Annotated in this window: 100 protein-coding genes, 1 tRNA gene and 1 pseudogene (2 of these 102 running past the window's edge); 54 read left to right on the top strand and 48 right to left on the bottom strand. The window is 64.6% G+C overall.

Annotated features, from left to right (window positions below; all coding sequences use genetic code 11):
* The 5 genes from ggt to rsmD form a co-directional block, all read right to left on the bottom strand.
* On the bottom strand, positions 1 to 523 hold the start of the coding sequence (gene ggt, locus BUA26_RS03635; RefSeq protein ID WP_072757948.1) for a gamma-glutamyltransferase. The gene continues 1,202 nt to the left of window position 1, outside the view; only the first 523 of its 1,725 coding nucleotides appear in the window; it begins with the start codon at positions 521 to 523; the stop codon falls past the left edge of the window.
* Entirely contained in the window at positions 520 to 780 is a 261-nt protein-coding gene (locus BUA26_RS03640) for a YfhL family 4Fe-4S dicluster ferredoxin (protein ID WP_072757950.1), read from the bottom strand. Before BUA26_RS03640 ends, ggt begins: the two co-directional genes overlap by 4 nt.
* Positions 781 to 933: 153 nt before the next feature.
* Positions 934 to 1,437 (bottom strand): hypothetical protein, encoded by a 504-nt coding sequence (locus BUA26_RS03645; RefSeq protein WP_072757952.1) that lies wholly within the window; start codon positions 1,435 to 1,437, stop codon positions 934 to 936.
* Entirely contained in the window at positions 1,430 to 1,981 is a 552-nt protein-coding gene (gene coaD, locus BUA26_RS03650; protein WP_072757955.1) for a pantetheine-phosphate adenylyltransferase, read from the bottom strand. Before coaD ends, BUA26_RS03645 begins: the two co-directional genes overlap by 8 nt.
* Positions 1,982 to 2,009: 28 nt before the next feature.
* The gene (gene rsmD, locus BUA26_RS03655; RefSeq protein ID WP_072757957.1) at positions 2,010 to 2,591 is read right to left on the bottom strand and encodes a 16S rRNA (guanine(966)-N(2))-methyltransferase RsmD; all 582 of its coding nucleotides are present in this window, start codon (positions 2,589 to 2,591) and stop codon (positions 2,010 to 2,012) included.
* Between the two features lie 104 nt (positions 2,592 to 2,695).
* Between rsmD and ftsY the strand changes: the two genes are divergently transcribed.
* The 6 genes from ftsY to BUA26_RS03685 all read left to right on the top strand — a co-directional run bounded on the left by ftsY (position 2,696) and on the right by BUA26_RS03685 (position 7,133).
* On the top strand, positions 2,696 to 3,835 hold the full coding sequence (ftsY, locus tag BUA26_RS03660; protein ID WP_072757958.1) for a signal recognition particle-docking protein FtsY: 1,140 nt from the start codon (positions 2,696 to 2,698) through the stop codon (positions 3,833 to 3,835).
* A 22-nt stretch (positions 3,836 to 3,857) separates the two neighbouring features.
* Positions 3,858 to 4,925, top strand: coding sequence for an AsmA family protein (locus BUA26_RS03665; RefSeq protein ID WP_072757961.1), 1,068 nt, complete (start codon positions 3,858 to 3,860; stop codon positions 4,923 to 4,925).
* Positions 4,922 to 5,974 (top strand): A/G-specific adenine glycosylase, encoded by a 1,053-nt coding sequence (gene mutY, locus BUA26_RS03670; protein WP_072757963.1) that lies wholly within the window; start codon positions 4,922 to 4,924, stop codon positions 5,972 to 5,974. Before BUA26_RS03665 ends, mutY begins: the two co-directional genes overlap by 4 nt.
* A 97-nt stretch (positions 5,975 to 6,071) precedes the next feature.
* Complete coding sequence (locus tag BUA26_RS03675; RefSeq protein ID WP_072757965.1) at positions 6,072 to 6,350, top strand: oxidative damage protection protein; 279 nt, start codon at positions 6,072 to 6,074, stop codon at positions 6,348 to 6,350.
* 83 nt (positions 6,351 to 6,433) lie between these two features.
* Positions 6,434 to 6,509: transfer RNA gene (locus BUA26_RS03680), tRNA-Phe, on the top strand.
* Between the two features lie 171 nt (positions 6,510 to 6,680).
* Positions 6,681 to 7,133: a hypothetical protein gene (locus tag BUA26_RS03685; RefSeq protein WP_083572857.1), complete on the top strand. Its 453-nt coding sequence runs from the start codon at positions 6,681 to 6,683 to the stop codon at positions 7,131 to 7,133.
* 9 nt (positions 7,134 to 7,142) lie between these two features.
* Here BUA26_RS03685 and BUA26_RS03690 read toward each other — a convergent pair whose 3' ends face one another.
* The 4 genes from BUA26_RS03690 to BUA26_RS03705 all read right to left on the bottom strand — a co-directional run bounded on the left by BUA26_RS03690 (position 7,143) and on the right by BUA26_RS03705 (position 14,903).
* Entirely contained in the window at positions 7,143 to 8,801 is a 1,659-nt protein-coding gene (locus BUA26_RS03690) for an MASE1 domain-containing protein (RefSeq protein WP_178368527.1), read from the bottom strand.
* A gap of 333 nt (positions 8,802 to 9,134) precedes the next feature.
* On the bottom strand, positions 9,135 to 12,260 hold the full coding sequence (locus BUA26_RS03695; protein WP_072757969.1) for an efflux RND transporter permease subunit: 3,126 nt from the start codon (positions 12,258 to 12,260) through the stop codon (positions 9,135 to 9,137).
* On the bottom strand, positions 12,257 to 13,423 hold the full coding sequence (locus BUA26_RS03700) for an efflux RND transporter periplasmic adaptor subunit (protein WP_072757971.1): 1,167 nt from the start codon (positions 13,421 to 13,423) through the stop codon (positions 12,257 to 12,259). Before BUA26_RS03700 ends, BUA26_RS03695 begins: the two co-directional genes overlap by 4 nt.
* Positions 13,413 to 14,903, bottom strand: a complete 1,491-nt coding sequence (locus tag BUA26_RS03705; protein WP_072757972.1) for an efflux transporter outer membrane subunit — start codon at positions 14,901 to 14,903, stop codon at positions 13,413 to 13,415. The genes BUA26_RS03700 and BUA26_RS03705 overlap by 11 nt, the downstream gene beginning before the upstream one ends.
* 310 nt (positions 14,904 to 15,213) lie before the next feature.
* Here BUA26_RS03705 and BUA26_RS03710 point away from each other — a divergent pair, with 310 nt between their 5' ends.
* The 7 genes from BUA26_RS03710 (at position 15,214) to BUA26_RS03740 (ending at position 20,363) form a co-directional block, all read left to right on the top strand.
* Positions 15,214 to 15,513 (top strand): hypothetical protein, encoded by a 300-nt coding sequence (locus tag BUA26_RS03710; protein ID WP_072757974.1) that lies wholly within the window; start codon positions 15,214 to 15,216, stop codon positions 15,511 to 15,513.
* Positions 15,514 to 15,614: 101 nt separating this feature from the next.
* Positions 15,615 to 15,995, top strand: coding sequence for a metalloregulator ArsR/SmtB family transcription factor (locus tag BUA26_RS03715; RefSeq protein WP_255368145.1), 381 nt, complete (start codon positions 15,615 to 15,617; stop codon positions 15,993 to 15,995).
* Positions 15,992 to 16,456, top strand: a complete 465-nt coding sequence (locus BUA26_RS03720; protein WP_072757978.1) for an ArsI/CadI family heavy metal resistance metalloenzyme — start codon at positions 15,992 to 15,994, stop codon at positions 16,454 to 16,456. The genes BUA26_RS03715 and BUA26_RS03720 overlap by 4 nt, the downstream gene beginning before the upstream one ends.
* Positions 16,457 to 16,463: 7 nt before the next feature.
* On the top strand, positions 16,464 to 16,973 hold the full coding sequence (locus BUA26_RS03725) for an arsenate reductase ArsC (protein WP_072757980.1): 510 nt from the start codon (positions 16,464 to 16,466) through the stop codon (positions 16,971 to 16,973).
* Complete coding sequence (gene arsB / locus BUA26_RS03730) at positions 16,963 to 18,048, top strand: ACR3 family arsenite efflux transporter (protein WP_072757982.1); 1,086 nt, start codon at positions 16,963 to 16,965, stop codon at positions 18,046 to 18,048. Before BUA26_RS03725 ends, arsB begins: the two co-directional genes overlap by 11 nt.
* 111 nt (positions 18,049 to 18,159) lie before the next feature.
* On the top strand, positions 18,160 to 18,588 hold the full coding sequence (locus tag BUA26_RS03735; RefSeq protein ID WP_072757983.1) for a PepSY domain-containing protein: 429 nt from the start codon (positions 18,160 to 18,162) through the stop codon (positions 18,586 to 18,588).
* A 119-nt stretch (positions 18,589 to 18,707) separates the two neighbouring features.
* On the top strand, positions 18,708 to 20,363 hold the full coding sequence (locus BUA26_RS03740; protein ID WP_072757985.1) for a M28 family metallopeptidase: 1,656 nt from the start codon (positions 18,708 to 18,710) through the stop codon (positions 20,361 to 20,363).
* 740 nt (positions 20,364 to 21,103) lie between these two features.
* Here the strand turns inward: BUA26_RS03740 and BUA26_RS03745 are convergent.
* Together BUA26_RS03745 and BUA26_RS03750 are read right to left on the bottom strand one after the other, a co-directional pair.
* Positions 21,104 to 22,102, bottom strand: a complete 999-nt coding sequence (locus BUA26_RS03745; protein WP_255368147.1) for an alpha/beta hydrolase — start codon at positions 22,100 to 22,102, stop codon at positions 21,104 to 21,106.
* Between the two features lie 14 nt (positions 22,103 to 22,116).
* Positions 22,117 to 23,742 (bottom strand): alpha-glucosidase family protein, encoded by a 1,626-nt coding sequence (locus BUA26_RS03750; RefSeq protein ID WP_072757989.1) that lies wholly within the window; start codon positions 23,740 to 23,742, stop codon positions 22,117 to 22,119.
* Positions 23,743 to 24,217: 475 nt separating this feature from the next.
* On the opposite strand from BUA26_RS03750, the gene BUA26_RS03755 reads away from it, so the two are divergent.
* The 4 genes from BUA26_RS03755 to BUA26_RS03770 all read left to right on the top strand — a co-directional run bounded on the left by BUA26_RS03755 (position 24,218) and on the right by BUA26_RS03770 (position 33,212).
* Positions 24,218 to 27,031 carry a TonB-dependent receptor gene (locus tag BUA26_RS03755; protein ID WP_255368148.1) on the top strand — a complete coding sequence of 938 codons (2,814 nt, stop codon included), beginning with the start codon at positions 24,218 to 24,220 and terminating at the stop codon, positions 27,029 to 27,031.
* A 357-nt stretch (positions 27,032 to 27,388) separates the two neighbouring features.
* Entirely contained in the window at positions 27,389 to 28,978 is a 1,590-nt protein-coding gene (locus BUA26_RS03760; RefSeq protein ID WP_072757993.1) for an alpha-amylase family glycosyl hydrolase, read from the top strand.
* Between the two features lie 133 nt (positions 28,979 to 29,111).
* Positions 29,112 to 31,385 carry a glycoside hydrolase family 31 protein gene (locus tag BUA26_RS03765; protein WP_143154227.1) on the top strand — a complete coding sequence of 758 codons (2,274 nt, stop codon included), beginning with the start codon at positions 29,112 to 29,114 and terminating at the stop codon, positions 31,383 to 31,385.
* A 273-nt stretch (positions 31,386 to 31,658) separates the two neighbouring features.
* Positions 31,659 to 33,212 (top strand): GH39 family glycosyl hydrolase, encoded by a 1,554-nt coding sequence (locus BUA26_RS03770; RefSeq protein WP_072757998.1) that lies wholly within the window; start codon positions 31,659 to 31,661, stop codon positions 33,210 to 33,212.
* A gap of 7 nt (positions 33,213 to 33,219) precedes the next feature.
* On the opposite strand, the gene BUA26_RS03775 is transcribed toward BUA26_RS03770, so the two are convergent.
* On the bottom strand, positions 33,220 to 34,803 hold the full coding sequence (locus tag BUA26_RS03775) for a tryptophan halogenase family protein (RefSeq protein WP_072757999.1): 1,584 nt from the start codon (positions 34,801 to 34,803) through the stop codon (positions 33,220 to 33,222).
* A 169-nt stretch (positions 34,804 to 34,972) separates the two neighbouring features.
* Here BUA26_RS03775 and BUA26_RS03780 point away from each other — a divergent pair, with 169 nt between their 5' ends.
* Positions 34,973 to 37,378: a TonB-dependent receptor gene (locus BUA26_RS03780; protein WP_072758001.1), complete on the top strand. Its 2,406-nt coding sequence runs from the start codon at positions 34,973 to 34,975 to the stop codon at positions 37,376 to 37,378.
* Positions 37,379 to 37,646: 268 nt separating this feature from the next.
* On the opposite strand, the gene BUA26_RS03785 is transcribed toward BUA26_RS03780, so the two are convergent.
* Positions 37,647 to 40,130 carry a glycoside hydrolase family 3 protein gene (locus tag BUA26_RS03785; RefSeq protein WP_083572861.1) on the bottom strand — a complete coding sequence of 828 codons (2,484 nt, stop codon included), beginning with the start codon at positions 40,128 to 40,130 and terminating at the stop codon, positions 37,647 to 37,649.
* Between the two features lie 346 nt (positions 40,131 to 40,476).
* Positions 40,477 to 41,490 carry a LacI family DNA-binding transcriptional regulator gene (locus BUA26_RS03790; protein ID WP_072758006.1) on the bottom strand — a complete coding sequence of 338 codons (1,014 nt, stop codon included), beginning with the start codon at positions 41,488 to 41,490 and terminating at the stop codon, positions 40,477 to 40,479.
* A gap of 326 nt (positions 41,491 to 41,816) precedes the next feature.
* Here BUA26_RS03790 and BUA26_RS03795 point away from each other — a divergent pair, with 326 nt between their 5' ends.
* The 7 genes from BUA26_RS03795 to BUA26_RS03825 all read left to right on the top strand — a co-directional run bounded on the left by BUA26_RS03795 (position 41,817) and on the right by BUA26_RS03825 (position 49,186).
* On the top strand, positions 41,817 to 44,006 hold the full coding sequence (locus BUA26_RS03795) for an alpha-L-rhamnosidase-related protein (RefSeq protein ID WP_072760003.1): 2,190 nt from the start codon (positions 41,817 to 41,819) through the stop codon (positions 44,004 to 44,006).
* A gap of 14 nt (positions 44,007 to 44,020) precedes the next feature.
* Positions 44,021 to 45,520 (top strand): MFS transporter, encoded by a 1,500-nt coding sequence (locus BUA26_RS03800; protein ID WP_255368149.1) that lies wholly within the window; start codon positions 44,021 to 44,023, stop codon positions 45,518 to 45,520.
* The gene (locus BUA26_RS03805) at positions 45,517 to 47,196 is read left to right on the top strand and encodes an alpha-amylase family glycosyl hydrolase (protein ID WP_072758010.1); all 1,680 of its coding nucleotides are present in this window, start codon (positions 45,517 to 45,519) and stop codon (positions 47,194 to 47,196) included. The genes BUA26_RS03800 and BUA26_RS03805 overlap by 4 nt, the downstream gene beginning before the upstream one ends.
* A gap of 192 nt (positions 47,197 to 47,388) precedes the next feature.
* Positions 47,389 to 47,763 carry a hypothetical protein gene (locus BUA26_RS03810; protein WP_072758012.1) on the top strand — a complete coding sequence of 125 codons (375 nt, stop codon included), beginning with the start codon at positions 47,389 to 47,391 and terminating at the stop codon, positions 47,761 to 47,763.
* 76 nt (positions 47,764 to 47,839) lie between these two features.
* Positions 47,840 to 48,094 (top strand): DUF6868 family protein, encoded by a 255-nt coding sequence (locus tag BUA26_RS03815; RefSeq protein WP_072758014.1) that lies wholly within the window; start codon positions 47,840 to 47,842, stop codon positions 48,092 to 48,094.
* Positions 48,095 to 48,098: 4 nt separating this feature from the next.
* Entirely contained in the window at positions 48,099 to 48,569 is a 471-nt protein-coding gene (locus BUA26_RS03820; protein ID WP_072758016.1) for a group II truncated hemoglobin, read from the top strand.
* Between the two features lie 77 nt (positions 48,570 to 48,646).
* Positions 48,647 to 49,186: a DUF1697 domain-containing protein gene (locus tag BUA26_RS03825; RefSeq protein WP_072758018.1), complete on the top strand. Its 540-nt coding sequence runs from the start codon at positions 48,647 to 48,649 to the stop codon at positions 49,184 to 49,186.
* Between the two features lie 106 nt (positions 49,187 to 49,292).
* Here BUA26_RS03825 and BUA26_RS03830 read toward each other — a convergent pair whose 3' ends face one another.
* The 3 genes from BUA26_RS03830 to ybaL form a co-directional block, all read right to left on the bottom strand.
* Positions 49,293 to 50,315, bottom strand: coding sequence for a LacI family DNA-binding transcriptional regulator (locus tag BUA26_RS03830; RefSeq protein ID WP_072758021.1), 1,023 nt, complete (start codon positions 50,313 to 50,315; stop codon positions 49,293 to 49,295).
* A 189-nt stretch (positions 50,316 to 50,504) separates the two neighbouring features.
* On the bottom strand, positions 50,505 to 51,926 hold the full coding sequence (locus BUA26_RS03835; RefSeq protein WP_072758023.1) for a sugar porter family MFS transporter: 1,422 nt from the start codon (positions 51,924 to 51,926) through the stop codon (positions 50,505 to 50,507).
* Positions 51,927 to 52,035: 109 nt separating this feature from the next.
* A complete protein-coding gene (ybaL, locus tag BUA26_RS03840) occupies positions 52,036 to 53,751 on the bottom strand; it encodes a cation:proton antiporter domain-containing protein (RefSeq protein ID WP_072758025.1) in 1,716 nt (571 codons plus the stop codon).
* Between the two features lie 160 nt (positions 53,752 to 53,911).
* On the opposite strand from ybaL, the pseudogene BUA26_RS03845 reads away from it, so the two are divergent.
* Positions 53,912 to 54,570: pseudogene (locus tag BUA26_RS03845) on the top strand (DPP IV N-terminal domain-containing protein); the annotation flags it as partial.
* Between the two features lie 199 nt (positions 54,571 to 54,769).
* Here BUA26_RS03845 and BUA26_RS03850 read toward each other — a convergent pair.
* The 4 genes from BUA26_RS03850 to BUA26_RS03860 form a co-directional block, all read right to left on the bottom strand.
* A complete protein-coding gene (locus BUA26_RS03850) occupies positions 54,770 to 55,930 on the bottom strand; it encodes a TlpA family protein disulfide reductase (protein WP_072758028.1) in 1,161 nt (386 codons plus the stop codon).
* A gap of 123 nt (positions 55,931 to 56,053) precedes the next feature.
* Positions 56,054 to 56,956 carry a hypothetical protein gene (locus BUA26_RS20005; RefSeq protein ID WP_143154162.1) on the bottom strand — a complete coding sequence of 301 codons (903 nt, stop codon included), beginning with the start codon at positions 56,954 to 56,956 and terminating at the stop codon, positions 56,054 to 56,056.
* 348 nt (positions 56,957 to 57,304) lie between these two features.
* Entirely contained in the window at positions 57,305 to 57,580 is a 276-nt protein-coding gene (locus BUA26_RS03855) for a hypothetical protein (protein ID WP_143154163.1), read from the bottom strand.
* 179 nt (positions 57,581 to 57,759) lie between these two features.
* Positions 57,760 to 58,083: a DUF6249 domain-containing protein gene (locus tag BUA26_RS03860; RefSeq protein ID WP_072758032.1), complete on the bottom strand. Its 324-nt coding sequence runs from the start codon at positions 58,081 to 58,083 to the stop codon at positions 57,760 to 57,762.
* Positions 58,084 to 58,239: 156 nt separating this feature from the next.
* Here BUA26_RS03860 and BUA26_RS03865 point away from each other — a divergent pair, with 156 nt between their 5' ends.
* Positions 58,240 to 58,806: an RNA polymerase sigma factor gene (locus tag BUA26_RS03865; RefSeq protein ID WP_072758034.1), complete on the top strand. Its 567-nt coding sequence runs from the start codon at positions 58,240 to 58,242 to the stop codon at positions 58,804 to 58,806.
* Positions 58,803 to 59,237: a hypothetical protein gene (locus BUA26_RS03870; RefSeq protein WP_072758036.1), complete on the top strand. Its 435-nt coding sequence runs from the start codon at positions 58,803 to 58,805 to the stop codon at positions 59,235 to 59,237. Before BUA26_RS03865 ends, BUA26_RS03870 begins: the two co-directional genes overlap by 4 nt.
* 82 nt (positions 59,238 to 59,319) lie before the next feature.
* Here BUA26_RS03870 and recQ read toward each other — a convergent pair whose 3' ends face one another.
* The 3 genes from recQ to BUA26_RS03885 all read right to left on the bottom strand — a co-directional run bounded on the left by recQ (position 59,320) and on the right by BUA26_RS03885 (position 64,382).
* Positions 59,320 to 61,134 (bottom strand): DNA helicase RecQ, encoded by a 1,815-nt coding sequence (gene recQ / locus BUA26_RS03875; RefSeq protein ID WP_072758038.1) that lies wholly within the window; start codon positions 61,132 to 61,134, stop codon positions 59,320 to 59,322.
* Between the two features lie 118 nt (positions 61,135 to 61,252).
* Positions 61,253 to 63,781, bottom strand: a complete 2,529-nt coding sequence (locus BUA26_RS03880) for a TonB-dependent receptor plug domain-containing protein (RefSeq protein ID WP_218587771.1) — start codon at positions 63,779 to 63,781, stop codon at positions 61,253 to 61,255.
* Positions 63,782 to 64,037: 256 nt separating this feature from the next.
* Positions 64,038 to 64,382 (bottom strand): MGMT family protein, encoded by a 345-nt coding sequence (locus BUA26_RS03885; protein ID WP_072758042.1) that lies wholly within the window; start codon positions 64,380 to 64,382, stop codon positions 64,038 to 64,040.
* A gap of 137 nt (positions 64,383 to 64,519) precedes the next feature.
* Here BUA26_RS03885 and BUA26_RS03890 point away from each other — a divergent pair, with 137 nt between their 5' ends.
* A complete protein-coding gene (locus BUA26_RS03890) occupies positions 64,520 to 64,924 on the top strand; it encodes a hypothetical protein (RefSeq protein WP_072758044.1) in 405 nt (134 codons plus the stop codon).
* 21 nt (positions 64,925 to 64,945) lie between these two features.
* Here the strand turns inward: BUA26_RS03890 and BUA26_RS03895 are convergent, their stop codons facing one another.
* Positions 64,946 to 66,064 (bottom strand): inorganic phosphate transporter, encoded by a 1,119-nt coding sequence (locus BUA26_RS03895; RefSeq protein ID WP_072758046.1) that lies wholly within the window; start codon positions 66,062 to 66,064, stop codon positions 64,946 to 64,948.
* 89 nt (positions 66,065 to 66,153) lie between these two features.
* Positions 66,154 to 66,783: a DUF47 domain-containing protein gene (locus BUA26_RS03900; protein ID WP_072760005.1), complete on the bottom strand. Its 630-nt coding sequence runs from the start codon at positions 66,781 to 66,783 to the stop codon at positions 66,154 to 66,156.
* A 151-nt stretch (positions 66,784 to 66,934) separates the two neighbouring features.
* On the opposite strand from BUA26_RS03900, the gene BUA26_RS03905 reads away from it, so the two are divergent.
* On the top strand, positions 66,935 to 68,257 hold the full coding sequence (locus BUA26_RS03905) for a hemolysin family protein (protein ID WP_072758048.1): 1,323 nt from the start codon (positions 66,935 to 66,937) through the stop codon (positions 68,255 to 68,257).
* Positions 68,258 to 68,266: 9 nt separating this feature from the next.
* On the opposite strand, the gene BUA26_RS03910 is transcribed toward BUA26_RS03905, so the two are convergent.
* The gene (locus BUA26_RS03910; RefSeq protein ID WP_072758050.1) at positions 68,267 to 69,022 is read right to left on the bottom strand and encodes an RNA methyltransferase; all 756 of its coding nucleotides are present in this window, start codon (positions 69,020 to 69,022) and stop codon (positions 68,267 to 68,269) included.
* 125 nt (positions 69,023 to 69,147) lie between these two features.
* On the opposite strand from BUA26_RS03910, the gene BUA26_RS03915 reads away from it, so the two are divergent.
* A complete protein-coding gene (locus tag BUA26_RS03915) occupies positions 69,148 to 69,951 on the top strand; it encodes an inositol monophosphatase family protein (protein WP_072758053.1) in 804 nt (267 codons plus the stop codon).
* Between the two features lie 316 nt (positions 69,952 to 70,267).
* Positions 70,268 to 71,041: a C40 family peptidase gene (locus tag BUA26_RS03920; protein ID WP_072758056.1), complete on the top strand. Its 774-nt coding sequence runs from the start codon at positions 70,268 to 70,270 to the stop codon at positions 71,039 to 71,041.
* A gap of 27 nt (positions 71,042 to 71,068) precedes the next feature.
* Here BUA26_RS03920 and hda read toward each other — a convergent pair whose 3' ends face one another.
* From hda to BUA26_RS03935, 3 genes are read right to left on the bottom strand one after another with little or no spacing between them, the layout of a single operon-like run.
* Positions 71,069 to 71,773 carry a DnaA regulatory inactivator Hda gene (gene hda / locus BUA26_RS03925; protein WP_072758058.1) on the bottom strand — a complete coding sequence of 235 codons (705 nt, stop codon included), beginning with the start codon at positions 71,771 to 71,773 and terminating at the stop codon, positions 71,069 to 71,071.
* Positions 71,770 to 72,948, bottom strand: a complete 1,179-nt coding sequence (locus BUA26_RS03930) for an AI-2E family transporter (RefSeq protein WP_072758060.1) — start codon at positions 72,946 to 72,948, stop codon at positions 71,770 to 71,772. The genes hda and BUA26_RS03930 overlap by 4 nt, the downstream gene beginning before the upstream one ends.
* Positions 72,945 to 73,934 carry a DUF2066 domain-containing protein gene (locus BUA26_RS03935; protein WP_072758062.1) on the bottom strand — a complete coding sequence of 330 codons (990 nt, stop codon included), beginning with the start codon at positions 73,932 to 73,934 and terminating at the stop codon, positions 72,945 to 72,947. Before BUA26_RS03935 ends, BUA26_RS03930 begins: the two co-directional genes overlap by 4 nt.
* 151 nt (positions 73,935 to 74,085) lie before the next feature.
* Here BUA26_RS03935 and purM point away from each other — a divergent pair, with 151 nt between their 5' ends.
* The 3 genes from purM to BUA26_RS03950 are packed head-to-tail and all read left to right on the top strand — an operon-like array spanning position 74,086 to position 76,548.
* On the top strand, positions 74,086 to 75,114 hold the full coding sequence (gene purM, locus BUA26_RS03940; RefSeq protein WP_072758064.1) for a phosphoribosylformylglycinamidine cyclo-ligase: 1,029 nt from the start codon (positions 74,086 to 74,088) through the stop codon (positions 75,112 to 75,114).
* A 19-nt stretch (positions 75,115 to 75,133) separates the two neighbouring features.
* Positions 75,134 to 75,805: a phosphoribosylglycinamide formyltransferase gene (gene purN, locus BUA26_RS03945; protein ID WP_072758065.1), complete on the top strand. Its 672-nt coding sequence runs from the start codon at positions 75,134 to 75,136 to the stop codon at positions 75,803 to 75,805.
* Positions 75,806 to 75,840: 35 nt separating this feature from the next.
* A complete protein-coding gene (locus BUA26_RS03950; protein WP_072758067.1) occupies positions 75,841 to 76,548 on the top strand; it encodes a DUF3108 domain-containing protein in 708 nt (235 codons plus the stop codon).
* A gap of 37 nt (positions 76,549 to 76,585) precedes the next feature.
* On the opposite strand, the gene murA is transcribed toward BUA26_RS03950, so the two are convergent.
* Positions 76,586 to 77,845 (bottom strand): UDP-N-acetylglucosamine 1-carboxyvinyltransferase, encoded by a 1,260-nt coding sequence (gene murA, locus BUA26_RS03955; protein ID WP_072758069.1) that lies wholly within the window; start codon positions 77,843 to 77,845, stop codon positions 76,586 to 76,588.
* A 45-nt stretch (positions 77,846 to 77,890) separates the two neighbouring features.
* Entirely contained in the window at positions 77,891 to 78,130 is a 240-nt protein-coding gene (locus tag BUA26_RS03960; RefSeq protein WP_072758071.1) for a BolA family protein, read from the bottom strand.
* 209 nt (positions 78,131 to 78,339) lie between these two features.
* Here BUA26_RS03960 and BUA26_RS03965 point away from each other — a divergent pair, with 209 nt between their 5' ends.
* The 12 genes from BUA26_RS03965 to ptsP all read left to right on the top strand — a co-directional run bounded on the left by BUA26_RS03965 (position 78,340) and on the right by ptsP (position 88,499).
* Positions 78,340 to 79,350 (top strand): KpsF/GutQ family sugar-phosphate isomerase, encoded by a 1,011-nt coding sequence (locus BUA26_RS03965; protein WP_072758073.1) that lies wholly within the window; start codon positions 78,340 to 78,342, stop codon positions 79,348 to 79,350.
* 78 nt (positions 79,351 to 79,428) lie between these two features.
* On the top strand, positions 79,429 to 79,977 hold the full coding sequence (locus BUA26_RS03970; protein ID WP_072758075.1) for a KdsC family phosphatase: 549 nt from the start codon (positions 79,429 to 79,431) through the stop codon (positions 79,975 to 79,977).
* Positions 79,974 to 80,576, top strand: a complete 603-nt coding sequence (lptC, locus tag BUA26_RS03975; protein WP_072758077.1) for an LPS export ABC transporter periplasmic protein LptC — start codon at positions 79,974 to 79,976, stop codon at positions 80,574 to 80,576. Before BUA26_RS03970 ends, lptC begins: the two co-directional genes overlap by 4 nt.
* Complete coding sequence (lptA, locus tag BUA26_RS03980) at positions 80,533 to 81,123, top strand: lipopolysaccharide transport periplasmic protein LptA (RefSeq protein WP_072758079.1); 591 nt, start codon at positions 80,533 to 80,535, stop codon at positions 81,121 to 81,123. The genes lptC and lptA overlap by 44 nt, the downstream gene beginning before the upstream one ends.
* A 3-nt stretch (positions 81,124 to 81,126) precedes the next feature.
* Positions 81,127 to 81,846, top strand: coding sequence for an LPS export ABC transporter ATP-binding protein (lptB, locus tag BUA26_RS03985; RefSeq protein WP_072758082.1), 720 nt, complete (start codon positions 81,127 to 81,129; stop codon positions 81,844 to 81,846).
* A gap of 84 nt (positions 81,847 to 81,930) precedes the next feature.
* A complete protein-coding gene (locus tag BUA26_RS03990; protein WP_072760007.1) occupies positions 81,931 to 83,394 on the top strand; it encodes an RNA polymerase factor sigma-54 in 1,464 nt (487 codons plus the stop codon).
* 145 nt (positions 83,395 to 83,539) lie between these two features.
* Entirely contained in the window at positions 83,540 to 83,863 is a 324-nt protein-coding gene (gene raiA, locus BUA26_RS03995) for a ribosome hibernation-promoting factor, HPF/YfiA family (RefSeq protein ID WP_072758084.1), read from the top strand.
* A 145-nt stretch (positions 83,864 to 84,008) separates the two neighbouring features.
* Positions 84,009 to 84,959 carry an HPr(Ser) kinase/phosphatase gene (gene hprK / locus BUA26_RS04000; RefSeq protein ID WP_072758086.1) on the top strand — a complete coding sequence of 317 codons (951 nt, stop codon included), beginning with the start codon at positions 84,009 to 84,011 and terminating at the stop codon, positions 84,957 to 84,959.
* Positions 84,960 to 84,963: 4 nt separating this feature from the next.
* Positions 84,964 to 85,863, top strand: coding sequence for an RNase adapter RapZ (gene rapZ / locus BUA26_RS04005; RefSeq protein WP_072758088.1), 900 nt, complete (start codon positions 84,964 to 84,966; stop codon positions 85,861 to 85,863).
* A gap of 37 nt (positions 85,864 to 85,900) precedes the next feature.
* A complete protein-coding gene (locus BUA26_RS04010; protein WP_072758090.1) occupies positions 85,901 to 86,293 on the top strand; it encodes a PTS sugar transporter subunit IIA in 393 nt (130 codons plus the stop codon).
* Positions 86,294 to 86,376: 83 nt separating this feature from the next.
* Entirely contained in the window at positions 86,377 to 86,646 is a 270-nt protein-coding gene (locus BUA26_RS04015) for an HPr family phosphocarrier protein (protein ID WP_072758092.1), read from the top strand.
* Between the two features lie 86 nt (positions 86,647 to 86,732).
* On the top strand, positions 86,733 to 88,499 hold the full coding sequence (gene ptsP / locus BUA26_RS04020; RefSeq protein ID WP_072758094.1) for a phosphoenolpyruvate--protein phosphotransferase: 1,767 nt from the start codon (positions 86,733 to 86,735) through the stop codon (positions 88,497 to 88,499).
* 22 nt (positions 88,500 to 88,521) lie between these two features.
* Here the strand turns inward: ptsP and BUA26_RS04025 are convergent, their stop codons facing one another.
* Positions 88,522 to 89,433: a LysR family transcriptional regulator gene (locus tag BUA26_RS04025; RefSeq protein WP_072758096.1), complete on the bottom strand. Its 912-nt coding sequence runs from the start codon at positions 89,431 to 89,433 to the stop codon at positions 88,522 to 88,524.
* An 86-nt stretch (positions 89,434 to 89,519) separates the two neighbouring features.
* Between BUA26_RS04025 and BUA26_RS04030 the strand changes: the two genes are divergently transcribed.
* Entirely contained in the window at positions 89,520 to 90,560 is a 1,041-nt protein-coding gene (locus BUA26_RS04030; RefSeq protein ID WP_072758098.1) for a YeiH family protein, read from the top strand.
* Between the two features lie 66 nt (positions 90,561 to 90,626).
* Here BUA26_RS04030 and BUA26_RS04035 read toward each other — a convergent pair whose 3' ends face one another.
* From BUA26_RS04035 to creD, 4 genes are all read right to left on the bottom strand, one after another.
* Entirely contained in the window at positions 90,627 to 90,950 is a 324-nt protein-coding gene (locus BUA26_RS04035) for an EF-hand domain-containing protein (protein WP_072758100.1), read from the bottom strand.
* 143 nt (positions 90,951 to 91,093) lie between these two features.
* Positions 91,094 to 91,972 carry a methyltransferase domain-containing protein gene (locus BUA26_RS04040; RefSeq protein WP_072758102.1) on the bottom strand — a complete coding sequence of 293 codons (879 nt, stop codon included), beginning with the start codon at positions 91,970 to 91,972 and terminating at the stop codon, positions 91,094 to 91,096.
* Positions 91,969 to 92,661 (bottom strand): tRNA (adenosine(37)-N6)-threonylcarbamoyltransferase complex dimerization subunit type 1 TsaB, encoded by a 693-nt coding sequence (gene tsaB / locus BUA26_RS04045; protein WP_072758104.1) that lies wholly within the window; start codon positions 92,659 to 92,661, stop codon positions 91,969 to 91,971. Before tsaB ends, BUA26_RS04040 begins: the two co-directional genes overlap by 4 nt.
* Positions 92,658 to 94,043, bottom strand: coding sequence for a cell envelope integrity protein CreD (creD, locus tag BUA26_RS04050; RefSeq protein WP_072758105.1), 1,386 nt, complete (start codon positions 94,041 to 94,043; stop codon positions 92,658 to 92,660). The genes tsaB and creD overlap by 4 nt, the downstream gene beginning before the upstream one ends.
* Before the next feature lie 199 nt (positions 94,044 to 94,242).
* Here creD and BUA26_RS04055 point away from each other — a divergent pair, with 199 nt between their 5' ends.
* The 4 genes from BUA26_RS04055 (at position 94,243) to lepB (ending at position 97,151) form a co-directional block, all read left to right on the top strand.
* A complete protein-coding gene (locus BUA26_RS04055) occupies positions 94,243 to 94,611 on the top strand; it encodes a nuclear transport factor 2 family protein (RefSeq protein ID WP_072758107.1) in 369 nt (122 codons plus the stop codon).
* Between the two features lie 57 nt (positions 94,612 to 94,668).
* The gene (locus BUA26_RS04060; protein ID WP_072758109.1) at positions 94,669 to 95,526 is read left to right on the top strand and encodes an alpha/beta fold hydrolase; all 858 of its coding nucleotides are present in this window, start codon (positions 94,669 to 94,671) and stop codon (positions 95,524 to 95,526) included.
* Positions 95,523 to 96,386: a helix-turn-helix domain-containing protein gene (locus tag BUA26_RS04065; RefSeq protein WP_255368151.1), complete on the top strand. Its 864-nt coding sequence runs from the start codon at positions 95,523 to 95,525 to the stop codon at positions 96,384 to 96,386. Before BUA26_RS04060 ends, BUA26_RS04065 begins: the two co-directional genes overlap by 4 nt.
* Before the next feature lie 90 nt (positions 96,387 to 96,476).
* Positions 96,477 to 97,151 (top strand): signal peptidase I, encoded by a 675-nt coding sequence (lepB, locus tag BUA26_RS04070; RefSeq protein WP_072758113.1) that lies wholly within the window; start codon positions 96,477 to 96,479, stop codon positions 97,149 to 97,151.
* A 155-nt stretch (positions 97,152 to 97,306) separates the two neighbouring features.
* Here lepB and BUA26_RS04075 read toward each other — a convergent pair whose 3' ends face one another.
* The 11 genes from BUA26_RS04075 to hrpA form a co-directional block, all read right to left on the bottom strand.
* Entirely contained in the window at positions 97,307 to 98,446 is a 1,140-nt protein-coding gene (locus BUA26_RS04075; protein ID WP_255368152.1) for an alpha/beta fold hydrolase, read from the bottom strand.
* Positions 98,401 to 98,544, bottom strand: coding sequence for a hypothetical protein (locus BUA26_RS20385; protein WP_178368528.1), 144 nt, complete (start codon positions 98,542 to 98,544; stop codon positions 98,401 to 98,403). Before BUA26_RS20385 ends, BUA26_RS04075 begins: the two co-directional genes overlap by 46 nt.
* A gap of 197 nt (positions 98,545 to 98,741) precedes the next feature.
* Positions 98,742 to 99,158: a nuclear transport factor 2 family protein gene (locus BUA26_RS04080; RefSeq protein ID WP_072758115.1), complete on the bottom strand. Its 417-nt coding sequence runs from the start codon at positions 99,156 to 99,158 to the stop codon at positions 98,742 to 98,744.
* A 43-nt stretch (positions 99,159 to 99,201) separates the two neighbouring features.
* Positions 99,202 to 99,570 (bottom strand): VOC family protein, encoded by a 369-nt coding sequence (locus BUA26_RS04085; protein WP_072758118.1) that lies wholly within the window; start codon positions 99,568 to 99,570, stop codon positions 99,202 to 99,204.
* Between the two features lie 93 nt (positions 99,571 to 99,663).
* On the bottom strand, positions 99,664 to 101,631 hold the full coding sequence (locus BUA26_RS04090) for a DNA repair helicase YoaA (protein WP_072758120.1): 1,968 nt from the start codon (positions 101,629 to 101,631) through the stop codon (positions 99,664 to 99,666).
* Between the two features lie 81 nt (positions 101,632 to 101,712).
* Complete coding sequence (locus tag BUA26_RS04095; protein ID WP_072760009.1) at positions 101,713 to 102,246, bottom strand: tetratricopeptide repeat protein; 534 nt, start codon at positions 102,244 to 102,246, stop codon at positions 101,713 to 101,715.
* 5 nt (positions 102,247 to 102,251) lie between these two features.
* A complete protein-coding gene (gene mrcB, locus BUA26_RS04100) occupies positions 102,252 to 104,597 on the bottom strand; it encodes a penicillin-binding protein 1B (RefSeq protein ID WP_072758123.1) in 2,346 nt (781 codons plus the stop codon).
* 185 nt (positions 104,598 to 104,782) lie between these two features.
* On the bottom strand, positions 104,783 to 105,622 hold the full coding sequence (locus BUA26_RS04105; RefSeq protein WP_072758125.1) for an SDR family oxidoreductase: 840 nt from the start codon (positions 105,620 to 105,622) through the stop codon (positions 104,783 to 104,785).
* Positions 105,623 to 105,629: 7 nt separating this feature from the next.
* Positions 105,630 to 107,336 carry a tetratricopeptide repeat protein gene (locus BUA26_RS04110; RefSeq protein ID WP_072758127.1) on the bottom strand — a complete coding sequence of 569 codons (1,707 nt, stop codon included), beginning with the start codon at positions 107,334 to 107,336 and terminating at the stop codon, positions 105,630 to 105,632.
* 86 nt (positions 107,337 to 107,422) lie between these two features.
* On the bottom strand, positions 107,423 to 109,540 hold the full coding sequence (locus BUA26_RS04115; RefSeq protein WP_072758129.1) for a RelA/SpoT family protein: 2,118 nt from the start codon (positions 109,538 to 109,540) through the stop codon (positions 107,423 to 107,425).
* A gap of 102 nt (positions 109,541 to 109,642) precedes the next feature.
* A complete protein-coding gene (gene hrpA, locus BUA26_RS04120; protein WP_072760010.1) occupies positions 109,643 to 113,725 on the bottom strand; it encodes an ATP-dependent RNA helicase HrpA in 4,083 nt (1,360 codons plus the stop codon).
* Between the two features lie 132 nt (positions 113,726 to 113,857).
* Between hrpA and BUA26_RS04125 the strand changes: the two genes are divergently transcribed.
* Both BUA26_RS04125 and BUA26_RS04130 read left to right on the top strand, forming a co-directional pair.
* Positions 113,858 to 114,325, top strand: coding sequence for a Dps family protein (locus BUA26_RS04125; protein ID WP_072758131.1), 468 nt, complete (start codon positions 113,858 to 113,860; stop codon positions 114,323 to 114,325).
* Between the two features lie 234 nt (positions 114,326 to 114,559).
* Positions 114,560 to 115,343, top strand: partial view of a glycosyltransferase gene (locus BUA26_RS04130; RefSeq protein ID WP_072758134.1) — the 5' end (the start) only. Its footprint extends 1,844 nt past the window's final position; the window shows 784 of its 2,628 coding nt (coding positions 1-784); the start codon lies at positions 114,560 to 114,562; its stop codon lies off the right edge, out of view.

A 115,343-nucleotide genomic window follows, 5' to 3' on the forward strand; every position in this document is an offset into this window, starting at 1 on the left:
CAGTGCGGATCGCCGGCGCCAGCGACTGCTGCAGCGACAGGCGACCGTAGCGTTTGGCGAGCAGCACCAGACCAGCCGGCTCGCCCGGAATCCCGGCCGAGAGCGGACCCTTCAGTGCAGTATCGCGATTCGGGGTACCGTCAGGATTGAGGTAATCCTTGCGGTTGACCGCCGCAGGCGCGGCCTCGCGGGCGTCGATGAAGATGTCGTGGCCGTCCTTCGCCCGATGCAACACGGCCATGAAGCCGCCGCCGATACCGGAGCTCTCCGGCTCGACCACCGACAGGGTCGAGGCTACCGCTACCGCTGCATCGAATGCGTTGCCGCCCTTGGCCAACACTTCGAGACCGGCATTGGTGGCGATGAAATTCGCACTGGCGATCGCCGCATGGCCGGGGCGCGGCTGCAACGATGCGGAACGAGCTGCCGGCGCCGTTTTCGGCGCGCCATCGGCCGCGAATGCCGTACTGCCGACCAGCAGCAGGCTGAGCGACAACACCCGCCAGTTCAGGGAAAAGCTCATGCAGCGGACTCCTTGGCCATCAGGTGGCGGTATTTGAGCTGGAGTTGCTCGGGCGACTCGACATGTTCGGGATCACTGATGATGCATTCGACCGGGCACACCACCACGCACTGCGGTTCGTCATGATGACCGACGCACTCGGTACACAGCGCCGGGTCGATCACGTAAAACTCTTCGCCCAGCGAGATCGCCTTGTTCGGACAAGCCGGCTCACAGACGTCGCAATTGACGCAGGTATCGAGGATTTTCAGGGACATGGCAGTCGATACTACATGCTGGTGCGTGGCGGCCGGGGAGAGTGTGGCGGTGCGCTGGCGACTTCACAGCGGCTGCCCAACACCCTCACCCCCGCTCTGCGCGGGGGGCGAGGGTACAACTCCGCGCCGGCATGGCCGGCGCGGCAACCACATTTACATGATGACGAAGCGGACCGTGGCACCGGTCGGCTTCAACGCATCGGTGACGCGCTGTTCGTCAGCCTTGTCGCCGATGAACAGGATGATCACGTCCTTGAACGAACCGGGCTTGGCATCCTTGAACGCAGCCACGACCAGATCGGCGGTGGTGGCGGAACTCGGACCACCGAAAGCCAGCAGGTTGCCCGGCAAGACGCCGCGCGCCACGGTGTCCTGCACGCTCTGCAGCTGGCGGTCGTTCTGCGCCTTGGCATCGTCGGTGGTGCCGGCCGTCACCATGTACGCATAGGGCTGGTTGGCGCTCATGCCCTGCAGGTTCTTCTGCACGATCTGCCCGAGATAGGCATTCCACCCCTTGGAATCGTTGGGATCGGTCGGCTTGGGCGCCTGCTGCGCTTGCTGCTGACCGGCCTGCTGGTCATCTCCGTGCTTGCCGCAGGCGCTCAGAGCCAGGGTGGCGGTCAGTGCGATGGCAGCGATGAGAGCGAACTTACGCATGGTTATCACCTTCTGTTTCGGGTTGCTTGTTGGAGCCGGTCCGGCTCTTGTGCCAGCGCTGCCGCATGGCTTGTTGTACCGCCGGATGCACGAAACCGGAAATATCCCCGCCGAGGCGGCCGATCTCGCGCACCAGCGACGAGGAAATGAAACTGTATTGTTCCGCCGGCGTCAGAAACAGTGTTTCCGCCCGCGGAATCAGATGCCGGTTCATGCTGGCCAGTTGGAATTCGTATTCGAAATCGGACACCGCGCGCAGACCGCGAATGATCACGCCGGCACCGACATCCTCGATGAAGGTGGCCAGCAGGCAATCGAAACCGCGCACTTCCACGTTCGACAGGTCGGCCAGCGCCAGCCGCGCCAGGGTGATCCGCTCACCGATACTGAAGCCCGGCCCCTTGCTGGAGCTGTCGGCCACCGCCACGATGACGCGGTCGAACAGCGGCGCGGCACGCGCCACCAAGTCGGTGTGGCCGTTGGTGATCGGATCGAAGGTGCCCGGATAGACGGCCAGGCGCGGATTGCCAAGGAGCTTGTTCACGAGACGAAAGCGGCAGCTGAAATTGACCCTAGCTTAACGGAAGCGCGCGCCGATAGAGCGCAAAACGCACCTCGCCGGCATGGCCCTCCCGGTACAGTTGCCAGTTCGGCGGCACAGCCGGCACGGTCGCGCGGGGCGACTCCACGTATATCCAGGCCTGCGCGGCAAGCCAACCGCCCTGCTCCAGCTGCAAAGTCAGCACCGGCCACAGCTCCAGCGCAAACGGCGGATCGAGAAAGACCAGATCCTGCACCCGTGGCGCACCGCGCAGGAACTGCGCTGCATCGAGCGCCGCCACTTCGCCGTTGGCGGCCTTGAGCCGCGCCAGATTGTCGCGTAATGCCTGCGCCGCGCGTGTGTCGCGCTCGACGAACTGTACGCTGGCCGCCCCGCGCGACAGCGCCTCGATGCCGAGTGCGCCGGTGCCGGCACACAGATCCAGACAGCGCGCGCCGTCGATCACCGGCGCCAGCCAGTTGAACAATGTCTCGCGCACCCGGTCAGCGGTAGGTCGCAGGCCCGGCAGATCAGGCACGTCCAGGCGCGAATTGCGCAGGCTGCCGCCGATGATGCGGATCCGCCCCGATGCCGCCTTGCGTCCGCTGTTCAAGGCGTCGCGCCCCCGGCGGCAAGGCGCTCAACGGTCGGACTCTCAACGGGCTGTACAGGTTGGGGTGTTAGCATGCCGCTCATTGTCTTTGAATCACTGCCGCAATGCTCAAGTTCTGGAAGAAGAAGCCCACCGAAACCGGGCCGGCGCAACCCACCAGCGAGAAGCCCGCCGACACCGTCGCGCCGGAAAGCGGGGATCCGCTGTTGCATGAAGCGCTGGCGGAAGTCCCCGCGCCGGCCGACATGCAGCCTGAAGCCGAACGTTTCGTCGCGCCCACCATCGAATCCGCACCTGCGGCAGAGCAGGCGCCAGCCAAGCGCAGCTGGCGCGAACGGTTATCCGGCAACGCCTTCGCACGCGGCCTCAGTTCGCTGTTCGTGCGCCATCCCAGGCTCGACGACGATCTGCTGGACGAGCTGGAAACCACCTTGATCACCGCCGATGTCGGCGTCGAAGCCAGCAGCGAGCTGGTCGAAGACCTGCGCAAGCGCATGCACAAGCGCGAATTCGCCGACGCGCCCGCGCTGCTGGCCGCCTTGCGCCAGGCGCTGATAGCGCTGTTGAAGCCGGTAGCGCACCCGCTGGACGTGCGAGGGAAGCAACCGTTCGTGGTACTCGTCGTCGGCATCAACGGCGCCGGCAAGACCACGACCATCGGCAAGCTCGCCCGCAGATGGCGTGACGAGCATCGCGCGGTGATGCTGGCCGCGGGTGATACCTTCCGTGCCGCCGCTGTCGAGCAGCTGAAAACCTGGGGCGAACGTAACCAGGTGCCGGTGATCTCGCAGGGCCAGGATGCCGACGCCGCCAGCGTGATCTTCGATGCATTGCAGGCCGCCCGCTCACGCGGCATCGACGTGCTGATCGCCGATACCGCCGGTCGCCTGCACACCCAGGGTGGCCTGATGGACGAGCTGGGCAAGATCGCCCGCGTGCTGAAGAAACTCGACACCGATGCGCCGCACGAAGTGCTGATGGTGATCGATGGCACCACGGGCCAGAACGCAGTCAACCAGGTGCGCCAATTTCTCCAGATCGTCGGCGTCACCGGCCTGGTCGTGACCAAGCTCGACGGCACCGCCAAAGGCGGTGTGGTGTTCGCCCTGGCGCGCGAGTTCGGTTTGCCGATCCGCTACGTCGGCCTCGGCGAAACCGCCACCGACCTGCGCGTGTTCGAGGCCGAGGCGTTTGTCGACGGGCTGCTGCCGGCCAGCCTTGGCGACGGGCATGGCCATGACTGAACCGCGACGGCGAGGCTGAGCGATGTCGCGCGGACTGCGCTTGATCCTGCTAGTGCTTGGCGGCCTCGTGCTGACGCTGGTGCTGGTCGCGATCATTGCCGTCTATCTGGTGCTGCAACCGGATCGCTTCACCCGCATGCTGCAGACTCAGGCCCGCTCGGCCGGGCTCGAACTGAATCTGGCCAGCCCGGCCAGCCCGACACTGTTTCCGCGCCCAGCGCTGGATCTCGACGGCATCACGCTCAATGCGGAAGGCGCCAATGCGCCGATCCTGCTTGCCGCGCGCGGCCGGCTCGCGCTGCCCTGGCACACGCTGTTCGGCGGCCCCACGGTGATCTCGCAATTGCAGATCGATTCGCCGAGGGTCGATCTGGACGCGTTGCAGGAATGGTTGGCCGCCCTGCCCGCACAGCCGGCAAGCGTGCCACCGAACATTCCACGGATCGACACCGGCATCAGCATCAATCGCGGCAGCGTGGTGCGCGGCAACGAGGTTCTGCTCGACAACGTCGCGCTGGAAGCCGGCAGCCTGATTTCGGGCCAGCCGTTTCCGCTCAGCCTGTCCGCCACCACCGCGGCGAACAGGCCGCTGCAACTGCGGCTGTCCGCCACACCGCGCATCGAAGGCAACACATTGCAACTGGACAACATCACCTTGCATCTGTCGCAAGGCAGCGCCATGACGCTCGCGCTCACCGGCAACGCCCATTGGCACGGCGCCGCCGATGCCGCTGCCCGCTTCACCGGCAAGCTCGACCAGGCCGATGCCGGGCAGTACGATGTTTCGCTGGCGTTGACACCGGCCGACCAGAACAATCCGTTACTGCTTGCACTGAAGCTCGACGGCCCCGACAACCATGCCGACCTGCGCCTGCCACCGCTGGCACTGGCGCACTGGTGGAGCCAGCTCGGCGACGAACAGGTATCGCGACTGAGTGTGCCGCCGATGAGTGGCCATGCGGAAATCGCCAAAATCGAAACCGGCAGCGTCAGCGTCGAAGGTCTCACCGTGCAAGCCGGCGACAACGTCCCTGCAGCCGCCGGCACCGCTGCCGCACCTGCGAAACCCGCCGTCAGCAAGAAGCCATGAGCACAACCCTCGCCACTCGCCTGCTGCGCTGGTTCGACCAGCACGGCCGCAAGGATCTGCCGTGGCAGCGTGCGCTCGACAACGGCCGACGCGACGCCTATCGCGTATGGCTGTCCGAGGTGATGCTGCAGCAAACCCAGGTCGCCACCGTCATCGGCTATTTCGAACGCTTCATCGGCGCGCTGCCGACGCTGCGCGATCTCGCCGATGCCGACGAGGACACCGTGCTGGCGCTGTGGTCGGGGCTCGGCTACTACCGTCGTGCACGCTTCCTGCACCACGCCGCGCAGATCTGCGTCGAACAACATGATGGCGAACTGCCGCGCGACTTCGATGCGCTGCGCGCCCTGCCCGGCATCGGCCGCTCCACCGCCGGCGCGATCCTGGCGCAGGCACACGGACTGCGTTTCGCCATCCTCGACGGCAACGTCAAGCGCGTGCTCACCCGCTATCACGGCATCCATGGCCATCCCGGCGAAAGCGCGGTGGAAAAACGGCTGTGGCTGCACGCCGAAACCCATACACCGACCAGCCGCGTCGCCGACTACACCCAGGCAATCATGGACCTGGGCGCTACGCTTTGCGTGCGCACGCGCCCACGTTGCGAAGACTGCCCGCTGGCCGGCGACTGCACCGCGTACCGCGACGACCTCACCGCACTGCTACCCAGCCGCAAACCGGGCAAATCCATTCCCACCCGCGCCACCGTGATGCTGATCCTGCGCGACGCCCAAGGCCGCGTGCTGCTCGAGCGGCGCGGACCGCAAGGCGTGTGGTCGGGCCTTTGGAGCCTGCCGGAAGCGGCCGACCCGAATGCTGCGTGGCGTACGGCGCAACAGCATGCGCAGGTCGACGACGCGCAAATCCTGACGCCATTCACCCACGTATTCAGCCATTATCGGCTGAACATCGAGCCGCTGCTGTTCGACCGGGCGACAGCGCAGCGCGGCATCGCCGATAATCCGCAACTGCGCTGGTGCAGCAGCACCGAGCTGGCTGCGCTGGGACTGCCGGCCCCGGTGCGCACCTTGCTCCAGACCATCGTGTAGGAGCGCACCTTTTGCGCGATGCTTTTTTATGGGTGACGAAGAGCATCGTGCACAAGGTGCGCTCCTACAGGCACCCATAAGTCCCCGAGGAAAACCCATGAGCCGCATCGTCCACTGCGCCAAACTCGGCATCGACGCCGAAGGTCTCGATTTCGCTCCCTGGCCCGGTCCGCTCGGCCAGCGCATCTATGCCGAGATATCCAAGCCCGCGTGGCAACAGTGGCTGGCCCATCAGACCACCCTGATCAACGAATACCGGCTCAATCCGCTCGACCCGAAAGCACGCAAGTACCTTGGCGAAGAAATGGAGAAATTCCTGTTCGGCGGCGATTTCGCCAAGGCCTCCGGCTTCACTGCTCCCGACGCCGAGTCTTGACGAAACGCCGCGCATTCGGTCTAATGCGCGGCTCCACGCATCATCGGCAACCCGCGCGGCTGTCCCATGATTACAAGGTTTCCGGCCGAGTAGCTCAGTTGGTAGAGCAGGGGATTGAAAATCCCCGTGTCGGCGGTTCGATTCCGTCCTCGGCCACCATGTACAGCGATACCCGAGCCCACTTTCGCGAGTGGGTTTTTTCGTTTGTACGTCGCGAAACCTACGCTACCGAGCACTCCCAGGTGCACTGAAGTCATGCCGCATGACACGTTTTGTCCGTTACCAACAGTGCTACATTCGGCCCGCAACCACAACGAAGGGGATACTCAGATGAATCGAAAAGGATTCGCCGTTCCAGCGGCGTTGCTCGTGGGGCTGATGGCCATCACGCTCGCCGGACCTGCCGTGGCGCAGCAGCAACCGAATACCGGACTGGGCAGCGCATGGCCCACCGATGCGACCGATGTGAGTCGCGCGCCCGGTTATCACGTCTATACTTGGACGAATTCAGGTGTGAAATACATCCAGGTCAACGACTATGCGGGCAATGTCCTGGTGGCCGTGGCCACGGCGAATGGCGTGTTTCTGCCGCTGCCGATGGGCAATGCGAAGAACCTTCAAACACCGCAGGACGGCTCCTCCAGCACGACGTCCACGACGGGCGTGACCGTCTATCAGGACGGCTCGGTACAGGTTACGGCCGCGCCCCAAACCAGTGGCACGATGCTTTTCCAGGCGGCGCCTTGCACCGATCCGGTCGAGTGCACTACGCACCTCAACTGATATTGAGGATCAGCGGATATTGAGAAACTCAACAAGGGTGGTGCGCTTCTCCGGCACCACTCGCTCCACCGCACGCACCTGTTGGGGGTCGGGTTCGTGCACCAGCACACTTATGCACTCACCATGCTCCGTGGCGCGAACGCGAACCCTGCCTTCATGGAGCGCTGCGCGATCCTTGATTGCGTCCAGACCAAGGCCGCTTGCGGCCAGCCGGTGAAGCATGAAGCTGCCACGCACCCTCAGATCCGAGTCAGTCGAAAATAGCGCGTCGATGCGGACTACCGCCCAGCGCCGACCGGCGTGCCGGCCGCTGCGCAGGTGAACCGTGAGATCGCCGATGCTATGCGTGGTACACAGATAGCTGACCCCCTCGCACACCAGCCGGTGGATCGCCAGTTGCAAGGTGTCGGACAGCTGATTGATTCCGCCACGCGTCTGGCACCAATAGCCGATGCGGCGGCTGTTGAGGGTTCGCGCGATGCCACCGTGGCGCAGCGCGGCCACCAGACCGCGCTCACGCAGGGCCACCGGATGCAAGCCATCCGCGAGCTGGAACAACTGCTCCCTGGCCGCCGTTGCCCGGCGCCGCAGCTCACGGGAATCCGCCGTGGGCCGGAGCTGCCGCTCGAACAACAGTTCGTCGGTTGCGTGTACGGCTTCACTCGCCTGCTCGATCCCAAGCGAGGTCTGGCGCAGCTGCGCTTCGCACTGTGCCTGAATGCGACGCGCCAGATCGAGGGATTTGTCCTCATGTTCGGTGCCTTGCCCCTTCTGCTGATGCAGTTGGGCAATCCGGCTTCCGAACAGCAGCATCGACGTGGTGGCAAAGGCCACAAAAACCTCAGCCTGCAGCGTCGACGTGTCGTAGAGTGCAGGCATCGTCACTACCACCGCGATGCTGGCGATCGCGCCGCCGACCGCAGCGCCATGCCAGCCACGGCGCAGCGCGAGCCAGATGACCGGCAGGAACATCAGCATCCGCGCCACCTGCCGTGAACCTTCGCCGGAGGCGTCCAGCGCAATCCAGATGAGCAGTGCCAGCGCGGGCAACACGAATGCTGCCGTCTCGACGCCTAAACGCCCACGCAAGGCGCTTTCGACGGTATGCAGCCAGAGCTCGGCCCGCTTCGGCCGCCCCTCCCACACCATTAGCACCAGAGGTACCAGCGTCAGGATGCCCAGGTAGCTTCCGATGAACCACCTTGAAGCTACCACTCCATAATTTATGGGCGCAGAGCCGGGAGGAACGTTCGCTGTCGGAAGAATGACGACGTTCACTAGGGTCCACAGTCCGGAAACCACCAACGTGCATACCAGCAAGACGCCCATGTGCACCGGGCCACGATCCGGAATCATGTTCAAACGGTCACGGCACGCCTTGACCACAGGCATGGCAAGAGCAATCGGCGGCACCAGCATGAGGCTTGACCAGAGCCAGCCGAAGGTTTCAGCACACGAAAGGCTGGCGTAAGCCAGAGGGCCCAATTCGCCAATCACCAGCGCGGGCCAATAGCGGTAAGGCACAAGCAACAACACAGACAGGCGATAGCCGGCGAATAGCTCCCAGTGCGACCATGATACCTGCCGCAGCAGCACATACCCGAGCGCATAGGCCAACGCTACCGCGCCGTGGCGCAGCCATACATTCCTTCGCATTCCATGATTCATCCGGTGCCCTCGATGATCAGACATCCCTACGGCAACAACGATTTGGGACCGTGCCCCGCTCATGATCATGCCTGTGAAATCGCATCGAAACTGCGAACCCACACACGAAGCGAACCGCCCAAAAAAACTCCCCGCCCCATAGTCCTACACCGGCGCCTCCGCTGCAATGCTCCTCCCTTCACGGCGAGCTCATTCAGGATCTGTATCCGGCTCTGAAGCCTCCCGAACGGCGGGCCCGACGATGCCGCTCGAACTGGCAACTTCAGCCAGGGCGGCACCGTTCGTAAAATCGGCCGACTGTGCAAAACGGTGGCCTAATTCCTGCAGGCCGATTCATACCTCCAGACGGTCATCCGGCCGCGCCACCAGCGCATACAGCGCAGGCATCAGGAAGATGCTGATCAGCAGTCGGGTAAACAGTCCGCTGACAATGACCAGGGCGAACGGCCGCTGGGTATCGGTACCTACACCAGTGGCCAGTGCCGCGGGCAGCAGGCCGAGTGCCGCCACCAGGGCGGTCATCATGATCGGACGCAGGCGCAGGATCGCCGCTTCGCGGATAGCCTCGTCCAGGGTGATGCCGCCGCGGCGAAGTTCGTTGACGTAGGAGATGTAGACAACGGCCGTCTGCACCGAGACGCCGAACAGGGCGAGAAAGCCGATGCCGGAAGAAACCGAGAACGGGGTGCCGGTGATCCACAACGCCACGATGCCGCCTACCGGCGCCGACAGCAGCACGCCGAGCACGGTGATGAATGGAAATTTGAAATTGCTATAGAGAGTGAACAGCAGCAGGAAGATCAGCGACAAGGTGAGCGGCAGTATCACATTCAGCTGTGCACGCGAAGCCGTGTATTCGGAGTATTCGCCGCCCCAATCCAGGCGGTAGCCCTGCGGCAGATCGACCTTCTTGTCGACTTGCGCGATGGCATCTTCCACCGCGCCGGCCAGATCGCGTCCCTCCACCGAGAACTGCACGCCGATGTAGCGTGAATTGTCCTGGCGGTAGATGAACGAGGCGCCGTTGATCACCTGGATATCCGCCAGCTCCTTGAGCGGAATCTGCTGACCGGCTGGCGTGGCCATCAGGATGTTGCCGATTTCCTCGGGATTGTTCCGGTACTGGCGTTCGAGTCGAACGACAAGGTCGAACTGCTTTTCCTGCTGCACCACCTGGGTCGCCACGTCGCCACCGATGGCGGTCGTGATCAACCCGTTGATGTCGGCCACGTTCAAGCCATAGCGGGCAATCGCAGTGCGGTTGATCTTGATGCTCAGGCTGGGCTGTCCGAGTTCCTTCACCAGGGTCACGTCGCGGATGCCGCGCACGTTTTCCAGCACCTTCTTGATCGCTTTACCCTTTTGTTGGAGCGTATCCAGGTCGGAACCGAATACCTTCACAGCCAGCGCACTTTTCAGACCCGTCTCGGCCTCGTCCACCGCATCCTCGGCCGGCTGGGTGTAATTGAAGACGATGCCTGGAAAGGCCTCCAGCTTCTTGTTGATCGCCGCGATCAACTCGGGCTTGGTGCGATAGCCGCTGGTCCATTGCGAGTACGGCTTGAGGCCCACGTAGAACTCGGCATTGAAGAAGCCGGTCGAATCCGTACCGTCGTCGGGCCGGCCATGTTCAGAGGCAACCGTGGTGACTTCGGGGAACGAGCCCAGGATCTCGCGTATCTTGGGCACGATCTTGGCCGACTCGTCGAACGAGATGGTGTAAGGCATGGTGGCGCGCACCCATAGCGCGCCCTCATCCAGTTGCGGCATGAACTCAGCGCCGATGCGCGGGATCAACAGCAGCGAACCGGCCAGCAGGATGACCGAGGCGAACGTCGTCCCCCACTTGCGGGCGAGGCAGAAATCCAGGCCCTTGATGTAGACCGATTTGATCGCCTCGAAAACGCCGTTGCGCCGCTCGCGCACGCCCTTGCGCATCAGCCACGCGCACAGTACCGGCAACAGCGTCAGCGTGACGATCAGCGAACCGACCAGCGCGAACACCATCGTATCGGCCATCGGCTTGAACAACGTCCCGGAAGGCCCGGACAGAACATAGATCGGCAGAAAGCTGACCACGATCACCGCGACGGCGTAGAAGATCGGGCGATCCACTTCCGCTGCCGCGTCGACGATGATTTCCCGGATGTTGAGCGGCGTGCCCTTGCGCTCGGCGATCTGGCGGAAAATGTTTTCCACCATCACTACCGCGCCATCGACCAGGATGCCGAAATCCACCGCGCCGATGGAAAGCAGGTTGGCTGATGCGTTCTGCAGATCGAGACAGATGAACGCGAACAGCAAGGCCAGCGGGATGGTGGTGGCGACGATCAGGCCAGCGCGGAAATCGTAGAGAAAGAAAATCAGGATCACCACGACCAGGAACATGCCGCGCAGGAGGTTCTGCTCGACGATCTGCGTGGTCACCGCGACCAGGTCGCTGCGGTCGTAGAACGGATGGATCTTGACGTCCTTGGGCAGCACGTGATCGTTGAGTTCCTTGGTCTTTGCTTCGACCCGCTGCAGAACGTCCTGGGTTTTTTCGCCCGTGCGCAGGAAGATCACGCCCTCCACCGCATCGTCCTGTTTCTCGAAGCCGAATTCGCCCAGCCGGGGGGCGATGCCGATGACCACGCGGCCGACGTCCTTCAGCAGCACCGGGATGCCGTTATGCACCGCCAGCACCACGTTGCCGATGTCCTCCAGCGTGCTCAGCCGCCCCTCGCCGCGCACGTAGTAGAACTGGCCGCCTTGCGAATAGAAGCCGCCACCGGCGTTGCCGTTGTTGGCCGCCAACGCGGCTTCCACCTGCGTAGCGGACAGGCCGACCCCGGCGATCTTCGCCTGATCGAGCAGCACCTGGTATTGCATGGTGCCACCGCCAAATCCCGAATCATCCGCCACGCCGGGAACGGATCGGTACTGAGGCTCGATGGTCCAGTCTTCGAGTGTCTTGAGCTCCATCGGCGACCGATCCGAGCTTTGCAGCACGTACCGATAGATCAGGCCCGAGGGCGAGGCAAGCGGCGATACCGATGGCGTCACGCCGCTCGGCAGGCTGAGATCGCCCAGCCGGTTGAAAACTTCCTGTCGGGCGAAGTTGTTGTCGGTGCCGGTCTGAAACGTGATGACGACGTGGGACAGCCCGTACAGCGAGACGGAGCGCGTATTGGTCGTCTTCGGTATGCCGTTCATGCCGAGCTCGACTGGCACGGTGATCAGGCGCTCTACTTCCTCGGCAGCGTGCCCGGGCCACTGGGTGACCAGTTCGACGCTAGGCGGCGAAAGATCGGGATAGGCATCCACCGGCAGGCGCTGCAGCGAGCGCGTGCCGGCGCCGGTCAGCACCAGCGTGAGCAGGATGATTAAAAAGGGCTGCACCAGAGACGCGGAGACGATCCGGTTCATGAACGAAGCCGTGCGCGACGGCGACCCGCTGTGAGGCAATTGGTCGCTCATTGGCTTTGCATGAACTGCATGAAGATGCCGCCATCGGCCACGACCTGATCGCCCGCCTTGAGCCCGTCGGCAATCTGGTAGCGGTCGCCGGAGCGATAGCCCAGCGTCACATGCCGCCGCGCAAAGCTGCCGTCGCGCTCGGTGGTATATGCGAACGGCAGGTTCTCGTCGTCACGCAGAATCGCCGACACCGGCACCAGCAGCCCGCTGCTTTGCTGGCGCGATTGGATTCGCACACCGACATACATCTGCTTCTTGAGGAAATCGCCCCGGTTGTCGACGACTACCCGAGCCACCACCGCACGCGTATCGGGGTTCACCAGCGCCGATATGTTGTCCACGGTGCCGGAAATGCTTTTCGATGCGACACCAGTCGTCACTTCCGCCGTATCGCCAACGCTGACCGACGCCAGCTCGGAACCGGAAATCTGCGCCATCACCCAGACGCGCGAAAGATCGGCCACGGTGAAGCACGGCGTGGTGCCGGCCTGCAGGAGTTGGCCGGGCGTGATCAGCTTTTCCACGACGGTGCCGGTGATTGGCGAACGTATCGTGCCCTCGACGCGCGACACCGGCCTACCGGCCTGGATGTCCTTGATGGTCTTCGGGTCGACGTTCAGCGATACCAGCGCCTGCAGCGCAGCGTCGCGGTCGGCCTCGGCATTGGTGGCGTCGGTCTGCGCCTGTTGCTGTTCGCGCTGGGAAACACCGTCATGCTGGACCAGATCCTTGTCCGCATCGGCAAGCCGGCGGGCGTTCCTCGCGGTGACAAGGGCCTTGCTGTAAGCGCTGGTGGCCGCCGAAAAGTCCGGTGATTCCACGACTGCCAGCGGGTCGCCCTTCTTCACTTTGTCGCCGGGCGCGACCAGCAGCCGCGACACCGGGCCGGAGAACGGCGCCAGCACACTGGTCGCCTGGTCGTTGTCGAAGTCCACCGTGCCGGTGGTCTCGACCGTCTTGCTGAACATGGACGGCGCCACCGTGTAGAGATGGATGTGTTGGCGTTGGGCCGCAGTCAACGTCACGTTGCTGGCCGTTACGGCGGCCGCCTGCACGCTGTCTTCAGGCTTGGACGAGCAGCCGCTGCACAACATCGCGATGGCCAGCGAGGTAACGGCAAGAGCGAGCGGGAATCTGCTCCCACGTATGAATTCACTTTTCATTTTCAGCCTTGGTTGAATCGGCCTTGTTCGGATCTGCCTTGATCGAATCGGCCCGACCTGATTCCGCGCGATGCCACCAGCCGCCGCCAAGTGCTTGGAACAAGGCGGCCGTGTCGGCATACCGATTGGCTTGCGCCTGCACCAGCGCGATCTGCGACTGCTGGTCGGCCTGTTCGGCACTCAATAGCGAAAGGTAGCTGGCATAGCCGGCCTTCCATTGACGCTGCGACAGATCCAGCGTGACCTTGGCGGCATCGGCGGCAGCCGCCGCCGCTTTCAGGCCTTCGGCATCCTGCTCGAGCGCGGTCAAGGTGTCGGCGACGTTCTGGAATGCGGTGAGCACGGTGCTGCGATATTGCTCGGCCGCCTGCACATAGGCCGCCTTCGCGGCGCGCTGCTGATGCAGCAATGTGCCGCCCTGAAAAATCGGCGCCGTCACGGCCGCACCCAGATTCCAGAAGCCGGTACCCGACTTGAAAACGTCGCCGATCGCCAGCGCCGTGCTGCCGGCATTTGCGGTCAACTGGATATTCGGCAACCGATTCGCCGTGGTGACGCCGATCTGTGCGCTGGCAGCGTGCATATTCGCCTCGGCCTGCAACACGTCCGGACGTTGCGCCACGAGTTGCGAAGGCAGGCTCAGCGGCAGTTCCCGGGGCAACTGCAAATCCGCGAGCTCGAATTTTTCAGCCGGTGCCTGGCCTGGGAAGTGGCCAGCCAGAATGGCGAGCAGGTGCTGCTGCTGATCCAGTTGCTTGACCAGCGTCGGCAGCGTGGCGGCGACTTGCGCGAGCTGCGATTCCTGCGCGGCAACATCCAGCCGGCCGACGTAACCCTTGGCATGCTGGTAACGCAGTATCTGCAGCATGTGGGTATTGATGTCGATCAACCTGTGCGTCGCGTCGATCTGCGCCTGCAACGAGGCCTGCTGGACCGCGGCGGCCACCACATTCGCGCTCAAGGTGATTTGCGCCGCGATCATCTGATAGCCGACGGCCTGCTCCTGCGCCTTCAACGACTCCACCGTGCGACGGTTCAGCCCGAACACATCGGGCGCATACGAGACGCTGACCTGCGGAGTGAACAGGTTGTACAGAAAGGCGTTGTTGCTGGGCACCGGTGCGAGCGCACCGGGCGGATCCTGTTGTCGGCTGGCCGAAAATCCCGCCGTGACGCTGGGATAGTGGGCGCCCCGCCCCGCCAGTGTATTTTCCCTGGCCACCGCCAGCGCCGCCTGTGCTGCCTTGAGGTCGTGATTGCTGACTAGCGATTGTTCGATCAACGCATTCAGCGGCCGGGAATGAAACAGCGCCCACCAATCGCCCGGTATGTCGCCCCCCTTATTGAAGCGCTGGGCTTCACCACCGACGACGTTCGCGCTGCTGGCCGTGGTCGAAAGCGGATGCGAGGTGTAATCGCTGACATCCGGCGCGGCAGGCTTCTTGAAGTCGGGACCAACGGCGCAACCGGCAAGCAACAAGCAGACAGAAACTCTGATCAAAGACCGCGCGATGAAAGGCGATACGTGCGATGAGATGGCATGAGCCTCAGACGAAACTTTCGCCATCGCCTCACCTCTTGCTCCTCGGGTCTTGGCAGGCACATCGACCCACGTCTTGTTCATGCGAGCGTTTCTTCGAGAATGAGGCCACCGGAATGCAACGATATATCGTATCAATTGCCGGCGAAAGCCATGCTGAAGGTCATGGTTTCAAATATCCCCCTCCATCACTCCGCAGCACCCGAGCGACGTGCCAAAATCGGCTACCCATTGATGACACTCATAGCCCATGAGCACCCAGAAATACGACTTCCGCCAGTTCCAGGAAGAACTCGCCAAACTAGAACGCAAGGTCGAAAAACAGCAACCCGCCAAGCCGCTGGGCAAGAAGGCGGCGGCAGCCCAGCGTCTGGCGATGGCGCGCGAGGAGTTCCTTGTGCTGCGCAAACGGCATGACCTGACCGTCGGGGACGTCGTCGCTTTCTTCCCCGAGGAAGAAGGCATTGCCTACTTGCAACAGCTCATCGCCGCGGCGCAGGCGAAGCCCCGACGGATGCGCAAGATCGCGGAAGTGCCGAACGCTGGTTGAGTGCCGACGAACCTGATCGCGATGCCCGGCCATCGCCCCGTATCTCCATGCAAGTCCCTTCGACGACCTGATCCATATCCTCATGCCCGACCGGGAAATGTGTGCTTGACTCCGTTTTATATTTCCGTAATTCTAGAAATATGAAATCAATAGATGCCCTCACCTGCCTCAACGCACTCGCCCAGGAGCATCGCCTGAATCTGTACCGCCTGCTGGTGCAGGCCGGCGAAGAAGGCATGGCAGTGGGCGAGTTGGCCGCGGCGACCGGTCTGGCCGGCGCAACGCTGACCAACCATCTACACATCCTGCGCCGGGCCGGCATGGTCAGCGACGAGCGACGCGGGCGGGTGATCCAGTGCCGCGCGAACTATCCGCAGATGAACGCCCTGCTCGGCTTCCTCACCGAAAACTGCTGTGCAGGTTCGGCTGCGGCCGGCTGCGCGCCCGCCACGACATGCCAACCGGCAAGGAGAAAACGATGAAACGCTTCCATGTGCACGTGAACGTCGACCAGCTCGACAGCAGCATCCGTTTCTACACGACCCTCTTCGGCACCGCGCCCAGCGTGGTCAAACCGGATTACGCGAAGTGGATGCTGGACGATCCGCGGGTCAACTTTGCGATCTCGCAGCGCGACCGCCAGACCGGCGTGGATCATCTCGGCCTGCAGGCAGAAGACGCTGCTGAACTCGCCGCGATCGGTGAACGGCTGCACGCTGCCGATGCTGTTGCGCTGGCGGAAAAAGGCACAACTTGCTGCTACGCCCACTCCGACAAGTTCTGGGCCGAAGATCCGCAAGGCATTCGCTGGGAAAGTTTCCACACGCACGGCGAAGCCACCGCCTATACCGGCGCACCGAACGAAACCGGCGCCTCGTGCTGCGGCCAGGCACCCGATACCAAAGCCGCCGCTTCATGCGGACCGAACGCGAACTGCTGCTGAGATAACCATGCGCACTCAACCGTACAACGTGCTCTTCCTGTGCACCGGCAACTCCGCGCGCAGCGTGATGGCCGAAGCCTTGCTCAACGTACTCGGCAAAGGCCGGTTCCACGCGTACAGCGCGGGCAGCTTCCCCAGCGGCCGGGTGCAGCCGATCGCCGCCGAGCTGGCACGTGCATTCGGCTACACGGAGCCGCTGCGCAGCAAGAGCTGGGACGAGTTTGCACAAACCGACTCACCAGCGATCGACATGGTGATCACCGTCTGCGACAACGCCGCCGGCGAGGTGTGCCCGATCTGGCCCGGCCAGCCGGTCACCGCACATTGGGGCGTGCCTGATCCGGTGGCGGTCGATAGCGACGAAGAGGGGCGCCGACGTGCGTTCCAGTCGGCCTGGCTGATGCTGCGCCGACGCATCGATCTGTTGCTGGCGCTGCCACTGGAAAAACTCGATCATCTGGCGACGCAGCGGGAACTGCGCGCCATCGGCCAGACGGCAGCCAGCCGTGAACAGTGAAGCCGTCGCGGTGGTGCCGTCGCCAAAGATCGGATTCTTCGCGCGCTACCTGAGCGCGTGGGTCGCGCTGTGCATCGTCACCGGCATAGCACTTGGCCATCTCTTTCCAGGCATCTTCGCAATGCTGGCGGCGGCCGAAGTGCAGCACATCAACCTGCCGGTGGCCGCGCTGGTGTGGCTGATGATCGTGCCGATGCTGCTCAAGGTCGACTTCGCGCAACTCGCGGGCGTGCGACACCAGGTACGCGGCATCGGCATCACCTTGCTGGTGAACTGGGCGATCAAGCCGTTCTCGATGGCGTTGCTGGGCTGGCTGTTTATCCGGCACGTATTCGCCGCCTGGCTGCCCGTGGGGCAACACGATGCGTATATCGCGGGATTGATACTGCTGGCGGCCGCGCCGTGCACGGCGATGGTCTTCGTGTGGTCACGGCTGTGCGGTGGCGAGCCGAATTTCACACTGGCGCAGGTGGCGCTCAACGACAGCATCATGGTGGTCGCGTTCGCGCCGATCGTGGCATTGCTGCTGGGCGTAGCGTCGATCCATGTACCGTGGGGCACGTTGCTGCTGTCGGTGCTGCTGTACATCGTGGTACCGGTGATCACTGCGCAACTGTGGCGTGGATGGCTGCTGCGGCGTCGCGGACAAGTCGCGCTCGATACGGCGCTGCGTCGCATCGACCCATGGTCGACCGCCGCCCTGCTCGCCACGCTGATCCTGCTGTTCGGTTTTCAGGGGGAGGCGATCCTTGCGCAGCCGCTGATCATCGCGCTGCTGGCCGTGCCCATCATCATCCAGGTATATCTCAACGCCGGCATCGCCTACGGCCTCAGCCGCTGGCTGAAGGTGCCGCACTGCGTAGCCGGGCCCGCCGCGCTGATCGGCGCCAGCAACTTCTTCGAACTGGCGGTAGCGGCAGCCATCAGCATCTTCGGGCTGCGCTCGGGCGCTGCGCTGGCGACCGTGGTCGGCGTGCTGGTGGAAGTGCCGGTGATGCTGTCGGTGGTGCGCATCGTCAACCGCACGGGACACTGGTTCGACGAGCAACCTGCGCCCGCGCCGGTGCGCAGCTGACATACCGCGCCGCCGATGTCAGCCGCGATTCAGTCTCGCTGCGAGGATTCACCGCACGTTTGCATGATGCGGCTAAGACTCAGGCTTCCTGCAAGCAACGAGGTACGGTCAATGAACAAGATCTCTGCACTGACTCTCGCCCTGACTTTTGGCGCGCTCTCGCTGCCCGGCATCGCCATGGCACAACAACAGGCGATGACCGAACCGCAGGTGCAAAGCGAGCTCACCGCGCAGGGCTATACCAAGATCCACGAGCTGAAGTTCAAGGACGGCATGTGGCGTACCGAGGCCAGGAGCGCCAACGGCGACAGAGTGGATCTGCGCATCGACGCCAAGACCGGCCAGGTCTATCCCGACAAGCTGGTTTCGAAGCTGAGCAAGCAGGACGTACGCGCGGCGCTGGAGGCCCAGGGTTATACCCATGTGCATGATGTGGACTTCGACGACGGCATCTGGAAAGCCAAGGCTCATAACCCGTCCGGCAACAGCGTCAAACTCAAGATCGACGCGGATACCGGCAAGGTGATCGGCACCGACTGATGCAGGAAAGATGGACGGCCATACCGTCGGCGGCCCCGCACGCACCGGCCGCCGACGGATGGACCGCGCGCCGAATGCTCACTTAGTATCGGAGTCCCCCACCCCCGATCGGTGACTCCGTGAAACGATTGCTCCTCTACACCTTGCTCGTGGCCGCGTGCCCCGTCGCGCTGGCCGCCGGCACCTTGCCCACCTTCAGTACCGGGCGGCTGTCCGCCGAGGTCAAAACGCTGTCCTCGGATGCGTTCGAAGGCCGTGGCCCGGCCACGCCCGCCGAAACGAAAACCATCGACTACATGGTGACGCAGATGAAAGCCGCTGGCTTGCAGCCCGGCGGCGATCTGAAAGACGGCAAGCGTGCGTGGACCCAGGCCGTGCCATTACGGCGCAGCCAGATCATCGGCACACCGGCGCTGACACTCGACCTCGACGGCAAGAGCGAGGCGTTGAGCCAGGGCGAACAGATGGCGATACGCGCACCCATGGACGGCTCGACCGCGGTGTCGATCGCCAACGCGCCACTGGTGTTCGTGGGCTACGGCGTGAAGGCGCCCGAGCGCCGCTGGGACGACTTCAAGGGCGTCGACCTGCACGGCAAGATCGCGGTGGTGCTGGTCAACGATCCGGACTTCGAGACCGGCAAGGGTGACTTCGGCGGCAAGGCGATGACTTACTACGGCCGCTGGACCTACAAATACGAGGAGGCCGCGCGGCAGGGCGCGCTGGGCATGCTGGTGGTGCACGAGACCGCGCCGGCCTCCTACGGCTGGGCCACGGTGAAGAACTCCAACACCAACGCCATGTTCGACATCGTGCGCGACAAGCCCTCCGCGGTACATCCCAAACTGGAAGGCTGGATCCAGCGCGATCTGGCGGTGCAGATGTTCAAGCACGCCGGGCTGGATTTCGATGCCTTGAAGAAGGAAGCGCAGACGCGCGAATTCAAGCCGGTGATATTGAAAGGCGAGAGCCTGTCGGCCAGCTTCAAGGTCGACACGAGCATAGTCACCTCGCACAACATCGTCGGTCGCATCGAAGGCAGCAAGCGTCCGGACGAGACCGTGATCTACAGCGCGCACTGGGATCATCTTGGCGTCGGCGCACCCGACGCCAAGGGCGACCGCATCTACAACGGCGCGGTCGACAACGCTACCGGCACAGCGGCGTTGATCGAAATGGCCCGGGCGTTCGCGCAAGGATCCCGGCCCGAGCGTTCGGTGGTATTCCTCAATGTCACCGCCGAGGAAAAAGGCCTGCTCGGCTCCGAATACTACGCGTCGAAACCGCTCTATCCGCTCGCGAAGACCGCCGGCGTGATCAACGTCGATGCGCTCGATCCACACGGCCCCGCGCGCAATTTCACCATTTCCGGCATTGCCAAACTTGGCCTGCTGGACGACCTGATCGCCGACGCGAAAACCTTCAACATGACCTACGCGCCGGACCCGAAGCCGGAGGCTGGCAGTTTCTTCCGTTCCGATCATTTCTCGTTCGCCAAGCGTGGCGTGCCGGCGATCTCGTTCGAGTCGGGCAACGACTGGATCGACGGTGGCCTCGCCGCCGGCAAGGCTGCGGAGGACGACTACATCGCCAAGCGCTATCACCAGCCCGCCGACGAATGGCAGGCCGGCTGGCCGTTCACCGGCATGGCGCGCGACCTGCAACTGCTCTACACGGTCGGCCACGATCTGGCGAATTCCGATGCATGGCCGAACTGGAGCCCTGATTCGGAATTCCGTGGCATTCGCGACAAGACGGCGGCAGAGCGGAAGTAACCTTCGCGCTGCCCGCTTTTTTTTGTGGGAGCGACTTCAGTCGCGATGGCGTTGTTCTCTGTTGGTTGGTTGATTTGAAGCAAGAGCTTTCGTGCGCCGTTGGCGCCCGAGTTACTTTCTCTTTGTGTGGCCAAAGAGAAAGATAACCAAAGAGAAAGGCCACCCCGCTTGGCGCTTGCCGCCCATCCCTGGGCGGCAAGTCCGTGAGCCGGGGCCGGGCTTTTCGACAGGGCTCCTGCCCTGACGAAAAGGAGTCGACCTCCGTGTCGACTCCCGCTGCGCGGCCTGTCGTCCCCGTCTCACCGCCGCACAGGGGCCCCGGGTAGAGCCGCGGGCCTTCCTGGCCCGCACTCGGTGAAAAGCCGAGGCGAAGCAAAGCCTCGCTCTGCTGTTGCTCTGGCTCTTCTGAAAAGTGCAGGCCACGATGGCCTGCTGCTCTACCCGGGGCCCCTCTGCAGCGGCGGGTGGGTGGAGGAACAGCCCGCAGGGTGGTCGGCACGGATGCCGGCCAGTTTGGCGTCAGCACAGGATGTGCTGTCGACAAACCCCGCCACCCGCCCGCGGACTTGCCGGGCAGGAAGCCCGGCAAGCGCGTAAGCGGGGGGTCGTTTTCTCTTGGTTACTTCTCTTTTGGACAAGCAAAAGAGAAGTAACTCGCCCTCCGCAGGAGGGTGAAAGCTCTGCACTTAATCAACAAAAATGAGCAAGAGCATCGCCCGCCGGCGGGCTCCTGCACACATTTATTCGACGGGATGCCGGCCGTAAGCCCACAACAGGAATGGCGGCAACATCTGTTTCCATGACGCCTGGTTGTGTACGCCGCCTTGCAGCTGGAACAGCGACGCATCCGCAAGCCGCGACGGGTGCTTCGCGTAATCCATGTCGACCGAATAGCCGAGCTGCTTCAGGCCGCGGGCGTGGAAGCCATCGGCGCCGCGGTAGCCTCCAAGCAAATCCTGCACGTCGTCGACGGTGTCGTTGACGCCGTCGCCATCGCGATCCTTGGTCTCCTCCGCCGTACCCACCGCAAACCACATCTTCAGACCGGCCCGCTTGCCGCCACGGTCGACCATCGCTTGCGCCAGCCGCGTGTGCTGCACCGTCGTGGCGTTCGTGCGGTCCGCCGCGAGCCAGAACGACGGCGAGAATGCGCCGACCCGGCCGAACACCTCCGGATACTGCCAGCCGAGATTGAACGCGTTCAGTGCGCCCAGCGACCAGCCCAGCATCGTGCGTTCGCGCGGGGACTTGCGCGTGCGGTAGTGCGCGTCGATGTACGGCACCAGCGCACTGGCGACCCAGGCGGAATAATCCTGCGCCCGCGTGCCGATCGGACCGATGGGTGAACCGCCGACGAGACTGTGCGAGGCAATGCGGTCGGACAACCCGTACGCGCTGGCGCGATCGGCCAGCATGTCGATCGCGACCACGATGACTGGCTCGATCGTATGCAACCGGTAGAGTCCTGCCAGCGTCGACTGCAGGCCCACCGCGGCCATGTCCTGGCCATCGTTCGCATACAGCACCGGATAGCGGCGGCGGGTGCGGGCGTAATCCGGCGGCAGGTAGACCGTGACTTTCAGCTTTTCCGGTGCAAATGCCGGCGCATCGAGCTGCAGCTGTACGACCGTACTCTCGGCGAGCTGCACATGCGGTGTGTTCGATGCCATGGCCGGGCAGATACCACCGGCCAACAGCACACCCCACAGCACGCATGCAGCAGCGTGACGACGGATCACGCGAAACGCCGGATTCATCGCTCTACGCTGGCGAACCATACGCCGTGGCCCGGCAGTTGCAGCTCGCTGCCGTCGAAATGTCCTTGCAGCAGACCATGACCGTCCAGTCGATGCGGCACGCCGAACGTCGCGGGCAAGCGGATGTCGACGGCGGCATCGGCCAGATTGAACACGACCAGCGTGGTCTGGCCGTCAAATCGGCGAGTGAACGCCAATACCGGCTCGACAGTGTCGATGAACTCGATGTCGCCCCAGCGCAGTGCCGGTTGCGACTGGCGCCAGTGCATGAAGGTGCGGAAACCGTTCAATACCGAATGCGGGTCGGTCTCCTGCCTGGTCACCGCCAGCGCGCGATGCTCCTGCGGCACCGGCAGCCATGGCATGCCACGGCTGAAGCCGGCATGGGCCTCGTCGTCGCTCCACGGCATCGGCGTGCGACAGCCGTCGCGACCCTTGAACTGCGGCCAGAAAGCGATGCCATAAGGGTCTTGCAGCGATTCGTACGGCACGTCGGCCTCGGTCAAGCCCAGTTCCTCGCCCTGGTAGACGCACACCGAACCGCGCAGCGAACAGACCATCGCCGTAAGCAGGTTGGCGAGCTGGGTCGAGGGCTGGCCCCTGCCCCAGCGCGTCAGCACACGCTCGACATCGTGGTTGGAAATCGCCCAGCACGGCCAGCCTTCGGTCATCTGCGCTTCCAGCGCCTGCACCGTGCCGCGGATGTGGGCGGCGCTGAAATCGTCGGTCAACAGCTCGAAGCTGTAGCCCATGTGCAGGCGGCCATGCCGGGTGTATTCGGCCATCGTGGCCAGCGAATCCTCGGAGGAGATTTCGCCCAGCGCAGCCACATCCTGATAGCGGTCCATCAACGCGCGCAGCTCGCCGAGAAACCCCAGGTTCTCCGGTCGCGTGTTGTTGTAATAGTGATACTGGAACGCGTAAGGATTGTCCGGGCTGAAGCCGCGGCCCACCCGCTTCTCTTTCGGCTTGGGCGGGTTGTCGCGCAACTCGCGGTCGTGGAAGCAGAAGTTGATCGCATCCAGACGCACGCCGTCCACGCCCTTGTCCAGCCAGAAGCGCACGCTGTCGAGAATCGCCGCGCGTACCTCGGGGTGATGGAAATTCAGATCCGGCTGCGAGGTCAGGAAATTGTGCAGATAGTACTGCCCGCGCCGCGGCTCCCACTGCCATGCCGAACCGCCGAACAGCGACAGCCAGTTGTTCGGTGCGCTGCCGTCGTCCTTCGCATCGGCCCACACGTACCAATCCGCCTTCGGGTTGTCGCGACTCTCGCGGCTTTCCTTGAACCAGGCATGCTCGATCGAGGTGTGGCTGAGCACCTGATCGATCATCACCTTGAGGCCGAGATCGTGCGCCTTGGCCAGCAGGCGATCGAAATCCGCCAGCGTGCCGAACAGCGGATCGACGTCGCGATAGTCGGCGATGTCGTAACCGAAGTCGGCCATCGGGGATTTGAAGAACGGTGCGATCCAGATCGCGTCGACGCCAAGGCTGGCCACGTAGTCGAGCCGCTCGATAATGCCCGGCAGATCGCCCACGCCGTTATCGTCGGTATCCAGAAAACTGCGCGGGTAGATCTGGTAGGTGACGGCTCCGCGCCACCAGGGTGCATCACTCATTCGCATGTCCCGTAAGTTCTTGCCCGAGTCGAAGCGACGCGCCAGAAGCGGTGCTTTCGCAGCTTGTGCGGCAGCTTACCGGCTGCATGCGGGTGCAGCCGCGACAGTGCATACGTATTCATGGGCGGCAGCTATCGCATTGCAACATAGGGACGGCACAGAGATTTGGACGTCCATATGAAAATCGGCGAAATGGCGCGCGACGGCTTCTGATGCTGGCGTAGACACATATGCGACGCGCCCGGACATGCCTCGCCGACGCAGTATCGACGATGTCGCCACGCGCATGTTTGCGATGCAAAGCAGCACAATGAATACGTATGCATGATCCACCTCGACCGCGAAAGGCAGCCCTAACATCACCATCACAGCGGCGGATCAGGGCGCGTGCATGCGTGCTGGCCGTCGCAACGTTGGGGCTTGATTGCTGCAGCAACTACAAGAAAACGACGCACAACCCTGGGAGGGGATCACGGTGATATTCAAACGCAATGTGTTGGCCTTGGCGCTGGCATCGGTCGGTTTCTGCGCGACCTCAGCTACCGTATACGCGGCCGCGCCGCAGAATGACCAGTCAGCCAGTCCGCAGGACACCAGCCAGACCGCAAAAGACGCGCAGGCCATCAAGGACGCCAAGGCGAAGAAGAAGAAGGAAGCCACCCAGCTTAGTGCCGTGACGGTGAGCGGCTTCGCACTAAGTATCCAGAATGCGACCGCGATCAAGCAGTCGTCCGACGAGATTGTCGAGGCAGTCTCCGCCGAAGACATCGGCAAGCTGCCTGACGTCAGCATCGCCGAATCGATTGCCCGCCTGCCGGGCGTTTCGGCGCAGCGTGTCGCGGGTCGGGCGCAAGTCATCAGCGTGCGAGGCCTCTCGCCAGACTTCGCCACCACGCTGCTCAACGGCCGCGAGATGGTCAGCACCGGCGACAACCGCAGCGTGGAGTTCGATCAATATCCATCCGAACTGATGAGCGGCGTTACGGTGTACAAGACGCCCAACGCCAGCCTGATCGGCCAGGGACTTTCGGGCACCCTGGACATGCACACCGTCCGCCCGCTGGACTACCACGAAGACGTGGCTGTGGTCGGTGTCCGCGGCCAGCACAATTCGCTGGGTTCGGCGGCCAATGCCAGCGCCAACGGCAATCGCTTCAACGCAAGCTATATCGGTCAGTTCATGGACCATACGCTTGGCATTGCAGTCGGCTACGCGCACTCCCTGACGCCAACCCAGGAGAACCAGGTCGGCTTGTATGAACCGTGGGAGCAGGTGGGTGCCGGCTGGCGTCCTGGCGTGCCCGCCGGCACCTGGTACTCGGAGGGCATCAAGGCCCTACGCCGCACCGGCTACACCAAGCGCGACGGCGTGATGGCCACGGTGGAATGGCGGCCCTCGGACATATGGACGAGCACGCTCGACCTGTTCCATACCAAGGCCACGCAGAAAGACACGGCCAACCAGTTCGAGGTCAACCTCGGCGACTACAACGGCGGTTATGGCCATATCAACGTCACCAACCCCACCATCAACGGCAACGGTACTTTCACTGGCGGCACGGCAAGCAATCTGTATCCGCTGGTGCGCGGTATGTACGACAGCCGTCACGACACGATCAACGCCGCTGGATGGAAGAACGAATTCAGCGCCGGGCAAGTCAGCATCGTGGCCGATGTCAGCTACTCCAAGGCCAAGCGTCACGAACTCGAGCTGGAAAACAATACGCAGCTGGAGCCCGTTCCGCAGCTGGACACGCTGAACCTGAATTACTCGGGCAGCAACTTCTCCCAGCTGTCGCCCGGACTGGATTATTCCGATCCGAGCAAGCTGTTCCTGCGCAATACCATTTATGGCTCCGGCTACGGCAAGGTGCCGCGGGTCAGCGATGAGTTGAAGAGCGCCAAGCTCGGCGCCACGGTGCCGATGCCTGACTGGATCAGCCATGTGGTCTCGGATGTCGAATTCGGCGTCAACTACGCCGACCGCGAAAAGAACAAGCAGCAGCCCGAAGGGAATATCAATGTCGGCGCGCAAGGCGATACCACCATCGCGCCCGACCTGGAGTACGGCTTGGTCAATCTCGGCTTTGCCGGCGTGGGCCGTATCCCGTCGTGGTACGTGCCTGGCGTCGTCGCGCGCTACATGACCTTCCAGCCGAACTCGAATGCGTCGTACCTGGTGTCGAAAGCCTGGGCATTGTCCGAGAAGATCACCACCGCGTACGCCATGGGCAACATCGACACCACATGGGGTGTGCCGGTTCGGGGCAATATCGGCGTCCAGTTGCAGCATGCCGACCAGTCCTCTTCCGCCAACGTATTCAACGGCACGCAACCTGTCGGCAGTCAAATTCAGGGATTCACCAGCGGCAAGGCTTACACCGACGTGCTGCCCAGCCTGAATCTCGCTTTCTCACTGACCGCAAACCAGATGCTTCGCGTGGCGCTGGCCAAGCAGGTGGCGCGTCCGCGCATGGATGACATGCGTGCCTCCCTGGACTTCGGTGTCGACACCGCAACCGGCAAGCCCGGCGCCAGCGGTGGCAATCCGAAGCTCGACCCGTGGCGCGCCAACGCCTTCGATCTTTCGTGGGAGAAATACTTTGGCGACAGCGGCGGCTACGTGGCCGCTGCGTTCTTCTACAAGGATCTGACCAGCTACATCTACACGCAGACCCGCGACAACTACGACTTCTCTGGTCTGGTGGCTGGTTACACCCCTCCCCCGGGTTCACCGCCGGCGCTGAAGACCGGCACGTTCAGCGCGCCGATGAACGGCAAGGGTGGATCGCTGAGAGGCCTCGAACTTTCCACGTCGTTGCCGCTGAACATGATCACACCGGCGCTTGATGGCTTCGGTGTCCTGGCGAGCGCCAGCTTCAACGATAGCAGCATCAAGATCTTGTCTCCGGAGAACGCCACGAGTGTCGGTAACGGCCCCATCAGCCTGCCCGGCCTGTCCAAGCGCGTGTTCAACCTGACGGCCTACTATGAGAAGAACGGGTTCGACGCACGCATCAGCGAGCGCAAGCGTTCGGACTTTATCGGCGAGATTGGCAATTTTGCCGGCGCCCGCACGCTGCGCTATGTCGTCGGTGAAAACATTTTCGACGCCCAGGTCGGTTACACCTTCGGCCCCGGGAGCAGCCTTCATGGGCTCAGCCTGCAGTTGCAGGCCAGCAACCTGACGAACGCGCCCTATCGAACCTACGCCACTACGAAGGATCGCCCGCTCGAGTACATCGAGTGGGGTCGCACCTACCTGCTCGGCGCCACCTACAAGTTCTGAGCTAACGCGCCAACTCCCTATCCTGCCGGCGGCGACGCCGGCAGGTTTTTTTGGCTCCCATTTGCGTAGCGTGCACGGCTCGACAAGCCTGCCAAAAAACCTCGACTGTCCAAGCCTGCTCTTGTCGATCGGGATAGCCGCGCTCCGCACGCGCAGTTGGAAAACTCTTCCGCTCATTCCGTTATGCAGCACGGAAAATCGCACAACCGTGTGGATGAATACGTATGCAGAACAATGGTATCCACGACGCTGCGGCTTACCATGAAGAGCGCTCCCGAAAATTGATCGGCGCTGTTCTGCGCACATCACCGACCACGCGAGAACAACGCGATCACCCGCAAGTTGCCGGAGTCTCCGTTGATACGCCTTTCTCCCCTCGTCTCACTCCTATGCGCTGCCCTGCTCGCCACCGGATGCGCGGCGCAATCACCGCGTGCGCCCGCCGCTGACCATGGCACCGCTACCAAGACGTCGCCGTCGAGCGAGTATTCCATTGCCCGCTCGGGTGTCTGGTACGAGATCTTCGTACGCAGTTGGGCCGACAGCAACGGAGACGGCATCGGCGATCTCAACGGCGTCACCGCGAAACTCGATTATCTGCAGTCGCTCGGCGTCAGCGGCATCTGGCTGATGCCGATCAACCCGTCGCCCAGCTATCACGGCTACGACGTCACCGATTACTACGGCATCAACCCGCAATACGGCACGACGGACGATTTCCAGCACTTGCTGGACGAGGCGCACAAGCGCCACCTCAAGGTGATCATCGATCTGGTGATCAACCACACCAGCAACGAGCATCCGTGGTTCAAGGCGGCCGCCGACCCCGCGGCCCCCCACCACACCTGGTACAGCTGGGCCGACAAGCGCACTGATCTCCAGACCATGAGCGCAACAGACGGCCCGGCCTGGCACAAACTCGGCGAACAGCACTACGAAGGTACGTTCACTGCCGAGATGCCCGACCTCGACTACGACACGCCGGCCGTGCGACAGGAGATGATCAAGGTCGGCCAGTACTGGCTGAAAAAAGGCGTCGACGGCTTCCGCCTCGACGCGGCCCAGCACATCTACCTCGACTTCAAGGCGGATATCGACAACCCGCAGACGCTGGCGAAGAACCTCGCCTGGTGGTCCGAATTCCGTCGCGGCATGGATGCGGTCGACCCCGCCGCCTACATCGTCGGCGAGGTGACCCGCGACTCGGCGGATCAGCTGGCGCCGTATTTCAAGCCGCTGGATGCGGTGTTCGATTTTCCGCTGGCGACGCGACTGATCGACAGCGCCAGGAGCGAGCGTGCCGGCGATCTCGGCGCACTGCTCGCGCGCACCGACGCCGCCTATCGCAAGGTCACCGGCAAATCGGGTGTGGATGCGCCATTCCTGTCCAACCATGACCAGAACCGCGTGATGAGTCAGCTATCCGGCGACCCGCAGCACATGCGCATGGCCGCCGCGCTGTTGCTTACCCTGCCTGGCCAGCCGTTCGTCTACTACGGCGAGGAACTGGGCATGCGCGGACAGAAGCCCGACCCCGATCTGCGCGAACCGATGCGCTGGAGCCGCGCCACCGATGCCCCGGGCGAAACGACCTGGAAGGCATCGACCTCGCACGACGGTCCGGCAGTGTCGGTCGAGGCAGAACAGGCAGATACGGATTCGCTGCTGCACTACTACACGATGCTGATCCACTGGCGCAGTCAGCTCGGCGCGTTGCGCGACGGCACCATCCATGCGCACGCCGTGAGCAATCCGCACATCGCCGCCTGGCTACTCGACGATGCCGACAGTCGGGTACTGGTCGTGCACAACCTGTCCGGCCGGCCGCAGGACATGACGCTGGGTGACGACCGTTTCCATACCGTGCTGCTGCATAGCAAGCCCGGCGTCACGTTGCAAGACGACCGACTGCAGATGCCGCCCTACACTACGGCGATCCTGCAATGAACACTGAGGTGATGCGATGAAAAGATCCGTACGCCGCAACCGGCTCGGTATGGCGACAAGGTTCTGGCTGGGCCTTGCGCTGGCACCGATCGGTGTGACCGCCGCAACATCACCGCCACCGCAGGCGACTTCCATGGCACACATCCGCGACCACGTCATGCTGATCGGCCTGGGCACGGATCAGCTCAGCATCCGCTTCGTCGCGCCCGGTATAGTGCACGTGCAAAACACGCATGGCGACGCCGCCAATGCGCCCTCCCTGGCGATCGACCACGACGCCGCGCACCCGGTGTTCGAACAAGTGCGCACCGACGCGAATGGCGCGAATGGCGCGAGCATGACCACCGCGCGCGCCTCGGTCCACTGGGACGAGCAGCATCGCCAACTGCGGATCGACGATGCGCAACGTCGTCCCCTGTTGCAGCTCGATCTCCCCTCGCTGCAACACGGCGAATTGACCTTGCAGCACGAACCGCAGGGTGCGCTGTACGGCATCGGCGGCTACAACGCGACAGAGGATGCCGCCGCCGGCCTGCTGCGTACCGGCAAGCAGGTAGCCGGCGCCGGCGAGCAAGGCCATGCCGGCGCGCCGTTCGTGTGGAGCACCGCCGGCTACGGCGTATTGCTCGACAGCGATGGCGCCACGTTCACGCTGAAGCCCGGCGCGATCAGCGTCGACAACAGTACGCATCAGCATTCCGATTACTACATCCTGATCGGCACGCCCACCGACATCTTCGCCGCGCTGACGCAGCTCAGCGGTCGGTCGCCGCTGTTTCCGAAGTGGGCGATGGGCTTCACCAACAGCCAGTGGGGCATCGACCAGAAAGAACTGCTGCAGATCGTCGACACCTACCGCGCCAAACACATACCGATCGACAACTTCACGCTCGACTTCGACTGGAAAGCGTGGGGCGAGGACAACTACGGCGAGTTCCGCTGGAACGCCACCAAGTTTCCGGACGCGCCCAGCGGCAAGCTGAAATCCGATCTCGACGAGCGCGGCATCCGCCTCACCGGCATCATGAAGCCACGCGTGCATGTCGATACGGTGGAAGGCCGCTACGCCACGGCGCACGACCTGTGGCGCCCCGACGAGAAGGTCGCGCCGGATTACTTTTCGCTCAAACTGGTGAAGGACATCGACTTCGACAAGCCGGCAGCGCGCGCCTGGTTTTTCAACGATGCGCTGAAACAGAGTTTCGCCACCGGCATCGCCGGCTGGTGGAACGACGAAGCCGACAACACGCCGAGCAACACCCAGTTCCTCAACATGCAGCGCACGCTTTATGACGGTCAGCGCGCGATCTCCAACCAGCGCGTGTGGTCGGTCAACCGCAATTTCTGGTTAGGCTCCCAGCGCTACGCCTACGGCCTGTGGTCGGGCGACATTCTCACCGGTTTCGCGAGCATGGCCGGCCAGCGTGCGCGCATGCTCAGCGCGATAAACGTGGGCGCGATGCAATGGGGCATGGACGGCGGCGGCTTCCATGGCCACCCGTCGGATGAGAACTACGCACGCTGGATCGAGTTCGGCGCGTTCACGCCGATCTTCCGCGTGCACGGCGACTTCGGCCAGAAGCGCCAGCCGTGGGTATACGGGCCGGTCGCGGAGAAAGCCGCCGCCGATGCGATCCGCCTGCGCTACTTGCTGATCCCGTATATCTACAGCTACGAGCACGCACGCCGCGCACACGGCGTCGGCTTGGTACGCCCCCTGCTGTTCGACTGGCCGCACGATCCGCAACTGCGCAACGACGTCGATGCATGGCTGTTCGGCGACTGGCTGCTGGCGTCGCCGGTGGTCGAACCGGGGCAGACGTCGAAGGACGTCTACTTGCCGGCCGGCCGCTGGACCGACTGGTTCAGCGGCAAGGCTTACCCAGGCGGCCAAACCGTCCGTCTCGCCATCGACAGCAAGCACTGGGGCGACATCCCGCTGTTCATCCGCGACGGCGCGATCATCCCGACCCAGCCGCCGATGGACTACGTCGGCGAAAAGCCGCTGACCCAGCTGGAAGTCGACGTATTTCCCGCCGACGCACGCACGCAGTTCGACTATTACGACGACGATGGCAACACCTACGACTACGAGAAAGGCGCGTACTTCGCGCAGTCGCTCTCCGTGCAGCGGCAAGGCCACACGGTGCGGTTCGGAACCGGCGCCGTCTCCGGCAGTTTCAAGCCCGCGCTGAAGTCCTATCTGCTGAAGATCCATGGCGGCGCCGCCGCGACCGTCCGCAGCGGCGGCACCGGCCTGCCGCCTTTCCAAAGCCTGGACGCGCTGCAGCACAGCCAGGGCGAGGGCTGGGCCAGCGGCCACGATCGATACGGCGCCGTCACCTATGTGCGGGTGATGGCGGCAACAGTGCGCGACATCGCGCTGACCCTGGGCGACAACGGCTGAGGTAGTTCCGCGTAATCGTCTGGGCAAACGGCCATTACGGCGTGATCCTGGCTCAGCAGGCCCGGACATAAGCCGGGCCCATGGCGGCGGTGCCAGCGGCCATTCACTGCGCCGCCGCAGAGCAACACAGACCTGCTTCTTGCACTGACGAATGGCTGGACGCCATCGCGCGGGTGTAGGAAACTGCGCCTCGATGTAAACGTTTACATCTCGATGGTTGCTGGCTCCGGCCAGTCCGATCCGCGTCACACCACGTATCGAACAGGACCTGCCATGGCTATTCCCGCCTTGCTACGAAACCTGGCCCTGGCCGCCTGCGCCGCCTTGCTGATCACCGGCACGGCCAGCGCCGCGGCACCCGCCACAACCACCACCAGCCTGCACATCGACGCCACCGCCACCGCCTCGCCTTTCCCGCATTTCTGGGAACAGATGCTCGGCTCGGGCCGCGCCTCGCTGGCCTTGCGCGACGACTACCGCAAGGATCTGGAAGCCGTGCATCAGGCTACCGGCTTCAGCTACATCCGCTTCCACGGCATCCTCGACCACGACGTGGGCCTGGTGCAGCGCGACCCGCAGGGAAAGATTTCCTACAACTTCTCCTATGTCGACCAGATCTACGACGGCCTGCTCGAGCGTGGCGTGAAACCCTTCGTCGAGCTCAGCTTCATGCCGCCGGAGCTGACCTCCGACCCAGCCGCGCTGCATCCGTTCTGGTACCGCCCGAATATCGCGCCGCCGAAGAACTACGCCGAGTGGGACGCGATGATCGGCGCGCTGGCGAAACACCTGATCGAGCGCTATGGCATCGACGAAGTGGCCAGCTGGTACTTCGAGGTATGGAACGAACCGAACATCGGGTTCTGGGCCGGCACGCCCCCGCAGGTCACCTACTTCACCTTGTACGACCACACCGTACGTGCGCTCAAGGCGGTGAACCCGCGCATTCGCGTGGGCGGCCCGTCCACCGCGCAGGCCGCGTGGGCCACCGATTTCCTCGCGCACACGCACAAGAACAACGTGCCGGTGGATTTCGTCAGCACGCATGTCTACGGCGACGACACCGCCGACAACGTGTTCCACACCAGCGAGAAGATTCCGCGCGCCGACATGGTCTGTCGCGCGGTGGACAAGGTGCACAAGGAAATCGCCGCGTCGCCGTATCCGCAGATGCCGCTGATCTTCAGCGAACACAACGCCAGCTACGCCAACCTGCCCAACGTCACCGACACCGTGTTCATGGGGCCGTGGATCGCCAACACGATCCGCGAGTGCGCCGGCAAGGTGCAGATCATGAGCCACTGGTCGTTCTCCGACGTGTTCGAAGAACAGGGCGTCGTGCGCAATCCGTTCTACGGCGGCTTCGGCCTGATCGCCGCCAACCGCATTCCCAAGCCCGCCTTCAACGCGTTCGCCGTGCTGCACAAGCTGGGCGACAAGCAGATCGCGGTCGATTCCGATTCCGCCCTGGTCACCCGGCGCGAGGACGGCAGCGTGGTTATCGCGCTGTGGAACTACGCCCCGCCCGTCGGCGACACCGCCAGCTACACGCCCGGCGAACCCGTCGGCGCGCCGAAGCACTTCAGCATCGACGTGCGGCATCTGCCCGCCGGCGCCCGCGCCACGGTCTGGCGGGTAGACGCCACCCACGGCAACGCTGTCGCCGCGTTCGACCGGATGGGCCGCCCCGACTTCCCCAGCCGCGAGCAGATCGCCCAGCTGCGCGAAGCCGGCAAACTGGCCGCGCCCGAGTCGATGGCGGTGAGCAACGGCAAGTTCGCGATTACCGTTCCGGTGCAGGGGCTGGTGGTGGTGGAGCTGCGCTGAGCACCGCTCAGCTCACGCCAACGGTTTCTTTCTGCCTCAGCCGCTGCGCATGCTCGCGACACAGTTGCTCGACCAGCGCTCGATGATCCGGCAAATCGCCGAGCGCATGGCCGGCCATCTGCTGGATCATCGCGAACTCGCGCTGCGCCGCCTCCATCTGCGGATACGCGCTGCGCATCGGTTCGAGGTCGGTCCTGAACTCCATGCCGTACAGCACGTATTGCCAGCTCGCGGGCATGAACATTTCCAGGTCGGTGACGAAGTCCAGCCGGTGCGGCGGGCGATGGCGCCATAGCGCGAGGCGGTCCTGCAAGGTCTGCGGGATGCCGGCGGGATCGGTGTTGTCGATCCAGAATGCGTTGTCGCGGCGCTGCGTGAGGCAGTAGTGCATCTTGATGAAGTCGATGATGCGCTCGTAGCGCGCCACCATCATCTGGTTGAACTGGCGCGCGGTGCGTTCCATGTCGCCGACGTCGCCGGGCAACAGATGGGTGATCAGGTAGGCGGCCAGTTCGACCAGCGCAATGCCGGTGGATTCCAGCGGCTCGACGAAGCCGCCGGCCAGGCCCACCGCCACGCAGTTCCGGCGCCAGTGGTCCGGCCGGTAGCCGGTCTCGAACTTGATATGCAGCGCCTCCAATCCGGCCGCGGCGTCGCCCACGTAGTCGCGGACCACTTGTTCCGCACGGGTGGCATCGGTATGCCGCGATGAGTAGACGTAGCCGATGCCTCGCCGCTTCTGCAGGCCGATGTCCCAGGTCCAGCCCGCCTCCTGCGCGGTGGCGCGCGTGAACGGTAGGATCGGCGTGTCCGGTTTCGGATAAGGCACCTGCAGCGCCACCGCGCGGTCGGCGAACAGCACGTCGCGCCGGCTGTGGAACGGCGACTGCATCGCCGTGCCGATCAGCGCACCGCGCAAGCCGGTGCAATCCACGTAGAGGTCCGCGCTGAGTTCGCCGATTTCCTTCGTGACGATGCGCGCGATCGCGCCCGATCCGTCCAGCTCGGCCCGTTCCACCGTGGCCAGGTGGCGCCTGACGCCCAGGCTCTGGCCGTGCTCGGCCAGCACGGCCGCGAAACAGGCGGCATCGAAGTGATAGGCGTGGTTCATCGGCCCCTGGTAATCGGGATCGGTGGCGCGCTTCGGCGCCCGGCCGTGATCGATCAGGCGTTTCTGCATGGTCACCGCGTCGGCGAAAGCCATGCCCTCCGGAGCGCCGCCGAGCAGCCAGTACGGCAGCAGCTCCGGATTGCCGCTGCGCTGGCTGGGCAAGCTGAAGGGATGGAAGAAACGGTCCGGTCCCGGCTCGCCGGGCGGGCGCACCCAGTTCACATACTGGATGCCCTGCTTGTAGGTCGCGCTGGCGCCGACCAGGAAACGGCGCTCGTCCAGGCCGATCGCGGCCAGCGTGCCCCGGATCGAGGGAAACGTGGCCTCGCCCACGCCGAGCAGGCCGATGTTCGGCGATTCGACCAGCTCGACCCGGATGCTTTCCGGCTCCGCGATATTCAACGTTTTGGCCAGGTAGCAAGCCGTCAGCCAGCCGGCCGTGCCGCCGCCCACCACCAGGATCTTTCGGATACGCGCCATTTCACTTTCCTCCCGCTTGCTGCTTCGCAACAAGCCTATTGCCGACTTTCGCAGTAGGATCGCCCCCGATGACAGCGCTGTCATTTAATTTGACAGCGCTGTCATGCGAAGACTACCGCATGTCCGCGACTACCTGCAGGTCCACGACGATTTTTGGGGAGAGGGTGAAATGAAATTACGTTATTCGGCTTTGTACGTCGCCATGACCACCATATTTGCCGCCGGCGCCGTCCACGCCGCAACACAGGATCCCGCCCCGCAGAACGCGGCGGCCAGCAGGAAGGTCAAGGATCTGGACGCCGTCAAAGTGACGGCGACCAAACGCGAAACACCGCTGCAGAAAACCCCGGTCGCGATCAGTGCGATCAGCGCCGACTCGCTCGACAAGGAGCGGGTGATGACGGTGCAGGACATCACCAAGCTGGTGCCCGGTTTCGAGGCCACGTCGCAGGGCGACCATGGCGTCGTCACGCTGACCATGCGCGGCATCGGCAACGACAGCGCCAAGACCGAATATGCCGATCCCGAAGTGGCGATGTTCGTCGACGGCGTGTATTCGCCGCGCCCGGAAGCGGCCGCCGGCCTGCTGCTGGACATCGATAGCGCAGAAGTCCTGCGTGGCCCGCAAGGCACCTTGTGGGGACGCAACTCCACCGCCGGCGTGGTCAATTTCCAGACCGGCAAGCCGGATCTCAGCGGCTTTTACGGCAACGCCCAGATCGAGGCCGGCAATTACAGCCATGTCGGCACGCGCGCTACGGTGAACCTGCCGATCAGCAGCACCTTCGCCATGCGCGTGGCGATGGCGCAGGAGCAGCACGACGGTTACGTGAATTACCAGAGTCCGTCGAAGCAGCTGCCCAGCGTGGCCAGCCAGCAGGCCGCATATCTCGCCAGTGGCGGCACGCTGGCCACGTTCCAGCCGATCAACGCCAGCGACTACGTGACCGGCGGCGACAAGTACGACGCGCAGGACCAGTCGGCGGCGCGCGTCAGCGCCCTGTGGCAGCCGAACGATACTTTCACCTGGAACCTGTCCTACGAGTACTTCCGCGATCGCGGCACGCCCGGCATGAGCCTGATGCAGCAGCCGCGCGCGGGACAGGATTTCTGGTCGGCGCTGATCGATACCGCGCCCTACTTGAAGCGCGATTCGCACACGGTGCGCAGCCGGATGGATTTCAAGATCGGCGACTCGATGATGCTGAGCTACGTCTTCGGCTTCAACCGCTTCTCCGGCAAGAGCAACTTCGACCAGGACAACGGCGTGCAGGTGCCGACCAGCTTCGCCACCGGCGCGTCCTACCAGGCCGATCGCACCAACTTCTCCAACTACAAGAACTACAGCCACGAGTTCGACCTGAAGTCGACCGGCGACAATGCCGTGGACTGGATCCTCGGTGCCTACTACGCCGCGGAGGACAACAACATCCGCTTCGACATCCCGATCCTCAACGGCACCTCGCAAGGCACCGTGGCCTGGCAGGGCTCGTTCATCCAGCCGAAGGAGACAGTGGAGTCCAAGGCCTTCTTCGGCCAAGCCACCTGGCACATCACCGACAGCCTGCGCCTGACCGGTGGCGCGCGCTGGTCCAACGACATCAAGAAGAACGAGGGCGGCCGCGGCTGGGGCTGGGCCTATGACCCGACCGTGCCGCAGGTGCCGATCTCGCCGGATGTCGAGCCGGGCAATGTGGGCTTCAGCGTCTCCACCATCAACGACGCGAAGTACGACAAGAGCAAGGTCACCTGGCTGGCCCGGATCGATACCGATGTCGGCCAGCACGGATTGCTGTATGCCAGCGTGTCCACCGGCTACAAATCCGGCGGCACCCAGGACGCCGGCACGCTGTACGAACCGGAGACGCTGACCAACTACGAAGTCGGCTCGAAGTTCAGCTTTCTGGATGGCCACCTGACCTGGAACAGCGCGGTCTACTACGAGCAGTTCAAGAACTTCCAGCTCGCCGCGCCGATCACCTATCCCAACGGCAACCGCGGGCTGGGCTTCTCCAACGTCAAGGGCACCACCAAGGTGATGGGCTTCGAATCGGAGCTGGCGCTGTCGAGCGAGAACGACCGCCTCAACCTGGTGTTCTCGGCAATCCCTAAGAAGGAACTGGGTACCCTCAAGTACGCCGGAAGCAACGACTATCAGGGCTTGCCCGCCTGCCCGCCGGCGTCCGGCATCAGCGCCTGCGTCGATGTCAGCGGCAACGACCTGCCGCACGCACCCAATGCCTCGCTCACCGCGATCTACGAGCACGACTTCCGCCTGTCCAACGGCGGCCGGGTGACGCCTCGCCTGTCCGCGCAGTACCAAAGCTCGCAGTGGCTGAGTACGTTCAACCTGGGTGACGGCGACAAGCAGAAAGCGTACGGCCGCGGCGACGTCTCCGTGCGCTACACCGAGCCGCAGGATCGCTGGTGGGTCGGGGCGTACGTGCAGAACGTGGCCGACGGCAAGGTACGCACCAGTGCCGGCCGCTTCGCGCTGCCGGGCGGCAGCTTTGCCTACACCTCGCAATATCTGCCGCCGCGCACCTTCGGCGTCAATCTCGGGGTGTGGTTCTAGGTTTCAGCTTTCCCCCTGGCCACGGAGACCTCCCCTCCCGTCGCCGCTGGATGCCCCCGCAACGGGGCATCCATTTTTTTTGGTTCTTCCGGCTTGTTCGCTGAAATCCCGGAAGCACGTATGGGGTAGGAGCACGCTGGCGGGCGATGCTGTTGCTTTGGTTTTTCCTACCCAACCATCAAAGCAACAGCATCGCCCGCCAGCGGGCTCCTACACGGCGGTGGTCGACGCGTCGGCGCGGCGCGTCGGCGGTCGGGTACGGGCTGGCCTAATGTGCGCGGCAGTCCAGCGTCCGGTCCGCCACCGTGCCCAGCGACACCTCGGTAATGGCGATGTTTTCGCCGGGGCTGCTGATCCATTCGAACGGGCGGTCAAGCTTGCTCATGTCGGCGCCGGCGTCGCGGAAGCATTTCAGCGACACGCCGACGCGCAGCCACTGCCCGCGCGGCAAGGCAGCCAGCTGTTTGCCGATCGGCACTTCGCCGCTGCAGCCGCTGCCGCAGCCGACGCCGATCGTGGTGCCTGCGGCCGACACCGTGTCGATCCGCAACGTGGTCACCAGCAGCACGTCGCCATTGGTCTCGCGGTCCACATCCAGCGGCACGGGCGCCACCAGCGCGGCACGTGCCTTCCCGCCGCCCGACCAATCCAGGCTGCGCGCATCCTCCTGCGCCTTGTAGTCGAGCGCGCTGATGCGCAAGCTGCCGTCGGTGGTCGCCGCGGGCGTGGCGGTGACATTGACGGCCGCGCTGTCGGCGCCGGTCAGGCGCAGCGCGAAACCTTGGGCCGGTTTGCCATGGGTGAAGTAGACGCCGGCCCGCGCGCTGCTCAGTTCGACACCGGCATCCTCGGACAGCGGGCCAGTATCGCTGCGGTCGGTATAGGTCAGGCCGAAGCCGTAGGGAAACTGCGGCTGTTCGCCCCGCGCGGCCGCCGCGACCGGAATCTGCACCGCCGTGCGCGGCCACGCATACGCCAGCTTGCCGTGGAAGTCGTGGGCGATGAGACCCTCGCGTGTGCGCAGCAACACGTCGGCAATGCCCTCGCCTTCGCTGCCCGGCAGCCACGCCACCACGAATGCATCCGCCGCGTTGATCTCGCGGTTCATCCATAGCGGCCGGCCGGTCAGGAACACCGCCACCACCGGAATGCCTTGCGCGCGCAGACGACGCAGCAGGCCGAGGTCATGATCGTTGCCTGGCCGGTACGCCAGGTTCGGCAGGTCGCCCTGGAACTCGGCGTAGGGATCTTCGCCGAACACCACGATGGCGACGTCGGGTTTCTGTTTGTAGCCGCCGTCGACCGACAGCTCGGCACTGCCGCCGGCCGCCTTCACCTGCGCCTGGATACCGGCGAAGATCGAAGTGGCGCCCGGGAAATTCGCATTGGTCAGGCCGGTGCCCTGCCAGGTCAGCGTCCAGCCGCCGTTCTGCTTGGAAATGTTGTCGGCGCCGTCGCCGGCGACCAGCACGTGCTTGCGCGGGTCGATCGGCAGCACCGCACCCTTGTTCTTCAGCAGCACCAGCGACTCGCGCACCGCGCGGCGCGCCAGCGCGCGATGTGCCGGGCTGCCGACCACTTGTGCCGATCTGGCCACCAGCGGATTGGCCGACGGCAGTCCGGCTTCGAACATGCCAAGGCGCAGCTTCACCCGCAGGATGCGGGTCACGGCATCGTCGACGCGGGCCATCGGAATCACGCCGGACTTCACCTCCGCCAGCGTGTTCTTGTAGAGACCCTTCCACGAATCCGGCGCCTCCAGCATGTCCAGCCCGGCGTTGTAGGCCACCGGGCAATCCTCGTTGGTGCAGCCGGGCACCTGGCCATGCGCATTCCAGTCGCCCAGCACGATGCCGCCGAAACCCATGCGGCCCTTCAGCACGTCGGTAATCAGCGCCTTGTTGCCGGCCATCTTCACGCCGTTCCAGCTGGAGAACGACACCATCACCACCTGCACGCCAGCCCTGATCGCCGGCGGATAACCGGCCGCATGCACGTCGCGCAGCACGGTTTCGCTGACCTGGGCATCGCCCTGGTCCTTGCCGTCGCGGGTACCGCCATCGCCCAGGAAATGCTTGGCGGTGGCGATCACGTGGTCGGCATCCAGGTATTGCGACGTGCCAAGCTTGCCTTCCAAGCCCTCGATCACGGCATGGGCGTATTGCGCGACCAGTGCCGGATTCTGCGAATAGCCTTCGTAGGCACGTCCCCAGCGACCATCCTGCGGCACCGTGAGAGTGGGTGCGAAGGTCCAGTTGATCCCGCTGGCGCGCAACTCCCGCGCGGTGGCCTGGCCGATCTCATGGATCAATTCCGGATCGCGCGCGTTGCCCAGCGCGGAGTTCTGCGGAAACAGCGTACTGCCGACCAGATTGTTGTGGCCATGCACCGCGTCGATGCCGAACAGCACCGGAATCGCCAAGCGCCCGCCCGAGGTATCCATCGAGGCGCGGTAGAACGCGTCGGACAGCTGCTGCCATTGCACCGCCGTAGCGGTTTGCTGGCCGTTCGGCTTGGAATTGCCGCCGGCCAGGACCGAGCCGAGACGATAGGTGCGCACGTCGTCCGGAGTCACGTACTTGATGTCGGCCTGGATCATCTGGCCGACCTTGTCCTCCACCGACATTTTCGCCAGCAGCGCCTCGACCCGGGCCTCGATTGCGGGGTCAGGCGGAAGTGGCGAATGCCCTTGCGGCCACAGCTCGGGATGAACGGTGGCGGCGTCGACGGCCGATGCGGAATGAATGGGCATGAGCAGCACGCCAGCAAGTGATACGGCCAGAAAAATGCGACGCGGGGACAGGGGCGATGGGGGCGACAAGGGCACGGCAGGGCTCCAGGCTGGCGCGCCGGCGGCGCGCGTCGAAACCGCATACTGACATGGATGACAGCGCTGTCAATTCGCTTAGCAGCATGGTCATCCGAGGAACTCTCGTTATTCCGGTAGGAGCGACATATTTCTTGTGGGAGCGACTTCAGTCGCGAAACCCCGCGAAGCTCGTGTGGTTTCTTGCCGCCCATCTGCTCGCACGAACAGGCCGCTGGCGCGGCCATCGCGACTGAAGTCGCTCCTACAAGGGCGACGTCGCGGACGAGTATCAGGGAACGCGGGCAGTGGAGTCACGGATCTGCAGGGAAAACGGTATCTCTACCAGCTGGCCCGGGCCACGGCCGCGCAGGAGATTAAGCAACTGCTGCGCGGCAATCTTTCCCATCTCGCGGCTGGGCTGCTGGATGGTGGTGAGCGCCGGCCACAGCTGGCGCGCCAGCGGGGTATCGTCGAAGCCGCACACGGAAAGATCGTGCGGCACCTTCAACCCATACTCGCCGGCCGCCCACATCACGCCGGTGGCCATGTCGTCGTTGGCGGCGAACACCGCGGTAGGCCGCTGCTTCAGCGCGAACAGCTCGCGCGCCGCGGCGACACCGGAACCGAACGTAAAAGCGCCCTGCACTACCAGCGCCGGATCCTCGGGCAGACCCGCGGCGGCCATCGCCTCGCGATAACCGGCCAGGCGCCAGCGGCTGGCGCCGTGATCGGCGATGCCGATGACGTGAGCAATCCGTCGATGGCCCAGCTCCAGCAGGTGCTCTACGATCGCCCGCGCGGCCCGCTGTTCGTCCATGGTCACGCCGATGGCGTTGCGGCGCTGCATCGGCGACACGCTCGCATACGGCACGTTGCGCTCGCGCAGGCGCTTCAGCAGCGGCGCGTAGTCGGTGATCGGCGGCGTCAGCACCACGCCGTCGGGATGGTGATCGGAAATCAAGGTGTCGAGGCGACGGATGAAATCGTCGCTGCGCATGCGCAGCGGGCGCACCATCATGCTGTAGCGATACGCGTCGCAGGCTTCGAGCACGCCGTCCTGGATCTCGGCCAGGTAGGTCGAGGCCGGGTTGTCGTTGTTGTCGTACAGCATCGCCACCAGGAACGAACGGCTGCCTGCCAGGCTGCGCGCCGACGGATGCGGACGGTAATCCATCGCCTCCATCGCGGCGCGCACCCGCTTGCGCGTTTCGTCGCTTACGTTGGCCTCGTCGTTGAGCACGCGGGACACCGTCTTGGGCGATACGCTCGCTGCGCGCGCCACATCTTCGAGGCGTACCCGCATGGAATCTCCCGCTGTCATTGCTGGTGTCGATCGACTATGCCGCCATCGCCCTGCCCTTTACAAGGACCGGCTTTACAACGACCGTCCGCGAACGCAGGACGCGCTGCGAACGGTGCCGCGTCTGGTCTGACCGAATGAATACGTATGCAACCACTGGTTGCTGCATTGCGACGCTACCTACCATGCGGGACTCATCCCCGCGCCAGCCTGTCCCGGATGTTGCAACTGCAACATGCGGGATATGCCGCGCCGTGACATAACAGACGCCGGAGGGCTTATTCGATGATCAGCACCATGGGCTGCAAACCTTGTACGGCGGCGCGCACATGTTGAGCGTGTTGCTGGCCGCGGCGATAGCCGCCAGCACAGGCTCCCCGGCCTGGCATGACGGACTGGACTGGCACGGCGTGCACGCCGGCATCAGCCGCGATGCGCAGGACAACTACACGCTGGCGTGGCCGTACGGCCAGCGCGTGATCGCGGCACAGCCGCTGCGCACGGATACCGCCAGCGTATTGTTCGACGGACTGTTCGCGATGGCGCAGGACGATCTGCGGCAGGACTCGGTCACCGGGATCCGCGACGGTGCGTTCGACCACGGCCAGCCGATTCCCTGCCACTGTTTCGAGACCGGCCTGAAGTGGCCGTACGTGTGGACGCGCGATCTGGCGTATTCGATCGACCTCGGCCTGTGGCGCTTCGACCCGGCGCGTTCGCGCAACGGGCTGCAGTTCAAGTTGTCCGAGGTACGCGCCCCGTCTGCGCCGCAGGGCCTTTACCCGATGCAGGACACCGGCTCCGGCGGCAGCTGGCCGATCAGCACCGACCGCGTGGTGTGGTTTCTCGGTGCACGGCACTTGCTCGACGATCCGGCATTCGCCGGCAACGTCTACAAGGCGCTTGACGCCACCTTGGTGCAGGATCGGCAGTACGCGTTCGATTCCGCATTCGGCCTGTATCGCGGCGAGACCTCGTTTCTCGACTGGCGCGAGCAAACCTATCCGGCCTGGACGGCGGACGAAGTGACCTTCATCGCGCAGTCCTACGCGTTGTCCACCAACGTGTTGCATTACCAGGCCTTGCAGCTCGCCGCCACGATGGCCGCCCAGCGGCACGACACGAAGGCGGTGGCCGGCTACCGCAGCCAGGCCGTCGCGTTGAAGAGCGCGATCAACGCGCACTTCTGGCGCGCCGACCGCGGCATGTACATGAGTTACATCGGCGGCGACGGCACGCCTTACGACACCTACGACCTGCTCGGCATCGCACTGGCGATCGACAGCGGCGTAGCGGATGGCCAGCGTGCGCAGCAGACCCTGGCGAACTACCCCACCTGGGCCGCCGGCAGCCCGGTGATCTGGCCCGAGCGTTCCGACCAGCCGATCTACCACAACCGCGCGATCTGGCCGTTCGTCAGCGCCTATGCGTTGCGCGCAGCGCGCAAGCTGGAGCAGCCCGCACGCATCGCCCACGAGATCGCATCGGTGATGCGCGGCGCGGCGCTGTATGGCTCCAACATGGAGAACTACGAACTGCTGACCCAGGGCCAACACGTGGACGAGGGCCAGCTCAGCGGCCCGGTGGTGAATTCGCCGCGCCAGCTGTGGTCGGTGGCAGCGTATCTCGCGGTGGCCACCGAAGGCGTGTTCGGCCTCGGCGAAGACGGCAAGGTGGAACCGAAACTGCCGACCTCGCTGGTGCCGATGCTGTTCGGCCAGCGCAGCTCGATCACGCTGAAGCTCACCGACCGCAGCATCACCTTGCAGCTTCCGAAGAAATACGCCGGCAACCTGCTGGTCGCCGATCGCAGCACCACGCACGACGCCGCCACCACGGTGGTGCTCAAGGCGGTGCAGGTGAAGGACGCGCCGCTACGCACCGATGCCCCGCTGTACGCGCCGGTGGCGCCACCCGCACCGCTAGTGCGCGCCGACGGCGATGGCTGGCAGGTCACGGTGGACGGCAAGGTGCAGGTCTATGTCAACGGCCGGCGCCACGGCAGCGTCGAAGGCAGCGACCACCTTGCGCGGCAGGCCGGCCTCACCTGCATCAGCGCCACCCGCATGGACGCGCACGGCATCGAATCGTTGCATAGCCCAGCCACCTGCGTGGGCGAGGTCGTGAAAGTCGCCGGCCACTGGCCGCGCAGCTGGAGCGCGCCGGCCACCGGCGACTACCGGGTATCGCTCGACTACGCCAACGACCACGGTCCGATCAATACCGGCGTCACTGCCGCGGTGAAGATGCTGCACGTCCGCTGCGATGGCAGCGACGAGCAGCAGCTGCCGATCGTGATGCCGCACAGCGTGCGCGCACAGCCATCCAGCTGGGGCCGCTTCAGCGCCAAGGCCGGCGCCGCCTGCCGGTTCGATCTTGGCGACGGCTTCAACATGAGTTACCTCGCCCACTTCGGCCATTACACGGGCGGTAGCGGCGGTACTGATGGCCCATTGAACGAGGCCGACGTGCATGATCTGCTGATCGCTCCGCTCGCCACCGGTGACGGCACACCATGAAGGACAGCACACTCTTGAACACCAAACCGTCGCTGTCGTTCTGGCAGATCTGGAACATGTGCTTCGGCTTCCTCGGCCTGCAGTTCGGCTTCGCGCTGCAGAACGCGAACGTGAGCCGGATCTTCCAGACCCTGGGCGCCGACGTGAACGACATCCCGGCGCTGTGGATCGCGGCGCCGCTGACCGGGTTGATCGTGCAGCCCATCATCGGCCACTTCTCCGACCGCACCTGGACCCGGCTGGGCCGGCGCCGACCGTACTTTCTGGTCGGTGCGGTGTTCGCCTCGCTGGCGCTGCTGTGGATGCCGAATGCGCCTGCGCTGTGGATCGCGGCCGGGCTGCTGTGGATTCTGGATGCCTCGATCAACGTATCGATGGAGCCGTTCCGCGCCTTCGTCGGCGACCAGCTGCCCACACCCCAGCGACCGCTGGGCTATGCGATGCAGAGCTTCTTCATCGCGGTAGGTGCCGTGGTGGCCTCGGCGCTGCCGTGGATGCTGGCGCAACTGGGTGTGGCCAACGTGGCGCCTGGCGGCGGCATACCCGACACGGTGAAGTATGCGTTCTATGCCGGCGGTGCAGTGCTGCTAGGCGCGGTACTGTGGACGATCCTGCGCACGCGCGAATACCCGCCCGCGCAACTGCAGTCGTTCACCGACAGCGTGGCCGAGCAGCCCGCGGCGGATGCCTCGCGCGCCTGGAAACTCGGCCTGCTGCTGCTGGCGGCCGGCGTGCTGGTGCTGTTCGCGATCCGCCATTTCGCGCTGGAGAAAGAGTTGTACCTGCTGGCCGGCGGCCTGATCGTGTTCGGCCTGCTGTTCGCCTGGCTCACCTTCACCCGCAGCTCCGGCATGCTGCGCGAAGTGATGGGTGACCTGTACGGCATGCCGGGGCCGATGCGCCGGCTCGCCTGGGTGCAGCTGTTCTCGTGGTTCGCGATGTTCGCGATGTGGATCTACACCACGCCGGGCGTGACGCAGACGCTGTACGGCACTACCGACACCGGCTCGGCCGCCTACAACGAGGGCGCCAATTGGGTCGGCGTGCTGTTTGCCGCGTACAACGGCTTCGCCGCGCTGGCCGCCGTGGTGATTCCGCTGATGGTGCGCCGCTGGGGCCTGCGCATCAGCCACTTGGTGAACCTGTGCCTGGGCGGCGCGGGGCTGCTGTCGTTCCTGGTCATCCGCAATCCGCAGTGGCTGCTGGCCTCGATGGTCGGCGTGGGCTTCGCGTGGGCGTCGATCCTGTCGCTGCCGTATGCGCTGCTCTCGGACAACCTGCCTGCAGCGAAGATGGGTGTCTACATGGGTATCTTCAATTTCTTCATCGTGATCCCGCAGCTGCTGGCCGCCAGCGTGCTCGGCCTGCTGCTGCGGCTGTGCTTCCACAATCAGCCGATCTGGGCACTGGCGCTGGGCGGCGCCTGCCTGCTGGTCGCCGGCCTGTTCACCTTGCGCGTGCGAGAGCCGGTCTACGCGGCGCCCGCCGCCGTCGCCGGCGGAATCCCGACATGATCAAGAGAAACTTCCTGCTGGCCGGCGCGCTCACGCTGGCCTGCGGCTTCGCGCAAGCCACCACCACGCCGGAATTCGTCGGTACCGATGCGCCGTTCGCGTCCAACGCGATCTACTTCGTGATGACCGACCGCTTCGTCAACGGCGATCCGTCGAACGACCAGCGCCACCAGGGCGGCGCGCATCCCACGTTCGACATTCCGGTACCGGGCGCGCCCAAGGGTCGGAGCGACAACATCGGCTACCTCGGCGGTGACTTCAAGGGCGTGCTCGACAACGCCGGCTACATCCGCAACATGGGCTTCGGCGCCGTGTGGATCACGCCGATCGTGGAAAACCCGAACGAGGCGTTCACCGGCGGCGACCCGGTGAGCTGGGGCTCGAAATTCACCGATCGCGGCAAGACCGGCTTTCACGGCTACTGGGGCGTCAACTTCTACAAGCTCGACCCGCACCTGCCCAGCAAAGGACTCGATTTCGCCCAGTTCACCACTGCCATGCATCAAGCCGGACTCAAGGTGGTGCAGGACATCGTCGCCAATCACGGCTCCCCCGCTTTCAGCATGCCGAAAGCGCAACCGATGTTCGGCCAGATCTACGACAAGGACGGCAAGCTGATCGCCGACGAACAGAATCTGCGACCGGACCAGCTCGACCCCGTGCGCAATCCGCTGCACCGCTTCTATCACGCGTACGAAGATCTGGCCCAGCTGTCCAACAACGACGACGAGAATCCGGCGGTGCTGGACTACTTCGTCGGCGCCTACCTGCAATGGGCCGGCGAAGGCGCCGACGCGTTCCGTATCGACACGATCAGCCACATGCCCACCGCGTTCTGGAAACAGTTCGCTGCACGTATCCGCGCGAAGCATCCAGGCTTCTTCATGTTCGGCGAGGCGTTCGACTACAGCCCCGACAACATCGGCCAGTACACCTGGGCGAAGAACGGCGGCATCAGCGTGCTCGACTTCCCGCTGCGCGGCCGCATCGCCGACGTGTTCGAACACCCCGGCAGCGACTACGTCCATCTGCTCGATCGCCTCTACCTCACCAATGGCCCCTATGCGAACCCGTACGAACTGGTCACGTTCTACGACAACCACGACATGGCTCGGCTCAACGCCAGCGACAACGGCTTCATCGACGCCAACAACTGGCTGTTCACCGCCCGCGGCATCCCGGCGATCTACTACGGCTCGGAAACCGGATTCGAGCGCGGCAAGGCCGAGCACGAAGGCAACCGCAACTACTACGGCCAGCAGCGCATCGACGACGCCGCGAGCAGCCCGATCTATAACCAACTGAAACGCATCGCGTCGCTGCGCAAGAACACCCCAGCGCTGCAGCGCGGCCTGATGCTGCCGATCCACTTCGCCGGCGACCAGGCTGCGTTCTATCGCGTATACCAGAAAGGCGACGTGCACCAGATCGCACTGGTGCTGCTCAACAAAGGCGACGCCGCCGCGCAATTCGACGTCAGCGACTATCTGCAGGCCGGTCGCTGGCAGCCGGCGCTAGACGGATCCGCGATCGACGTGACCGATGGGGGCCATCTGCATGCCAGCGTCGTGCCACACGACGTGCAGGTCTATTTGCTGGATGCGGTGGCGACGCGGGCGGACCTGGTCGCGGAGCTGACGCGACTGATGCAGGAGCGCGGGCATCCGACGCACTGATCCACTCGATTCGACACTGCAAGATTATGCTGAAGGATTAGGCGGCGATCGCCCCCCTCTAAAGCTTCGTGCTACTCAGATTGGGGGAGACGTCTGTAGCACTGAAGGCGCTGACCGCCCCCCGAAGAAGCCAGAATAGGCACGCTCGTGAAGAAAGCGGTTAGCTAAGTCAGGCAATGCAGGAGGTTCCACATGAACAGTCCGCAATTGGTCAACGAGCCACCCACGTTCAAGACCGTCCTTCGCGAGGCGATACATTATTGGGAGCCTCGCCGTGTTGTCTACAACATCGTACTCGCTGCGATCGTAGCCGCCTGGCTGGTGTTTACCTGGCCGCATTTCCGCCCCGCCTTCACCATGCGAGCCTTGCTCGCGCTGCTCGTTCTCGCGGCCATGGCCAACGCGTGTTATTGCGCCGCTTACCTCGTGGACACCACCATGCAACTCTCGCCTTTTCGCACCACGTGGTTGCACGCGCGATGGCTGCTCTGGCTCGCGGGCACGCTTTTCGCCGCCGCATTTGCGTGGTACTGGATTGCAGACGAAATCTATCCCTATGTCGGGTAGTTGATGGCCAACCATTCCTTCGAGCCGAGCCACGGGATCGATTTACCTCAAGCGTCGACCATCAAGGGAGCGAGTAATGAACGTTGACCTCGTAAAAGATGTTCTGCTCTGGTGCACCATCATCAACTATGCCGTGTTGCTCTTGTGGTTCGGTGCCTTCGTCTTCGCTTACGGCTGGATGTTGAATCTTCACGGCCGGTGGTTCCGCATGCCGGAGGAGCGCTTCAACGGCATCCACTACCTCGGCATGGCCATTTACAAAATCGGCATCCTCGTTTTCAATCTTGTTCCATATATCGCGCTGTGCATCGTGTCGCATCACGCAGGCTGACCACATGTCGAAACCCAACGTTCCGAGCCTCTACGAGTGGGTGGGCGGCATCGACGCCCTGAACCGTTTGACCACGCGCTTCTACGACCACGTCAAGAACGATGTCTTGCTCGCGCCCGTGTTCGCCCACATGGGCGCGGATCATCCTGCCCATGTCGCCGCCTTCCTGGCCGAAGTGCTTGGCGGACCGACAAAATACTCCGAGGAGCATGGCGGTCACCCGCACATGATCCGGCAGCACCTGAATCGTCACCTCGCTCAAGATCAAAGGCGTCGTTGGGTAAGCCTTCTGCTTGAAACGGCGGATGAGCTGGGCATGCCCGACGATCTGGAGTTCCGATCCGCCTTGGTCGGCTACCTCGAGTGGGGTTCGCGCCTGGCGGTCATCAATTCGCAGCCGGGTGCAACGGTCGACCCGAATGCACCCATGCCTAAGTGGGGCTGGGGCGAGGTCAAAGGCCCGTATGTCGGCTGAGCCTTGTTCCGCATGACTGACGACGCGCAGCAGGAATCTGTCGGCGCAGCTGGCGACATGGACTGACCTGGATACCCATGCGCTACGCCGCGTTCTTCCGCAATCTCAATCTCGGCCGTCGCAACTGCCCCGACCGGGCGCAGTTCGAGCAGGCGTTTCTCGAAAATGGCGCGTCTGCGGCGGCATCGTTCCTGACCAATGGCACGATGGTGTTCGAGGCGCGCAGCCGGCGGGCAGCGGAGAATATTCTCGATACCGCCTCCACCTCCATGGCGGCCAGTTGCGGCCTGCGCGAGCCTGCGTTCCTGCGCGGGATCGACCAGCTCGCGGCATTGGTCGAGACCGCACCGTTCGAGGCCATCGACCCCGCCACGGTCTTTGCCTGCTGCGTTACGTTCCTGCACCGCGATGCCGTAGTCGCGGGCAAGCCGCCGTCGGCAACACCGCGCGGCGACGTCGAGGTGATCGCCATCACCGGCTCGGAGGCATTGTGCATCGTGCGCAAGCTCGGCAAGAGCCCGGGCAGCCCGAACGCGTTTCTGGAGAAGACCCTCGCCCTGCCCGCCACCACTCGCGTGTGGAACACCGTGGTGAGGCTGGTCGACAAGCACGCCTAACCGGCGCGTGCTTGTTGCTTGCTGGTCGGCTCCCATGCGAGCACATGGCCAAGCGAACATGGTCGAAGACAGCATAAGCACGGAGTGCGCCCGGCACGCCCCATCCTTAACGCAGGCTCGAGCGCCGCACCATCAACTTCACCGGCAGTACGGCGCTGTCCACCGGCTCGCCGCGGATCAGCGCGAGCAGGCTGTCGACGAGGACTTCACCGGCCTGCTTGGTGTCCTGCAACACCGTGGTCAGCGGCGGGTTGACGAAGCTGGCGGTGGCGATGTCGTCGAAGCCGACCAGAGCAACATCCTGCGGCACGCGCAGGCCGTGATCGCTGAGCGCGCGCATGGCGCCGATCGCGATCAGGTCGCTGGCGGCGAATATCGCGTCGAAGCCGACTTCGCGGCTGATCAGGCTGCGCATCGCCTCGTAGCCGGAACGCTCGGTGCTTTCGGCGTTCTGCTGCAGGGCCGGGTCTACCTCCACGCCGGCTTGCTGCAAGGCATCGACGTAGCCGCGATAGCGCCCGAAGAACTCCGGGTAGTGGCTGGACGCGTCACCGAGAAAGGCGATGCGGCGGCAACCGCGTTCCAGCAGATGCTCGGCCACGGCCTGGCCGCCGCGGAAATTGTCGCAACCGATCGACACGCCCGGCTGGTCCGGCAATACGGCGCCCCAGCGCACGAAGCAGGTGCCCTGGGCGACCAGTTTCTCCAGCTTGTCGCGATAAGCCAGGTAGTCGCCGTAGCCAAGCAGGATGATGCCGTCGGCCTTCTTGCTGTCGGCGAAGTCGGCGTGCCAGTCGTGCGAAAACTGCTGGAACGAGATCAGCAGGTCGTAACCCTGCAGCGCGCAGGCGCGGGTGATCGAGCCGAGCATCGACAGGAAGAACGGGTTGATGTGCGACTCGTCGGCGGTGGGGTCCTCGAAGAACAGCAGCGCCAGCGTGCCGGTGTGCATCCGGCGCAGGTTGGAAGCGTTTTTGTCGACCTTGTAGTTGAGCTGTTCGGCGGCGGCCTGGATGCGCCGCCGGGTTTCCTCATTGACCAGCGGGCTGCCGCGCAACGCGCGCGACACCGTGGCCTGGGAGACCCCGGCCAGGTGGGCGATGTCGATCGATGTGGCTTTTACCTTCATCCGCGACGTGATCCGGAAAATTCTGGCCAGACTGCGCGACGGCGGCCATGAACCGGCCACCGGTCGTTCCGAATCCTAACCGCTTTGCGCGCCGCCTGTCGTATACCGCGCGGCGTTCGTCGATACAGCGGCAGCCGTCGAACGCCGCCATACCGATCGTTCCGGCGTAAAGAGGGCGTTCCATGGCCTTCATGCCTGCATGTCCTCCAGCTCGACGCCCTTGGTTTCGCGCACCGCGTACAACACGAACAGCAGCGACAGCAGCGCAAAACCCGCATACAGCCCGTAGGCGAAGGTGAGACCGATCTCGGCCAGCGCCGGGAAACTGCTGGTGATCGCGAAGTTGGCCAGCCATTGCGCGGCCGCGGCCACCGCCAGCGCAGTGGCGCGGATGCGGTTCGGAAACATCTCGCCCAGCAGTACCCATACCACCGGGCCCCAGCTCACGCCGAAGAACACCACGTACGCATTCGCCGCAACCAGGGCGACGATGCCGGTGGCGCCCGGCAGGCTCAGCGTGGCGCCGCTGCCGGTCGCCTGCGAGAAGCACCAGGCCATCAAGCCCAGGGTGAGCGCCATGCCGGCCGAGCCGATCACCAGCAGCGGTTTGCGGCCGATGCGATCGACCAGCGCGATCGCCACCAGCGTCACCAGCACGTTGACGATCGAGGTGGCCACGGTGATGGTGAACGAGTCGGCCTCGCTGAAACCGACCGAGTGCCACAACGTGGACGAGTAATAGAAGATCACGTTGATGCCGACGAACTGCTGGAATACCGACAGCAGGATGCCGATCCATACCACCGGCAGCAGTCCGGCGGCCTTGCCGAGCAGGTCGCTGAGGCGCGGCTGGTGTTCCAAATGCAGGCTGTCCTCGATGTCGCGCAGCTTGTCGTCCAGTGCGGCTTCGTTGTGCATGTTCAGCACACTGCGCAACACCACCCTCGCTTCGGCCAGGCGGTTTTTGGCCACCAGATACCGCGGCGACTCCGGCACGCCCAGCACCAAGGTGCCGTAGATCAGTGCCGGCAGCGTCGCCACCAGGAACATCCAGCGCCATGCCGCCAGCCCCAGCCATGACGGCAGCGACGAGCCGCCGGCCGCACCGGCCAGCCATGCATCGCTGAGCAGCGCGGCGAAGATGCCCAGCACGATCGCCAGCTGTTGCATCGAGCCGAGCCGGCCGCGGATATACGCGGGCGACACTTCGGCGATGTAGGTGGGCGCGATCACCGAGGCCACGCCGACACCGATGCCGCCGACCAGTCGCCACAGGATCAGCTGCCACACCGCGTTCGCCAGGCCCGAACCCAGCGCGCTGGCCACCAGCAGCACGGCCGCCACTTGCATGGTGCGCACGCGGCCCCAGCGGTTCGCCAGCATGCCGGCATACCAGGCGCCCAGCGCGGAACCGAGCAAGGCGCACGACACCGCGAAACCGGTCTGCGCCGCATCCAGGGCGAAGGCACCGCGGATTGCGTCGACCGCGCCGTTGATCACCGCCGTATCGAATCCGAACAGGAAACCACCCAGCGCCGCCGCCGCCGAAATCAGCACCACCCGCGCGGTGGCGTGCTGGCCCAGTCCATCTGTCGCGTCCACTGTGCTCATTGCGTCTCCCCAACGTCATGGCATAAAGAGGTTCGAGTCTGCACTGCGCTCCCGGCCATGTCCGACTGAATACGTATGCAGCCGGACCGGATTGATCGACTTGCGTGGATCAAGCGGTGCCCGACGACGCCGTTTGCGCGAACTGTCCCGCACGCAGATGCTCCAGCATACCGCGCGCCAGCTCGGACTCCGCCAGCACCACCAGGTCGGCGCCCTGCTGCCGCAGATGCGCCTTGCTGGCATCGGAATCGGCACGCGCGATGATCGGCAGCCGCGGGTTGGCCAGCCGCGCCACCCGCACCATCTCGCCACCCTCGAACGCATCGGGCACGGTCACCACCAGCGCGCGCGCGTGGGCGAGATTGGCTGCTGCCAGCACATCGTCCCGCGCGGCGTTGCCCACGATCGTCGCAATGCCCTGCTGGTGCAGCATGGCGACACACTCCTTTTCCTCTTCCAGCACCAGCACCGGATGGCCTTGCGCATGCAACGCCTCGCCGATCAACCGCCCTACCCGGCCATAACCCGCCACCACCACATGGCCGCTCAGCGGACTGGTGGGCGGAATTTCGGTGGGCGTAGCGGTGGCCGCAGCGGCGGCGCCATCACGCTGCCGCGCTTCGCGGGCATCGAGCCACGGTTTCGCGCGATCGAGCAGCTTGAACAGCAGCGGATTGAGCAGGATCGACAAGATCGCGGCGGCCAGCAGCACGTCCTGCGCCTCCTTCGATACGAGGTTCTGCACCACGCCCACGCCGATCAGGATGAACGAGAATTCGCCGATCTGCGCCAGGCTGGTGGCGATCGTCAGCGCGGTGCGCAACGGGCGTCCCGACACCAGCACGATGCCCAGCGCGGCCAGCGACTTGCCGAACACCACGATCAGCAGCGCCGCGAGCACCACCCACGGCTGGGTCAGCATCACGTGGTAGTTGAACAGCATGCCGATCGAGACGAAGAACAGCACGGCGAACGCATCGCGCAGCGGCAGCGTTTCCTCGGTGGCGCGCTGGGCCAGCTTCGACTCGCCCATCATCATGCCGGCGAAGAAGGCGCCCAGTTCGAACGACACGCCGAACAGGTCGGCCGCGCCAAACGCCACGCCCAGCGCGATCGCCAGCACGGCGAGACGGAACAGCTCGCGCGAACCGGTATGCGCGACGACCTTGAGAATCCATGGAATCAGCCGCCCGCCGACCACCAGCATCAGCCCGACGAACAGCGCCACTTTCCCGATGGTGAAAGCGATCGTGCCGGCGACCGCTCCGAACGACAACGCCGCGCCGCCCTGCCCGTCACCGCCCAGCACCAGCCCGACCGCCGGCAGCAGTACCAGCGCAAGCACCATCGCCAGATCCTCGACGATCAGCCAGCCGATCGCGATGCGGCCGCGTTCGGTTTCCATCAGGCGGTGTTCCTCCATCGCCCGCAACAGCACCACCGTGCTGGCCACCGACAGCGCCAGTCCGAACACGAAACCCTGCGCTAGCGGCCAACCCAAGCCCCAGCCCAGCAGCATGCCCAGCACCGTCGCCACCGCCATCTGGCCGAGCGCGCCGGGGATGGCGATGTTCTTGACCGACAGCAAGTCCTTCAACGAGAAATGCAAGCCGACGCCGAACATCAGCAGCACCACGCCCACCTCGGCCAGCTGATGCGCCAGATGCCCGTCGGCGACGTAGCCTGGCGTGAACGGCCCCACCACCACGCCGGCCATCAGGTAACCGGCCAGTGGCGGCAGCCTCAGCTTGTGCGCCAACGCAGCAAACACGAAAGCCAGCACGATGCCGCTGACGAGGGTGGCGATGAGTGGGGCATCGTGCATGCGCGCTCCTTCCGGCACAACCATGAAAACCGCACGACATGGCTCGTACGGCATGCAGAGGTGCGGCTGCCATTGGACGCGGGCCGCACGTGCAAGATCATTCAGTTGTAAGGGTGATCAGCGGCCAACGCAAGCGCCAAGGCCACTCGTGCCGGCGCGCCCGTATTCGCTTTCTCCGATCCGTTGGCGGCAGTTTCGCGTTCGATTTCGTCCAGCGTGGCTTCCAACGCGTGCGCGTCGTCGCGGTGGATGCAACGAGCGGGCGTGCGCATGCGGCGGTCGAAGAAACGGCGAAGACCTTCGTCCATGCCGACCGCAGCTTCGTTCACGAAGTCGATGGCCTGGGCAAAGAGGTGGTCTGGATTTCGGAGCGCAACGGTTGGTGCCATCTCTACCTGTTCGACGGCGGAAGCGGCCGAGCGAAGCGGCAGATCACCCATGGCGACTGGGTCGTGCGCGACGTGCTGCGGGTGGACGACGGGAGCAGAGCTTCGTCGCCAAGGGTCGCGACGGCCGTACCGACATCTGGGGCATGGTGGTGCGGCCGCGCGATTACGATCCGGCGAAGAAGTGTGGTCGAGAACATCTACGCCGGGCCGCACGATTCGTTCGTGCCCAAGACCTTCTGGCCGTTCGGCTGCCACACCGGCGGCGACAAGCAGATCGGCATGCAGGCGCTTGCCGACTTGGACTTCATCGTGGTGATGATCGACGGCACGGGCATCGCCAACCGTTCCAAGGCCTTCCACGACGTGGCCTGGAAGAACCTGGGCGATTCGGGCTTCCGATCGCATCGCCTGGCACCGGGCGTTGGCGGCGGCAGCGACTAAACAAAAAACCGGCCGGGATGGGCGGGGCTTGCGTGGGGCTCAAGGCGTTGGGGTTCGCAAGCTCACCCCAACCTATGCGGGCTGCATTCACTCTCACGCAACCCACCCCACCGCCCGCATGCCGCACCTCGTAGGGCGGGTTTTAACCCGCCTTACGGGTTGCCTCCCCGGAAAAGCCGGGGGAACTCTCAGGTTGGTCCAGGGCGTTTACATTGTTCGACGCGGCGGCGCATTGTATCGAGCTCCATTCGCATCGCTGCAACCAATTCCGCATTCTGGTTGCCCATTGCCTCGACGTCCGTCTCGCCCAGAATGCGTTCGCCGCGTTCGCGCGCCGCGAGCATCTGGCCATTGCCCATCAGCGCATGGACAAAGAACGCCTCATGCAACAAGCGCATATGCGAATTCAACTGCGGTCCCATTTCTTGCTCGTACGGTATCTCCCCAGCCAACCGCATCGCTTGCACCGCAACTGCGGCGAGGTCGGGATCGGCCAGGGTCGGATCGTCATTCACCTCCTTGGAGTCGAACTGAGACAGTGCGATGGCAATTCCTGTCAGTTCCGACCATCTGCGTGACGGTTCCACTTTTGCCTCGCCCACAATGCCCATCATGCGCTCGGCATAGTCCAGGATGGCCCCCTGGTTCGCCTCCTGGTCCCGCATCAGCAATCTCAGCTTATAGAGACCGAACTCCAGTTCCAAATCCGGATTTTCTGCGACGGCCTCGTTGATGATCCCAAGCGCCGCTGCCGATTCCCCCTCCAGGTAGGGGGCTTCAAGTTTTTCATATACGCGCTTCCGCTCCCGTACTCTGCGGCGGGCCAAGGCATCCTCGTGCGCGGCTGCCGCGGCACCGATATCCCATTTTCCGTTAACGATCTTGGCGAGCGGCTCGTCGAGTTGTCCAGGATGTCCCATCCAGGCAATCTTCCCGGCTTTGTCCACGATAAACGCCTCTGGGAGACCCAGAGAATAACTGGCATCGAACCAGCGTCGCGCCATCTCTCCCCCTTCTCGGCTGGCGCTTTGCTCCCGTGTCTTTTCGATGGCGATTCGATAGCCGATGTTATCGGACTGTCCGGCGACCAAGGTGCGCACCTTCTCCAGATCCGGATCTTTCACTGAAACGCCAATAACCTTCACTTGGGGATACTGCTCCTGCAATTTGGTCAGCAATGGAATGCATCCAATACAAGCGCCACACCAGCTGGCCCACAATTCCACTACGTATACATCCCCCGGCACCAGCTCGAAGACTGGTTCGCCCTTCAAGAACTCTTGCACCGCAAGCGGGGGCGCCGCGTCTCCCACCAGCAATTCCTGGATTCGGGCTTCAGCGGCTTTCATAACCTGGATTCCAATGAATATTCCACGACCTGAAAAACATCCATTCGTGTCGTCTCATGAAAGGGGTTCAGTGTGCGCAATGCCCAGTGGGGCTTCTAGCAGTAAGCACGGATTCGGGTCTTCTCAGTTTATAGATCGGCACATGCCGAGTGGACACCTGCACCAATACCCGTAATAAATGCATGGCGATTGGGTCAAAAAATCATCACAAACGATCAACGGGCAAATCTGGATCTCAGCACTATAGGTGCTAACCGACGGTGATCTAACCATATCAACAAGAGCTGCACGATCAACTAGAGCTTCTTGATCATTTTTTGTTTGAATTGGCGACGCAACGGGAGCAGGAATTTGCGAATTGTCCGCAAGAAAACTCACGCCGTTTACAACCGATTTCCCGCCATCTTTCGCAATCGAAAACAACCATGCATTAGTATCGATGTTGATCTCGCCATTCAAGGTTTTTCCATGGTCAAGATCAAAAGCTATTTTCAGAGATTCGCGCCCCCGCGGCCCAATGGGTCCGGTCATCTGTAGATAGCTAACGCGACCATCATCGATTAGTACTGATATGCCAGACTCAAGAATCACTTGTTGCCCCATGACTGCCATGAACTCGTAAACTTGGGCATTTCCGCTGAAATCAAGCGGGCGCGATATCATCATCGGCACTCTTCCCAAGCTATCGACATTGCCGTATTCAAAACTTACAATTGTTGAAATGGGGTCGCCGAGCTTCGGCATGCGCCCCGAGGTGCAGTTGCCATAGGTACTACGTAGGCCATCAACTACACCAAAATCGATTCTGTATTTGAGCTTCGTTGGCAGCATCTCCATAACGGCGAAGCTGTCATGCACATCCAATTGAAGCATCTTGTTAGCCGGGTTGATGTTCACCGATACCGTGTTGGTCGCCTCCGGTCGCGTCTCTCCTAATTTGATATTGTTACCTGATGCTTCTGTATTAAACGCGAAGAACAATACCAGCAAGGACAATATCGGCTGCAGCCTACTTGGGAAAATCATGACTCCTCCTCTGCACCGTTAATCGTGCACGATGTGTAATTTCCTAAAAACCGCTTGACCGCCTGAGACAGTGTCCTGTCCCACGATTTCCATCGTCACATATCCTTATTTGAACTACGTCACTCAACTTCTATGTCTGCGTTCGTATAAGATTAGGACGGTCCAGCAGGAGAATCCGGACATCGGGGCGCTAGGATCTGTCCTTAGTCTCAGTAAATCTTTGATTCTTAAGTCGGCGTAGGATGGGCCTTGGCCTGAGGTCACTGAGTTGCCGCCTCGCACCACAGATCGGATCAATGGTTTGTATTTGCCCCGATGCCAAGGCTACCGCCGCTCGCGAGCCATGGCTCAGCTGTTCTCGACACCCAGTCGCCAGGCACGGCCAATGTGCAGGATCGGGACACGACATACATCGAGCGCCGTGATCGTGAGCATTTTCCGGTCTGCAAACAGGATGCGGATATCCTGAAGACAGCCTCGCTCAGTGCTGATCGAAAGTATGGACTGCCCGATGTAGCCGCCGGCGAGCGGCCCATCGAGCGCGGTACGGACCCAGCGGTTCGTGCCCGGCTGGGCCTGTTCGATCGAGACGACGGTATCCTGCCCGTCGTTGATGAAGTTCACGTATCGCGCTCGTGTCATCGCGCACCCGGAAGCCAATGTCAACATCGCTCCCAGTAGAAAAATTATCTTGCCCATCTGAATGCTCCCGTATGGCACAGCCGTACCCGTCACCGCACGACGCGTGCGGTCTTCAAGTTCGGTAGATGAATTGGGCCGCTCAGCGCGCGGCCGGCGACAGCCTAGCCGGGCCTGGAAAGCCGGTAATAGGCCAGTTGTCCCAGCGCGGTAGCGCCGATAATGAGCCCTGCTGAGGTCATGGAAAGGTCGCTCCAACCCAGCAGATTGGCGACGACAAGTCCGAGCCCCAGCGCCAACAACACCAGGCCCCAATGCAATGCCGCGGCCCGCCTGCGCTTGGCCTCAGCATCGACGAGCATGCGTACTAGCTCTTCCGAGCCGCCACGATTGAACATCTGCCAGCGCAGCCTTGCATCGATCAATGCCTTGAAAATATAAGTCACACAGACGAATAGCAGGACCGGCACCACAATATGTTTGTCCACTGAGACTCTCCAGACTCTGCAAACTGATGGTTGCCAAGTTAGATCGGGCGGCGGCCGAAACGGTTGCAAAAAAGATTTGCAACCGTTGTTTACCTTCCCCGGTCTACTGTTCATGATGATTCATCCGCAGCGACCACGGCTAACGCAGATCGCAGCATGCATGACGACCAGATAGCCGTAGCCGATGCGCTCGCCGGAAAACCCGGCGCCTTCGACGCCCTCATCAGGAACCATCAGCGACTTTGCTGGGATATCGTGTTCCGCCTTGTGCGGCATCCGGAGGACGCCCGGGATCTCTGCCAGGAAACATTCATCCGGGTACACCGCAGCCTGCCCGGCTATCGTTTCGAATCGACCCTGCGAACCTGGATCGGGCGGATCGCCTATAACGTGGCGATGAACCATCTGCAGCGCCGACGCGTGCCGACCATCTCTCTCACACACGACAACTCAGCCACCTTGCCGACGGAGGACGTGGCCGACGACATAGATGTCGAAGCGTTCGCCTCCGACCGCGAGAGAGCGCTGCGCCTGCATGCCGCGATAGATGCATTGCCGCCATTGCAACGCACGCTGTTGCTGCTTTATTACATGGACGAATGCTCGATATCCGACATCGCGGAAATCACCGGCCTGCCCCAAGGCACCGTCAAGAGTCATCTCTATCGAACCAGGCTGAATCTGCGCGCCACCCTGGAGCGCTCGCTCGGAGAAATTCCATGAACCCGCAACACCCCGAAGATGACATCGACCGCGCCGAGTGGCAGGCGCAGGAACTGGGCCTCGCGCATTCACGACAAGCTGTCGATGGCAGAACGGACGATCCGCTGGTGGAACGCTATCGCTACATCGCCGATAGGCTGGCACGCCCCGCCCCGATGGGCTTGCCGCAGTCGTTCGTCAGCGACACATCGCATCTGATCGCGACCGGCCAGCCAGCGTTGGAGACTGCCACGCTCCGCTATGAACAACGGATGCGACTGGGTTTCCTCGCCATGCTCGGCGCCACCGCAGCAGGCTGCTGCATCGTTTTCGGCACGCGCTGGATTGAGGCGGCGCTGCCGCTCCTCGCACTGGCCGGCCAGGTGCCTGGCTGGCTCGTCCTGGTGGTCGCATGCGTCGGAGTCTCGGCGTTGCTTCCGCACAAGACCTAAGTCCCGCTGGGTAGAACGACCGGCGGCTTCGCCTCGGCCGACAATATCGGGCTTGATGCAGCCTCGACCGCATGTCGGTCACTCATGCCTGCGCGTTGATCACCGCCAGGAAATCCCGACCGTAACGCTTGAGCTTGGCTTCGCCGACGCCGCTGATGGTCGCCAGTTCGTCCTCGTTGGCCGGCAGCGCGCGCAGCATCGCCAGCAAGGTGGCATCGTGGAATACCACGTACGGCGGCACCCCATGCTGCCTGGCCAGTTGCGTGCGCAGAGCGCGCAATTCGTCCCACATCGACTGCTCGTAGGCTTCGATGCCCAGACTGCCTCCGGTGACGGTCTTGCTGTCGCGGCGACGGCGGCTGCCGCGCTCGGGCCGCGCATCCTCGCGCAGCTTCACCGGCTGGTTGCCGCTGAGCACGGCGCGGCTGGCAGCGGTGAGGCGCAGCGTGCCGAAGCCTTCGGCGTCGGCTTCCAGCAGGCCGGCGGCAAGCAGTTGGCGGAACACCGAACGCCACTGCTTCTCGTCCATCTCGGCACCGATGCCGAACGTGCTCAGTTGATGATGATGCAGGCCGAGCACGCGTTCGGTTTCCTCGCCGCGCAAGATGTCGATGACATGACCGGAGCCGAAGCGCTGCCCGCTGCGATAGACGGCGGACAACGCTTTCTGCGCCGGCACGGTGGCGTCCCAGGTCTTCGGCGGCGCGATGCAGTTGTCGCAATGGCCGCAGGGGCCAGGATAGGTTTCGCCGAACGTGCCCAGCAGCAGTTCGCGGCGGCAACCGGTGGCTTCGGCATAGGCCAGCAGCGACTCCAGCTTCTGCCGTTCGACCCGCTTGCGCTCGTCGGCCGATTCGGACTGCGCGATCATCTGGCTCATGGTGACCACGTCGGACAAGCCGTAAATCATCCATGCCTCGGCCGGCAGGCTGTCGCGGCCGGCGCGGCCGGTCTCCTGGTAATAGCCTTCGATGCTGCGCGGCAGGTCCAGGTGCGCCACGAAACGCACGTCGGGCTTGTCGATGCCCATGCCGAACGCGACCGTGGCGACCATCACTACGCCGTCCTCGCGCAGGAAACGTTTCTGGTTCTTCGCGCGGGTCGGCGCGTCGAGGCCGGCGTGATACGGCAACGCCTCGACGCCTGCTTCCGCCAGCCATTCGGCGGTGTCGTCCACCTTCTTGCGGCTCAGGCAGTACACGATGCCGGACTCGCCCTGGTGTCCCTGCAGGAACTCGGTCAGCTGGCGCTTGGCGTTGTGGCGCAGGCCGACCCGGTAGCCGATGTTCGGCCGGTCGAAACTGGAAACGAATTGGCGAGCGTTCTGCAGCGACAGGCGCTCGACGATTTCCTCGCGCGTGCGCGGATCGGCAGTGGCGGTAAGCGCGATTCGCGGCACTTGCGGGAAACGCTGGTGCAGGATCGCCAGCTCGCGGTATTCCGGGCGGAAATCGTGGCCCCACTGCGACACGCAATGCGCCTCGTCGATCGCGAACAGCGCCACCTCGGTGCGTTCCAGCTGGCCGAGGAAGCGTTGGGTCAGCAACCGCTCCGGCGCCACGTAAAGCAGGTTCAGTTCGCCGGCCAGCAGCTGCCGCTCCACTTCGCGCTGCTCTTCGGCGCCGAGGCTGGAGTTGAGATAGGCGGCGGCCACGCCGGCCTCGCGCAGCGCGTCGACCTGATCCTGCATCAGCGCGATCAGCGGCGACACCACGATGCCGGTGCCTTGCCGCAGCAGCGCGGGAATCTGGTAGCACAGCGACTTGCCGCCGCCGGTCGGCATCAGCACCAGCGCGTCACCACCTTCGCTCAGGTGCTCGACGACGGCCTGTTGCTGGCCGCGGAAACTGGGATAACCGAAAACGCTTTGCAGCAGGTCGAGAGGTGTGGAATGCATGACGCACATGCTAGCAAAACGGCGGACCGCACTTATTGGCGGCCCGCCGTTTCCATCCTGCACCTACAAACAATGGCGGTATCAGCCGGACAGCAAACCTGCCCGGCGTCGTCCGCGATCAGAACTTGAAGTCGAGCCGCGCATAGTAATAGCCACCGTTGATCCCGAACGGCAACGTCTCCCAACCATAGGTGAAACCGAGTTGAGGGAACGGTGCTCCGGTTTTCGGATCCCAGTGATCAGGATAGGTGTCGAACACATTGTCCGCACCCACCACTATCCGCGCACTCTTCGAGAAGCGGTAACCCACCGCCACATCGGTAAGCCACTTGCCGCTCCAGGTCTGCTTGACGCCAGGGGTGAACCCCTGCCCGGTGACAGGGCCAAACCAGTTGTCGCGCAACGTGAATTCCCAAGGCCCGGTGTGATACACGCCTTGAAGCACGTGATGCACACGTGGCTGACCTTGCTCGATCAAGGTGACTTGGGTGTCGTCGAACAAGGCCGTCGGAGACAAGATGGTCGACTGCGACTTGCGGTTGGTGACCCGCGTCTTGTTGTAGTTGAGCAAGGCAGTAAGGTCGAGGTTGTCTGCACCGTCGAATGTGTACCCCTTTTCCAGCACCACGCTGGCACCCTTGGTGCTGGTATCGATCGCATTGGTAAAGAACAGCACCTGCCCTACGCCGATCGGATCCAGGATCGCGCGAATCGGGCAGTTGCCATTGCCGCTTGCGCATGGCTGGCCGTCTGTTCCAGTGCTCTCGGGCACGATATTGCTGGAGAAAACAATACGGTTCTTGATGTCGATCTTGAACACATCGAGGGTCGCCGTGAAGTCGTTGCCCGGCTTGTAAACCAGGCCCAACGTACCGCTGCGGGAGGTCTCCTGCTTCAAGGGCTGGATGCCGAAGGCTCGCGTGACAGGGCTATCCTGACGGGCGGTCAACGTGTCCACCAATACGCCTTGCGGGTTGAGATTGGTCGAACGCTGGCTGTAGAACATCTGCTGCACGCCAGGGGCCCGAAAGCCGGTGGCGAGTGTGCCGCGCACCGCAAAGCTGTCCGTGGCATCGAAACGTGCCGAAAGCTTGCCGGTAGTGGTGGCCCCGAAATCCGAATATTTCTCGAAACGCGCCGCCGCACCGAGCAGCAGGCGTTTGGTAACCTGCGATTCGGCATCGAGGTAGAACGCCCAGCTATGCCGGCCGTCGTTTACCGCTTCCGTCGGCGAGAACCCCGGAAAGCCCTGCATGCCCGGCTGCGCAATCGCCCCGGTCTGGCCATAGATAGGAATGGCGCGATTGTTGGTGCGGCCGTAGGCATAGGACACCGGATCACCCGGCGTAATCGCGTAGTCGTCTTTGCGCCATTCCAGGCCGCTTGCCAGGCTCAACTTGTCGTTGCCGATACCCCAGTCGATCGGGCCGCGAAGGTCGAGGTTGAACGTGGTTTCGGTGAGCTGCAGCGTGCCGGTGTTGGCGGTGGTCGGCGAACTGGCATAGATGCCGGCAGCAGGATTGGCCGGATTCAGCGGCTCATACCACCAGCTGACGTTGACCGAATGGGCCTCGTCGAAACCAAAGTGACTGCGGCCTCGGTTAAGCGACACGTCCATGTCCCATTCCGCCACAAGCGGCATGCGGTAACCCACCGCCAGCGAGGCGTCCTTCACCGTGGTCACGATGTTCGGAAGAAAACCATTTGGATAAAGCGCTGGCACCGTGCGATTGTCCCCAGCCGAGCGGAAAAAGCCGTATGAACTGCCATCGCGCTTGGACACGCCACCAAACCAGTACAACTCACCCTTGCCCATCGGCAGACCACCGTTGAGCCAGAAGTAGGCATCGGTGGCTTCCGCGTCGCCCAATCGCTGGGTGACGCGCGGTGGATTCACTCGCAGCGAATCCACGCCCGCACGGTTGGTTTCACCACGCTTGCGGTACTCCAGACTGAGGTCGAGGTAGCCATCCTTGCCCAGTCGCAGACCTGTGTTGACGCTGCCATGGCGCACCAGACCGTCACCTTTGTAGGTCTGCCCACCCTCCAGCGACACGCTGGTTTCTCCCACTTGCTTCTTCAGCACGATATTGATCACGCCCGAAATGGCATCGGAGCCGTACTGAGCAGCTGCACCGTCACGCAGTACCTCGATCCGCTCGATCGCCGAGATCGGGATCGCATTGATGTCAGTGCCGGCGGAGCCGCGGCCGATGGTTTGCTGCACGTTCACCAACGCCTGCTGATGCCGGCGCTTGCCATTGACCAGTACCAACACCTGATCCGGCCCAAGCCCGCGCAGCGTCGCCGGACGAATGATGTCCGTGCCGTCGCTGACAAAGGTTCGCGAAAAATTGAAGCTGGGCTCCAACATCTGCAGCGCCTGCCCAACTTCCATCACGCCGGCATTCTCCAGCTGTTCGCGACTGATCACGTCAACCGGCGCGGGAGTCTCCGCAGCAGTCCGATCTTTCGCGCGGGAGCCGATCACCTGAACACTCTCCAGCGACGTGACCTTCTCTTTCGCTGGCGTCGTGTCTTGCGCCCCGACCGGCAAGCTCAGGGCAAATGCCACCGATGCCGCACACACATTGACCATAGCGAATCCGGCACGACCGCCCGGACGCTTGCGTTGACGCTGTGACATGAATTTTCTCCCCAACACTGATTGGTGTAGCCGTCACGCGACGGCCGCAACCGGCACCCCAGGACCTCCCCATCCCCGTGTCACAGACGTCATCGCAAACACGAGCGCGCTAATGTGCTCGATTGGACGTCTGGACGTCTTTTTCATATCGACAGATCCAGCCCCCCAGCCGGATCCGTCATTGCAGTGCTCTGAAAAAACTGTGCGCCACCATTCATCGCTTTGTCAACACGCACGGGTGATGACTGGCATACGCTCACCCACCCGGCATGCCCCACAATGCGTGATCGAGATCACCATCGAGGCCGAACCGCGACAGCGGCACCCGGCCGTTCTTCACCTCGACGCCTTCTGCGCGCAGCAACCGGGACTGTTCACGAAATCCGCGACTGCCCGGCGGCATCGCGATATGGCCGCTGGAACGCAGTACGCGGTACCACGGCAACAGCAGGCCGTCCGGAACTTCGCCGAGCAGCCGGCCGACCAGGCGCGCGCGCCCTGGCAGCCCCGCACGGGCGGCGATGGCGCCATAGCTGGCGACGCGGCCAGGCGGAATCGCGGCGATGGCGGCGTAGATGCGGGTGGCGACATCATCATTCATGCGGATTCATTCCGGACGGATTCAATCAAAACTGATTCAATCGAAACTGACTCAATCGAACTGATTCGATCATTGGACGCGACGCGGGCAGGCAGACGTGGCAGAGTAACAGCGCCCTTCGCCAGCGGTAGTCACTTATGCGCCACTTCGAAGCCGTGCGTTCCCACATCGGCAGCCAGCACGAGCTGCGCCACAACGATCCGTATCTGATCAGTTTCGATCTTGAACTGGCGCACGATCGCCATCAAGGCATCTACCTGGCCGAACTCGAGGACGAATCGGGCCGCCGTTATCTGCGCATCTCCACTCCGATCGGTCCACTGGCCGGCACCGATCCCAGCCGCTGCCTGCGCTTCAACTGGCAGCAGCGCACCGGTTTCCTGGCAGTCGCCGACCTGGACGGTTCACCGTACCTGCACCTGTGCGAGAACCGTCCCTACGAATTTCTCGACGCCGCCGAGCTGCAGCGCGTGGTGCGCGAACTGGGCACGCTCGGAGACCAACTGGAGCAGATCATCGCCACCGGTGGCGACTCGCTCTGAAAGGGATGATGACGAGCGGGATTACAACCCTGTCGCCATGAGCCGCACCAGTCCATAAGCCAGCAACGCCGTGACCGGCAAGGTCAGGATCCACGCCCACACCATGCGCTCCACCACCGTCCAGCGGATCGCATTGAAGCGCTTCGCCGCGCCTACGCCCATGATCGAGGCGGACACGTTGTGGGTTGTCGATACCGGAATGCCGAACGCCGAGGCGGTCAGGATCACGATCGCGGAACTGGTTTCGGCGGCGAAGCCGTTGATCGGGTGCAGCTTGACCATCTTGTGGCCCAGCGTCTTGATGATGCGCCAGCCACCGCCGGCCGTGCCGGCAGCCATGGTCAACGCGCACACCACTTTCACCCAGACCGGAATGACAAACCCGCCGGCGGTGTTCTCGGCGATTTTCAGGAACCCCAGCCACTGCGGCAACTGATCGAACTGATGCGCGGCGGTGCCGCCGGCCAGCGCCAGCGCGATGATGCCCATGCTCTTCTGCGCATCGTTCATGCCGTGCGCCACGCCCATCGCCGTGGCCGAGACAATCTGCGCCTTGCCGAAAAAGAAATTGACGAACGGCGTACGCCCGAACCGGCGCGACCAACCGTGCCGGCTGGCGAACCATGCCAGCAGGGCGTACAGCGATCCCATCAACGCGAAGCTGATGATGAAACCGCCCAGCGGCGACAACACCATCGGAAGGATCACCTTGGGGATCACGCCATGCCCGGTGATCCAGTTGCCCTGCACCCAGATCACCGAAGCAAAATTGTTGCTGGACGCGGCCAGTGCGGCCCCGACCAGCGAACCGACCAGCGCGTGGCTGGAGCTGGAGGGCAGACCCAGCCACCAGGTGATCAGGTTCCAAACGATCGCCGCCAGCAGCGCGCAGATCACCAGCTGCGGGCCCACTTCGATCACCCCGGCGTTGATCAGTCCCGAAGCGATGGTGGCCGCCACGGCAGTACCCAGCAGCGCACCGAACAGGTTCGTCACCGCCGCCAGCAGCACCGCCTGGCCGGGCGTGAGCACCTTGGTCGCCACCACCGTGGCGATCGAATTGGCGGTGTCGTGGAAGCCGTTGATATAGGTGAAGGTAAGCGCGATCAGCACTTCCGCCATGACCAGGCCGAGACTCATGCGAAGTCTCCGGCGGCGGCGGATTCAACCCGCGGCGGTATCCGCGTCACGACCGGGCAACACGTGAGGAAGGAGATCACGGCAAGCCCTCAGGAGTTCTTCAGAACGATCGCGTAGACGATGTTGCCGACGTCGCGGCATTTGTCGATGGCTTTCTCGATCAGCTCGAACAAGTCCTTGGCCAGCACCGCGCGCAGGACATCGCCGCCTTCCACGTACAAGGTGCGATAGGCCGACAACAGCATCCGATCACCTTCCGACTCCAGCGCCTGCAGGCGATCCTGCAGCTTCTTCAGCGGGTCGATGCGCAGGCCGCGGCGCAGCTCGCCGATCATCTCGACGACCACTTCACTGGAACGCACCAGCACCAGCGCACGCTGGGCGAAATCCACCCCGCCCAGACGGTCGGCAACGATCTCGTAGCGCTCGGCGAATTTCTCGATGGTCTTGGGAATCTTGTACAGCGCCGAATTCAGCGCCTCGATGTCATCGCGATCGAGCGCGGTGACGAACGTATTCACCAGGCCTTCGCTGATCTGCGCCGCCAGCTCCTTTTCGCGCATGCGGGTGGCGGTAAACGCCGCCATCATCGAGCCTTCGCCGGGCTTGGTCAGCAGCTCGTGCAAGGCCATGGCGCTTTCGTTGGCGGTGGCTGCGCTCTGTTCGAGCAGCCCGTAGAACTTGTCGCCTTTGCCGAAAATCGTCTGCAGTGAAAACATGCTGGCCATGCCTGAGGGGAACAAAGTGACGGGAATGTTACAGGACTGCCGTGCTGCTCTGCATCAAGGCCCCTCCGAATCGCCGGGCGTGAAGTAGGAGCCCCGCTGCCCCTACACTAGTGCCCATGCGACCTCCTCCAGCTACACCGCAATGCTGACCGAAATCGCGCTCGTCCTCGTGCTGGCCCTGTGCAACGGCTTCTTTGCCCTGTCCGAGATGGCGCTGGTCGCCTCGCGCAAGAGCCGCCTCAAGCAGATGGCGAAGACCAGCCGCCGCGCCGCACTGGCGCTGCGCCATGCCGAGGCGCCGGAGCATTTCCTGTCCACCGTGCAGGTCGGCATCACCTTGCTGATGCTGATCACCGGTGCGGTCGCCGGCGATGCGCTGGGTACCCATATCGCCGATGCCCTGCAGAGCAATCACCTGACATGGTTGATGCCGTACGCGCACATCCTCGGCATCGTGCTGGGTTTCGTGCTGATCTCGTTCATCCAGATCGTGATCGGCGAACTGGTGCCCAAGCGGCTGGCGCTGTCGGCGCCGGAGCGCTTCTCGTCGTACGCGGCGATCCCGATGTTGGTGCTGTCGCGGCTGACCGCGCCTTTCGTGTGGCTGCTGAATGTATCGAGCAACCTGCTGCTACAGCTGCTGCGGGTCAACCCGCACGGCCGCGGCGTGGTCACCGAGGACGAGATCCGCCTGCTGGTGGCCGAGAGCGCCGAACAAGGCGTGCTCGACCCCGACGAGCACAACATGGTCAATCGCGTGCTACGCCTGGGCGATCGCACGGTGGACAGCGTGATGACCCCACGCATGCGCATCGCCTGGCTGGATACCGCAGCCACGCGCGAGGAGAACATCGAGGTGCTGCGGCAGACCCCGTATTCGCGCTATCCGGTTTACCGCGGCGACGAAAGCGATGTGGTCGGCGTGGTCGAGGTCAAGCGCCTGCTGCACGGTTTTGCCGACGGCAAGCTGGAGTTGTTCGAACACCTGTCCAAGCCGCTGTTCGTGCCGGCCACCGCGCGCGCGCTGGATCTGCTGGAAGAATTCCGCGATGCCGAAACGCCGTTGGCCTTGGTGGTCGACGAATACGGCGACATCGAAGGCGTGGTCACCGTCAACGACTTGCTGGCGGCGGTGGTCGGCGTCAGCCAGATCGGCCATAACGGCGGGGACGACAACGCACCGATCGTGCAGCGCGCGGATGGCAGCTGGCTGATCGACGGCAGCCTGTCCACCGACGATCTGCGCGAGCTGCTGCAGGTCGGCGAACTGCCCGGCGAGGACGAGCACGAATACCGCACCGCCGCCGGCATGGTGATGACGGCACTCGGCCACGTGCCGCAGACAGGCGAGGTGTTCGCCTGGCACGGCATCCGCTTCGAAGTGGTCGATCTCGACGGCGCCCGCATCGACAAGCTGCTGGTCATGCCGGCACCCTCGCTGGAACTGTCGGACGACGAACAGTAGGAGCGCACGCTAATTGCGCTTCGCCAGCCCCGCCATCCGCTGCGCATCGGCCAAGATGCCATGCAGCACGCGCAGCTCGCGTTCATCCGGCTGTGCGCGCTGAAACAGCTTGCGCAGGCGCAGCATGATCGTGGTGGGCTCGCGACCCTTGTGGAATTCGATCTCGTCCAGCGTCTGCGCCAGATGCACGTAGAACTGTTCCATCCGTGCCGCATCGGCCGGCGGCTCGTCGCGCACCGGCGGCAGCGCCGGCGTTTCGCCGAGCATCGCCACGCGCAGCTCGTAGGCCATCACCTGCACCGCCTGCGACAGGTTGAGCGAGCTGAAATCGTCCACGCTGGGAATCCGCACCATCGCGTGGCAGCGTGCCAGTTCCTCATTCTCCAGCCCGGTACGCTCGTTGCCGAACACCAGCGCCACCTGCTCGCCCCGGGCCGCCGCGGCCAGCACCTGTTGCGCCGCCTCGCGCGGCGAAATCTCCGGCAGGTTCACCCCGCGCCGGCGTGCCGACAGGCCCAGCGCCAGGCTGCTGCCGGCGAGACTGTCGACCAGATCGGCATGGACGCCGGCCTTGGCCAGCACCTCGTCCGCGCCAGCTGCCAGCGCGCTGGCCTCCGGGTCGGGAAAGCGATGCGGCGTCACCAACTCCAGCCGCGCGAAACCCATCGTGCGGATAGCCCGTGCCGCGCTGCCGATATTGCCCGGATGCGAGGTGCGCACCAGTACGTAGCGGATGCGCGCGGCGAGGTCATGTGGGTCGGTCATGCGGTGCGTAGCTTGGCGGTGAGTAGCTGGCAAGGATAATGGACATGGGACCGCTGCGGCCCGATCCGGCCCCGCCTCTGCTAGAATCGCCGGCCGCAACCCCGCTCTCTTCCAAAGTCGAAATCATGGCCAGACCACACGTCACGATCGCGGCGCGTGCCGCGCGTTCTGCAGGCAACGTGATCCTGCGCTACATGAACCGCATCGACGGCCTCAACATCGTCGAGAAGCAGCAGCTGGATTTCGTCTCCGAAGTCGACAAGCTGGCCGAGGCGGAGATCATCAAGGAACTGCGCCGCGCCTACCCCGACCACGCGATCCTGGCCGAGGAAAGTGGCGCGACCGGCAAAGGCCCGCTGACCTGGGTGATCGACCCGCTCGACGGCACCCACAACTACCTGCGCGGCATCCCGCACTTCGGTGTGTCGATCGCGCTGCTGGAAAAGGGCGTGCCGATCCACGCGGTGGTGTTCGACCCGCTGCGCGACGAGCTGTACACCGCCAGCAAGGGCGATGGCGCCTACCTCAACGACCGCCGTATGCGGGTATCCAAGCGCGAGAACCTGGGCGGCGCGATGATCGCCACCGGCTTTCCGTTCCGTCAACGCGAACATCTGGGCCCCCAGCTCGACATGACCCGCGCCATCCTGGGCCAGGCCGAGGACATCCGCCGCTCCGGCTCCGCCGCGCTCGATCTGGCCTACGTCGCCGCCGGCCGCTACGACGGCTACTTCGAGATCGGCCTGAAGCCGTGGGACATGGCCGCCGGCGTGCTGCTGGTGCACGAGGCCGGTGGCCGCTACTGCGACTTCGCCGGCCGCGACGGCATCCCCGCCAGCGGCAACATCATCGCCGGCAACCTCAACGTGGCGAAGGCGATGGTCGATGCGATCGGCCAGCAGGCGACGTCGGTGCTGCTCAAGGCTTGAGTGCCATGACCCGTTGAAAAAAAAGGCGCCCAAGGGCGCCTTTTTTTGGATTGCCCCGCAACGATCCCGGCATCGAATAGGGAACCTGCGGAGGAACAACTCCATCTACTGGGATGAAGGCTGGACGCGAAAGGTCCACGCAACCGATGCCGCGCCGTCACACCAAGCCAAGCCGATTGCCACGACCTTGCGGGTTTGCCAATGTGTATCCCGAACCGCTCCATCCCGACCATCGTCCCAACCATGGCTAGTCGCGGCGAGACGCCGGTTCCCCTCTCAAATGGCACGGCCCAGGCAGCCATGCCGGGAGTACCCCATGAACCACATCATGCAATGGCTGGGCAGAGCGCTGGCGCACTACCTCAATCATCCGGCACGCGGGCCGTATCCGCACTTGCCGGCCGACCTGGCTACCTTGCGGCGCATCCTGCGCCCGGCTGACGTGATTCTGGTGGAAGGCCGCGCACGCATCAGCAGCGCCATCAAGTACCTGACACAGTCGACCTGGTCGCACGTCGCGCTGTATGTGGGCGACTACGCCGGACAAACCCTGGCTGGCCATACCGATCTGCTGGTCGAGGCGGACACCGAACTCGGCGTGCATCTGCTCGACCTGCAGCAACTCGGCGACTATCACCTGCGGATCTGCCGACCCGTGGGGCTGAGCGACACCGACGCACATCGTGTGGTGGACTACGTCATGGCCCGATTGGGCCAGCACTACGATCTGAAAAACGTCTTCGACCTGGCACGCTACCTGCTGCCGACACCCCCTGTGCCTGCCCCATGGCGGCGGCGGCTGCTGGCATTGGGCAGTGGCGACCCCACCCGCGCCATTTGCTCCACCTTGGTCGCGGAAGCGTTCCAGTCAGTGCCCTTTCCGATCCTGCCCATCATCCGCATCGAATCCGCGGCGACTCCAGAGTGCCGCGACTGCATCCGCGAGATCTTCCACATTCGCGATCACCGCCTGTACACCCCGCGCGACTTCGACGTCTCGCCGTATTTCGAGGTGATCAAGCCGAGCCTGGCCAAGGGCTTCGACTACCACCAGCTGACCTGGGACACTGGCTTGCCCCCGCAACCTTGAGGCACACCATGCCGCTCTGGCCTCGACTCAAGGCGCTGCATCCGCCTCGCGCAAGAATTCGCGCAGAAACGGCACCGTGATCCGGCGCTGCGCCGCCAACGAGGCCTGATCGAGCCTGTCGAGCAGGTCGAGCAACGCGCCGAGGTCACGCGCATAGCGGGCGAACAGCCAGTCCAGCACCACGTCGTCGAGCTGGATGCCGCGCAGCGCGGCCTGGCTTTTCAACACCTCGCGGCGCTCGGCGTCATCCAGCGGCTTGAGCGCAAATTGCGTGCAGGCACCGAGACGCGAACGCAGGTCAGGCAGACTCAGAGCAAGTTGCGTCGTGGTCGCATCGGCGGCGAACAGCAGCGCGGAGCCTTCGGCCTTTGCCCGGTTATAGAGGTCGAACAGCGCATGCTCGGCATCGCGATGGCCGGCGATCGCCTGCAGGTCGTCCAGCGCCAGCAATTCGCTGCCGGCAACGCCACGAATCGCGGCGGCCCGGTCACCGAGGCTCGCCAGAGGCAGGTATTGCACGGTACGGCCAGTGGTGCTGGCGGCATGACAGGCGGCGATAAGAAGATGGCTCTTGCCACTCCCGTTGGCGCCATGCAGGTAGACCCACGGCGCAGCGGGTTCCAGCGCCAGCGCCTGCACCGCGGCTAGCGCGGCCGCATTGGCGCCGGCATGGAAATGTTCGAAACGCTGGCGGCGCGGCCAGCGCAGCGCCAGCGGCAACTGCGGGATCATGGTTTGGTCCGGTCGTCCTGCGGCGGCGGGGCGACCGTGGTCGTCGTATCCACCTGGCCATCGCGATGCACGGCGACCTCCACTTCGGCGATCACCGGATCCTCCGGCCCCCCCTCGTTGTACAGCTCGCTCAACCGGTAGCGTTCCAGCAGGTAGCGCAGCAGCACCATGATCACCGATGCCGCCGGCAGCGCCAGCAGCACGCCCAGGAAGCCGAACAGATAACCGCCAGCCAGCACCGCGAAGATCACCGCCACCGGGTGCAGGCCGATCTTGTCGCCGACCAGCTTGGGCACCAGCACGTAGCCTTCCAGCAACTGCCCGACCATGAACACGCCGCACACCAGCAGCACATGGGTCCAGTCGCCGTACTGCACCAGCGCGGCGATGATCGCAGCCACAAAGCCGATGATGAAGCCCAGATACGGCACGAAGCTGAGCAGACCGGCGACCAGGCCGATCAGCAGCCCGACCGACAGTCCGACCAGCCCCAGACCCGCGCCGTAGAACACGCCCAGCGCCAGCATCACCAGCAGCTGACCGCGCACGAAGGCACCGAGAATCTTGTCGGACTCATGCGCCAGATACGCGATGGTCGGCTGGATCGAGCGCGGCAGTGTGCGGTCGATGGTGGCCACCAGCCGGTCCCAGTCGCGCAGAAGGTAGAACGCCACCACCGGAATCAGCACCAGGTTGGTCATCCACATCGCGACGCCCAGACCGGAGCGCGACACCTTGCCCAGCACCGTCGTGGCGACATCGCCGATCGAGCCGATATGCGCCTTGATCGCGGCCAGCAGGCGGTCGCTGTCGAACGTATGCGGATCCAGATGCAGGCGGGACTGCAGCCACGGCCATGCCACGTTCTGTGCCCATTCGCCGTAGCGCGGCAGGTTCTCTATCAGGTTCTCGATCTGCCGCGCGATCAGCGGAATCAGCAGCAACAGCACGCCGATCACGACGACCAGCAACACCGCGAAAACGATGGTGGCTGCCCAGCTCCGGTTCAGCCCGAGCCGCTCCAGCCGGTCGGCCAGCGGATCACCCAGATAAGCCAGCATGGCGGCGACCGCGAATGGCATCAGCACCGGTGCCAGCAGCCAGATCAGGTAGACGATGACGGCCGTGATGGCAAACAGCTGCCAACGGCGCGAGGTGTCCTGATTCATGTTCAATGTCCCGGTAGCCAGCGCAGGTTCGCGTCGGCACCGGGATGCGGCTCACCTTGCAGCAGCAGGCGGCCACCCGCAGCGAGATTCGCGGCCAGTCCGTTCATGGGCACGGACGCCTTCACATACAGCAGTACGGCGTCGTTCTCCGCGCCCAGCGTCGTCACCTGCTTGACCGAAGGGTCTGCCTGCAAGGTGGCGAGCAGGTTCGCGTAATCAGTTGCCGAAGCCAGTCCGCTGATCCACAGCTTGCCTTCGCTGGGGCCTGCTCCGATCACGTTGAGCTGCTTGCCAATGTGATCGACCATGCTGTTGCCGGCATCGCCGAGCAACACGTCCGGGGTCGCGCCCTGGCTGTTCCAGCGTTGCGGCTGGCCGCCGGAAATCAGCGTCCAGTCGGCGCCGCCGCCGTGCAGCTTGCCGAGCAGGACCAGACCGGTGTGGTATTGCTGGTTGATCGTTGCCAGCACGGCCGGATCGGCGGCCGCGACCTTCGCCATATCCGGCGCGCCGGCGGCGTTGGGATACACCACATTGGTGCCTCGCGCAGCCGCTGCCGTAGCCAGACTGGCCAGCGCCGCCTGGTTGAGCAGATGGCCGTCGCCGCCCTGCACCAACAGCAGGACCGGCGGCTTGATCCCCGCGCTCGCCACGCCAAGCTTCGAAACCAGCCGACGCACCGCACCCGGCTCAAACTCGACGTTCAGGATCAGGCCAGTGGCAGCGCGCTGATACTGGAACTTCTGCACCAGCGAGCCGGCCTGCCCCAGCGCGTCGGCGTAGCCCGCATTGCTACGCAGGTCCTGGCCGCCGGCAACCCGTGTCAGCACCTGCCCGAGCGCGGTGGAGAACGCCTGATCGCGCTGCGCATCGCTGGTGTCGGCCACCGGCACGACGACCGTATACGGCGAACCCGTGCTTTGCGCATGCAGCGGCGACAGTGCGGCAAAACCCAGCAGCAGAATAACGATCAACAAGCGGGACAGGCGCATGGGCGTGGGCATCTTCGGAGGAAAGCTCCCGGAAGTCTGCCCAATCGCGCCCCCAGCGTCCATCGGAGCCGTCACCAAACCGGCCTTCATAAGCCGGCAACCGCGCCACAAGCTGTTAAACTTGCGCGTTTCATCCACGCCGGTTTTCGCCATGTCTGACGCTCTCACCTACCGCGCCGCCGGCGTTGACATCGACGCCGGCAATGCGCTGGTCGAACGCATCAAGCCGCTGGTCAAGCGCACCTTCCGCCCGGAAGTGATGGGCGGACTGGGCGGCTTCGGCGGCTTGTTCGACCTGTCCGGCCGTTACAAGGAACCGGTGCTGGTGTCCGGCACCGATGGCGTCGGCACCAAGCTGAAGCTGGCGCAAATCCTGAACCGGCACGACACCATCGGCATCGACTTGGTCGGCATGTGCGTCAACGACGTGCTGGTGCAAGGCGCCGAACCGCTGTTCTTCCTCGACTACTTCGCCACCGGCAAGCTCGACGTGGATACCGCGGTCGCCGTGGTCGGCGGCATCGCGAAAGGCTGCGAACTGGCCGGTTGCGCCTTGATCGGCGGAGAGACCGCCGAGATGCCGGACATGTATCCGCCCGGCGAATACGACCTGGCCGGCTTCACCGTCGGTGCGGTGGAGAAGTCGCAGATGCTCAGCGGCGACGCGATCGTTGCCGGCGACGTGATTCTCGGGGTCGCCTCGTCCGGCCCGCACTCGAACGGTTATTCGCTGGTTCGCAAGATCCTGGAACGCGCCGGCAACCCGCTGGATCTCGATCTTGGCGGCATCAAGCTGGCCGACGCGTTGATGGCGCCGACCACGATCTACGTGAAGTCGATGCTCGAGTTGCTGAAGGCGAGCCCGGTCCACGGCATGGCCCACATCACCGGCGGCGGCCTGAAAGAAAACATCATTCGCGTGGTGCCGGATGGTCTGGGCATCGCCCTGGACGCCAGCACCATCGTGCTGCCGCCGGTATTCGACTGGCTGATGCGCGAAGGCAACGTGGCGCGCGAGGAAATGTGGCGCACGTTCAACTGCGGCGTCGGCTTCACCGTGATCCTGCCGCGCGACGCGGTCAATGTGGCCTCCGCCTTGCTGGCCACACATGGCCTGGCCAGTTCGGTGATCGGCGAGATCGTTCCTGCGCAAGGCGACGAGCGCGTGCGGATCGGCTGACCACTTCGCAACGCTGCCGATGACTACGCCACTGCCACGCGTCGCCGTGCTCGCCTCCGGGCGCGGCAGCAATCTTGCCGCGCTGATCGAGGCGCGCGAGCGTGGTGAACTGCCGGTCGAGTTCGTGCTGGTCGGCAGCGACAAGGCCGACGCCGGCGCATTGCGCCTGGCCGAAGCGGCCAACATCCCCACGCTGGCGCTCGATCCGCGCGGTTATCCGGATCGGCGTGCGTTCGACCTGGACTTGTTCGCCCGCATCGCTGCCAGTGGCGCCGAATGGCTGGTGCTGGCCGGCTTCATGCGCATCCTCGATGGCGAGGCGCTGATGCCGTGGGTCGGCCGCATGATCAATATCCACCCCTCGCTACTGCCGAAATACCGCGGCCTGCATACCCATCGCCGCGCGCTGGAAGCCGGCGACCATGAACACGGCGCCAGCGTGCACTTCGTTACCGCCGAGCTGGACGGGGGCCCGGTGATCGCCCAGGCACGCCTCGCGATCGCCGCGGGCGACGACGAAAACCAGCTGGCGCAACGGCTGTTGCCGCTGGAACATCGGCTGCTGCCGGCGGTGCTGGGCCTGCTGGCCAGCAAACGCCTGCAATGGGATGGCCACGCGCCGCGATTCGACGGACAGCCGCTGCTGACGCCGCTGATGCTGAGTGACGAAGGCCTGCTCCCCGCAGAGTGATCCCCGGTTCAGCCCGGCGCCGGCAGACTCGGCGCATGACTATCCGACCCTTGCTTGCTCCCCTCCTTGGCCTCGGCCTGCTGCTCGGCACACCGGCCGTTCTCGCCGCTACGCCCGGCGCCTTTACCGCCACCTACAACGTATCGCAGGGTGGCGAGCCAACGGGCGTCGCCACGGTCACGCTGCGTGCTGCCGGCAACGGCGAATGGGTTTACAGCAAGAGCGTCAAGAGCACCGGCGGACTGGCTGCGATGCTCGGCGCCAGCCTTGCCGAGAGCTCGCGTTTTCGCTGGAAAGGCAATGTGCCCGAAGCGGTCAGCTACGACTACCAGCTGCAGTCCGGCATCAAGAACAAGCAGCGGCGCATGACCGTGGACTGGGCCAGCAAACAGGTAACCGTCGACGAGGGCAAGGGCCCGCAGACCTATCCGGCCAGCCCGGGGATGGTCGAGCGCAATACCACGTCGCTGGCACTTGGCCTGGCACTGCGCGACGGCAAGCAGCAGATAGAACTGCCGGTCGCCGTACGCCAGCAAGTGCAGACGCAGAGCTTCAAGGTGACCGGCAAGGAGGCCGTCAAGGTTCCCGCCGGCAGCTTCAACGCCGAACGGATCGACCGCACCGATGCCGAACGCGGTTTCAGCGCGTGGTATGCGCCTGGCCGTTATCCACTGCCCGTGAAACTGTCACAGCACGACGGCGGCGACATCGTGATGGAACTGGTGAGTTACCGCCCGCAGTAACGCCACTACAGCGGCGTCTTCGCGGCTGCCGAACTGATCAGTTCGGCAGCCGACGGATCTTGGCGCCGAGCACGCCGAGCTTCTCCTCGATGTTCTCGTAGCCGCGGTCGATGTGGTAGACGCGATCGACGACGGTGTCGCCTTTCGCTACCAGACCGGCCAGCACCAGGCAGGCCGAGGCACGCAGGTCGGTGGCCATGATCGGCGCGCCGCTCATCTGCGCGACGCCCTGCACTACCGCGGTGTTGCCTTCCAGGCGGATGTCCGCGCCCAGCCGCTGCAATTCCTGCGCATGCATGAAGCGGTTTTCGAACACCGTCTCGGTGACCACACCGGTACCCTCCGCCACGCAGTTGAGCGCCGTGAATTGCGCCTGCATGTCGGTCGGGAACGCCGGGTACGGCGCGGTGCTGATGTTGACCGCCTTCGGCCGGCGCCCGCCCATGTCCAGCTCGATCCAGTCGTCGCCGGTCGAGATGTGCGCACCGGCCTCTTCCAGCTTGGCCAGCACCGCGTCGAGCGTATTGGCACGCGCATGCCGTGCGCGCACCTTGCCGCCGGTCATCGCCGCGCCGACCAGGAACGTGCCGGTCTCGATGCGATCGGGCAGCACTTCGTACTCGGCGCCGTGCAGGCGCTCGACGCCGTGAATGATCATGGTCGAGGTGCCGGCGCCCTCGATCTGCGCGCCCATCGCGATCAGACAATGGGCCAGATCGACCACCTCGGGTTCCTGCGCGGCGTTCTCGATCACTGTGGTGCCCTGCGCCAAGGTGGCGGCCATCATGATGTTCTCGGTACCGGTGACGGTGACCATTTCCATCTGGATATGCGCGCCTCTGAGCCGCTTCGCCTTCGCCTTGATGTAGCCGTTCTCGACGCTGATGTCGGCGCCCAGCGCCTGCAAGCCACGAATATGCTGGTCGACCGGACGCGAGCCGATCGCGCAACCGCCCGGCAGCGAGACCTCGGCCTGGCCGAAGCGGGCCACCAGCGGGCCGAGCACCAGGATCGAGGCGCGCATCGTGCGCACCAGGTCGTACGGCGCCACGCAGGTGCTGGTGGTGCGCGGATCGACATGCATCTTCATGCGGTCGTCCAGCACCAGCTGCACACCCATCTGGCCGAGCAGCTCGATGAAAGTGGTGACGTCGTGCAGATGCGGCACGTTGCCGATGCTGACCGGCTCATCGGCCAGCAGGCAGGCGGCGAGAATCGGCAGCACGGCGTTCTTGGCGCCGGAAATGCCGACCTCGCCGTGAAGCGGCACGCCGCCACTGATCAGGATCTTGGCCATCGTTGTCCTTCAATAAACTTAGAGGGGGAAGTGCGGCTGCGACTCTCAGCGGCGCGCCACAGCTTCCTCGGGTGTGAGGGTTTTCAGTGCCAGCGCATGGATCGCGCCGCCCATCAAGTCGCCCAGCGTGGCGTACACCAACCGATGCCGCGCCAACGGCAACTTGCCGGCGAACTGGCTGGCCACCACGGTAGCCTCGAAATGCACGCCATCGGCACCACTGACCTCGACCTGGGCACCGGGCAGGCCGTTTTCGATCATTGCCTGGATGCTGGCTGAGTCCATCGGGGGCGTTCCATATGAAGCTTGAGTCGGCAAAGACGTGAATTCAGCCGCGGCTGGAATCCATTGCACTGACTTATGACGTTAAAATACGAATATGCCATGGTAATGGAAATCTGCTGGCGCAGAAACGACAGTGGTTCCAGATCGGCACAATCGACACCTCGTCGCCACGGCGGCAGCGGCACCTGAACCCTCCTCACCGAGTCTCCATGAACGCACGCATCGCCCCGCCCGCCCCGATCGACCCGAGCCCGGATGCCATCATGCGCAACGCGCGCACGGTGATCGCTACCGAAGCGGCCGCGGTACATACGCTGGAATCGCGGATCGGGGCGGACTTCGTCAAGGCCTGCCAGCTGATTCTCGCCTGCAAGGGCCGCGTGGTCGTGAGCGGCATGGGCAAGTCCGGGCACGTGGCGCGCAAGATCGCCGCCACGCTGGCCTCGACCGGCACGCCGGCGTTCTTCGTGCATCCGGGCGAGGCCAGCCACGGCGATCTGGGCATGATCACGTCGCAGGACGTGGTGCTAGCGCTGTCTTATTCCGGCGAGACCGACGAGTTGCTGTTCATCCTGCCGATGATCAAGCGCCAGGGTATTCCGCTGATCGCGATCACCGGAAAACCGGGCTCCTCGCTGGCATCCCAGGCCGACGTGCATCTTGACGGCAGCATTTCCAACGAAGCCTGCCCGCTGGGCCTGGCGCCGACCACCAGCACCACCGTCGCGCTGGTGCTGGGCGACGCGCTGGCGATCGCGCTGCTGGAAGCCCGCGGCTTCACCTCGGACGATTTCGCCCGCTCGCATCCGGCCGGCAGCCTCGGCCGGCGCCTGCTGCTGCGCATCAGCGACGTGATGCACAGTGGCAACGACGTGCCGCGCGTATCGCCGGACTCCAATATCACGGCCGCGCTGGTCGAGATGACCCGCAAGCACCTGGGCATGACCGCGGTGGTCGACGCCGAGCAACGCTTGCTGGGAGTCTTTACCGATGGCGACCTGCGCCGCGCGCTGGACGACGTGGGCGTGGACTTGCGCGGCGCCACCGTGGCCGAACTGATGACTCGCGGCCCCAAGACCATCGGCCCCGACAAGCTGGCGGCAGAAGCGGCGCAGCTGATGGAAAAACACCAGATTCACGCCTTGCTGGTGGTCGACGATGAACAGCACGTGGTGGGCGCACTGAACATTCATGATCTGCTCCGCGCCCGTGTGGTCTGATCCCGATTTGCCTGGGCAAATCGGAAAATCAGGCAAGCCTGCTTTTCCACGCCTTCCGCATCACCAAAGCCCAAGCCCGTGCCCATAAGCTATCCCGCCGATACCGCTCCTGACCTCCTCGCCCGTGCCGCCAAGATCCGGCTCGCGGTGTTCGACGTGGACGGCACCTTGACCGACGGCCGCCTGTGGTACGGCGAGGACGGCGGCGAAACCAAGGTGTTCCACGTGCATGACGGGCTAGGCCTGAAGCGATTGCAGGCGAACGGCGTCCAGGTCGCGCTGATCACCGCGCGGATCAGCCATCCGGTGGCGCTGCGCGCCGAAGAGCTGGACATCGCCCACGTCTACCAGGGCCAGGGCGACAAGCGTGCCTGCCTGCGGGAACTGCTCGACGCGCTGCATCTCACCGCCGAACAGGCCGCCTTCGTCGGCGACGACCTGCCCGACCTGCCGCCGATGCACATCGTCGGACTGGCGGTAGCGGTGGCGAACGCACATCCGTGGGTGGCCGAGGCGGCGCACTGGCAGACCGCCAAGGGCGGCGGCATGGGTGCCGCGCGCGAAGTGTGCGATCTGATCCTGCACGCGCAGGGCAAGGACGATGCCGAGCGGGAGCGCTGGCAGTGAGCTTCCGCCTGTGGCTGCGCGACCGGCGACTGCCGGCCGCGACCCTCGTCATCGCGCTGGCCGCGGGCGTGAGCCAGTTGCTGCTCTGGTGGCTGGGACCGACCGCGCGAACCAACGACTTCGTCGGTCCGCCGCGCTCGGGCTACACGCTGACCAACGCCAAGGTGATCGAATACAACCTCGATGGGGAGCCCAGTTTCCGCCTGCAGGCGCCGCACCTGGAACGCCGCGAGGGCGATGACTCGCTTTATCTCAACTCACCGACTTTCCAACTGCCCGCCAAGCAGGCCGGCGTACCGGACTGGCAGGGCGAATCGCTCTATGGCTGGGTCAACAAAGGTGGCAGCCTGCTCAAGCTGCAAGGCCCAGTATTCATGCACCGGCCGGCCTTCGGCACCACGCCGGCGGCCGACATGCATACCTCCGACGTCACGGCGTGGCCCAAGGAAAACCGTCTGGAGACCGCCGCACCGGCGCAGATAGTTCAGGGAGCCTCTACAATCAGCGGGGTCGGCATGCGCGCCAACCTCAACAACAAGCACCTGGAGTTGCTCGATGATGTCCACAGCACGTTCATGCCAGCCAAGCCGCGTCGTTAAGCTCGCGCTTCTGGGCCTGGGACTGGCAACGCTGCAGCCCGCGCTTGCCCGCCAGGACGATCGCCAGCAGCCGGCCAACATCACGGCCAAGTCGTTCGATGCCACCCAGCAGGCCAACGGCATCATCCATTACAAAGGCAACGTGCTGCTCACCCAGGGTACGCTGAAGGCGACCGGCGCCCTCGCCACCGTCTATCTGGATGCGGACAACAGCGTCACGCGGGTGGTCATCACCGGCAATCAGGCGCATATCGAGCAGCTCGACGACAACGGCAACCTGATGCAGGGCAACGCCGCCACCCTCGACTACGACAACGTCAAGCAGGTCGCGGTGCTTACCGGCAACGCAACGGTCAGCCAGAAAGGCCGCGGCAGCGCGAAAGGCGACCAGCTCACCTACAACACCCAGACCAGCCAGATGACCGGCGAAAGCAACGGCGACGGCCTCGTGCAAATGACATTCCTGCCCACCCCCAAGCCCGGAGCGGCGCCACCCAAGGCGCCGGCGCCGAGCCAGAGCAGCCACCCGCCGCAGGGGCAGCACTGACCGATGCTCTCCGCCGAAGGTCTGCAGAAAAGTTTCAAGGCGCGCCAGGTCGTACGGGATTTCGGCTTCTCGATACGCGAGGGTGAAGTCGTCGGCCTGCTCGGCCCCAATGGCGCCGGCAAAACCACTTGTTTCTACATGGTGGTCGGCCTGATCGAGGCCGACGCCGGCACCATCAAGCTGGACAAGCAGGACATCACCGGCATGCCGATGCATTCGCGTGCCAAGCTCGGCATCGGCTACCTGCCGCAGGAAGCATCGGTGTTCCGCCGGCTCAGCGTGGCCGACAACATCATGGCCGTGCTGGAACTGCGCGACGGCCTAAGCACTCAGCAACGCAGCACCGAACTGGAAAGCCTGCTCGACGAGTTGAAGATCGCCCATATCGCGGGCCAGAAAGGCGTCAGCCTGTCCGGCGGCGAACGGCGCCGGGTGGAAATTGCCCGCGCGCTGGCCGCACAGCCCCGCTATATGCTGCTGGATGAGCCGTTTGCCGGGGTCGACCCGATCTCGGTCGGCGAGATCCAGCGCATCGTGCGGCATCTGAAGGAACGCGGGATAGGCGTGCTGATCACCGACCACAACGTGCGCGAGACGCTCGGTATTTGTGACCGCGCTTACATTCTCAATGATGGCGAAGTGCTATCGCGCGGCACTCCGGCGCATATCCTTGCCGACGAGAAGGTACGTGAAGTCTACCTGGGGCGTGAATTCCGCCTCTGAGAGGCCTCTAGATTCACTATTGGACTATGGCCGCACCTGCGGGCAAGCGTTAGGATGGCCGAGAGCTCCTTCGACCCGGCTGGCATGAAACCCGCACTGCAGTTTCGCCTCCATCAGCAACTGACCCTGACGCCTCAACTGCAGCAGGCGATTCGTCTGTTGCAGCTGTCGCAGCTGGAGCTGGAAGCGGAGCTGCGCCAGATCGCCGAAAGCAATCCGCTGCTGGAATTCGCCGAGGAAGTCGAAGACGACGAAACAGTCGACAATGCCGAAGCCGAAAGCGAATACCCGAGTGCGGAGAGTGTCGCCGCCACCAGCGCCAGCGAGCGCGACGGCGACGACGCCAGCGACTGGGCCGACGGCGGCGGTGTCGCCGAAGCGCCGATCGACTTCTCCAGCAGCAGCGTCAGCAGCGGCTCCAGCTCGCGCAACGACGAAGACTTCGAACCGCAGAACGCCGCACCGGAAACCCTGCAGCAGCATCTGCTGTGGCAGCTCAATCTGGCCTCGTTCAATCCGCGCCAGCACCTGATCGCCACCGTACTGATCGACGCGCTGAATCCCGCCGGTTATCTGGTCGAAGGACTGGAAGCCGTACTCGCCGCACTGCCGGCCCATCTCAACGCCACTCTCGACGAAGTCGATGCCGTGCGGCGCAAGTTGCAGGGCTTCGACCCTGCCGGCGTGGGCAGCATCGACCTGCGCGACTGCCTGCGCGTGCAACTGGAGCAGTTCGACCCGGACACGCCGCAACGCGACCTGGCGCTGCGCATGGTCGACACCGAGCTGGAGCTGCTCGCACGCAACGACATTGCCCGGCTCGCGCGGCGCTTGCGCGCCAGCGAGGATGATGTGGCGGCGGCGGCCGTGCTGATCCGCAGTCTCGATCCGCGCCCCGGTGCGGCCCTCGATGCCACCCCGGTGGAATACGTCGCACCGGACGTCTACGCGGTGCGCGACGGCAGCCGCTGGCGGGTGAGCCTGAATCCGGACGCGCAGCCGAGGCTGGGTTTGAATCAGCATTACTGCGGCCTGATCGCCCGGGCGCGCGGCGAGGATGCCAGCTGGATGCGCGGCCAGCTGCAGGAGGCGCGCTGGCTGATCAAGAGCCTGGAATCGCGCGCCGAAACCCTGCTCAAGGTCGCCGACGCGATCGTGCGGCGGCAGAGCGCATTCCTCGACTACGGCCCCGAAGCGATGCACCCCCTGGTGTTGCGCGAAGTTGCCGAGGAAGTGGGCATGCACGAGTCCACCATCTCGCGCGTCACTACCCGCAAGTACCTTCACACTCCGCGTGGTACGTTCGAACTGAAGTATTTCTTTTCCAGCGGCGTCTCCACCGAGGACGGCGGCAGCGCCTCGGCCACCGCGATCCAGGCCATGCTGCGCAAACTGATCGACGCCGAGGATGCGCGCAAGCCACTGTCCGACCAGGCGATTGCCGAGGAGCTGCAGCGCAAAGGTATCCAGGTGGCCCGTCGTACCGTTGCCAAGTACCGCGAGGGATTGCGCATTCCCACCTCCAGCGAACGTCAGCGCGCCAGCTGACCTGCGAAAGGACACTCACGGGAACTTGGTCATGAAAAAAACGTTCCCATAGCAGTACAGACCGATTGACGATGTACCGCCGCCATGCCGGCTGCGGTACGTCCACCCGCCGCGAAAAGCGGCACTGCACCAGAGGAGGCGCCCCATGCAATTCCAACTCAGCGGCCAGCAGATCGAAGTCACCCCGGCCCTGCGCGACCACGCCACCGCCAAGCTCGACCGCCTCACCCGCCTCGATGACAAACTGATCAGCCTTGCTATCGTGCTGTCGGTCGACAAGCTACAGCAATGCGCCGAGGGTACGCTGGGCGTGAGTGGCGCCACCTTGCATGCCGAAGCCACCGAGGCCGACATGTATGTCTCCATCGACGTGCTGTTCGACAAACTGGTCAACCAGTTGCGCAAGCACCGCGAAAAGGTCAGCGACAAACATCAGCAGGAAGCGCGCGAGGCGCGCCAGTACGGCTGATTAGGGCTGATTTCCGGCTGACTCCGTCCCACGGCCCACCCGATCCAGGTGGGCCGTTTTCGTCTCTGAACACGCGTGTCCGTCCAAGCTGGCACAATGGCCGTGCCACCGCAAAAGCCCACCCAGCGGTGCAAAGGATCTCCGTTTGGATCGGATCAGCGCGCGACAACTCTACGATGGCGTCCACGAGCGCATGGCGCTGCGATGGGTATCCGGCATGCGCGGGGAATCACGGGTGATCGAACCCGGTGCCGCGCAGTCGCGCCGACCGTCGCTGATCGGCTACCTCAACGTCATCTACCCGAACAAGATCCAGATCATCGGCACCGAGGAGCTGAACTTCCTCGACGGGCTGGATTCGCGCCAGCGCTGGGAGGTGATGCACAAGGTCGCCGCCCACCAGCCGCTGGCGTTGATCGTGACCAAGGATCAATCGGTGCCCGCCGACTTGCGCGAGGTCGCCGAGGAAACCAATGTGCCGCTGTGGATCAGTCCCAAGCGCGGCCATGAGTTGCTGACTTATCTGCAATATCATCTGGCACGCATGCTCGCGGCGAAGATCACCTTGCACGGCGTGTTCCTGGAAGTGTTCTCGATCGGCGTGCTGATCACCGGCGAAGCCGGCTCCGGCAAGAGCGAACTGGCGCTGGAACTGATCAGCCGCGGCCACCGGCTGGTCGCCGACGACGCTACCGAATTCACCCTGATCGCGCCGGACGTGATCGACGGCAGCTGTCCCGAACTGCTGCAGGATCTGCTCGAAGTGCGCGGGCTGGGCGTGCTCAACGTGCGCGAGATGTTCGGCCACATGTCGGTCAAGACATCCAAATACCTGCGCCTGGTGATCCACTTGAAGCCGCTGCGCGACGGCGAGGAAACCGACGCGCTGACCCGGCTCACCGGCGACATCGGCCACCGCGAGATCTTCGACGTGATGATGCCGATGATCACCATCCCGGTGGCTTCCGGGCGCAACCTGGCGGTCCTGGTCGAGGCCGCGGTGCGCAGTCACGCCCTCAAGAGCAAGGGCATCGATCCGGCGCAGACCTTCATTGACCGGCAGGCGCATCAGTTGCGCCGGCTGCCTCCATGGTGAACGCATGAGCAACAAACACACCTCTTTCGATACGCAGGTCGATCCGCACGAAATCCACCTGATCGTGCTCACCGGCATGTCCGGCGGCGGCAAGACGGTGGCGCTGCGCGCACTGGAAGACCTGGAGTTCTACTGCGTCGACAACCTGCCCTCGGCCCTGCTGCCGCAGTTGGTGAACGCGGTGATCGAAGGCAGCAGCACGCATCGACGCATCGCGGTTGGCGTGGACGTACGCAACCGTGGCGCGGATTTCACGCACATGCCAGCCGTGCTGTCGGGACTGGCCTCCGCCGGCGTGCAGGTGCATCTGATTTTTCTGGATTGCCGCGACGAGGTGCTGATCAAGCGCTATTCGGAAACTCGCCGGCGCCATCCACTGGCTACCCGCGGGCTGTCGCTGGCCGATGCCATCGTCGCCGAACGCAGGCTGCTGCGACCGCTGATGGCGATTGCCGAGAAGGTGATCGATTCCAGCGAGCTCAACGTGCACCAGCTGCGCCGGCTGGTCGCCACCGGCTACGCGCAGGCTACCGAGGGGCTGACCCTGATGTTCCAGTCGTTTGCGTTCAAGCGCGGGCTGCCGCTGGACGCAGACTTCGTATTCGACGCGCGCTGCCTGCCGAACCCGCACTGGCATCCGCACTTGCGTCCGCTGTCGGGCAAGGATGCGGCGGTACGCGAGTTCCTCGACGCGGAACCTCTCGTCGGCGAATACTTCACGGACACCGCGCGCTGGCTGGACGCGTGGTTGCCGCGCTTCGAACAGGACGACCGCAGCTACGTGACGATCTCGATCGGCTGCACCGGTGGCCGGCATCGTTCGGTCTATCTGGTCGAGAAGCTCGCCGCGCACTATCGCGATCGCCACGAAGGCGTGCTCACCTTCCATCGAGAGCTCGAATGATGAACATGGCTCTCGCAACCACTATCGGCCGCCGCACATGAGCGTGGGCGTGCTGCTGATGACCCATGAGGCGGTCGGCAAGGCGCTGATCTCCGCCGCGCATCACGTAATGCCGAAACTGCCGTTGCGGGTGGCGGCGGTGGAAGTCCCACCGGAGTCCGACCCGGACGTGATGCGCACGCTCACCGCACACCACGCGCGCGAACTCGACGAGGGCGATGGCGTGCTGATCCTTGCCGACCTGTACGGCGCCACGCCGTGCAATATCGGGCTGTCACTCAGCGCGCTCGGCGTGCACCTGCGCTGCGTCTCCGGCCTCAACCTGCCGATGCTGCTGCGCGTACTCAACTATGCGGAAAAACCACTGGACGAACTGGCCGAGATCGCGGCCAGCGGTGGCCGCGGAGGAATCTTCATCGATCATGCCTGACGTGAAGGATGTTCTGATCCATTCCACACAGCCCCCCTATCGATTGACAGATAATGACGGAATAGATCAAGGCATCCCTCATTATGCTTGAGCAAGACATTGTCATTTCCAACCGGCTGGGGCTGCATGCCCGCGCCTCGGCCAAACTGGTGCAGCTGGTGCAGGGTTTCAAATCCACCGTGTGGCTGGTCAGCAAGGGTCGCGAAGTCAACGCACAAAGCATCATGGGCGTCATGATGCTGGCCGCCGGTCTCGGCAGCCCGGTGACCGTCCGCGTCGAGGGCCCGGACGAGGAAGCCGCGATGACCGCGGTGACTGCATTGTTCGAACGCAAGTTCGACGAAGGAGCATGAATGGGTGACGTGTTCATCAGACTGACAACAGCGGCAGCCGGCGTTTCGCCGGGCACCCGTGTCCGTCTGTGGCCGGAGCAGCGCGCATGAGGCACCTGCTCCACGGCACGATTGCTGCCCACGGCATGGCACTTGGCCGTGCCCGGCTGGTGCAGCCGAGTCGTTATATCGTCGACACGCGTCCGTTGGCCGAGGAAGAGATCGAGAGCGAGTTGCTCCTGCTGCATCGCGCACTGGATACCGCGCGGCAGGAGTTGCGCGAACTGCGCGGCAAGCTGCACGGCGCACTGGCGCGCGAGGTCAACGAATTCATTGACGCGCACAGCCTGCTGCTGGACGACGCTGAACTGCTGCGCGGGCTGGACGACCTGGTGCGGATCGGCCACTACCGCCCCGGCGCTGCGTTGAAGAAGCAGCGCGACCGCCTGTCAGCGGTGTTCGAGGCAATGGACGACCCCTACCTGCGCAGCCGCAAAGAGGACGTCGAGCAGGTGATCAACCGGGTGATCTCCGCGCTGCAACGGCAGACCAGTCCGCAGGAGCGCAAGCTGGCCGCGCGCGTCGGCGAGATACTGATCGCCGACAGCATCGCACCGGCTGACATGGCGCATCTGGCCGGCAGCGGCCTGCTCGGCGTGGTCGCCAGTTCCGGCAGCGCGTATTCGCACAGTGCGATCCTGGCGCGCAGCCTCGGCCTGCCGATGCTGGTCGGCACCCGCGATGCCTTGTCGAACATCCACGACGACGACCTGATCCTGCTCGATGCCGAGCGCGGCGAAGCGATCGTGCATCCGGCCGCGCAAGACCTGTCGCGCTATCGGGCCTGGCAACGCGAGGCGGCGATCGAAGGGCGTCGCCTGGCCAAGCTGGCGAATGCGCCCACGCGCACTCGCGACGGCATCGAGATCGGCCTGCTGGCGAATGCCGAGACAGCAGCCGACGTAGCGATGGCGCGCGCGCGCGGTGCAGATGGCGTCGGCCTCTACCGTACCGAATTCCTGTTTCTCAAGCACAAGGGGTTGCCGTCGGAAGACGAGCAGTTCGTCGCTTATCGCGACCTGGTGATGGGCATGGGCGGCCTGCCCGTCACCATCCGCACGCTGGATCTGGGCGCCGACAAGGCCGATGCCGCCGGACTGTCGCTGCGCGGAGAGGACAATCCGGCACTTGGCGTACGCGGCGTGCGCCTGTCGCTGCGTTACCCGGCGGTGTTCACCACCCAGATCCGCGCGATCCTGCGCGCCGCCTGCTACGGCCCGGTACGCGTGCTGGTGCCGATGGTGACCCAGCCGGATGAGCTCATTGCGGTGCGCACGCTGTTCAAGCTGGCACGGCAGGACCTGAAACGCGAGAACATCGACCTGCCTGAAAAGCTGCCGCTGGGCGCGATGATCGAGGTGCCGGCGGCGGCGATCAACGTGCGCGCGCTGCTCGAGTATTCCGACTTCCTGGCCATCGGGACCAATGACCTGGCCCAGTACGTGCTCGCCGCCGATCGCGGCAACGACGCCCTGGAAAACATCTACAACCCGTTGCAACCGGCGCTGCTGCGGTTGCTGTCGCATGTGATCAGCGCCGGTCGCCGCGCGAAGAAGCCGGTCAGCCTCTGCGGCGAGATCGCCGGCGACGCGAACTTCACCGCCTTGCTGCTGATGCTGGGCCTGTGCGAATTCAGCATGCATCCGAGCCAGATCCTGACTGTGCGCGACCGCCTTGCCACGCTGGACCACGCCGATCTGCGTCGGCACGCCACGCAGATGCTGCGCGCGCATACCCACGAACAGGCCGAAGCGTTGTTGACGCGCATCGTGGAGGCACAGGTGCCAGCGGCAGTGTCCCCCATCATGGGCTGAGCACGACCCAGTGGCGGCCGTCTCAGCGTTGGCGGCTGTCGGGATGGATACCGTCGAGATCGGTGCCTTTCAGAAATGCGTCCAGCAACGCGCCGCGGTATTTCTGTCGATGCAGCAGCAGCGAAAGCTTGCGCTGCAGGTCGAGAAACGGCGTTTTCAAGGCTTTCAACCGTCCCGTCGCCAACGCGTCGGTGACTGCCACCTCCGGCAGGCAGGCGATGCCGAGGCCGGCCACCACCGCCTGCTTGATCGCCTCGATCTGGTCGAGTTCAAGCACGGTCTCGCCGGGCGGCAGCTGCGCCAGCACGCGCTCGCTGGTCGCCCGCGTAGCCGAGCCGGGCTCGCGCAACACCCAGCGCGCGCCGGCGAAATCGGCGGGTTTCAGGCTGCGCTTGCGCGCCAGCGGATGCTCCGGCGGCGCGCAGACCACCAGCAAGTCATCGCGCCACGGCCGTACTTCCAGCAACGGATGCGTCACCGGCCCTTCGACGCAACCGATGTCCAGGCTGTGATCGAGCATCCCGGCAGCGATCGCCTCGGTATTCGCCACGCGCAGGCGGATCGCCACCTGCGGGTGTGCGCGCACGAATGCGCCGAGCAGCTCGCCGACGCGGTAATTGCCGACCGTGTTGCTCGCGCCGATGCGCAGTTCGCCGCTCAACGCCGCACCGTCTTCGCTGCCGCGCCGGCCGAATTCGGCATGCCGCTCCAGCAACTCCTGCGCCAGCGGCAGCAGTTCGCGACCGCGCGCATTCAGGCGTAAACGACCGCGTTCGCGCGCGAACACCGGCGCATCCAGCTGCCGTTCCATTTCCGCAAGAGCCATGCTGGCGGCCGGCTGGGTCAAGTGCAGCCGCTCGGCGGCGGCACGCACGCTGCCGTGCAGCGCGATCTGCACGAACACATCCAATTGGCGGGGGCTGATGTTGATCATCAGCTTATCTTATACATTCCATCATATATTCCAAATTTTCCTGATAGTGACGCAAGTGGACAATGGCGCATTGCCGGAGTCCATGCATGACCGCGTCGTCCATCGCCACCCTTATCCACCCCACCATGCGTATGCGCGTGCCCGGTCTGCTGCTGGCCGTGGCGATCGGACTGCTGGCCTTGCTGCTGGGACACTGGCTGCCGCTGATCGGCGGCCCGGTGATCGGCATCGTGCTGGGCATCGTGGTGCGCAATCTGCTTTCGCCGGGCGAGCGCTACACGCCTGGCATCGCGTTCGCCGGCAAGAAGGTGTTGCAATGGTCGATCATCGCGCTGGGCTTCGGGCTCAGCCTCGATCAAGTCGCGAAGACCGGCCTCGAATCATTGTCGGTAACCTTGGTGACGATGACCGTGGCCTTCGTCGCCGCGTGGCTGCTGGGACGCTGGCTGGGCGTGCACGACAAGCTGAAGATCCTGATCGGCGTCGGTACCGCGATCTGCGGCGGCTCGGCGATCGCCGCGGTGACCCCGATCATCCGCCCAGACGACCACGACACCGCGTTCGCGATCTCCACCATCTTCCTGTTCAACCTGGTCGCCGTGCTGCTGTTCCCGCTGCTCGGCCATCTGATGCACTTGTCCGACCTGGGCTTCGGCCTGTGGGCTGGCACCGCGATCAACGATACCTCGTCGGTGGTTGCCGCCGGCTACAGCTTCAGCAAGACCGCCGGCGACTACGCCACTATCGTCAAGCTGACCCGCGCGACTCTGATCATCCCGGTCTGCCTGGTGCTGGCCTTCGCCGTCGCAGCTCGCGAAAAGCGCAAGCATGCACAAGCGGGCAGCGTGGGCCATTTCAGCCTAGCCAGCATCTTTCCCTGGTTCATCCTGTGGTTCCTGGTCGCATCCGCCATCCGCACTGCCGGCCTCATCCCGGTAGCGATCCAGCCGGCCATCCACACGTTGGCGGAGTTCCTGATCATCGTGGCGCTCACCGCGATCGGTCTGTCCGCCAACCTGCGCAAGATGGCTGCCAGCGGTCCGCGGCCCATCCTGCTGGGCCTGGGTGTGTGGGTCGCGGTGGCGGTCAGCAGCCTGCTGGTGCAGCTGGTGATCGGGCAGCTCTAGATCTAGAAGTGAGTGGGGAGGAGTGAGAAAAGAGTGGATTGCCCGACTCGTTTCTCACGCCTCACATCACTTACCTCTGACCGATGTAGCGGGCGCCGGCTGGCCCTGCATCAGCAAGCGCCGGATATAGGCGTGCACGTCGTCCTTCGACACCAGGCCACGTTTGGACGTGTCGATGACGTCAAAATTCTTGGCGATGAACGCGACATGTCCGGCTTCGGCCTCTTGCTTGCTGAGCAGGCCATCGTGGCTCCTGTCAGCAGCGTCGAAATTCTTGTCCAGCCTTTCAACGCTATCGACGATATTGCCTAGCCCGTTCTGTGCAGAGGCCAGCAACGGCGCGCTCACGCAGGCGCCGAATACAAACAGGATGAGCATCGTGCGAAGCATGGCGATTTCCTATGGTCAGGACTGGCGACAGCATATCGCATGCTGCGGGTCTCCTACACTCGCAACCGCTCATCAGGCGCTGCCCTGCTCCACCAGCCCCAGCTCGGCGACGTGGGCGGATTGACCGTCGCCACCTCGCGCATTCAAGCGTTGCGAAACACGGCGGGCCGATGAATCTCCCACGAACCGACGGCCCGCAACCAGCGCTCCTGTGCGATGGTGGCAGTGCAAGGTCCGAGCGTGCAGATGCGTATCTCGCGTGTGGCCGCCTCCGCCCGCAACATGTCCAGCACGTCGCGCAGCATCGTGCCCTCGAACGGCGTGTAGAGATAGAACACCGTGCCGGCTGATAGATCGGCCTCCCGCACATCGCCCTGCACGAACGTCACCCGGTCGAGATTCAGCGAGTGCGCACAGCGCCGCGCGCACTCGACATGAGCCGCCTCCCATTCGATACCGATGCAGCGTGCGCCGGTACAGATCGCGGCAAGCATGGGTACCTGTCCCAGACCGGAGCCGAGGTCGATCAGCACGTCACGCTCATCGAGCGCGGTGCGCGCGACCATATCGAAGATATGTCGTGCCGGCGTGGGTTGGTAAAACACCATCTCCGCGGCCAGCCCGGCGAGCGGAATCGCGGGCTCGTCGATCTGCAGGACGCCGCTGATCAACGCATCCAGGTAGTCATAGCTGTCGCCCTCGCTCCGGTCGCCTTCATCGTGATCCGCACCGGCCGCGTGCGCCCACTCAAGCAATCGGCGCGCGCCCCCACCGTGTTGGATGTCGAGACGAATGCTCTGGTAGAGCTGGCCATCGATGGATTCGAGCTCGACGCACAACGCCTCGATGCGATCGCGCAGCCCCACTTCCACGGTCGGTTCCAGATGACTGGGAATACCACAGAGGCGCCAGTTCTCCAGACGGTCGAGCACCTCGCTGCGCTCACGCAGTCGGTCCGGTTCGCGTAGCGACCGATCCTGCTCCAGATCACTGATGATGTCCTGCGGTGACCGCCAGCTCACGCCTTCCCCTGCTCCACCAGCGTCAGCGCCACCTTGTCACGCAGATACACCGGCAGCGCCAGCTCCGGCGCCTGCAGGTGACCGGCCTTGAATTCGCGCAGCGCCAGTTCGGCGACGTGGGCGGCCTGCGGATAACGCATGCCATCGGCCGAGTGCAGCGTGCCAGTGAGGCGCTGGCTCAACACGCTCGCATAGGTGGCCCAGCCGCTGCCCACCACCTGCCATGCATCGGCCTCCGGCAACAGCAGCGACTCGGCGGTGCAGATGCGTTCGTCATCCAGCGCGATCAATCCGCCATGGTCGTCGCGGCGGTAGCAGGCGGCGTAGATCTCGCCCATGCGCGCGTCGATCACGGCGAGGATCGCGGTGCCTTCTTCTTCCGGCGCCTCCAGCGCCAGTGCGGCCAGCGAGGAAATGGTGATCACCGGCAGGTCCAGCGCCAGCGCCATGCCCTGCGCCAGCGACACGCCGAGGCGCACGCCGGTGAATGCGCCAGGGCCGCGGCCCACCGCGATCGCATCCAGCGCATGGCGGCCGATGCCGGCTTCGGCCAGCAATGCATCGGCCATCGGCAGTACCAGCTCAGTATGCCGGCGTGGAGCGATCTCGCTGCGCGCGATCAATTCATCGCCGTGGATCAGGGCGACGGAGCAGGCTTCGGTGGCGGTTTCGATCGCGAGCAGATTCATGATCGCTCCATGATAGCGGGTGGGATAGCGTCTGGCGGCACCGGCGGTTCGGTCGAGGCCGGCCCCACTGTCGTCGGGACGTATGCATACCAGTCGATGCGGCGGGTCAGATACATCATCAAAGCCACCATCACCAGCAGCACCAATGCACCGATCAGCAGCGCGTACTGCTCGGCCGCGATCAGTCCGTACAGCATTGCGTAGATCAGCCCCAGCACGCCACCTAGCAACAAACCGGCGCGGCGCGCGCGCAATACCGCCATCGCGTAGCCGCCAACGATGAAGACCACCGCGACCGCAGCCAGCGCATACGCGAGACCGAAACCGATCTGTTCGGACAGCGCCAGCAGCACCACGTAGAACGTGGCCAGCGCCGCGCCGACCAGCAGGTATTGCACGGGGTGCACACGTAGCCGCTTGAGCACCTCGAACAGGAAGAACGCCACGAATGTCATCGTGATGAACAGCAAGCCGTACTTGCCCGCGCGCACATTGCGCTGGTACACGTCGACCGGCTGGTACAGCTGCACGCCGAACGTGGAGGCCTGCAGCGCCGTGTCCAGGCCATCGCCGGCATTGGTCCAGTGCTGGCCATAGCTGCGGTTGAGATCGAGCATGTGCCAGTGTGCGCTGAAACCCCTGGCATCAAGCTGACGCTCCTGCGGCAACGCCGCGCCGACGAAGCTCGGATCGCGCCACGGCGCACGCATCGTCACGTCGGTGCTGCGCGCCAGCGGCAACAGCTGCAGCGACTCGGTGCCGGCCAGCTTGAGCGTGATCTCGACATCGATCGGCTGATCGGCCAGCGCATCCAGATCGATCGGCACCACCACGTTCGGCCACGGACCGAGACGCTCGGCCGACGAATCGAAGCGCGCCGGCTGGCCGTTGATGCGCAACTCGCTCACCTCCTGCAGGCCGCGCAGATCGCCGATCGGCAAACGCAGCTCGGCCTTGCTGCCCTGCCACTGCGCGTTGCTGGCGCGGTGGAACTGGGCCAAATCCTGCGCCCGGAATTGTCCATGCATCTTCACCGTGGAGACGAATACCGGCGCGCTGTAAATACCGTAACTGCGCGTCTGCACGGCCAGCGCCACATCCATCTTCAACTCGTCCGCCAGCATGCTCTCGCTGCCGGCGAGCGTTTGCGGCGGCCGGTTATCCACCGCCATCAGCTGAGTCAGCGTCGGCACCGTCAGCACCGGACCGCCCACTACCTGCTGACCGCCCCAGCCCTGCGCGATCTGCGCAACCGCGGTCTCGCGCAGTTGCTGGCGCTCGTTCACCAGCCCGCTCACCTGCATCAACGGTATCGTCATCAGCAACGCCAGCACGCCGATGCCCAGCACCTTGGCCGTCACCGTCTGTGTCCACTTGACCATGTCCCGCACTCCTTGTCATTCGGAGCGTCCACTACAGCAACGCGAGCGGCGCCCCAGCGGGCAATCGCGGGCGAAACGCGGGCAACCCGGCGGCCATCGCCTGTCCATGCGGCACGCATCCCATTACCTGCGACGTAATCGCCAGGCCGTCGAACTGGCCGCAAGCTGTGCCCACACCAACGCAAACGGAGCACATGCCATGACCGCCACCCGCCAACTCGTCGAACGCTATCTGCAGGGCTGGAACGAAACCGATCCGCTGCGCCGCCGCGCACTGATCGAAGACGTCTACGCCGAACACGCCGCCTATGTCGATCCAATGATCGACGCGCGCGGCTGGGAAGCGATCGACGCCACCATCGTCGCGGTGCAGGGCATGTTCCCCGGCCACGTATTCACCCTCGCCGGCGAAGTGGATGCACACCACGACATCGCGCGCTTCCACTGGCATCTGGCCAAGCCCGGCGCGGACGAACCGCTGGTGATCGGCTTCGACGTCGCCGTGCTGGATGCAGGCCGCATCCGCCAGGTGCACGGCTTCCTCGACAAGGTACCGGTCGCCGCTTGAACCTCATCGAGGGTCACGCACCGCCGCCAACTCCATCTTCCCAAGAGGATTTTCGTTATGAGCCATTTCGACACCAGCGACCACACCCGCCTTTTCTATCGTGACTGGGGCAACGGCCAGCCTATCGTGTTCGTCAGTTCGTGGGCGCTGGACTCGCGCGCCTGGGGACCGCACATGGAATACTTCAACGCGCTGGGTTGCCGCTGCATCGCGATGGATCGCCGCGGCCACGGTCGTTCCGACGATCCCGGCCAGGGCTACCACTATGACCGCCTCGCCGACGACCTGGCCGAACTGCTCGACCGGCTGGACCTGCGCGAGGTCACCCTGGTCGCCCACTCGATGGCCACCGGCGAATGCACGCGCTACCTCACCCGCCACGGCAGCGGCCGTATCGCCCGCGTGGTGTATCTGGCTCCGGTGGCGGCGAGCTATCTCGACGGCAGCCGCGACACCTGCAGCATGGACAGTGCCACCGCCGAACTGGTGATGGCCGACATGCGGCGCGATCTGCCGAAATGGCTGGCCGACAGCGCCGACGGTTTCTTCCTGCCTGCCGAAACCGGCACCTCGCCGGAAACCATTCGCCACACCATCGACATAGTGCTCGACGCCTCGCTGCACGCCCTGCTCGAGTGCTTCCGTGCCAGGTATGTGGATCAACGCGACGAGCTGCGTGCCATCGACGTGCCGCTGCTCGTCGTGCACGGCGATCGCGACGTCAGCGAGCCGGTGCTACAAGGCCGCGCCCTCGCGACGCTGGTTCCGCGCAGTCGCTACCTCGAATACGCCGGCGCGCCGCACGGCCTGTATCACACGCACTTCGAGCGGCTCGTCGCCGACATGTTCGCCCTCATGCGTGAGACGCCGATCGGCGTGCGTGCGGAAACCTCGCGCCGACAAGCGACCGCATGACCGCGGTCGCCCGCCACGGCACGGGCGCGCACTGGCATCATCACGCCATGAACGCCCTGCCCAGCGACACCATACGCCCCGTCGGCGACCTGCTGCGCGAATGGCGGCGCCATCGCCGCCTGAGCCAACTCGACCTCGCCAGCGGCGCGGAGATCTCCACGCGGCACCTCAGCTTCGTCGAGTCCGGCCGCTCGCAACCGAGCCGCGACATGATCCTGCGCCTGACCGAGTATCTCGATGTGCCGCTGCGTGAGCGCAATGCCGTACTGGTCGCCGCGGGCTTCGCACCGGCGTTCAAGGAGCGCCCGCTGGCCGATCCCGCACTCGCCACCGCGCGGGCCACCATCGACCTGCTACTGCAAGGGCTGGAACCGTATCCCGCGCTGGCGGTCGATCGCCACTGGCAACTCGTCGCCAGCAATCAGGCCACGCTGCGCCTGCTGGCCGGCGTGTCTCCCGAACTGCTGCAGCCGCCGGTGAACGTATTGCGTCTGAGCCTGCATCCCGCCGGCCTCGCTCCGCGCATCCGCAACCTGCCGCAATGGCGTGCCCATCTGCTGCACCGCCTGCGCCAGCAGATCGATGCCAGCCACGATCCACAGCTGATTGTCCTGTTGCGCGAATTGCAGGTACTACCCGCTCCATCACTCGATGCCGGCGCCGAAGTCGCCACGCCCGCTGCCATCGCTGTACCGATGCAGTTGGAAGTCGATGGCGTCGTGCTTTCCATGCTCAGCACCACGACCGTGTTTGGCAGTCCGGTCGACATCACCCTCGCCGAACTGGCGCTGGAAGCCTTCGTGCCGGCCGATGCGGAAACGGCGGAGCAGTTGCGCAGGATGGCCCTGTCGTGCCGATGAAACTTCGCACCGCACGCACGGTCATTCCATGACAGGTCACAGCGTCACGCCATGACTGACACGCCCTGGCGGCGCGAGAGGGGTGATTCCATGCGCACCATTGCGAAATTTCTGGCCCGCAACAAGGGCTTCATCACCTTCATGTTGTGCATGATCGTGTTCCGCAGCGCGGTGGCCGACTGGAACGTGGTGCCGACTGGCTCGATGCAGCCCACCATCAAGATCGGCGACCGCATCCTGGTTGACAAACTGGCCTACGACGTACGCCTGCCGCTGACCCACATCTCACTGCTGCATCTGGCCGATCCGCAACGCGGCGACATCGTCGTACTGGACTCCCGCACGGCGCACGAGCGGCTGGTGAAACGGGTGATCGGCCTGCCCGGCGACCTGATAGCGATGCGCGGCAACGTGGTCTTCATCAACGGCCGTGCCGCCAGTTACACCCTCGGCAGCTACAGCGGCATCCACGACGATCTGCTGAATCCGGCCCGCTACCGGATCGAACATTACGGCGACATCCGTCACGCGATACGCCTGTCCGTGAACTGGCCAAGTCCGGCCAGCAACTTCGGGCCGGTAAAAGTACCGACAGGCCAGTACTTGCTGCTGGGTGACGATCGCGACAACAGCATGGACTCGCGCTATTTCGGCTTCTTCGCGCGCGATGAAATCGTGGGGCGCTCGCGCTACGTCGTCGCTTCATTGGATCCTCAACATCACTATCTGCCGCGCATCCATCGCTTCGGAGCGCCGCTCGACTGAGGGAACCGTTACGACACTACCGGCTCAGGCATCGTTTCCGGCGGCGGTCGCTCATGAGATGTCGACGACGATCGGGAGACGGTGAAGCGAGCGAGTCGCGGACGTCGAACAGTTCGCCCGGGCCATGACGCCTGCCCCCATAGCCGATCTCGGGGTCATGCGATTGCTCCGGCGCCGTCATCTGCCACGCCCCACAATCGGCGCGCTTCCGCAGCGATGAGGTCGGGGAATTCTTCGGGGAAGAACAACTTCGCCTTCGGCACGTAATGCACGCCGCGCGAGTTCCCCAGTGTTCGGGCCAGATAAGAAGCGTCCTCCGGCGAGAAGATCGTGTCCCCTGCACCCCAAGCGATGCGCACGGGAATCCTGCTGCGCCTGAGCGCCGGCGCGATGCCCGCGAGCACGTTGTTCTCCAGCGCCAACGCATAGGCATGCGTATGTGCGGGGTCGCGCACCAGCGGACCCAGATACATCTCGATCGCTTCATCCGTGAGGTTTTCAGGATTCGTGAACGTCATTCCGCCCAGCCCCTGGGGCGACCGTGCGAGCTGTCCGTCGGCAAGCCACGGCGCCAGCCACTGCTTCACGAACTGGCCATCGTGCGCCATGGCGATCACTGGTTTCATCGCCGATGGCGGGCAATCCATCTCGGTATCGCAGTTGCTCAACAGCAGGCTGCGCACCCGCCGCGGATGGCGCGCCAGAAACAGTTGGGCGACGGCTCCGCCGCTGTCGTTCGCGACCAGATCGACGTCGTCGATGGACAACGTATCGAGCAGCGTCGAAAGCATGTCGACCTGGTCCGTCGGTGCGACACTTTGGCCCTCGCGGACTTCGGTGTAGCCCAGCCCGAGAAAGTCCGGTGCAATGCAGCGACGGTATGCCGACAACCGCTCCAATGCGCCGCGCCACTGAAAGCCGTTCAGCGGAAATCCGTGCAGGAACAAGGCCGCTTTGCCGGTACCGCGCTCCACCAGAGCGATGCGGCCGAAGCGGGTCGGCACGAATTTTCGGACGGCGTTGAATGCGGCGGCATCCAGCCGTTCTGCCCTTCGAACCGGAGGCTTCGCAGCAAACGCCATGGGTGGCAGCAGGGAAAATGCAGCCCCCGCGGCGGCCGCTCCAGCAGCCCATCCTAAAAACCGCCTGCGCTGGATGGTCGTCTTCGGGAGTTGAGCAACGGTGCCGCCAGCTATCGGCTGGCGGCACCGCGCTGACGCCAACCCGGCTTCCGAAGATTTTGCCCCGCTCAAGGCTTGTTGCCCGCACTGACTTCGCGAAGTTTCGTCGCGCATTCATCGCAACAAACCTCGACCACGCTGTCGCCGATCTTCACCTTGATGGCATTCGTGTCGAGAGCACAGTCACAGGCTGCACAGGTTTTTTCGGTCATGGCACAAACTCCGCTGGTAGCCCGCGTTTCGGGCAAACCCAGGAGACCACGCCGGGTTTTCACCCGCTGTCGAAATCTTTAGCGGTTTTCAGGAACGCCGGGCAGACTGCCTGAAGGCGGTCGGGGAGCGGCCGTAGGCCCGCCGGAATGCCGACATGGAAGGTGGCGCTCGGGCCGTTGGGCCGAAGCATTCGGACTCAGGAACGGTTCCGGAGCGGCGTTACCAATGTTCCCTGATGAAACACGATCTGCCATTCGTCGCCTGCGCGCCGCCAGACTGTACTGCGTCGACTCACCAGCTCGCCCTGCTCCAAGGTGTACGTGAGCAGATACGTATCCGGCCCGAGTTCACGGCAGTGGAAGTCATGGGTTTTCCAGGTGTGTTCGGCGGGGTCGGGGGCGCGGCGTTCCAGGACGTCGAGGACGTGAGCGCGGCTGTAGCGGCGGCCGGAGGCGCCGATTTCCCAGAAGTCGGCGGCGGCCATCCGTTCGAAGTCGGCGCGGGTATTGCCGAATTCGGGGCGGTGGAAGATCGGTTCGTGGCGGCGCAACTCCTCCAGCACCGGCCGCAGCTCAGGCGCAGTGATTAGTATGGGTTCGACCGAGTCGCCCATGGGCGCTGACTCCTGTTCGTTGAGCGGCGTGTCGAAACTGCCGCTATGCCGGTGGCTGCCACAGCTCGATCCGCGTGCCTTCCGGATCCAGGATCCATCCAAAGCGGCCGAGTTCGCTGATATCGGTGCGCTCGTCCACCGTAACGCCGGCAGCGCGCAGTTGCGCCAGCAGCGCATCGAGATCGTCCACGCGAAAATTGATCATGTAAGGCTGTGTGCCAGGCCCGAAGTAATCGGTGTCCGCGGCGAACGGCGCCCACAATGTGAAGCCCGGACGCGCTGCCTCCTCGTCGAAGCGCACGCCGCCCCAGTCTTCGAGATGCAGGCCCAGATGCTCCGCGTACCACGCGCCAAGTGCGGCAGGGTCGCGCGACTTGAAGAAGATCCCGCCCAGCCCGATTGCCTTGGCCATCGCTTGCCTCGCTGCACGTGCCGATTTTGTGGGAGCGGCTTCAGCCGCGATGCTGTTCGTCGACCCGCAGGAACATCGCCCGCCAGCGGGCCCCTACAGGATGTTTCCGGCAGCCACGGTTTTTGCATCCTCGAAGAATGCTCGCACATCGGCCAGCTCGCGTGTGCGCGGCATGGGTGGCAGGCTGGCCAGGAACAGCTTGCCGTAGCCCTTGGTGGTGAGCCGCGGATCGCACAAGACCAGCACGCCGCGGTCGTGCACGTCGCGTATCAGGCGGCCAGCGCCCTGCTTCAGCGCGATCACCGCGCTGGGCACCTGCCAGCCCATGAAAGGATTGATGCCGGAGTGCTCAAGCGCCTCCAGCCGCGCCATCAGCACCGGATCGTCCGGTGCGGCGAACGGCAGCTTGTCGATCACCACCACGCTGAGCGCTTCGCCGACCACGTCGACGCCCTCCCAGAAACTGGCCGCACCGAGCAGCACGCCGTGCCCGCTGGCGCGGAACTCCTCCAGCAGGCGCGGCCGCGGCGCGGTGCCCTGCACGAACAACGGCCACGGCACCTTGTCTTGCAGCAGTTCGGCGGCGCGACGCAACGCACGATGCGAAGTGAACAGCAGGAACGCGCGCCCGTTCGAGGCATGCAGCACCGGCAGCACGGCTTCGATCACCTGTTCGGTGTAATCGCGAGCGTTAGGATCGGACAGGCCCGCCGGCAAATAGCACATGCCCTGCCGCGCATAGTCAAACGGACTTTCCAGGCTCAAGGTCTGCGGATCATCCAGTCCGAGCTGACGCGCGAAGTGATCGAAGTTGCCGGCTACCGAAAGCGTGGCCGAGGTGTGGATCCACGCGGCATGTGTGCGCTCGCGCAGGTCACGCATCGGCACCGCCAGATCCAGCGGCGTGGCGTACAGCGCAAAGCCGCGCGGAAAGGTTTCGTACCAGCGCACGTCGTGGTCATGACCTCCTTCGCCTTCCACGATACGGTCCAGCCGTTCGACGAACAGGTCGGCACGCTCATGCAGGTTCGTCATGCCGCGCGAGCGCTCGGCCTGCGAAGCCAGCAGTTCGGCCAGCGTAGCCAGCAGCTCGCGCAGATCATGCAGCGACCCGCGCACGTCGGCCCGATCCTGCAGTTGCTGGAACGCGCCGCGCGCCGGCAATACATCCATCGCAAGACGCAGCTTGCGCAACGCATCCTGCAGCGCCTCCACCGGCTCCAGCAACAGGCCGATCGCGCCGGTGATGCCGTTGCATTCGGTCAACGCATCCTGTGCCAGCTCGGTCAACTGGCGTGCGCTGATGCTCTGCGAGAAGAATTGCCCGGCCAGCTCGGGGATCTGGTGCGCCTCATCGAGAATGAACGCCGCCGCGCCCGGCAGGATTTCCCCGAAGCCTTCCTGCTTCAGCGCCAGATCGGCGAACAGCAGATGATGATTGACCACCACCACGTCGGCCTCCAGCGCTTCGCGGCGCGCCTTCACTACATGGCAGCCGTCGAAGAACGGGCACTCCACGCCGAGACAATTCTCCGGCGTCGAGGTAACGCGCGGCCACAGCGGCGATTCTTCCGGCACTTCGGCCAGCTCCATGCGGTCCCCGCGCCGCGTGCGCGCCGACCACGCGCGGATCGTCGCCAGCTGAGCCGCCTGCGCACGCTCGAACGTGGCGCCTTCGCGCACGGTCTGATCGAGCCGGTACAAGCACAGGTAATTCGCGCGCCCTTTCAGCAGCGCCGTCTTCAGGCGCGCTCCGAGCACCGAACGCACCTTCGGAAGATCGCGGAAGTACAGCTGGTCCTGCAGCGTCTTGGTGCCGGTGGAAATGATCACCCGCTCGCCCGACAGCAACGCCGGCACCAGGTAGGCGAAGGTCTTGCCGGTGCCAGTGCCGGCCTCGGCGATCAGCGTGTCGCGCCCCGCGATCGCCTGCTGCACCGCCAGCGCCATCGCCTGCTGCGCCAGCCGCGGCGCGAAGTTCGGCAGCTCGCGCGCGAACGGGCCATCGGCACCGAGCAGGGCGCCGATGTCGTCGGACTCGGTGTCATCGATGGCGGTCATCCAGCAAGTATGGCGGAGCGTCGGCGTGCGGCAAAACCGCGATGCTGCCGGTCGCGCTGTTCCGCAGTACTCGTCGTCCGCTCAGTAGCGCGATATCCCCGCCTTGTGGCACGCCTGCACTCCCTTGCGCGCGGTGTCGGCGCCGGCGGCGTCGCCGGCCTGCAGGCGCATCTCGACGATGGTCTGCCAGTTGCGTGCGCACAGCGGGCCGAGCTTGGGACCGAGCGACCACGACTGGTGCGCGAGTTTTTCGGCCGTGGCGAAGTCCCTCATGCGTATCGCAATCTCGGCGCGATCCTGCAACATGTCGGGCGAATCCGACCTGATCTTGAGCGCCTGGTCGAGCTTGCCCGCGGCATCCGCGTAGCGGCCGGCCTGTTCGTCGTTCTTCGCCATGTCCTGCAAAGAGGCGACGCCGGGGTCACGCAACGGGTTGACGTCGATGACGGATTTCTCGCGATCGCCGGCGGCACGGATCGCCCCGATCATGTCGTGATCGGGCACTACGGTCGATTTGGCCGGTGTCGGCGCCGACTCGAACAGACTGCAGCCACCGAGCAGTGCGGCAGCCAGCAGGAAGGGCGGTACGAAAAAGTGTTTGAACGAATGCGACATGATGATCAATTCCGGATGGGGGTATCGGTAGCGCCAGGCGCGGCGCTGCTGGCGGACGCGGGATGACCGCCGCCGCCAAATAGATTTTGTACGCCTTGCCAGAAGCAGCCTTCGCTATCGCTCGACAAGGTGCCTGCAATGACGGGAAACTGCCGCGCGCCTTCGCACTGCGGCTCAGTGCGCTTGCCGTCGTTCGGGTTGATCCAGGCCATCTCCAGGCCGTCGGCCGGTGCCGTGGACAGTGGCTGAGTGGGCAGCTTGGCGAACAGGTCGCGCCAGGCGCGCAGCGCACCGGTAGCGCCGAACAGGCCGGTCGACTTGTTGTCGTCGCGCCCCATCCAGAACACCGCCAGATGTTCGCCGGTGAAGCCGGCGAACCAGCTGTCGCGGGTGTCGTTGCTGGTGCCGGTCTTGCCGGCGGTATGCAGCCACGCCAGTCCGGAATTGCCGATCGAACTGGCGGTGCCGTAAAGCGCCACCTGCTGCATGGCCCACGTGGTCAGCCGCACCGCTTCCTGGTATTCGCCGCTGCCGCCCTGCACCTGGTAGCGCTTGATCGTGCGGCCGTTGCCGTCGACCACGCCGCGCACCGCGACGAGCGGCAGGGCATGGCCGTCGGCCGCGATATATTGATAGAGCTGCGCCAGTTGCAGCGGCGCCAGGTCGACCGCACCGATCAGCAGCGACGGACTCGGATTGACGTCGGCGAGGCCGAACGATTCGAGGAATGCCTTGATCCGCGGCAACCCCACCTGCAGACCGAGATGGATGGTCGCGAGGTTCCACGACTTGGCCAGCGCGTCGACCATCGGCAGTTGGCCGTGGCTCTGGTTGTCGTCGTTCTGCGGCGTCCACATGCTGCCGTCCGGCTGGCGCATGCTGATCGGACTGTCGTCGAGCAGACTGGCGAGGTTCCACCGTTCGGGTTGGGTCAACGCGACGAGATAGACGAACGGCTTGATGGTGGAACCGATCGGCCGACGCGCGTCGAGCGCACGATTGAAGCCCTGTTCGCCGGGATTCCTGCTGCCCACCACAGCGAGCACGCTGCCGGTCTGGGCATTGGTCACCACCGCCGCCGCCTGCAGCGGATCGGCGCGCTTGCCGAGGCTCTTCATGGTTTCTTCGATCGCCTGCTCGGTGTAGAGCTGTGCGGCCGGGTCGAGCGTGGTGAATACCGACAGATTGCCTTGGCTCAAGGTCTCATCGTCGAAGTCGGCGGTGATCTGGGTGCGCACCAGCTGCATGAAGGCGGGGAAGCGGTTGTGCGGCAACTGGCCGTTGCTGACGATATCCAGCGGCGCGGCCTGCGCGGCGCTGAGCTGGGCAGCGCTGAGCAGGCCGGTGCTGGCGAACTCCTGCAGCACCAGGTTGCGCCGGGTCAGCGCACGCTCCGGCGAACGGCGCGGATCGTAATAACTCGGCCCCTTCACCATGCCGACCAGCACCGCGATCTCCTGCGGGCGCAGATCCTCCAGCCGGCGCCCGAAGTAGAACTCGGACGCTGCCGCAAAACCGTGCACCGCCTGGCCGCCTTGCTGACCGAGGAAGACATCGTTGACATACGCCTCGAGAATCCGGCCCTTGCTGTAATGCGCCTCCAGCAGCAGCGACATCAGCGCTTCGTTGATCTTGCGCGTGAAGTTCTGGTCGCGGCTCAGGAACAGGTTGCGCACCAGTTGCTGGGTCAACGTGGAACCGCCTTGCACGGTGTGCCCGGCGCGCAGGTTGGCGAACGCGGCACGCAGGATCGCGCTGAAGTCGATGCCGATGTGATGCTTGAAATCGCGATCCTCGACCGCTTGCAGACCGCTAAGCAGCAGCGGCGGTACGTCGGCCAGATGCACGAAGCGGCGCTCTTCCTGGCTGGCGCCGTACAGCGTGGCGATGCGCGCCGGATCCAGATGCGCCAGCTCGATCTTCTTGTCGCTGGCGGCGTCCTGCACCGACTGCACGGTGCCCTTGCCGAAAGTGACGCGAATGCGCTTGGGCAACTCCCCACCGTCGGGGCCGGCGTAACCGCGCGAGGTGATCGTGTAGCGCGCGCCCTGCTTCGCCCAGCTGCCGGCAACCTGGCCGTGGCCGTCGTTGCTGTAACCGGCGAAGGTCAGTTCCAGCTCCAGCGCGGCCGGCGTCATCGGCATGTCGGGGGCCAGCGGCAGCGGTCGCGCGTAGACCCGGGTCGGTACGGCGAACACCAGATCGTTGAAGCGGTCCTGCACGCGCTTGTTCAGCACCAGCGTGTACGGCAGCACGAAGCCAAACAACAAGCCCATGCCGATCCAGAACGGGATGCGCAGCCACGGCCAGCAGCGGCGCGCGAGCGAACGAAGACGATTCAAGAAGTCCAACGTGGGAAAATCCGGCAATCAAGTGGTTCGATCATAGGGCCTGCTACCCGGCGCGCATATGAACGCGTGGGCCGGTTTCATGGCCAGACGCGGGCAATGTGTGCCGGCTGGCCTGTAGGAGCGCACCTTGTGCGCGATGCTCTGATGTCGATCAGAGCGAACAGCATCGCGCACAAGGTGCGCTCCTACAGGGATGGTATCCACATCGAGGCTTCCGGCCGAAACGGCCGGGGGCGGATCCCGAGCAGCCGCTGCAATTCGCCGTTGTCGGCGATCAGGTCGCTGTCCAGCCGGCTCAGCGGTCCGCGCAACGGCGGCAGCACGAGCCGGGCCATCTGCAACAGCCACGCCGGCAGCGGCACTGGCACGGTGGCCTGCGGCAGGCTGCTGCGCACGCGCGCGAACATCTCGCCAGCCGGCAGGCGTTCGCCGCCGCCGATCGGCAGAATCCGGCCGGACGTTGCCGCGCAATCCAGCGCCGCCATGACTGCCTGCGCAATATCGTCCGCATGCACCGGCTGGCGCAGGCCGCGGCCGGCCGGCAAGGGGAACAGGTGCGTGCGCATCGCGCGGCGGGCGATCGGAGTTAGGCTCTTGTCGAGTCCGGCACCGTAAACCAGGGTCGGCCGCAGCACGGTCCAGGCGCAGCCGTGACGGGCACATGCCGCGGCCAGCGCGGCTTCGCCATCGCGCAACTGTCGCGATATCTTGCGCTCGGCCGGCACGCTGGAGTCGCGTTTGGTTTCGGCACTCATCGAACTGGTGGCGATCACCCGCGGCGCATCGCTCAAACGGGTCTGCGCCAACCAGTCGGCCAGACCCTGCAGGGGACCGAAACTGACGATCGCCGACAACGGGGGCATCGCCGGCACGTCGGCGGGCAGTGCGCCCTGCAGCCAGCTCACCCCGGCTTGCGCGAGCCGCGGACGCCGGCTCACCGCCAGCACCGGTTCACCACTGGCCAGCAGCCGTGGCATCAGGAAGTGGCCAATCTGGCTGCTGCCGCCGAACACCAGTACCGTCATGCAGCGCTCATCGATTGCCCTGCAATCGGGCAGTCAGATCGAGTACGCGCGGGTGATTCGGTGACAGCTTGCGGGCATGAGCCAGCGACTGGGCGGCATCGACGTTGTCGCCACGCGACAGCTGCTGCTCGGCCTGGTCGAGCCAAGCGCTGGTCAGTCGATCGCTCAGTGCATTTTGCACTGCATCGCCCGGCGCCAGCTCGGCCAGGTTCGCCAGCATGTCGTCGGCCTGCTTCAGCTTGCCGGCGGCCAGTGCCTGGTTGAACTGCAGCTCGACCTGGCCGGGCAAGGCTTGCAGCCCGCGCATCGCCGCGTCGTTGTTGCCGTCGATCGCCAGCGCGCTGCGATACAGGTCGTACGCGCTGTCGCCGGGCGGCATCATGATGTCGCCGTTCTTCGTGGCCACCTGCGCACGCTGCACCAGTCGCGCCACCGCCGCATTTTGCTCTGGCGACAGCACCACCGGCGCGGGGGGCGCCTCGCTGTCTTTTTCGGCCGGAGCCGCGGCTGGCTGCGACGGCGCACTCTTCAAGCGTGCGCGCGTAGCGGCCAGATCGGCCGACTTCGGCGCCAGCTCGGCGGCCTGGTCGAGCAGCTTCGCCGCCTGCGCGGTATCGCCGGCATCGATCGCGGCGCTCGCCTGCACCGTCATCGCCTGCGCCACCTTGCCGAGGCCGGCCTTGGCCTCCGCATTGTCCGGATCGAGCTTGAGGGCGGCCTGGAAATGGGCCAGCGCGGTGTCGTCGCCGTCGCCACCGATGCGGCCGGCGCGCAACGCGTCCTGGCCTTGCTTGAGGACCGCTTCCAGCGCGCTGTTGTCCTGCTTGCGTGTCTGCGCCTGCAACGCGCGCAGCGCCGGCAACGCACCATTGTTCGGCTGCAAGGCGGCGAGTTGCTCGATACTCGCATTCGCTGCGTCGGTATCCTTCGCATCGAATGCCTTGCGCGCCTGAACCGCGAGCGCAGCGCCGACTTGATCGAGTCCGTGTGCCGCCACCGCATTGCCTGGATCGGCGCGCAACACGCGCTGGTACAGCGCACCTGCTCCATCGGGGCCATCCAGTTTGCCTGCAGCCAGCGCCTGCTTGGCCTGGTCGACCAGGTCCACCGTCTGCACCTGCGGCGCATGGGCACGGCTGATCGCGCGATCGAGCCGGTCGATGTCGCTGCCTCCGCCGAGCAGTTCGCGAGCCGCCGCCGCCTGCTGCGTGGCCTGATCGAGATGACCAGCCTGCAACGCGGCATCGGCTTGCGCCAGCTCTGCCTGGCCGACCTGGCGCAAACCCTCTCGGGCACGGTCATTGTCCGGCTCCAGCGCCGCCGCAGCCTGGAACAGTTCGCGCGCGCTGGTGCCGTTCTGGCCGTCCAGACGCCCCTCCTGCAAGGCCTGCTGGGCCTGCGCCAGCACCGTGTTGAAGTCGGTGCGTGGCAGCATGCCGCGCAAGCGGTTCTGGCCGAGCCAGAGCGCAGCGATCGCGGCAATCGCCAGCAGAAGCAACAACGGAGTCCTTCTGCTGCGCCGGCGGTAGCGGCGAGGTTCGGGCTCGTCAGCATCCGCACGCGTATTCGTACGCGAACGGCGCGGCTCGGCCGACATCTGCGGCAGGCCATCGGTAGAAGGTGCGGGCGGCACATCCAGACGGCCGAGATCACCCAGGGTGGGCTCGGTGCGGGTGGGTGGATGTGCGTCGTGCTGGTCTCGGCGTCCGCTCATGATCCGTGGCTGCGCAGGCTGTCGCTGCAGCTTAACATCGGGCCGACAGCCGCCGTCCCGCCGATGCGCGGGCATTGCGCGGTCATTCAGCCGACGCCGACCCGTCGCACATCGATCACATTCGGCAACGCCAGCAGTTTGCCGAGCAGGGTCGACAGCTGCTCGAAGTCGCGCACGCGCAGGGTAAAGCGCATTTCCACCTCGCCGGTATGCGCGAACAGCCGACTGGCGGAGACGATAATGTGCGTGCCGGCATTGCTGATCACGCTGGTGACGTCCTTCTGCAAGCCCTTGCGATCGTAGCCGCGCAGCTCGATGTCGACCTCGTAGGCCTGGCTGGCGGCGCTGCCCCAGCTCACCTCGATCACCCGGTCCGGATCGCGTCGCGCCAGCCTTGCCAGGCTGCCGCAATCGGCACGGTGCACCGATACGCCACGCCCCTTGGTGATGAAGCCGCGCACCGGATCGCCGGGCAGCGGCTGGCAACAGCGCGCCAGTGTGGTCAGCAGATTGCCGATGCCCTCGATGCTGAGCGCGCTGTGATCGAGCGTGACCGGCCGCGCAGTCACCGGTGGCGGCGGAGCCGGCGGCTGTGCGGCTTCCTGCACCACGCGCGCGATCTGGCCGGGCGTGATCTCGCCCAATGCCAGCGCGATCAGCAACTCGTCGTGGGTCTGCAGGTGGAATTGCGCAGGCAGCTTGGTCACGTCCGCGCCCGACAACCCCAGCCGCTTAAGCTCGCGCTCGAACATGCTGTGGCCGACCGTGAGGTTCGCGTCGTGGGCGATCCGGCGAAACCACGCGCGCACCTTGTCCTTCGCCCGCGAGGTATTGAGATAGCCGTGGTGCGGCGACAGCCAGTCGCGGCTGGGCTCGCCCAGCTTGGTCGTGAGGATTTCCACCCGATCGCCGCTCTGCGGCTGGAACGTCAGCGGCACGATGCGGCCGTTGACCTTGGCGCCGCGGCAGCGATGGCCGACTTCGGTATGCACCAGATAGGCAAAGTCCAGCACGGTCGAACCGCGCGCCAGATCGAACACCTCGCCCTTGGGCGTCAGCAGGTAGACGCGGTCTTCCAGCAGCTCGGTGTGCAACTCGGCGGCCAACGCGCTGTCGTCATCGCCGCGCGGCTCCAGCAGCTTGCGCATCCAGGCGATCTTCGCCTCGAACTCGGCATCGCTGCTGCCGCCCTCTTTGTAGCGCCAATGCGCAGCCACGCCCAGTTCGTTCGCACGATGCATCTCGTGCGTGCGGATCTGCACTTCCAGCGTCTTGCCCTCAGGCCCAAGCACGGCAGTGTGCAGCGACTGATAGCCGTTCGCCTTGGGCCGCGCGATGTAGTCGTCGAACTCGCCCGGCAGATGCGGCCAGCGCGCATGCACCACGCCCAGCGAGGCGTAGCAGTCGGTGATGTTGTCGACCAGCACGCGCACCGCGCGGATGTCGTACATGTCGGAGAAGTCCAGCGACTTGCGCTGCATCTTCTTCCAGATCGAATAGATGTGCTTGGGCCGCCCCGCCAGCTCGGCATGGATGCCGGCGGCGGCGAGCGAGCGCTGCAACTCGTCCAGCGATTCGCGGATGAAACTCTCGCGATCGCTGCGCCGCTCGTCGAGGAGCTTGGCGATGCGGCGGTAGGTTTCCGGCTGCAGGAACCGGAACGCCAGGTCTTCCAGCTCCCACTTCAGCTGCCAGATGCCGAGCCGGTTCGCCAGCGGCGCATGGATGTCGCGGGTCAGCCGCGCCAGCGCGGCAGCCTGCTCCGCCGGCAGCGACGATGCGGCGCGCATGCGCGCCAGCTGCCTCGCCAGCAACACGAACACCACCCGCAGGTCGCGCACGATCGCCAGCAACAGGCGGCGCAAGCCTTCGGCCGCGCCTTCCGGCGCCCGCTGCGCATGCAGTGCCCAGACCTGTTCGGCCGCCTGCTGTCCACCGACCAGCCGCTGCAGTTCCGCCGGCAACTTCGCAGCCTGCGTCTTCCATAGTGCCGGATCGACCCGTGCCAGCTCGAACCACAAGGCCGACGCCTGCGTCTGCGCATCGCAGCCGAGCATGCCGAGCAGATCCAGCACGTCGCTGCACTCGGCTTCGGGAACAGGATGCGTCGTGCAAGCCTGCAATGCCTCGGCCAGCACCGGCGGCAGTGCGCCGGCGCGGTCGCGCCAGTGCTGCAAGCTGGTGGTTTTGACAGGCGAGGTCATCAGAAACGTGTCCGGTTGCAAGCGTCCATAGTAGCCGCAGTGCCGCTACATTCTCAGCGCAGACCGCGTGTCGCCGAGCGCGGTTTCGCCGCGCGCTTCCGCTCAGTCCAGCGCCGCCAGCGCCTTGGACAGCCGTTTCGCGGAGACCGGCTCGGCCGTCTTCAGTTCCTGCGCGAACAGCGACACGCGCCATTCCTCGATCAGCCAACGCAGTTCGGCCAGCGCGGCCGCATCGCCGTCGGCGGCACGGTGCTGCAGGTAGGCGCGCCAGTACGGCATGACCTGCAGCATCCGTTGCTGGTCCTTCGCCGGGTCCTGGCGCAGCCGCTCGCCGCGCAAGCGCATCGCCTTGAGGTAACGCGGGTAATGCGCCAGCCGTGTCGCCGGCAGTTCGCGCAAAAAGCCCGGCGTCAGCAGCGCATCGAACTGCTCGCGCAGGTCGTCATAGCTGGCGCGGGCGAAGCCGAGCAGCGGCGGCTGCAGCCAGGGTTTGAGTTCGGCCTGTGCCTCGATGATCGGCTCGGCCAGCTTCAGCCGCTCGACGCCGGCGCCGAACAGTTCGCGCGAAAACTGCGTGCGCAGCTTCTCGAACGCTCCGGCGGTACGCACATCCAGGTCATGCCGTTCGAGCAGGTCGGCGAAGCCGCCTTCGAGCAGATCCTCGCGCAGGCCATCGACCCCACCCAGCGGTGCGTATTTCAGGGCCAGCGCATTGCCGATCGGCAGGCGCCGGCGCGCCTGTTTCGCGTCGCTGGCCAACGCATTGCGCAGCAATCGCACCACGCCCTGCCGGTGTGCCGCGCGCGCCTCGTCGCTGCGTTCGAATACGCGCAACGCCACCGTTTCGCCCAGGTCGACCAGCGCAGGGAACGCAGTGAGCCCGCCGTTGGAACGCACCTGTGCGGGGATCTCCTCGAAGTCCCAGCCGGTCATGTCCTCGCGGGTCAGTTCGATGTCGGTCTTGCGCGAGAACGCCTCGCGCGCCTGGCCCTCCCACTGCCCGCGCAACGCGGCGAGATCGCGGCCGCTGGCAAGCGTCTTTCCCGGCGCCGATGAAGTATCCCCGTCGTGCAATCGATAACGCATGCGGAAATGCGCTGGCAGTTCGACTGCAGCAAATTCGGTCGCGGCGATGTCGACGCCGGTGGCCCGTCTGAGGAACGTCGCCAACGCCTTCGCCAGCGGCTCGTCGCGCGGCGCTTCGGCCTCGACGAAGGCGCGGGCGAAATCCGGCGCCGGTACGAAGTTGCGGCGCAGTGCCTTGGGCAGGCCGCGGATCAGTTCGGCCACCTTCTCGCCCAGCAAGCCGGGCACCAGCCATTCGCAGCGAGCGGCGGGGAGCGCGTTCAACATCGCCAACGGCAGATGCAAGGTCACGCCGTCGGCCTCGTCTCCGGGTACGAAGCGGTATTCCAGCCGGTAGCGTTGTGGTGGGATCTCCAACGATGCTGGAAACGCCTTGGCATCCAGCCCCGCGCCGCCGACCATCACATCGCCCAGCGACCAGCGCAGCGCCGCCTGCTCTGCCGGCCGCGCCTTGCGGTACCACGCGTCCAACGCACGGCTGCTGGCGATCTCTTCGGGCAACTTGCCTTCGAAGAACGCGACCAGATCGTCCTCATGACGGATCAGTCCTTCGCGACGCTGCTTCGCCTCGATGCCGAGCGCCTCTTCCAGCACACGTTGGTTCGCCCGCACGAAATCGGCCCTGCTATCGATGTCGCCACGGGTCAGCGCCTCGCGCAGGAAGATGGCGTGCGCCAGCGCCGGATCCTGCTGCTGGAAAGTGACCGGCCGCTTTTCCACCAGCACCAGGCCGAACAGGCTGACCTGCTCGTACGCAACCACGCAGCCGCGCTTCTTCGACCAGTGCGCATCGCGGCAACTCATGCGCAGGAGGTGCGCCGCCTGCTGCTCGATCCACAGCGGCTCCACCCGGGCGTTCATCATGCCCCATACGCGTCCACCCACATCGAGGATCTGCGCGGAGAAGATCCAGTTCGGCGGCACCTTCGCCAGCGCCGAGCCGGGGAAGACCTGGAACTTGCGCTCGCGCGTGCTCTGGTACACGCCCTTTTCGTCCTTGCGGCCGACCTGGGTCGGCAGGCCGGCGAGCAGGGCGCGGTGTACCGATTCGTAGAGACGATCGGTCTCGCTGCCGCCCCCTCTCCCCGCTGGTAGCCGAAGGGAGTCCCCTTGCGGGAGAAGGAGGGTCGGGGTGAGGGGTGGGTGCTCGCGGGAATGCGCAAGCGAAGCGCGCTTGTTCTTCTCGCTGCTTCGCGAGGTTGACCCCTCACCCCAGCCCTCTCCCCGCAGGGGAGAGGGGGAAAGAGCGTCAAGCTTCCAGCCCAGCTCCGCCACCACCAGCAGCAACTGCCTATGCAGCTCGCGCCACTCGCGCATGCGCATGAAGCTGAGGAAATGCCGCGAACACCAGTCGCGCAGTTTCGACTGGGTCAGCTCCTCGTGGGCGTCGTGGTAGGCATGCCACAGGTTCAGCACGCCGACGAAATCGGATTTCGGATCGGTGAACGCGGCATGCGCCGCGTCGGCCTGCTGGCGCGCATCCGACGGACGCTCGCGCGGATCCTGGATGCTGAGGAACGACACGATGGTGAGCAGCTCGCGCAGCGAGTGCAGCTTCTCGCCCTCGACCAGCATGCGTGCCAGCTGCACATCGATCGGCAGTCGCGCCAGCGTGCGGCCGATCGCGGTGAGCTTGCGCCCATCGTCGATCGCGGAAATCTCGGCGAGACGTCGGTAGCCATCCGCCACCACGCGCGGGTCCGGCGCCTCCAGAAACGGGAACGCTTCCACGTCACCCAGCTGCAGCGCCAGCATGCGCAGGATCACGTTGGCCAGCGACGAACGCAGCAGTTCCGGATCGGTGAACGCGGCACGACCGGCGAAGTCGGCTTCGTCGTAAAGGCGATAGCAGATACCCGGCCCGACTCTGCCGCAACGGCCTTTGCGCTGATCGGCCGCGGCCTGCGAAATCGGCTCCACATGCAGCCGCTCGAGCTGGCTGCGCTGGCTGTAGCGCTTCACCCGTGCGGTGCCGGTGTCGATCACATAGCGGATGCGCGGCACGGTAAGCGAGGTCTCGGCGACGTTAGTGGCCAGCACCACGCGGCGCTTGATGCCGGGTTTGAACACACGATCCTGGTCGCCGGCGGAGAGCCGCGCATACAGGGGCATGATCTCGGTCTCGCGGTATTGCCGGCGCGACAGCAGCTGGTGCGCATCGCGAATCTCGCGCTCGCCGGGCAGGAAGATCAGCACATCGCCGCGCGGATCGTCGTGGCTGATTTCATCGAGCACGGCAGCGATGTGTTCGGCGCTACCTTGCTGCATGTCCTTGCTGCGTCCCTGCCGCGCGGCGATTTCGTCCAGCGAACGCCAGCGCAGCTCTACCGGATACGCGCGCCCTTCCACTTCCACCACGGGCGCGCCGTCGAAATGCTCGGCGAAGCGCGCGGTGTCGATCGTGGCCGAGGTGACGATGATCTTCAGCTCGGGCCGCTTCGACGCCAGCTGTTTCAGGTAGCCCAGCAGGAAGTCGATGTTGAGGCTGCGCTCGTGCGCCTCATCGATGATGATGGTGTCGTAGGCGCTCAGCCATGGGTCACCCTGTGTCTCGGCCAGCAGGATGCCGTCGGTCATGAACTTGATCAGGCTGCGCTCGGATACCTGATCGCTGAAACGGACCTGGAAGCCGACGATGTCGCCGACCTGCGTACCCAGCTCCTCGGCCACGCGACGGGCGACCGAGCGCGCGGCCAGCCGGCGCGGCTGAGTGCACCCGATCATGCCCGCCTCGCCGCGACCGGCGGCCAGACACAGCTTGGGCAACTGGGTGGTCTTGCCCGAGCCGGTCTCGCCGGCGATCACCACCACTTGATGCTCGCGGATCAGCTTGACGATGTCCTCGCCGCGCGCACTGATCGGCAGTGATTCATCCAGGCTGATCGCCGGCTTCGCCGCGACGCGGGCGCAGCGCTTCGCCGCCGAGCGCTCGATATCCGCGCGCAATACCGCCAGCTTGTTCTCGTCCGGCCGGCGCGACAGCGCACGCCAGCGGCCCAGCAGGCGACCGAAATCGCGACTGGAAACCTTATCCAGCTGCCTGCGCAGATGGCGCAGGCCCGGATCGGCGGAGGAGTCGGGTGGGCGAATGTCGTTCATCGGACCGCACATGATAGCCGCTGGCGACTTGATAGCCTCCGGCTATCGACAACATCGGAAGGATTCATTTCCACGCCAGCGGTCGGGCCGTTACTGTCCGTCCATCACATCCCCACCCGGAAGGAGCAGCACATGGCCATTTCCATCGGTATCGCCAGAAAGGATCGCGAGGCGGTCGCCAAGCATCTGTCCAAGCTGCTGGCCGACACCTATTCGCTGTACCTGAAAACGCACAGCTTCCATTGGAACGTCACCGGCCCGCAGTTCAACAGTCTGCATGCCATGTTCGAGACCCAGTACAACGAACTGTGGCTGGCCGCCGACGAAGTGGCCGAGCGCATCCGCACGCTGGATGTGTTCGCTCCCGGCTCCTACAGCCAGTTCGGCAAGCTCACCTCGATCAAGGAGGAAGCCGGCGTGCCGGAGTGGAAAGAGATGGTGAACCAGCTGGTCGAGGGCCACGAGATCGCCGCCCACACCGCCCGCGCCACCATCAAGGCCGCCGATGCCGTGGGCGACGAAGGCACCGCCGACATGGTCACCGGGCGGTTGAAGGAACACGAGAAGACGGCGTGGATGCTGCGCTCGCTGCTGAGGTAGGCGCGCCCGGAGCCCCGCGAAATCAGACGGCAGGATCGCCATGCGGGGCCGCTTTTCGTGCTTCGTGACCATGCGGTGACCGGAGCACCTGGACGGTTGCGGGAAGTCGAATCTCCCAGCGGGGCTGACCTTGCGCTGACCGCGGCGGACGATCCTTGTTGAGCCTACTGCCATGCATTGGTTAAGCTCCTCAGGCTTCACCGCCTGTTGCGCAGGCTTCCTCCGGGGATTTTTTTGAGCGCCACCGCAACAAACCACAACAGTCGGTATCCACTGCTCACCGCGATCTTGCTCGCCCTGGTCGTGGCCGCAATGAATATCGGGCTGTGGTGGTGGGGCAACCTGCCACATGGTCCGGAAGACTGGCACGGCAAGATCGGCGGCTTCGCGTTCTCGGCGTTCCAGCGCTACCAGGACCCGATCAAGCAGGACTATCCCAGCGACGACGAGATCGACCGCGATCTCAAACTGATCGCGAAATACTCCGATCACATCCGCACCTATTCGATGCAGGTCAATCCGCAGACCTACCGGCTGGCCGAAAAGAATGGCCTGGACGTGCTGGCCGGTGCCGAGATCAGTCGCCGGATGGAGAACAACGAGAAGGAGATCGACACGCTGATCGCGATGGCGCGTCATTTCCCCGGATCGATCAAGCGGGTGATCGTCGGCAACGAGGTGCTGTTCCGCGGCGAACTCACGCCCGAGCAGATGATGGTCTACCTCGATCGCGTGCGCGCCGCCATACACCAGCCGGTGTCGATCGCCGAGCCTGACTACATCTGGCTCAAGTATCCCGAGCTGGCCGACCATGTCGACTTCGTCACCATCCATATCTTTCCGTTCTGGAATGGCATACCTGCAGTAACGAATGCCCTCGACCCAACACAACGCAGTCCAGCGTTGAACGCAGCACTCGGCTCATACCAGGCACTGCAGCAGCGCTTTCCCTACAAGCACATCGTGGTCGGCGAGATCGGCTGGCCGTCCAACGGCGACCGCCACGAGCATGCCGATC

Source organism: Rhodanobacter sp. OK091, assembly GCF_900142825.1.
GTDB lineage: Bacteria > Pseudomonadota > Gammaproteobacteria > Xanthomonadales > Rhodanobacteraceae > Rhodanobacter.

Excerpts from the sequence above, each read along its gene's own strand:
- BUA26_RS03825 (WP_072758018.1), top strand. The coding sequence starts at position 48,647 with ATGCGCTACGCCGCGTTCTTCCGCAATCTCAATCTCGGCCGTCGCAAC.
- lptB (WP_072758082.1), top strand. The coding sequence starts at position 81,127 with ATGCTCTCCGCCGAAGGTCTGCAGAAAAGTTTCAAGGCGCGCCAGGTC.
- BUA26_RS04090 (WP_072758120.1), bottom strand. The coding sequence starts at position 101,631 with ATGACCGCCATCGATGACACCGAGTCCGACGACATCGGCGCCCTGCTC.
- murA (WP_072758069.1), bottom strand. The coding sequence starts at position 77,845 with ATGGCCAAGATCCTGATCAGTGGCGGCGTGCCGCTTCACGGCGAGGTC.
- tsaB (WP_072758104.1), bottom strand. The coding sequence starts at position 92,661 with ATGAATCTGCTCGCGATCGAAACCGCCACCGAAGCCTGCTCCGTCGCC.
- BUA26_RS03645 (WP_072757952.1), bottom strand. The coding sequence starts at position 1,437 with ATGCGTAAGTTCGCTCTCATCGCTGCCATCGCACTGACCGCCACCCTG.
- BUA26_RS03990 (WP_072760007.1), top strand. The coding sequence starts at position 81,931 with ATGAAACCCGCACTGCAGTTTCGCCTCCATCAGCAACTGACCCTGACG.
- BUA26_RS04105 (WP_072758125.1), bottom strand. The coding sequence starts at position 105,622 with ATGACGGTACTGGTGTTCGGCGGCAGCAGCCAGATTGGCCACTTCCTG.
- BUA26_RS03795 (WP_072760003.1), top strand. The coding sequence starts at position 41,817 with ATGTTGAGCGTGTTGCTGGCCGCGGCGATAGCCGCCAGCACAGGCTCC.
- ftsY (WP_072757958.1), top strand. The coding sequence starts at position 2,696 with ATGCTCAAGTTCTGGAAGAAGAAGCCCACCGAAACCGGGCCGGCGCAA.
- BUA26_RS04115 (WP_072758129.1), bottom strand. The coding sequence starts at position 109,540 with ATGACCTCGCCTGTCAAAACCACCAGCTTGCAGCACTGGCGCGACCGC.
- BUA26_RS04055 (WP_072758107.1), top strand. The coding sequence starts at position 94,243 with ATGACCGCCACCCGCCAACTCGTCGAACGCTATCTGCAGGGCTGGAAC.
- BUA26_RS03700 (WP_072757971.1), bottom strand. The coding sequence starts at position 13,423 with ATGAAAAGTGAATTCATACGTGGGAGCAGATTCCCGCTCGCTCTTGCC.
- BUA26_RS03900 (WP_072760005.1), bottom strand. The coding sequence starts at position 66,783 with ATGTTTTCACTGCAGACGATTTTCGGCAAAGGCGACAAGTTCTACGGG.
- recQ (WP_072758038.1), bottom strand. The coding sequence starts at position 61,134 with ATGCATTCCACACCTCTCGACCTGCTGCAAAGCGTTTTCGGTTATCCC.
- BUA26_RS03965 (WP_072758073.1), top strand. The coding sequence starts at position 78,340 with ATGAACGCACGCATCGCCCCGCCCGCCCCGATCGACCCGAGCCCGGAT.
- BUA26_RS03880 (WP_218587771.1), bottom strand. The coding sequence starts at position 63,781 with ATGTCACAGCGTCAACGCAAGCGTCCGGGCGGTCGTGCCGGATTCGCT.
- BUA26_RS03950 (WP_072758067.1), top strand. The coding sequence starts at position 75,841 with ATGACTATCCGACCCTTGCTTGCTCCCCTCCTTGGCCTCGGCCTGCTG.
- BUA26_RS03865 (WP_072758034.1), top strand. The coding sequence starts at position 58,240 with ATGCATGACGACCAGATAGCCGTAGCCGATGCGCTCGCCGGAAAACCC.
- BUA26_RS03790 (WP_072758006.1), bottom strand. The coding sequence starts at position 41,490 with ATGCGGGTACGCCTCGAAGATGTGGCGCGCGCAGCGAGCGTATCGCCC.
- BUA26_RS03850 (WP_072758028.1), bottom strand. The coding sequence starts at position 55,930 with ATGAAAGCCGCTGAAGCCCGAATCCAGGAATTGCTGGTGGGAGACGCG.
- mutY (WP_072757963.1), top strand. The coding sequence starts at position 4,922 with ATGAGCACAACCCTCGCCACTCGCCTGCTGCGCTGGTTCGACCAGCAC.
- BUA26_RS03725 (WP_072757980.1), top strand. The coding sequence starts at position 16,464 with ATGCGCACTCAACCGTACAACGTGCTCTTCCTGTGCACCGGCAACTCC.
- BUA26_RS04015 (WP_072758092.1), top strand. The coding sequence starts at position 86,377 with ATGCTTGAGCAAGACATTGTCATTTCCAACCGGCTGGGGCTGCATGCC.
- BUA26_RS03915 (WP_072758053.1), top strand. The coding sequence starts at position 69,148 with ATGGCCAGACCACACGTCACGATCGCGGCGCGTGCCGCGCGTTCTGCA.
- BUA26_RS04010 (WP_072758090.1), top strand. The coding sequence starts at position 85,901 with ATGAGCGTGGGCGTGCTGCTGATGACCCATGAGGCGGTCGGCAAGGCG.
- BUA26_RS03815 (WP_072758014.1), top strand. The coding sequence starts at position 47,840 with ATGAACGTTGACCTCGTAAAAGATGTTCTGCTCTGGTGCACCATCATC.
- BUA26_RS03805 (WP_072758010.1), top strand. The coding sequence starts at position 45,517 with ATGATCAAGAGAAACTTCCTGCTGGCCGGCGCGCTCACGCTGGCCTGC.
- BUA26_RS03870 (WP_072758036.1), top strand. The coding sequence starts at position 58,803 with ATGAACCCGCAACACCCCGAAGATGACATCGACCGCGCCGAGTGGCAG.
- BUA26_RS03750 (WP_072757989.1), bottom strand. The coding sequence starts at position 23,742 with ATGAGTGATGCACCCTGGTGGCGCGGAGCCGTCACCTACCAGATCTAC.
- BUA26_RS20005 (WP_143154162.1), bottom strand. The coding sequence starts at position 56,956 with ATGATTTTCCCAAGTAGGCTGCAGCCGATATTGTCCTTGCTGGTATTG.
- BUA26_RS03690 (WP_178368527.1), bottom strand. The coding sequence starts at position 8,801 with ATGAATCATGGAATGCGAAGGAATGTATGGCTGCGCCACGGCGCGGTA.
- purM (WP_072758064.1), top strand. The coding sequence starts at position 74,086 with ATGTCTGACGCTCTCACCTACCGCGCCGCCGGCGTTGACATCGACGCC.
- raiA (WP_072758084.1), top strand. The coding sequence starts at position 83,540 with ATGCAATTCCAACTCAGCGGCCAGCAGATCGAAGTCACCCCGGCCCTG.
- BUA26_RS04025 (WP_072758096.1), bottom strand. The coding sequence starts at position 89,433 with ATGATCAACATCAGCCCCCGCCAATTGGATGTGTTCGTGCAGATCGCG.
- hrpA (WP_072760010.1), bottom strand. The coding sequence starts at position 113,725 with ATGAACGACATTCGCCCACCCGACTCCTCCGCCGATCCGGGCCTGCGC.
- BUA26_RS03720 (WP_072757978.1), top strand. The coding sequence starts at position 15,992 with ATGAAACGCTTCCATGTGCACGTGAACGTCGACCAGCTCGACAGCAGC.
- BUA26_RS03695 (WP_072757969.1), bottom strand. The coding sequence starts at position 12,260 with ATGAGCGACCAATTGCCTCACAGCGGGTCGCCGTCGCGCACGGCTTCG.
- BUA26_RS03885 (WP_072758042.1), bottom strand. The coding sequence starts at position 64,382 with ATGAATGATGATGTCGCCACCCGCATCTACGCCGCCATCGCCGCGATT.
- BUA26_RS03920 (WP_072758056.1), top strand. The coding sequence starts at position 70,268 with ATGAACCACATCATGCAATGGCTGGGCAGAGCGCTGGCGCACTACCTC.
- BUA26_RS04035 (WP_072758100.1), bottom strand. The coding sequence starts at position 90,950 with ATGCTTCGCACGATGCTCATCCTGTTTGTATTCGGCGCCTGCGTGAGC.
- ybaL (WP_072758025.1), bottom strand. The coding sequence starts at position 53,751 with ATGCACGATGCCCCACTCATCGCCACCCTCGTCAGCGGCATCGTGCTG.
- BUA26_RS04065 (WP_255368151.1), top strand. The coding sequence starts at position 95,523 with ATGACCGCGGTCGCCCGCCACGGCACGGGCGCGCACTGGCATCATCAC.
- BUA26_RS04080 (WP_072758115.1), bottom strand. The coding sequence starts at position 99,158 with ATGGGCGACTCGGTCGAACCCATACTAATCACTGCGCCTGAGCTGCGG.
- BUA26_RS03960 (WP_072758071.1), bottom strand. The coding sequence starts at position 78,130 with ATGGACTCAGCCAGCATCCAGGCAATGATCGAAAACGGCCTGCCCGGT.
- BUA26_RS03640 (WP_072757950.1), bottom strand. The coding sequence starts at position 780 with ATGTCCCTGAAAATCCTCGATACCTGCGTCAATTGCGACGTCTGTGAG.
- lptA (WP_072758079.1), top strand. The coding sequence starts at position 80,533 with ATGATGTCCACAGCACGTTCATGCCAGCCAAGCCGCGTCGTTAAGCTC.
- BUA26_RS03765 (WP_143154227.1), top strand. The coding sequence starts at position 29,112 with ATGGCACACATCCGCGACCACGTCATGCTGATCGGCCTGGGCACGGAT.
- BUA26_RS03665 (WP_072757961.1), top strand. The coding sequence starts at position 3,858 with ATGTCGCGCGGACTGCGCTTGATCCTGCTAGTGCTTGGCGGCCTCGTG.
- BUA26_RS03935 (WP_072758062.1), bottom strand. The coding sequence starts at position 73,934 with ATGCGCCTGTCCCGCTTGTTGATCGTTATTCTGCTGCTGGGTTTTGCC.
- BUA26_RS03835 (WP_072758023.1), bottom strand. The coding sequence starts at position 51,926 with ATGAGCACAGTGGACGCGACAGATGGACTGGGCCAGCACGCCACCGCG.
- BUA26_RS03895 (WP_072758046.1), bottom strand. The coding sequence starts at position 66,064 with ATGAGTCTCGGCCTGGTCATGGCGGAAGTGCTGATCGCGCTTACCTTC.
- BUA26_RS03685 (WP_083572857.1), top strand. The coding sequence starts at position 6,681 with ATGAATCGAAAAGGATTCGCCGTTCCAGCGGCGTTGCTCGTGGGGCTG.
- BUA26_RS03890 (WP_072758044.1), top strand. The coding sequence starts at position 64,520 with ATGCGCCACTTCGAAGCCGTGCGTTCCCACATCGGCAGCCAGCACGAG.
- BUA26_RS03910 (WP_072758050.1), bottom strand. The coding sequence starts at position 69,022 with ATGACCGACCCACATGACCTCGCCGCGCGCATCCGCTACGTACTGGTG.
- BUA26_RS03735 (WP_072757983.1), top strand. The coding sequence starts at position 18,160 with ATGAACAAGATCTCTGCACTGACTCTCGCCCTGACTTTTGGCGCGCTC.
- BUA26_RS03675 (WP_072757965.1), top strand. The coding sequence starts at position 6,072 with ATGAGCCGCATCGTCCACTGCGCCAAACTCGGCATCGACGCCGAAGGT.
- BUA26_RS03775 (WP_072757999.1), bottom strand. The coding sequence starts at position 34,803 with ATGGCGCGTATCCGAAAGATCCTGGTGGTGGGCGGCGGCACGGCCGGC.
- BUA26_RS03785 (WP_083572861.1), bottom strand. The coding sequence starts at position 40,130 with ATGCCCATTCATTCCGCATCGGCCGTCGACGCCGCCACCGTTCATCCC.
- BUA26_RS04085 (WP_072758118.1), bottom strand. The coding sequence starts at position 99,570 with ATGGCCAAGGCAATCGGGCTGGGCGGGATCTTCTTCAAGTCGCGCGAC.
- ptsP (WP_072758094.1), top strand. The coding sequence starts at position 86,733 with ATGAGGCACCTGCTCCACGGCACGATTGCTGCCCACGGCATGGCACTT.
- hda (WP_072758058.1), bottom strand. The coding sequence starts at position 71,773 with ATGATCCCGCAGTTGCCGCTGGCGCTGCGCTGGCCGCGCCGCCAGCGT.
- creD (WP_072758105.1), bottom strand. The coding sequence starts at position 94,043 with ATGGTCAAGTGGACACAGACGGTGACGGCCAAGGTGCTGGGCATCGGC.
- BUA26_RS03820 (WP_072758016.1), top strand. The coding sequence starts at position 48,099 with ATGTCGAAACCCAACGTTCCGAGCCTCTACGAGTGGGTGGGCGGCATC.
- BUA26_RS03780 (WP_072758001.1), top strand. The coding sequence starts at position 34,973 with ATGAAATTACGTTATTCGGCTTTGTACGTCGCCATGACCACCATATTT.
- BUA26_RS03710 (WP_072757974.1), top strand. The coding sequence starts at position 15,214 with ATGAGCACCCAGAAATACGACTTCCGCCAGTTCCAGGAAGAACTCGCC.
- BUA26_RS20385 (WP_178368528.1), bottom strand. The coding sequence starts at position 98,544 with ATGACCGAAAAAACCTGTGCAGCCTGTGACTGTGCTCTCGACACGAAT.
- BUA26_RS03905 (WP_072758048.1), top strand. The coding sequence starts at position 66,935 with ATGCTGACCGAAATCGCGCTCGTCCTCGTGCTGGCCCTGTGCAACGGC.
- BUA26_RS04110 (WP_072758127.1), bottom strand. The coding sequence starts at position 107,336 with ATGAGCGGACGCCGAGACCAGCACGACGCACATCCACCCACCCGCACC.
- BUA26_RS04125 (WP_072758131.1), top strand. The coding sequence starts at position 113,858 with ATGGCCATTTCCATCGGTATCGCCAGAAAGGATCGCGAGGCGGTCGCC.
- BUA26_RS04095 (WP_072760009.1), bottom strand. The coding sequence starts at position 102,246 with ATGTCGCATTCGTTCAAACACTTTTTCGTACCGCCCTTCCTGCTGGCT.
- BUA26_RS03770 (WP_072757998.1), top strand. The coding sequence starts at position 31,659 with ATGGCTATTCCCGCCTTGCTACGAAACCTGGCCCTGGCCGCCTGCGCC.
- BUA26_RS04075 (WP_255368152.1), bottom strand. The coding sequence starts at position 98,446 with ATGCGCGACGAAACTTCGCGAAGTCAGTGCGGGCAACAAGCCTTGAGC.
- rapZ (WP_072758088.1), top strand. The coding sequence starts at position 84,964 with ATGAGCAACAAACACACCTCTTTCGATACGCAGGTCGATCCGCACGAA.
- BUA26_RS04060 (WP_072758109.1), top strand. The coding sequence starts at position 94,669 with ATGAGCCATTTCGACACCAGCGACCACACCCGCCTTTTCTATCGTGAC.
- BUA26_RS03830 (WP_072758021.1), bottom strand. The coding sequence starts at position 50,315 with ATGAAGGTAAAAGCCACATCGATCGACATCGCCCACCTGGCCGGGGTC.
- BUA26_RS03810 (WP_072758012.1), top strand. The coding sequence starts at position 47,389 with ATGAACAGTCCGCAATTGGTCAACGAGCCACCCACGTTCAAGACCGTC.
- lepB (WP_072758113.1), top strand. The coding sequence starts at position 96,477 with ATGCGCACCATTGCGAAATTTCTGGCCCGCAACAAGGGCTTCATCACC.
- purN (WP_072758065.1), top strand. The coding sequence starts at position 75,134 with ATGACTACGCCACTGCCACGCGTCGCCGTGCTCGCCTCCGGGCGCGGC.
- BUA26_RS04030 (WP_072758098.1), top strand. The coding sequence starts at position 89,520 with ATGACCGCGTCGTCCATCGCCACCCTTATCCACCCCACCATGCGTATG.